The following is a 112610-nucleotide window of genomic DNA, read 5'->3' as shown; positions in this document are numbered from 1 at the left end:
CCGGGCCAGCAGCAGGGTCTCGGGAAAGTGCTGACGGACCTGCTCCAGGTCGTGCAGCACGGCGATCACGGTACGGCCCTGGCCATGCCAGCGCCTGACGATGGTCAGCAGATCCGCGGTGGTGCGGGCATCGATGGCGGTGAAGGGCTCGTCCAGCAGCAGCACGGGCGCATCCTGCAGCAGCAAGCGCGCGAACAGCACCCGCTGGAACTGGCCAGAAGACAGGGCGCCGACCAGGCGATCCTCCAGGCCTTCGAGGCCTACGGCCTGCAACGCCTCTGTTGCGTCCTTCCGGTGTGCAGCGGTGACGCCGCGCCAGAGGCCCAAACCACGCCAAGCGCCCAGCACCACGGTTTCCAGCACGCTGAGTGGAAAGCTGCGATCGATCTCCGCGGCCTGGGGCAGATAGCCCAGACGGCGTTGCGGCACTGCCCGGTTGACCCGGCCGCTGATCGGTCGCAGGGTGCCGGCAATGGCCTTGAGCAGGGTGGACTTGCCCGCCCCATTGGGACCGACGATGGCGGTCAGACTGCCGGTCCGGAAGCACCCGCTGAGATGATGAATGGCTGGATGCCGCTGATAGGCCAGCGTCAGGTCCTGGAGTTCGATGGCGGCGCTCATGGCAGGGCGACCGCCCAGCCTACGGCCAGCCACAGAGCGACCAGAGGAATGCAGGCGAGCGACAGACGAGCGGGTACGGAGAGCAATAGCAGGGAAGGGCGCGGGGATGCCATGATCGAGCCTTGGATAACGATGTAAAAGTTATAACATAACAAACACTGCTTCGTCATCAGGCTGCCAGGGCTACTATTGCAGCGATACAGCTGGGCGTCAGGACCGTTGGAGCAACCCTACCAACGATGGCGCACCGCGATAACCAGAGGCGGAGCGAACCGCCTCTTTCCGTCAAGCCGCCTGGGTTTCTGCCATCCGCTGTTCCAGCCGCTGCAGGAAGTTGAGCAGCAGGACCTCCTCCTCCTTCAACCCCTTGCGCTTGCGCGGTTTGGGCAGGGTGCAGAGGTCACCGGCCAGAAAGGCATCCAGCACGCCTGGATGGATATAGCACTTGCGGCATACTGCCGGGGTATTGCCCAGGGTGCGGGACACCGCCTTGACCATGTCCACCAGTTCTTTCTTGGCGTCGGTCTGGGTTTCACAACGCAACTCGCGCAGGGCTTCCAGGGCGAGGGCGCTGCCGGCCCAGGTGCGATAGTCCTTGGCGGTGAAATCCGCACCGGTCAGCTCGTGCAGGTAGGCGTTGACGTCGGATGAGGTCACGGTATGGCGTTCGCCATCGCCATCCACGTACTGGAAGAGGTGCTGGCCAGGCAACTCCAGACACTTCTTCACGGTGCGTGCCAGCCGCGGATCGCTGACCTTGATGTCATGCTCCACACCGCTCTTGCCACGGAAGTGGAAGGCGATGGTGTTACCGTGCACCTCGGCATGCCGGTTGCGCAGGGTGGTGAGCCCATAGGACTTGTTGCTCTTGGCGTACTGGGCATTGCCCACCCGGATCAGGGTGGCATCGAGCAGACTGATGACCGTGGCCATGACCTTCTCACGGCACAGGCCGCGCCGAGCGAGATCCTCTTCCACCCGTTGCCGCAGCTTGGGCAAGGCCTGCCCGAAGGCCAGCATCCGCTCATACTTGTCGGTATCGCGGATCTCGCGCCAGCGCGGATGGTAGCGATATTGCTTGCGCCCGCGGGCATCGCGTCCAGTGGCCTGCAGATGGCCATTGGCGTCCGAGCAGATCCAGACATCGGTATAGGCCGGCGGAATGGCCAGCTTGTTGATGCGTTCGATTTCCGCCTGATCGCGGATGCGTTCGCCCTCGGGCGTGAAGTAGGCCCACTTGCCCCGCAGCTTGCGGCGGCTCAGGCCGGCCTGATTGTCATCGACGTAGTTGAGATCGGGCGGCAGGGGGGCACAGAGGGCGGTTCCGGTGTCGTCACGCTCATCGGCGGGGATGGGCAAATCGGTCTGGGCGAGGCGTTGCATTACTTTCGAGCGAGAGGTCATGACTGCACCGACGTTTTCCTGGTCGAAACGGTGGACTCCAGGAAAAGGGACCAGGTTCTCATGACCGCATCCAAGCCGACCGACGTACAGCTGCGCGACGCCCTGCTGGGCAAGGCCCAGGCATGCCGTCCGGGCACGACCTTTTGCCCCTCGGAAGTGGCAAGAAGCCTGGCCGCGGACTGGCGACCGCTGATGGAGCCCTTACGCGACACGGCACGGGAACTGGCTCGCGAAGGTCGACTGCGGGTGACGCAAAAGGGCGAATCCCTGGACCCGGAAGTGCCCTGGCGCGGTCCGATCCGATTAAGCTTGGCTTAAGTGGCGTTTAAGTTTCGATTAATGGCGGATCGCTACTCTGGACCCAGATCGAACAGCAACCAGAGAGAGAATCCTCATGAAAAAGCTCACCGCCCTCGCGACCGCCGCCCTCCTGCTCACCGGTGTGGGCGTCGCCCAGGCCCGCGACCTCGGCCCCGACGAAGCCCTCAAGCTGCGTGACAGCGGCAAGATCAAGAGCTTCGAGGTGCTCAACCAGGCCGCCATCGCCAAGCACCCGGGCTCGACCACCCACGAGACCGAACTGGAAGAAGAATATGGCCGCTACATCTACCAACTGGAACTGCGTGACCCCAAAGGTGTGAAATGGGATCTGGAACTCGACGCCACCACTGGCGAAGTCCTGAAAAATCAGCGCGACGACTGACCGTCGTCCTTGCCGGGCTGATCCTGCTCGGCGGCGTCTCTCCCCTGATCCAGGCCCGCGACCTGGATCAGGACGAGGCCCTCAGGCTGCGCAAGGAGGGGGTGATCCGGCCCCTGGAGACCCTGCTGCAGCGGGTCAACGAACGCTACCCCCAGGCCCGGCTGTTGGAAGCCGAGTTGGAAGAAGAAGACGGCCAGTATCGCTACGAGATCGAGATCCTCGTTGGCGATGTGGTCCGTGAACTGGAAATCGGCGCGATGGATGGCGCCATCCTGAAGGACGAGGTGGACGACTAGATGCGCCTGCTGCTGGTGGAAGACGATGTGGCCCTGGCCGACGAGATCGCGGCGTTCCTCTCGCGCCAGGGTTACGCCGTCGACTGGTTGGCCGATGGCCGCGACGCCGCCTGGCAGGGTGCCCAGGAGCCCTATGACCTTATCGTTCTCGACCTGGGCCTGCCAGGTCGGCCAGGCCTTGAGGTGCTCGGAGAGTGGCGCGCCGCCGCGCTGGCGACGCCAGTGCTGATCCTGACGGCGCGCGACAGTTGGGCCGAACGCATCGATGGCCTCAAGGCGGGCGCCGATGACTACCTCACCAAGCCGTTTCACCCCGAAGAGCTGGGCCTGCGGATCGCCGCGCTGCTGCGGCGAGTGCGTGGCGTCGCCAATCAGCCACTGCTGCAAGCCGGGGGATTGGCGCTGGACGAGGCGCGCCAGTGCGTGGTCCGTGGCGGTGAGACCATCGCCCTCAGCGCGGCGGAATTTCGCCTGCTTCGCTGTTTTCTGCTGCATCCCGGCCAGATCCTGTCCAAGACGCGACTCAACGATCACCTGTATGACGGCGAGAGCGAGCGGGATTCCAATGTCATCGAGGTGCACGTCAATCACCTGAGGCGCAAGCTGGGGCGGGACGTCATCGAGACCCGTCGCGGTCAGGGCTATCGCCTGGGCGGTGTCGATTGAGATCCATCCAGACCCGCCTCAGGGTCGGGCTGGTGGCCATCCTGCTGGTGGCCGGTCTGGTGCTGGTACTCGGCGGCGCCTGGCTGGTGGATCATGCCCTGCGCCGCTATCTGGAAACCGGGTTACGCGGCGAGACGGAAAATCTGCTCGCTGCCCTGGTACGCGGCCCCCATGGCCTGCAATTGGACGAGGGACGCCTGGGCAGCCTCTATACCCGGCCGCTGTCGGGCCGCTATTTCCTGATCGAGATCCCGGCGCTGGATATCCGCTGGCGCTCGCGCTCGCTATGGGATGCGCAACTGGAAGCGCCGCCCGGCAATGGCTTGAGCGATACCCTGGCGGACGGTCCCAGTGGCCAGCGCCTGCTCACCTACCGCGCTGATTACCAGCGCTATGGCCAGACGGTGCAGGTCACGGTCGCCGACGACTACAACCCCTTGCTGGCCAACCTGCAGCGTATCCTCGCCTTCGGCGCCCTGTTGGGCCTGGCGACCCTGCTGGTGGTCCTGCTGCTGCAACGGCTGATCGTGCGTCGGGCGCTGCGCCCACTGGAGCAGGTGCGCGAGCAGATCGCCCAGCTGCACCAGGGCCGCCGCTCGACGCTGGACGCCAGCGTGCCCACCGAGCTCGCGCCGCTGGTGGCGGAAATGAATGCGCTGTTGCGCCATACCGAAGAAGGCCTCAAGCGTGCACGGCATGGCATCGGCAATCTGGGCCATGCCCTCAAGACGCCCTTGGCGGTCCTCACCAGCCTGGCCGAGCGGCCGGAATTGCAGGGGTTGCCGGAGCAGCGCGACAGCCTGCGTGAGCAGTTGGCGCGCATTCGCGAACGGCTGGAGCGAGAGCTGCGCCGTGCCCGACTGGCCGGCGAGGCCTTGCCGGGTGCTTATCTGGACGTCGCCGAGCTGCGCGAGCTCTGCGTGCTGCTCAATCGGCTGCATGGCGAGCACCTGAGTTTCGACTGCCAACTGCCCACAGGGCTTCGGCTGCCCTGGGACCGTGAAGACCTGCTGGAGCTGTTCGGCAATCTGCTGGACAACGCCGGCAAGTGGGCCGATCGGCAGGTCCGGCTGGAGGTGGCGCAGGATGAGGAGGGCTATCTGATCCGGGTCGAAGACGACGGACCCGGTGTGCCGGAAGCGGAGCGCGAGGCCATTCTAAACCGGGGCTCCCGTCTGGATGAGGCGGTGGCGGGGCATGGGTTGGGCCTGGGGATTGCCCGGGACATCGTCGACAGCTGCGGCGGAACCCTGGCGCTAGAGGTCGCGGCGCTGGGCGGTCTCGCCGTGGTGATCCGCCTGCCGTTGCCAGGCGCCGGCACCAGGCATTCGTCCGGGAGATGACTCTGCGGTCAAGTTTGTGGGCAAGGGGTCGATAACGCCCTGAGCTCTTGCGACCAAGGAGAACCCCGTGAGCCTGAAACTGAAAGTCACCCTGCTGGCAGTGCTGCCCGTTTGCCTCTTCACTGTCGTCCTGGGCGGCCTGTCCTACTGGGTGTTCCAGGCGCAGGCAGCCAAGGATGTCGCCGATGCCCGCGAGCGGCTCATGGTGCAGAGTCGCAGCGCCCTGCAGAACACCGTCGAAACGGCCATGACCGTGGTCAAGCCGTTGTACGACAAGGCCGCTGACGGTGATACCGAGGCGCGCAAGGAGGCCATCCGCCTGCTGTCGGCCATCAGCTATGGCAAGGACGGCTATATCTTCGGCTACGACTCGAACGTCGTCCGGTTGTTCAAGGGCAACGACCCGGCCGGCATCGGTAAGAGCTTCAAGGACAACCGCGACCCGGCTGGCGTCTACCTCAACCAGGAACTGGTTCGGGTCGGCAAGGATGGCTCGCATTTCAGTCGCTACAGCTCTTCGCTGCCCGGCAACAAGGACGTGCTGGTGCCCAAACTCGCCTACACCGACTACCTGCCCAAATGGGATCTGGTGATCGGCTCGGCGGTGAATCTGGATGGCGTGGAGGCCGAGGTCGCTGCCGTGGCCCAGCAGGTCGCCAAGCGCACCCAGGACCAGCTCTGGCTGATCTTCGGCGTGGCCGGCGTGCTGCTGGTGGTGATCGGCATCGTCGCGCAGCTGTTTGCCGCCCGCACCCTCAGGCCTCTGGCGCAGATCCGGGAGAATCTCGACGACATCGCGGCCGGGGAGGGCGATCTGACCCGCCGCCTGCCGGTCAACGGGCGCGACGAGATCGGTGAACTCGCCGCCGCCTTCAATCGCTTCGTCGATCGCATCCAGGGCACCATCGCCCAGGTCGTCGACATCACTCACCAGTTCACCGGTCTGCTCGACGACGTCGCCCAGCAGGCCCAGCGCACCGATCGCGACATGCAGCGCCAGCGCAGCGAAACCGACCAGGTGGCCACCGCCATCAACCAGATGTCCGCGGCGGCCCAGGAAGTGGCGAGCAGTGCCCTGCAGGCCTCCGAAGCCACCCGTCAGACCGAGGAGAAAGGTCGGCTGGCCCGCGAGACGGTTGCCACCAGCGTGGCGCGCATTCACGAACTGGTCGAGGAGGTCCGCCAGAGCAGCGTGTCCCTGGATGGCCTCAAGCAGGACGTGGGCGCCATCGTCGGCGTGCTCGACGTGATTCGCGCGATTGCCGAGCAGACCAATCTGCTGGCCCTCAATGCCGCCATCGAAGCGGCCCGGGCGGGCGAGGCCGGTCGCGGTTTCGCCGTGGTCGCCGACGAGGTACGAGCCCTGGCCAGCCGGACCCAGCAGAGCACCCAGGAAATCCAGGCCATGATCGATCGCCTGCAACAGGCCACCGGCCGTGCGGTCGGGGCCATGGAACGCTCGGGCGGCATGGGCGAGGCCACTACGGCTCAGGCCGAGCAGGCCGGTAACGCACTGGCCGCGATCAGCGAGCTGATCGCCACCATCAATGCCATGAACAGCCAGATCGCCAGTGCCGCCGAAGAGCAGACGGCGGTGGCCGAAGAGGTCAATCGCAGCGTCCACACCATCGCCAGTGCGGTCGACAGCATGGCCCAGGGTGCCCAGCAAGGCGCGCGCAACACCGCCGGCATGGTCGGCCTGGGCGAGCGCCTGGACGGCCTGGTTCGTCAGTTTCGCGTATGATCCTGGGCGCGCCGGCCACGCTGGCGCGCCTCTTCGGGTCGAGTTGGGGGTGCTCATGGGAACCCCACGGCTTCCGAGGCTCTAAGCAAGGCCTGTCATCCTTGTGTGGAATCGCGAAAGCCAATGAAAAGTGCTCGGCTGGAAAACAAGACGTTCCTGATCCTGCTGGTGGTGGTCTCGCTGGCCTTCGTCTGGATCCTCACCCCCTTCCTGGGCGCGGTGTTCTGGGGCGCCATCCTCGCCATCCTGTTCGCCCCGCTGCAGCGCTGGTTCGTTCGCCGCTTCAACAACAGACGCAACCTCGGGGCGCTCTGCACCCTGTTCGTGATCCTGCTCATCGTCATCCTGCCAGTGGTGTTCATCGCCATTTCCCTGGTGCAGGAAGGCTCGCTGCTGTACCAGCAGGTCAGCAGCGGTCAGCTCAACTTCGGCCAGTACTATCAGCAGATCTGGGGCGCCTTGCCGGGTTCGGTACGTGGCGTGCTGGAGCGCTTCGGTGCCGGTGACCTGGATGGTATTCGCCAGAAGCTCTCCGAAGGTGCCATGCAGGGCAGCCAGTTCGTCGCTACCCAGGCCTTCAGCTTTGGTCAGGGCACCTTCCAGTTCCTGATCGGCTTCGGCGTGATGCTCTATCTGCTGTTCTTCCTGCTGCGCGACGGTTCGCAGCTGGTGGCGCTGATCCGCAAGGCCATTCCGCTGAGCGACATGCACAAGCGCAGCCTGATGGCCAAGTTCACCGCCGTGGTGCGCGCCACGGTCAAGGGCAACATCATCGTTGCCGTGGTGCAGGGCGCCCTGGGCGGCTTCATCCTCGGCGTGCTGGGCGTTCAGGGCGCTGTACTCTGGGGCACCCTGATGGCCTTCCTGTCGCTGCTGCCCGCGGTCGGCTCGGCGCTGATCTGGGTGCCGGTGGCCATCTACTTCCTGGCCACCGGTTCAGTGATCAAAGGGGTCATCCTGATCGTCTTCGCCGTGGTGGTGATCGGTCTGGTGGACAACCTGCTACGCCCCATTCTGGTCGGCAAGGACACCAAGATGCCCGACTACGTGGTGTTGATTTCTACCATCGGCGGCATGTCGCTGTTCGGTCTGAACGGCTTCGTCATCGGCCCGCTGATCGCCGCCCTGTTCATGTCCACCTGGGATCTGTTCAGCCACCGCGACGATATCTGACGGCCAGCGTGCTCCGGGAAACTGGAGCACGCGAGTGGGCTATTCGCTAGCCCTGGTCGGGCTCAGAGGGATAGCGGGTCGCGACCAGGCTTTCCTTGACCTTGCGCAGGTGCGGCTGGAAATCCACGCCGCGCTTGAGCGTGACGCCGGTGGCCAGGATGTCCAGCACGGTGAGCTGGATGATCCGCGAGGTCATGGGCATGTAGATGTCGGTGTCTTCCGGCAACGGGATGTCCAGACTGTGGGTGCAGACCTTGGCCAGGGGGGTATTGCTGGCGGTGAGGCCGAGCACCGAGGCGCCGTTGTCCCGCGCCAGCTTGGCCACGTCCACCAGTTCGCGGGTGCGGCCGGTATAGGAGATGATCACGAACAGATCGCCAGTCCTGGCGATGGACGCGAGCATCCGCTGCATCAGTACATCCGAATGCGCCGACACCGCCATGTTGAAGCGGAAGAACTTGTGCTGGGCGTCCAGGGCCACTGGTGCCGAGGCGCCCAGGCCGAAGAAGTGGATCTGCCGCGCCTGGATCATCAGATCTACCGCGCGATCGACCGTACGGGCGTCCAGCCGCTGGCGGGCGCTGTCCAGCGAGGCGATGGTGCTGCTGAAGATCTTTTCCGCGTAGGCCTCGGATTCGTCGTTGGCTTCCACCGCCTGACTGACATAGACCGCGCCGCTGGCGATGCTCTGCGCCAGCTGGATCTTCATTTCCGGATAGCCGCTCACGCCCAGGGAGCGGCAGAAGCGGTTGACGGTGGGTTCGCTGACCTGCGCCGCCTGGGCCAGGGCCGCGATGGTGTAGCGCGTGGCCTGCCGGGGATTCTGCAGGATGACCTCGGCGACCTTGCGCTCCGCGCGGTTGAGTTCGCCGATGCGGGTCTGGATGGTTTGCAGCAGGGTGCTGGCACGATCCATGAGAACTCCTAGTGGTTGTTGTGCCTCTATCCTAAGGCTATAAAAGGTTTGGGCCGGGGTTACCCCGGCGCCGTATTTTTTAATATAAAGACTACGCGAATCGCCCCGGCTCCCCTATCATGGTGCTGGAATATCTCAAACTTTAAGTAAAAGAACGAATATTTATGGCTGGCGTCCGAGTTCTACCCTGTACCCTGGCAATCTTCGGCGCGTTGGGCGACCTGGCCCTGCGCAAACTTTTCCCTGCCCTTTATCAGCTGGATCGTGAAGGTTTGCTGCACGAGGATACCCGCATCATGGCGCTGGCGCGTGACCAGGGCGATGGGGTCAAGCAGCTGGAGCACATCGAGGAGCGCCTGCGCCACTATGTGCCCAAGGCCGATTGGGACGAAACGGTATGGACGCGGATGCGTGGTCGCCTCGGCTATCGCGCCATCGATTTCCGCAATCGCGAAGACTATACGGGACTTGCCGAGGATGTGGGTGAGACCTCGCCGCTGATCGCCTATTTCGCGACCCCGGCGCTGGTCTACAGTGCCATCTGCGAGAACCTCGCCGCCGTCGGTCTGTGCGAGCGCACCCGGGTGGTGATGGAAAAGCCCATCGGCTACGACCTGGAATCCTCCAAGGTGGTCAACGACGCCGTGGCGCGCTTCTTCCCCGAGGATCGCGTCTATCGCATCGATCACTACCTGGGCAAGGAAACCGTCCAGAACCTCATCGCCCTGCGTTTCGCCAACAGCCTGTTCGAGACCCAGTGGAACCAGAACTACATCTCCCATGTGGAGATCACCGTGGCCGAGAAGGTCGGCATCGAAGGCCGCTGGGGCTATTTCGACCAGGCTGGCCAGTTGCGCGACATGGTGCAGAATCACCTGCTGCAACTGCTTTGCCTGACCGCGATGGATCCGCCGGCGGATCTGTCGGCCGACAGCATCCGTGACGAGAAGGTCAAGGTGCTCAAGGCGCTGGAACCGATTACCGCCGACCAGCTGGCCAGCCGCGTGGTCCTCGGCCAGTACACCTCGGGCTACAGCGACGGCAAGCCGGTGCCGGGCTATCTGGAAGAGCCCAACTCCAACACCGAAAGCCGCACCGAAACCTTTGTCGCCATCCGCGCCGACATTCGCAACTGGCGCTGGTCGGGCGTGCCTTTCTATCTGCGTACCGGCAAGCGCATGCCGCAGAAGCTGTCGCAGATCGTCATCCACTTCAAGGAACCACCGCACTATATCTTCGCCCCCGAGCAGCGCAGCCTGATCAGCAACCGCCTGATCATCCGCATCCAGCCGGACGAGGGTATTTCGCTGCAGGTGATGAGCAAGGACCAGGGTCTGCGCAAGGGCATGCAACTGCGCAGCGGTCCGCTGCAACTCAATTTTTCCGAGACCTTCAAGCATCTGCGCACCCCGGATGCCTATGAGCGGCTGCTGCTGGAAGTCATGCAGGGCAACCAGTCGCTGTTCGTCCGCAAGGACGAGATCGAAGCGGCCTGGAAATGGTGCGATCAGCTGATGGATGGCTGGTCGAAGATGGGCGACTCGCCCAAGTCCTATGCCGCCGGCAGCTGGGGTCCGCTGACCTCTATCGCACTGATCGCACGAGACGGGAGATCCTGGTATGGCGACGTCTGATCTGGGGCAGGGCGTGACCCTGCGCGAATTGCCCGACCGCGAGGCCCATGCCACGGCGTTGGCCGAGACGGTCACCACCGCGCTGCGCGAGGCTCTGGCGGCCCGTGGCGAGGCCTTGCTGATCGTTTCCGGTGGGCGCAGTCCGGTGCCCTTCCTCGAACGCCTGGCTCAGGCGGACCTGGAGTGGTCCAAGGTGCTGGTCACCCTGGCCGACGAGCGCTGGGTACCCATCGATGATCCGGACAGCAACGGCGGCCTCTTGCGCCAGCACCTCTTCCAGGGACCTGCCGCCGCGGCCGGATTCGTCGATCTCTATACCCCGGCGGCCACTGCGCAGGAGGGCATGGCCCTGACCGAAGCCCGGCTCCGCGACGCCTTGGGTACGCCTGATGTGCTGGTCCTGGGGATGGGCGACGACGCCCATACCGCCTCGCTGTTCCCCGGCAGTCCCGGTCTGGAAGAGGCCCTGGATCCGGCCAGCGAACGCCTGAGCTTCCCAGGCGTGGCACCGTCCGCGCCCCAGACCCGCATCACCCTGAGCCGCGCCTATCTGAGCCGGGCGCGGCAACAGATCCTCGCCGTCCAGGGCGCGGGCAAGCGACAGGTACTGGAAACCGCTCTGGCCGAGGGCGACGAGCTGGCCACTCCGATCAAGGCGTTCCTGCGCGAACCTCTGGTCGTCTATTGGTGCCCCTGACGAGGAGTTGAGTTTTGGACATGCAGAACAAGATCGCGACCCTAGATGCCCTGTGCGCCCGCGCGCGCATTCTGCCGGTGATCGTGATCAACGATCCGGCCGACGTGCTGCCCTTTGCCGACGCCATGGCCGCTGGTGGTCTTACGGCGCTGGAGATCACCCTGAGATCCGCCCACGGGCTGGATGCCGTACGGCTACTGCGCCAGGAGCGTCCTGAGCTGGACGTGGGGGTGGGCACCGTGCTGGACGTGCGGATGTTCGACGCCGCGGTCGAGGCTGGCGCCCAGTTCATCGTCACCCCGGGCACCACCGAGGAAATTCTCCAGGCCGGGGTAGCGGCACCCATTCCGCTCTTGCCGGGCATCGCCACGCCCTCCGAGATCATGCAGGCCTATCGCCTGGGCTATCGCCGCTTCAAGCTGTTCCCCGCCAACGTCTATGGCGGCGTGGATGCGCTTAAAGCCTTCGCTGGTCCCTTCGCCGAGCTCAAGTTCTGCCCGACCGGTGGCGTCAATCCGGGCAATGTGAAGAACTACTTCCAGCAGCCCAATCTGCTGTGCGTCGGCGGTAGCTGGATGCTGCCGGGTGAAGTAGTGAAAGCCAAGGACTGGACGCGCGTCGAACAACTCTGCCGCGAGGCCCTGGCGACGCTCGACTGAGCCTGCGGCCATCCGTCACCCGCTGGGCTAGTGCGGTGTCTCTGAAGTTCGCGCAAGAATTGGCGAGTGATTTCTTGGCTGTGGCCAGGCGCCGGTACGAGTCATAGCAGGGCTATGGCGAGGAGTGGCAACGCCGCCACAGCCGAAAAAGCGCCGCCGAAATTGTGCAGTCAATTTCAGAGACACCACACTCGCTAGGCTGGCGCGAGCAGGGGCGCTATCATGCGCCCCTGTCTTTTTGCTGGCGCCCGTTCCGCGGCGCCTTTGTCGTCCACTACACCGGGAGGTGCCTGATGACCCTCGACAAGAATCCCCAAAACGAATCCCTCGAAGAAACCGTCCCTGCGCCAGCTGGCGAAAAGCTGCAGAAGGTGCTGTCGCGCCTGGGCGTCGGCTCGCGTCGCGATGTCGAAGCCTGGATCGGCGAAGGCCGCATCAAGGTCAATGGCGTGGTCGCCCCCCTGGGGCTGCGAGTCATGCCCAAGGACGCCATCGCAGTGGACGGACGTCTGCTCAAGCGCGACCAGGCCGAGGAAGTGGTACGCCGGGTACTTATCTACAACAAGCCCGAGGGCGAGATCTGCACCCGTGACGATCCCGAAGGCCGACCCACCGTCTTCGACCGCCTGCCCAAGCCCAAGCAGGGCCGCTGGATCAATGTCGGTCGCCTGGACATCAACACCACCGGTCTGCTGCTGTTCACCACCGATGGCGAACTGGCCAACCGGTTGATGCACCCGTCCTACCAAATGGACCGCGAATATGCGGTGCGGGTACGTGGCGAGGTGACCGAAGAGATGCTGCTGCGCCTGAAGAACGGGGTGATCCTCGAAGACGGTCCGGCACGCTTCACCGACGTCCAGCAGGCGCCGGAAGGCGATGGCTTCAACCACTGGTTCCATTGCGTGGTGATGGAAGGCCGCAACCGTGAAGTCCGCCGGCTGTGGGAGTCCCAGGGCCTGGTGGTGAGCCGTCTGAAGCGCGTTCGTTTCGGTCCGGTGTTCATGACCAGCGATCTGCCGGTCGGCCGCTGGCGCGAGATGACCCAGGGGGAGATCGACATCCTCGCGGGCGAAGTTGGCCTGCCGCCGGTGGCGCTGCCGGCCATGGGCGGCAAGACCAAGGAAAAGCTCGAACGTCAGCAGCGCAAGACCGCGCGGCCGATCGATGCCGGTCGGGGTTCGCGCAACAAGCTCAACAAGGCGGCCAAGGCCAGCAAGCCCCAGGGGTCGGCCGTGGCCGAGCGGCCGAGCGAAATGGGCCGCAAGCCGGTCAGCAAGGGCCGTACCTCGCCTGGTATCGCGCCGCGTCGCGGTCCGAGCGGTGGCGGTACCGGCAAGGGCGGTCGCCGCTAAGCAGAGCGGTCGCCTGGCCCCAGGCGACCCTCAGGTCAGGCTGCAGGATCGATTGCGGCCTTCGGCCTTGGCCTGATAGAGGGCTCGATCCGCGCGCAGCAGCAGGCAGCGCGGGGACTCGACGTCACGTAGCGTCGCCAGTCCGAGGCTCAGGGTGACCGGCAGTGGAATGGCGCCGGCGGTCTCCGATTGAGCTTCGACAGCCGCTCTCAGGCGCTCCGCCACGATATGGGCTGCCTCATGACCGGTGGCCGACAGCAACACGCAGAATTCCTCGCCGCCAAAGCGAAAGATCATGTCCATGCTTCTCAGGCAGTTGCTGAGGGTGCGGGCGGTCTGCCGCAGCACGTCGTCCCCGACGCTGTGGCCGAAGCGGTCGTTGATGCGTTTGAAGTGGTCCAGATCCAGCATCAGCAGCGACAGGGGCTGCTGGGTACGGCGCGCCAGCTCCAGTTCCCGCACCAGGGCGCGGTCCAGGGCGTTGCGATTGCCGACCCCGGTGAGGGCATCGCGCAGGGCATTGTTCTGCGCCTCGCGATAGAGCAGGGCGTTGCGCAGGGGAAACAGCAGGGTGCCGAGGAGGTATTCCAGCGCACTGAGCTCGCTGTCCTGGAAGCGCTCCTGACGGTAGAAGGTCAGCTCGCCCAGGCGGATATCGCCCTGGCTCAGGTGGTAGTGCACCTGGTGACCCTGCTCTTCGCCCAGTCTGATGACCACGTCTTCTGCGGCGTTGCGATAGGCGAGCCCAGGCACGTCCACGAGGGTATCCACCTCCTGCCGAAAGAGCTGCAGGACCCGTTCGAGATCCAACGATGACTGCAGGACGCTGAGCAGCCGCTGACGTAGCGTACTCAGCACCAGGGGATCGCTTTCGCGAACGGGGGCCACCTGGCTGGCGTTACGCTGCTGGCGAGCGCGATCGAGATTGATGGTGTTGGATGAGGGCGGGACCATGCCTGTTCTCCTTGGCGGATAGTCCCTCTGAAGCGAGAAGCGTGCCAGTCTTATAGTTTCATAAAAATCAATGACTTAGGCAGATGATGGCGATTAGCCGTCTATAAGTTGGCGCCTGGAGGCCAAGCGGACCGCATAGGCGGCCCGCTCGCGACGATTTTCCGACGCGGTTCAGACCTTGAGCACCAGCTTGCCGAAGTTCTCGCCGGAGAACAGCTTCATCAAGGTCGTGGGGAAGGTGTCCAGGCCTTCCACCACATGCTCGCGGGACTTGAGCTGGCCGTCGGCCAGCCAGATCGCCAGCTGCTGTTGCGCCTCGGCATAGCGGGCGGCGTGGTCGAGGACGATGAAGCCTTCCATGCGGGCGCGATTGCTCAATAGCGCCAGATAGTTCTGCGGGCCCTGGATCTTGTCGCTGTTGTACTGGCTGATGGCACCGCACAGGACTACCCGGGCGCGGAAATTGATCTGCGCCAGGACCGCATCCAGGGTCGGGCCGCCGACGTTGTCGAAATAGACGTCGATGCCGTTGGGGCACTCACGGCGCAGGGCGGCCGCCAGGTCTGGCTCGGCCTTGTAGTCGATGGCGGCGTCGAAGCCCAGCTCCTCGATCAGATAGCGGCATTTTTCCGCACCGCCGGCGATGCCCACCACGTGGCAGGCCTTGAGCTTGCCGATCTGGCCGACCATGCTGCCGACCGCGCCAGCGGCGCCTGAGACCACGAGGGTCTGGCCGGCCTTGGGCTCGCCGACTTCCAGCAGGCCGAAGTAGGCGGTGAGGCCGGTCATGCCGAGTACCGAGAGATACTGGGGCAGGCTGGCCTTGCTGGGATCCACTGGGTAGAAGCCCTGGGGTTCGCCCAGGTAGTAGTCCTGGATGCCGAGCATGCCGTTGACGGTATCGCCCACCTTGAAGTCCGGGTGGTTGGAGGCCACTACCTCGCCCACGCCCAGGGCGCGGATGACCTCGCCGATACCGATGGGCTTGATATAGGACTTGCCCTCGTTCATCCAGCCACGCATGGCCGGGTCGAGGGAGAGGAACAGATTCTTGATCAGCACCTGGCCGGCGCCGGGTTCGCCGACCGGCTGCTCGACGCGCTCGAAGGTATCGGAGGTGGGTTCGCCGGAGGGGCGTTTGGCGAGCAGGAACTGGCGATTGGTACGGGACATGGTGTTCTCCTGACGGGAAGGATGCAGTTCCGACCGGTCAGGAGGGTTTCAGGTTCTACCGGCGGCGTGCGGTGAGTAGCAAACTGGCCGATAGACCGGCCACCAGACCCCAGAAGGCAGAGCCTACGCCGGCCAGCGTCAGCCCCGAGGCGGTGACCAGGAAGGTGATCAGCGCCGGTTCGCGTTGGCTGGGTTCGGCCAGGGCGCCGTGCAAGCCGTTCATGATGGAACCCAGCAGAGCCAGGGCGGCCACCGAGATCACCAGTTCGCTTGGCAGCGAGGCGAACAGCGCGGCCAGGGTGGCGCCGAACAAACCGGCGATACCATAGAAAAGTCCGCACCAGACCGCCGCCGTATAACGTTTGCTGGCGTCTTCATGGGCCTGGGGACCGGTGCAGATCGCCGCACTGATGGCCGCCAGGTTGATGCCATGGGAGCCGAAGGGGGCCAGCAGCAAGGAGGCGAGGCCGGTAGTAGCGATCAGCGGCGAGGCTGGAACCGCGTAGCCATCGGTCCGTAGCACGGCGATGCCGGGCATGTTCTGTGACGCCATGGCCACTACGAACAGCGGGAGGGCGATGCCGATGGTGGCGGCCAGGGAAAAGGTCGGGGTGGTCCATACCGGCACCGCCAGCTCCAGCCGCAGGGCGTGGAAGTCCAGCAAGCCCAGTCCAGCGGCCAGCAGCAGGCCGACCACCAGGGCCACCAGCACGCAATAGCGCGGCCACAGCCGCTTGGCTACCAGATAGCCCAGGGCCATGCCCAGCACCAGCCCGGTCTGGTGCTGGGCTGCCGCGCAGATCTCGATGCCGATGCGAAACAGGATGCCTGCCAGCAGGGCGGCGGCGAGGGCCGGGGGTACCCGACGCAGTAGACGGTCGACGCTGCCGGTGAGGCCGCACAGGGCGAGCAGCACCGCGCAGAGGACGAAGGCGCCGATTGCATCGCTGTAGGGCACCGAGGGCAGGCTGGAGACCAGCAGGGCGGCGCCCGGGGTCGACCAGGCGATGACGATGGGGGTGCGGTACTTCAACGACAGGCCGATGGTGGTCAGCGCCATGCCGATGGACAGCGCCCAGATCCAGGAGGAAATCTGGCCCGTGCTGAGCCCCGCGTTCTGGCCGGCCTGGAACATCAGCACCAGGGAGCTGGTGTAGCCCACCAGCATGGCGACGAAACCGGCGACCACGGCGGCGGGGGAGCTATCGGCCAGCGGGGTAAGGCGTTGTGGAGCCGCGTGCATCAAAAACCTCAGTGATGGCCGAGCAGGATGGGGTAGAGGGACAGCACCAGCAGCAGCGCCATGCTCCAGTTGAACAGCCGCAGGCGCGCCGGACTGCTGAGCAGGCGGCGCAGGCCCATGCCGAACAGCGTCCAGAGGCTGACGCTGGGCAGGTTGATCAAGGCGAAGAGCAGGGCGACCAGCAGCAGATTGGCGGTGAAGTTCTCGGCCGGAATATAGGCGGTGACCGCGCCAATCGCCATCACCCAGGCCTTGGGATTGACCCACTGGAAGGCCGCAGCCTGGAAGAAGCCGAAGGGCTTGCCGCTGCCTGACTCCCGCGGCGTGGGAGCCGCGGCGGTGGCCAGTTTCCAGGCCAGATACAGCAGGTAGGCGCCACCGATCACTCGCAAGGCGATCTGCAGCGGTGGATAGAGCACGAACAGCTGACCCAGTCCGAGACCGGTGCAGATGACCAGCAGCATATGCCCCAGGCTGATGCCGAACATGTGCGGCAGGGTACGGCGGAAGCCGAAATTGACCCCCGACGCCAACAGCATCATGTTGTTGGGACCGGGCGTGGCGGAAGAGACGAAGGCGAAGAGCATGAAGGCGGAGAGCAGTTCGACGGTCATGAGGGCCTCCCTGAGCTTTGCGTCAGCTTAGCCAGGCACCTGGGGCCGGTATCCATACACCAGGGCCGCGAACGAGCAGTACAGTTTTCAGGAGTCGACCGAGGGTTCCGAACTGTCCTGGCTACCAGCGGTGTCCTGGCGATCAGCCAGGGCCTGGTTGAAGGCCAGCCAGCCCTCGGCCGCGGTCGGCCCGGCCGTGGCCAGCGCCGCCTGCACCAGGCGCATCTGCTCGCGTCTCAGGGTCTGCTCCAACGCAGCGCCGCCCCGAGTCAGCGACAGCCGCCGCTTGCGCTTGTCCGTGGCATCCGTCTCCATGGCCACCAGTTGCATCTCCAGCAACTGCCGCAGCGGAATGTTCAGCGCCTGCTTGCTGACCCCGAGCACCTCCAGCAGGGCCTTGTTGCTGAGCCCCGGCTCGCGGGCGATAAAGAACAGGATGCGCTGATGGACCCGGCTCAGGCCACGGCGCGCCAGCATGTCGTCGGCCTTGGCGGTGAAGGCCTGGTAACTAAAGAAGAAGGTCTCCATGACCAGGCGCTGCTGAGCGGTCTGATTTAGGTCAAGCATATTGACTTGTCTTTCCGGTGTGGATTAGGGTCGGTCAAGTAGTTTGACTCATTAGCCGGCCACGGGCCACAGGAGGGCAGATGGCATTTTCCGAACGGGTAAGCCGACTCAAGAGCAGCCTGATCCGCGACATCCTGGCGGCGGCGCAGCGGCCGGAGGTGATGTCCTTCGCTGGCGGTCTGCCGGCCGAGCGCTGTCTGCCGGCGGTGGACTGGAGCCAGCTGCCGGCCGGCTTGGGCCAGTACGGCATGAGCGAGGGCGAGCCGGCGCTGCGCGAGGCCATCGCCGCCCAGGCGCGCGACTATGGCCTGGACTGTACGGCGGACCAGGTGCTGGTCACCACCGGTTCGCAGCAGGCGCTGGACCTGATCGCCAAGCTGTATCTCGATGTCGGCACGCCGGTGCTGGTGGAGGGCCCCACCTATCTGGCCGCGCTGCAGAGCTTCCAGTTCTTTGGCGCCGATTGCCTGGAGGTCAGCCTGACTCCGGAGGGGCTGGATCTGGACGCCTTGCGCCTGCGGCTGCAAGAGCGGCGCCCGGCCTTCGCCTACCTGATCCCGACCTTCCAGAATCCCTCCGGCGTGCGCTACTCCACGGCCAACCGTGCGGCCGTGGCAGCGCTGCTGGACGAATTCGGCGTGACCCTGGTCGAGGACGAGCCCTATCGCGAACTCAGCTATGACGGCGCCCCGGCACGACCGCTGTGCGCCCAGTTGCAGCGCAGCGCCTGGATCCATACCGGCAGCCTGTCCAAGACCCTGTTGCCCGGCCTGCGCGTGGGCTACCTCATCGCCTCGCCGGAGCTGCTCAAGCCGTTGCGAGCGCTCAAGCAGGCCGCCGATCTGCATACCTGCCGCATGAGCCAGTGGCAGGTGCTGCAATGGCTCGGCAGCGAGCGCTACGCAAGGCACTTGCAGGAGGTGCGGGCCTTCTACCGCGAGCGTCGCGATGGCTTCGCCGAGGCGCTGACCCGGCACTTCAGCGAGCTGGCCGATTGGCAGATTCCCCAGGGCGGGCTGTTTTTCTGGTTGCAGCTGAAAACGCCCCTGGATACCCGTACCCTGCTGGACGCGGCCCTGGCGCAGGACGTCGCCTTCATGCCGGGCGAGCCGTTCTTCGCCGAGCCGGATCGCCACCCTGGCCTGCTGCGGCTCAACTTCAGCCATGTGCTGCCCGAGCGCCTGGATACCGGTCTGGCGCGCCTGGCCGACGTGATTCGCGACGCCACCCCTACCTACAAGGAGCTGTGAGATGTATCAGGTCTATGGCGATCGCCGTTCCGGCAACTGCTACAAGGTGGTGCTGATGCTGCACCTGCTCGGCGTGGAGTATCGCTGGCACGAGGTGGATATCCTCGCCGGCGAGACCCAGAGCGACGCCTTCCTGGCGAAGAATCCCAACGGCAAGATTCCGGTGCTGGAGCTGGAAGACGGCACCTGCCTGTGGGAGTCCAACGCCATTCTCAACTTCCTCGCCGACGGCACAGGCTTCCTGCCCAGCGAACCGCGGTTGCGCACCCAGGTGCTGCAATGGCAATTCTTCGAGCAATACAGTCACGAGCCCTATGTGGCGGTGGCGCGCTTCATCCAGCTCTATCAGGGGCTGCCTGCGGAGCGCCGTGAGGAGTACGAGGTCTGCCAGGTCCGTGGCTACAAGGCGTTGCGGGTGATGGAGCAGCAGCTGCAACGCACGCCTTTCCTGGTGGGGGAGCAGTATTCGATCGCCGATATAGCGCTCTATGCCTATACCCACGTCGCCCACGAAGGGGGCTTTCGCCTGGACGACTATCCGGCGATCCAGGCGTGGCTGGCACGGGTCGCGGCGCAGCCGGGCCATGTCGCCATCGGCTGAAACGCCAGGAGGGGAGCCAGGCTCCCCAGTGGGCGCCGGGGCGTGATCAGCGAGCGCTGACCACGAATTGCCAGTACTGGTTGAGTCGGCGCTCACCCCCGTTGGCGGTCAGCAGGACCGAGGACGGCGGCTTGGACTGCAGCTCCGGTAGCGATTTCATCAGCGTGCGCCAGTTGCTGTAGTAGGTCTGCAGGCAGCGCCGGGCGGTGCCATTGTTCTGCAGAGAGGTCAGAGCCTTCTGATAGGCCGGTTCGATCTGCGACAGCGCCTGGGCTACGCAGCTGTCGGTATCGGAGAAACGGGCCGTGTCGCCGATGCGGGTACCGGCGATCACCGCCTTGTTCGCGCAACTCTTGAAGGCGATCATGCTGGCCTGCTCGAATTGCAGGGCATCCTGATCCATGGCGAAGGCGGGTGCGCTGCAGACGGCGGCTGCAACGAGGGCTAAGGCATAGGCGTGGCGTTTCATGGTGGCGTCCCTGGCTACGTCGGTAAGACGTGATGGCATCAATGCACAGCGGCAGACTGCACCGCTGAACAAATGTTCAGCGCAAAAGGCGGCAAAGCGCCATCAGGCGAATTCCACCAGACCGACGGTAGTGAGACCTATGAACAAGGTGGTCAGGACGACCATGGCGAACGCCAGGAGATAATCTTCCATCAGGGCTTTCCCTACTACGATGACGGCAGTAGGACCGATGGCAAATGGCCAGGTTCTTGCGGAAGGCGAATCGGCGCAGACTGGCCGACGGAAGGTCATTGGTGGGGTGAAGGCGGCGACACCCCAGGGGTGTCGCCGCATCGGCATCACTCGTTGAGACGGTTCTTGTCGAGCTGCTTGGCCAGGCCGGCACCCAGGTCGGCACCGGTCACCGGGGCTGCGCTGGGGTCCGACATCGTGCGGGTTGCCAGTTGCTCCACCGCCTTGGCCTGCATGGGTGGCAGCTTGACGCTGGCCAGGCCGTCGCCACCATCCACGGCAGGAGCGGGCTGCTCCACGAACTCCCAGTCTTGACCCTGATTCCAGGGACCGCGCATGTCGCCTTCACCCTGCGACATGTTGTAGTAGACGCTGGCGAATTCCGGTCGTGGCGGCATCTTGCCCTGGGGAAAGTTTGGTTGAATGGAGTGCAGGGCGTTCTCGAAGGATTTCTGGTGGGCGATCTCGCGCGTCATCAGAAAGCTCAGGGTGTCCTTGATACCCGCATCGTCGGTGACGTTGATCAGGCGCTCGTAGACGATCTTGGCCCGGGCTTCGGCAGCGATGTTGGACCTCAGGTCGATGGTCGGTTCGCCGACGGTGTCGATATAGGCCGCAGTCCAGGGCACCCCGCCCGAGTTGATCAGTTGCGGGCCGCCACCGTAGAGGATCTGGGTGAGGTGGGAGTCATTGCCGGCACCGGTCAGAGAGCGGTACATGTCCGCTTCTTCCTGGGTCTTTTCCGCCAGGTCGCCCTTGGCGCCCTTGTTCAGCATGGCGATCATCGAACCGATGATTTCCAGGTGGCTGAGTTCTTCGGTGGCGATGTCGAACAGCATGTCCTTGCGGCCCGGGTCGAGCTCGGCTATCGCCTGGGTGAAGTAGCGCATGGCGGCGGCGAGTTCGCCTTGGGGGCCGCCGAATTGTTCCAGCATCAGGTTGGCGAGGCCGGGATTGGGTTCGGACACGCGCACGGTATATTGCAGTCGCTTATTATGGACGAACATGTAACCTCCAGGGGCTAGTCACGGGTAACACGGGGTAGTTCAGCGCTTCGCGGTCAGATCGGGATCGGCGGAGCGTTCCAGGAAGGCTCTGGTGGTGACGGGCAGGTCTTCCAGCAACCAGGCCGCCATGGCCTTCTCCTGTTCGAGGATGCGTTCGCAGGCTTGCTGCGTTTCGGTATCACCGATCTCGGCAGCGGCGGCGATCAACGTGGTGTAGGTGGCGATTTCGATGTTCTCGAAGACATAACCGGCGATGGCGCCCTTGATGACCTCGTCGCTCATGGGCGCACCGCCAATCGCCTGACCCAGTGCCATCAACTTGCCACCCATGTCCTTGAGCGTCGAGGCGCTGCTGCCGAGGCGGCTCAGGCAGCCTTCGAGGACCTGGCGTTGCTCCTGGGTTTCCTTGATGTGCTGCTCGATGCGTTGGCGCAGTTGCGGATAGTGCTCCAGCCGCGCGGCCTGGGCGGAAAGCATTTTCTCGGCCTGTTCTTCCATGGCATGGGCGTCACGCAGCCAGTCGATCAGGTTGTCTTGCTTGGAAGCCGTCATGGAAAACTCCTGGTCGTAGAGAGAGGCGACAACGGGCCGGAAGGCCCCGCCAGATTGCGTTCTGTCTGCTTATTAGTGGGGGGCGGCTAGCAAGAGATTCGCGGGACGGCGGTCTTTCTGATCGATGGAAAAGGGCCAGGGATTTTGTTCTACAAGCCCAGCGGCAAAGGGTCGTCTGGCAGGGCTGGTTGTTGGACAACGACCCTCCGGCTGTACAACTCTTGTCCCAGTCAATTTTGGGTTTAGTAATATCTTTGCCGTTCGCGCCCCTAGGAAAACCGTTCACCCCGTACTTGCCGGAGAGGCAGACATCTGTGTCAGGATCCGGTGGATGCAAGGGAAGGAGTCAGCATGAAGGGGCCCAAGGAACAGCAGTCTGGCGCACGCTCGACCAAGCCGTTGGAGGAACGCTGGCCGGATCCGAATGCCCAGGGCCTGGAGGCGGAGCAGATCATCGCGCAACTCTGCGCGGCGGCGGCCGATGCGGACTGGGCCTGGTACCAGCGTCGCGGCAACTGGTCGTGCATGGCCACCGGTAGTGGCGCCAGTGCCTGGCCGGCGTTGCTCGACGATCAGGAGCTGGCGCAGCTCTGCGTCCAGGCCTCGCTCAGCTGTCATCCCACCGGCAATGGACCGACGCCCCTGGGCTGGCTGCTGGCCCGTCCGGACGACCGTACCGATTTCGCCGCCTTGGCCCTGAGATTCGGCTTCGTGCTGCAGCGCCTGCAGTTGCAAAGGGCCCAGGCCATCCAGCAGGTGCTCTACGACATCACCTATCTGGCCAGCTCGACGGTGGATCGGCAGCTGTTCATGCAGCGCACCCATGAACTGCTGGTGACCCTGATCGACGCGGAAAACCTCTGTCTGGCGCTGCTCGATCCGGACGCTGACCAGATCCACTATCCCTATTATTTCGACCAGCGCGACGAGAGTCCGCCTGAACCGGGCTCCTTCGAGCCACTGGATCGGGCGCAACCGAGCTTGACCGCCTATGTGCTCCTGCATGGCGAGCCCTTGCTACTACCCAAAGAGGCCATGGAGGCGGCCCAGACCAACGGCCCCTACTATTGCCAGGGCTCGGTTCCGGAGTTCTGGATGGGCATTCCGCTCAAGGATGGCGCTGATCGGACCTTTGGCGTGCTCAGCCTGCAGGTCTACGACCGCGAACGCCGCTACGGCCCTGAGGATCAGGCGCTGTTCCAGGTGATCGCCCGCGACGTGGCCATGGCGCTGGATCGCATCCTGCGGCGCGAAGACATGGAGGCCACCGTGGGGCAGCGCACCCAGGAGCTGTCCGAAGTCAACGCCCGGCTGCGTGAACAGATCGCCGAGCGCGAGCGCGCCGAGCAACTGCAGGCGGCGCTGTTCCGCATCGCCGAGCTGTCCAGCGCCAGCACCGACATGACCGAGTTGCTGGGCGGCCTGCACCGGGTCGTGGGTGAGCTGCTCTATGCGCACAATTTCTACATCGCCCTTTACGACGACCTGTCCGGCGAGGTGAGTTTTCCCTATTTCGCCGATGAGCGCCGTACCACGGCGCCCGTCACCCGGCGCGGCACCCGGGGTTACACCGAATACACCATCCGCCAGCGGCGACCCTGCATCATCGATCGGCACAAGGCGCATCGACTGATCGAAGAGGGGGAGATCACCCCGGTCGAGGGTACCCCCGAAGCCTGCTCCTGGCTGGGCATCCCGCTCTATGACGGCAAGCAGGTCCGCGGGGTGCTGGCGGTGCAGAGCTATCGCGAAGACGTCTACTACAGCCAACGCGACCAGGAGCTGCTCACCTTCGTTTCACGCCATATCGATACCGCCTTGTCCCGGCGCAGCGCGGCGGAAGCCATCCAGCAGTCACGCCAGGCGCTGGAGGTCCGGGTCCAGGAACGGACCCGGGCGCTGGACGATGCCAATGCCAGACTGCTGTACGAGAACAACCACGATGCCCTGACCCGGCTGCCCAACCGCAGCTTCTTCCAGCAACGCCTGGCCGGCCTCTGGGCGGCGTTGGAGCGCGATGGCACCGGCCTGGCGGTGATGTTTCTCGATCTGGACAGGTTCAAGCGCATCAACGACCAGTTCGGCCACCCCTTCGGCGACCTGCTGCTGGTCGCGGCCGGGCAGCGGCTGTCCAGTTGCCTGCGGGAAACCGATCTGCTGGCACGGCTGGGCGGTGACGAATTCGCCATCCTGGTGCCCGGTGGTGGGCTGGAATCGCCGGTGGCCATCGCCCAGCGGATCATCGAGGCCTTCGACCGGCCACTGGTGATCGACGACCACAGCCTGTTCGCCTCCTGCAGCATCGGCATCGTGGTGGCCGATGCGAGTCTGCATCGCCAGCCGGACGATCTGCTGCGCGATGCCGACACCGCCATGTACCGGGTCAAACAGGGCGGGCGCGACAACTTCGCGGTGTTCAACCAGGAGTTGCGCCAGGTGGTGTCCGACCAGGTGGTGCGCGAGGGTGCGCTGCGCAAGGCGCTGAAGAACGGCGACGAACTGGAACCCTTCTTCCAGCCGATCATCGAGGTCACGACCGGCCGCGTGGCGGCGCTGGAGGCGTTGATCCGCTGGCGGCAGCCGGACGGCAGCGTGCTGGCGCCCGGCGCCTTTCTACCCGAACTGGAAGGCCTGCGGCTGATCGGTCGGCTGGATACCTACATGCTGACGCGGATCGCCGCCATCCTGGCCGAGCCGGCCCATGCCCACTGGCCGGTGGTCCACGTCAACTGCTCCAGCTACAGCATCGTGCGCCCGGAATTCGCCGACGAGGTACTGAACATCCTGGCCACGCACGGCGTGGCGCCGTCGCGGATCTGCCTGGAGTTGACCGAAGGGGCCCTGGTCGCTGAACCCGAGCGCGCCAAGGCCGCCATGGAGGCGCTGGATCTACAGGGCGTATCGGTGGTGCTGGATGATTTCGGCGCGGGCTTTTCGTCGCTCGGCTATGTCCATGAGTATCGCTTTCGCGGCCTCAAGATCGACAAGTCCTTTGTGCTGCGCCTCGCCGACAGCGCACGCAGTGTCGCCATCGTCCGCGCCATCGTGCGCATGGCCGAGTCCCTGGGGCTGGACGTGGTCGCCGAGGGCGTCGAGGACGCCCAGGCGCTGCAACTGCTCAAGAACATGGGCGCGCGCCATGCCCAGGGCTATCTGTTCGCCCGTCCGCTGGATCTGCTGGCGACCCGCCGGCTGCTGGCCGGGGCGGCTGGCTAGAAGGTGACGCCGGCGACCAGGATCAGGTTGGTGTAAGGCTGGCACTCGCCGGTGCGAACCTGCACCCGAGCCTGGCGGCACAGGGTCTTCAACTCGTCGTGGGACACGAGGCGGCGACTGCCAAGGGCGCCGTCGGCGTTCAGGCGTTCCAGTTCGGCCAGCGCCGGCGGCTGGACCTTCAGGGTTTCCTCGGCGAGCAGATGGCTTTCCACCTGCATCTCGCTGAGCAGCGCCTGCAGCACACTGAGGAAATCCGGTACGCCCGGAGTGACGGCCAGATCGACCAGCGGCGTACCCGGCGGCACCGGCATGCCGGCGTCACCGATGACCACCAGATCGCCATGGCCGAGACTGGCCACGGCCTGGGACAGGGCGATGTTGAGCAGAGCGGTTTTCTTCACCGGGCGAGCTCCTGGCGGGTGGGAATGGACGGCTGGGCGCCTGGGCGGGTGACGGCGATGGCGGCGGCCTGTTGGCCGAGGGCGATGGCCGCCTCCACGCTCAACCCCTCCGCAAGGCCAGCGGCGAAGCCGCCGAGGAAGGTATCGCCAGCGGCGGTGGTGTCCACCGCGTTGACCGCAGTGGCCGGATGGTGACGACAGCTGTCTGCGGTGACCTGCAGCAGACCCTGGCTGCCCAGGGTCAGCAGCACCTGGCGGGCACCGGCGGCGACCAGCTGGCGCGCGGCGACCTCGGCCTGCTCCAGATTTTCCACCGGCAGCCCGGTCAGCAGGCTGGCTTCGCTTTCGTTGGGCACCAGGTAGTCGATATGGGCGTACCACTCGGCCGGCAGCGGGCCGGTGGCGGGCGCGGGGTTGAGGATCACCGTCTTGCCCAGGGCATGGGCGCGGGCGAGGGCGTCTCCCACGGTGGCCAGGGGGACTTCCAGCTGGGCGATCACCAGTTTGGCCTGGTCCAGCAGGGTCTCCTGGGCCTGCAGCTGCGCGGCGGACAATTCGCCGTTGCCACCGGCGACGATGACGATGGCGTTCTGGCCCTGGTCATCCACCAGGATGGAGGCGATGCCGGTGGGCACCTCGGGCGCCACCGAGACGCCCCGGCAGTCGATGCCTTCCTGCAGCAGGCTGCGGGTGAGGAAGTCGCCGTAGGGATCGGCGCCGACGCAGCCGATCATGGCGACCCGGGCGCCCAGGCGTGCCGCGGCGACGGCCTGATTCGCGCCCTTGCCGCCGGGTGCGGTGGTGAAGGTATGGCCGGCGAGGGTCTCGCCGCCCTTGGGCAGGCGCGGAGCGCGCACCACCAGGTCCATGTTGAGGCTGCCGATGACGACGACGTCAGGGTGCATGGGAGGTCTCCAGAGCAGGGGGCGCCGCGGTGGATTCGCGCAGCACCAGTCGGGGTACGGCGATGTCGTGGGTGGAAGGGCTGCCGACCGTCTCGCGGCGCGCCAGCAGCAGCTGGGCGGCGCGCTCGCCGAGATCGCGGATCGACTGGCCGATGGTGGTGAGGGCGGGGTAGAGATAGCGGCTGAGCTCGATGTCGTCGAACCCTACCACCGAGAGCTGGGCGGGGACGCTCAGACCCTGCTCGGCGGCGGCGCGCAGCACGCCCAGGGCGATGGTGTCGTTGCCGGCGAAGATCGCGGTCGGGCGCTCTGGCTGGGCCAGCCACGCGCGGGCGGCGGCATGACCGGCCGCGGCGGTGAAGGGGCAGCGCTGGATGGCGCCAGGCGCGACGCCGGCTTGCGCCAGGGCCTCCTGGTAGCCGGTGATCCGCTCGCTGGCGACCGGGGAATCGGCCGGGCCGCCGATGCAGGCGATCCGGCGATGGCCGAGTTCCAGCAGGTGGCGGGTGGCGAGCAGACCGCCCTGGTGGTGATCGATGCGGATATGCGCGGCCTGGACGCCCTCCAGCGGCCGGTCGGCCAGCACCAGCGGGATGCGTAGGCTGGCCAGGGCCCGGGCGAAGCGCGGATCGCCGTCCACGGTGGCGACCACCAGGCCATCGATCCGCCGCTCCTTGAGCACCCGCAGATAGCGCAGCTGCTTGTCGGCATCGTCATCGGAATTGCAGAGGATGACGCTGTAGCCCTGGCGCTCGCAGTGATCTTCGATGCCGCGGGCCAGTTCGGCGAAGTAGGGGTTGACCGCATTGGGCACCAGCACGCCAAAGGTGCCGGTGGCACGGCTGCGCAGGGAGCGGGCCACGCCACTGGGTACGTAGCCCAGTTCGGCGATGGCCGCCTCGACCTTTTCCCGCACGCCCGGACTGACCGGGCGGCTGTTGTTCACCACATGGGAGACCGTGGTGTATGAGATGCCGGCACGGGCGGCGACATCCTTGATGGTCGCCATCAGCCCTTGCTCTTGGCGCGCTGGCTGCGGTAGGTGTCGAGGATCACGGCGACCACGATGACCGCGCCGGTGATGATGCGCTTGGTCGGCTCGCTGGCGCCGATCTGGGCCAGGCCCGCGGCCAGCACCGAGATGATCAGCACGCCGAAGAAGGTGCTGATCACGGAGCCGCGCCCACCCATGAGGCTGGTCCCGCCGATCACCACGGCGGCGATCACCTGCAGTTCCAGGCCGACGCCGGCGTTGGGGTCGGCGGCTTCCAGACGGGAGATCTGGAACAGCGCGGCGAGGCCCGCCAGCAGGCCCATGAGGGCGAAGACGATGACCTTGTAGGGCTTGGGATTGATCCCAGCCAGGCGCACCGCTTCCTCGTTGGTGCCGATGGCGATCAGGTAGCGCCCGAGCACCGAGCGGGTCAGCAGCAGCTGCGCGACCACGATCACTAGCAGGGCGATGACGAAGGAGGGCGAGATGCCGAAGGCGAAGGGCGTCGACAACCAGGCGTAGGCATCGCCGATATAGGCGGTGCGCGAATCGGTCAGCTGGTAGGCGGCGCCGCGAGCCATCTCCAGCACGCCCAGGGAGACGATGAAGGAGGGGATGCGCCAGGCCACGGTGACGCTGCCGGTGAGGGTGCCGGTCAGGGCCGCGGCCAGCATGCCCAGGGCGGCGGCTGGCAGGATGCCCCAACCCCATTCCAGGGTGGCGACGCTGACCACGGCGGCGGCCAGGGCGACCACCGAACCCACCGAGAGGTCGATGCCGCCGATGATCAGGATGAAGGTCATCCCGGTCGCGAGCACCATCAGATCGGGGATCTGGTTGGCCAGGGTGGTGAAGGTGGCGTAGGAGAGAAAGTGGCTGCTCAGCAGGGAAAACAGCACGATCATCGCCAGCAGGGCGGCGGCCAGGCCGACGTAGGTGCCCAGGCCGAGGCCGAAGGCACGTCGGGCGGAGGTGACGGGAAGACTGCTCATCGAATGGCTTCCTGAGAAAGGGTTTGCGGCGGGACGGGTTCTTCCAGCAGAGCTTCGCGGGAGCGATAGCCGGCGAAGGCGGCGGCCAGCAGCCGCTCCTGGTCCCAGTCATGACGGTCGAAGGTCGCTTCCAGGCGGCCGGCGGAGATCACACCGATGCGATCGCAGATCAGCATCAGCTCGCGCAGGTCGCTGGAGACCACCACCAAGGCCTTGCCCTGGCGCGTGAGTTCGGCCAGCAGGCCATAGATCTCGAACTTGGCGCCGACGTCGATGCCGCGCGTGGGTTCGTCGAACAGCAGCACCTGGCAATCGCGTTCGAGCCAGCGCCCGATGACCACCTTTTGCTGGTTGCCACCGGAGAGTTCGCCCACCGGCTGGCTGCCACCGTTGCAGCGGATGCGCATGCCCTTGATATGGCGCTCTGCCAGGGCCGCTTCGCGTGTACCGCTGACCAGGCCCTGCTGGGCGACCTTGGCCATGTTGCCCAGGGCCAGGTTGGCGCTGATCGGCTGGCTGAGCAGCAGGCCTTCGCCCTTGCGATCCTCGGTGATCAGGGCGATGCCCTGACGTACCACCTTGGCCGGTGACCCCAGGTCGACCGGCTTGCCGGCCAGGCGCACCGCGCCGGAATCGGCACGGTCGGCACCGAAGATCAGCCGCAGCAACTCGGTGCGACCGGCACCGATGAGCCCGGAGATGCCATAGATCTCGCCGGCGCGGACGCTGAAGGAGACGTCCTGGACCTTGTCGGCGCGAGTCAGGCCCTGGACTTCCAGCAAGGGTGGTCCAAAGCGGCGCTCGCCCATGTCCAGGTGCTCGCCGAGATCGCGACCTACCATGAGGCTGACGATCTGGTCGATGTCGTAGTGCGCCATGGGCGCATCGGCCACCAGGCGGCCATCGCGCAAGACCACCAGTTGCTGGGCGATGCGCTTGAGTTCTTCCAGGCGATGGGAGATGTAGACCAGCGCCACGCCGCGGGCACGCAGGCGCTCGATCTGCTCGAACAGCAGGTCCACCTCGCGGGAGGTGAGCATGGCGGTGGGCTCGTCGAGGATCAGCACTCGGCAGTCGCCGATCAGGTTGCGGGCGATCTCCACCATCTGCTGATGACCCACGCCCAGTTCGGCGATGGGTGTATCCGGATCGATGGACTCCAGGCCGACCTGGGCCATGGCCAGCCGCGCCTGTTCGCGCAACTGGCGCCGGTCGATCCAGCCCAGGCGGCGGGGCAGGCGGTCGAGAAAGAGATTTTCCGCCACGGTGAGGGTAGGCAGCAGGTTGAGCTCCTGCATGACCATCCGCACCCCCTGGGCCTCCGCTTCGCGGCGGCTGCCCGGGGCATAGGGTCGGCCGAGAAAGCTCAGTTCGCCGGTGGTGGGTTGCACCAGGCCACAGAGGATCTTGGACAGGGTGCTTTTACCGGCGCCGTTTTCCCCGGTGAGCGCCAGCACCTGGCCAGCGCGCAACTCCAGGTCCACGCCGCCGAGTACCGGCTGTGCATAGGTCTTGCCGATGTCACGGGCGCTGAGGATGACCTCGGACGACATGGGGGCTCTCCTCGGATCAGGGCTGGGTGACGAGTTCGACCGGCGTCTCGATCACCCCGTCCTTGGCACCGGTGGGCTCGCCCTTGACCAGCTTGAGCGCGGCTTCGATCCCGAACACGGCCTGCTTGGCGGCATACTGGTCGGCGGTGGCGAGGATGCGACCGTCCTTGAGCATCGGCTTGATGGCTTTGATGTTGTCGTAGCCGACCACCTGCACCTGGCCTTTCTTGCCCGCGGCACGCACGGCGGAGACGGCGCCCAGCGCCATGCTGTCATTGCCGGCCAGCAGGGCCTTGAGGTCGGGGTATTCGTTGAGCATGGCCGCGGCGACGGCATTGCCCTTGTCGATTTCCCAATTGCCGGATTGCACGCCGACGATCTTCATGCCGGCCGCTTCCATGGCGTCCTTGAAGCCTGCGGTGCGCTGCTGGGCGTTGGTGGTGGTGGAGATGCCCTCGATGATGCCGACCTGGTCACCCTGCTTGAGCTGCTTGGCAAGGTACTCGCCCACCAGGCGTGCGCCCTTGCGGTTGTCGGGGCCGACGAAGGGGATGTCCAGGGACTTGGACTTGAGCACCTCCGGATCCAGGCGATTGTCGATGTTGACCACCTTGATGCCGGCGTCGCTGGCCTTCTTCAGCACCGGAACCAGTGCCTTGGAGTCGGCCGGGGCGATGACCAGGGCGTCGACCTTGGACACGATCATCTGCTCGACGATGCGGATCTGGCTGGAGGTATCGGTCTCGTCCTTGATCCCGTTGGAAATCAGGTCGAAGTCGGCGGAATGCTCTTTCTGGTAGGTCTTGGCGCCGTCTTCCATGGTCAGGAAGAACTCGTTGGCCAGGGACTTCATGACCAGCGCGACCTTGGGCTTTTCGGCGGCCGTGGCATGACTGGCGGTGAGCGGCAGGATCAGCGAAGCGGAGGCGAGAGCGATAGCCGCCAGCAGGCGGGCAGGGCGAAAGGCCAGCATAGGAGGATCTCCGAATTCTTATGGTTTTTGTGGTCACGCAAACGTTTGCGCGTAGCGAAGGATGTCCGTCCCATTGGTAGCTGTCAATCCAGGTCACTACATGAATCGATTCAGCTCCCAAGGACGGCTGGTTGGCCCCGGCCGTGCGGGCCCCGGTATACTGGGCAATCGTATTCAACCAGGCGCCCGGCGCCCGAGAGTCTCTGCCATGTCCTTTTCCGAATCCGCCCTGAAATCCCTCATCCGCGCCGTGCCCGATTTTCCCAAGCCGGGGGTGATCTTTCGGGACATCACGCCGCTGTTCCAGTCGCCCGAAGGCCTGCGCGCCGTCATGGCGGAATTGCTGGAGCGCTATCGCTCGGCGTCCTTCACCCACGTCGGGGCGCTGGATGCGCGCGGATTCCTCATCGGTCCGATCCTGGCTTATGAGCTGGGCAAGCCACTGGTGCTGTTCCGCAAGCAGGGCAAACTGCCGGCCGAGCTGCTGACCGAGGTCTACAGCACCGAATACGGCGACTCGGTGATCGAGGTACACAAGGACAGCGTCGGCGCCGGTGATTCGGTGCTGCTGGTCGATGACCTCATCGCCACCGGCGGTACCCTGGTCGCCGCCGGCAACCTGATCCGCCGCCTGGGCGCCGAGGTCCACGAAGCTGCCGCCATCGTCGACCTGCCCGAACTGGGCGGCTCCAAGCGCCTGGAAGCGGCCGGCATCCCCACCTTCGCCCTGACGAGCTTCGCGCTGTCCGAGTATTGAGTTTGCGATTGATCGCGGCCATGGACCGCTCCTACGGGTAGCGCACGACGGTAGGAGCGGCCCATGGCCGCGATAACGCCGTCGTACCTCAACGTCCTGCTGGCACCTTCCATGGTGTCCGTACGCGAAGGGCAACACCTTGCGATGCCGGAGCGTCCGCCTCGGCGGACCGCCATGGCCGTAACGGGTTGCTCGAATCGTAGGTTGGGTTGAGCGCAGCGAAGCCTAACAGCTCTTGCCTCGGCGCCAGTCTTGTTGGGCTTCGACGATAGAACCGTCTCAGCCCAACCTACGGTCCTGCTACGGGCACCGTAGGTTGGGTTGAGCGCAGCGAGGCCCAACAGGGTTTGACTCAGCTGGCCCTGTTGGGCTTCGACGATGGAGCCGTCTCAGCCCAACCTACGATCCTGCTACGGATACCGTAGGTTGGGTTGAGCGCAGCGAAGCCCAACAGCTCTTGCCCCGGCACCGGCCCCGTTTGGGCTTCGACGAAAGAGCCGCCTCAGCCCAACCTACGATTTATCGCAATCCTGGCAGCCTCTGATCAAAGCTCAGCCGTCGGCTTTCTCGGCTCCAGCGGATACAGATCCACTTCGTCCGCCAACTTGGGCAGCTCGTCCAGAAAGGCGAGGGTGTGCGGCTGGTTTAAGTGTCCGTCCTGGGCGGCGATCGAGGTCCAGCGGGCCTGGACCACCCAGAGATCGCCGTCCTCGCTGCCCTGGAATACCCGATAGTCCAGGCAGCCCTCGTCCTTGACCGCCACCGCGGCCAGATCCAGCAGGTGGGCACCCAGCGCCTGGGAGCGTTCGGGTTGGGCTCGGAACAGGGTAAGGCTGTGGACGTCCGTCATAATGGACAAGTCTCCTGAAGGGTTGAGGTTTCGACCCTTCAGGATAGCGGACGTCGTACCGGTCTCAGCGATTGATCAGGCCAAGGAATTCCGCACGGGTAGCGTCGTTGGCGCGGAATTGGCCGAGCATCACCGAGGTGACCATGGAGGAATTCTGCTTTTCCACGCCACGCATCATCATGCACATGTGCTGCGCCTCGATGACCACCGCGACCCCGGCGGCGCCGGTGACCTGCTCAATGGCCTCGGCGATCTGCCGGGTCATGTTTTCCTGGATCTGCAGGCGGCGGGCGAACATGTCGACCACCCGCGCCACCTTGGACAGGCCCAGCACCTTGCCCTTGGGCATGTAGGCAACATGGGCCTTGCCGATGAAGGGCAGCATGTGGTGCTCGCACAGGGAATACAGCTCGATGTTCTTGACCAGCACCATCTCGCTGTTGTCCGAGGTGAAGAGCGCGTCGCCCACCACTTCTTCCAGCGTCTGGCTGTAGCCGCGGCAGAGGTACTGCATGGCCTTGGCCGCGCGCTTGGGTGTGTCCACCAGCCCCTCACGGCTGATGTCTTCGCCGAGTCCGGTCAGGATCGAGGAGTAGTGCTGTTCGAGAGACATTTGGGTTCCTGTTTGTCGATAAGGAAGTTGGCGCTCGGATGAGACGTCACCCGAGTCACAGGATCACTCGTCGCGACCTTCGAGCATGGTGCGCTTGAGCAAGACATAAAGCGAGCCGGTCCCACCGTGGCGGGGCAGGCAGGAGGTGAAGCCCAGTACCTGCGGATGCTGGCGCAACCAGGTATTGACGTGGCTCTTGATCAGCGGTCGGCGCCCATCCAGGCGCGCGGCCTTGCCATGGGTGATGCGCACACAGCGGATTTCCAGGCGAGTGGCCTCGGCGAGAAAGTCCCAGAGGGTTTCCCGGGCCCTTTCCACGGTCATGCCGTGCAGGTCCAGGCTGCCCTCGAAGGGAATCTGGCCGCCCTTGAGGCGACGTAGCTGGGTGTCCTGGACGCCATCGCGGCCCCAGTAGAGTTCGTCCTCGGCGCCCACGTCGATGACGAAGGCATCGCTCAGGCCGTCGACCCGGGTAGCGGTCGTGGTCTTGGTCGCATCCGCGCGGCGCTGGGCGATCTGGCCCAGGTCGGCGCGCGACTTGCCGGTGTCGGCGCGATCCTGCTTGAGCGGACGGATCCCGCGGGTGAAGTCGGCGAAAGAGGCATCGTCGTCGTGCATGGCGTTCTCCGGTACAGGGCGTCATTCTACCGGCGGGTCAGGCGTCGTGCAGCAATCGGCTCACCGCAGCCAGCGCGGCCCTTTGCCGCTCGGGCCAGTCGCCGGCGATTTCCAGCACCGGCTGGCCATGGGCCTGCAGCCAGTCCCGGCACTGCGCGAAGAACGCCAAGCGCTCGGCGAGCTCCGGTTGGCAGCGCTGACCGTCGTCCTGCCAGGCGACGTCGCGAGGATCGAGCAGCAGGTGCAGGTCATAGCGGCGCGCCAGCAGGGCCGGCTCCAGCCAGTCGGGCGCGGCGCCGAACAGCAATCGACTCCACAGCAGGTTGCTCAGCAGGTGGGTGTCGAGCAGCAGGAGCGCCGGTGCGCTCGCGCGTGCCCGGTCCTCGCGGTGCAATTGCTCGCGGGCGATGACATCCACGTCCGCCAGGCAGGTATCGGTGCCGTGCCGCTCGCAGTATTCGCGGACGTACTCATCCACCCGGACCCCGCCGAAGCGCTCGGCGAGAACCGTCGTCAGCCACGATTTGCCACTCGATTCGGGGCCGGTCAGCACCACCACTTTCATCGTGCGGTCGCCAGGGCTCGGCGCCAGTCGAGCCAGCCGTAGGCGGCCAGACCGACAAAGACCGCATAGAGGATGGCGGTGGGGTAGAGGCCCTTGTAATAGAAGAGGCCCACATAGATGACGTCCAGCACGAACCACAGTACCCAGCACTGCAGGCGCTTCTGCGCCATCCAGAACTGGGCGACCAGGCTGAAACCGGTGAGCGCGGCATCCAGCCAGGGCAGGGCGGCATCGGTGTGGGTGCCCATGAGGTAGCCCAGGACCAGGCTACCCAGGGCGCCAACGGCCAGACCGGCCAGCAGCGGTCGGGTGGTGAGCGAGCTGACCACCCGACCCTGGTGTTGCTGGCCGCCCCGCAGCCATTGCCACCAACCATAGAGCTGCAGCACCGCATAGATGCACTGCAGCAACATGTCGGAATAGAGCTTCACCTCCAGGAAGATCCAGGCGTAGAGCACCACCGTCACCAGGCCGATGGGCCAGGCCCAGATGTTCTGGCGCACCGTCAGCCAGACGGCGATCACCCCGAGAACGGCGGCCAGCAGCTCCACGGGCGACATGCCCAGCAGGGTGGTGAGCGACTCCAGAAACGACATGCTTCACATCCGGAAAGATTCGATTCGTCATTGTACGGCACCTAATGGCCGTCTATCGGTCTCTTCAACCGGTCTCGCTCTGGTAAGGTGCCGGGCGACCACCACAGCATGAGCTGTCCTGGGTACCGCGAAGGGCCACGCCCTGCGGAGCGTCACGGTTCGAACCCCGTTGCCGCCGGCGTCTTCGGACCCGGCTACCTGCAAATGTTTCACTTGGATGGAGTAATACCATGGACCTATGGAGTGCCTTGCAGGCGCTGATTCTGGGGATCGTCGAGGGCATCACCGAGTTCCTGCCCATTTCCAGTACCGGCCACCAGATCGTCGTCGCCGATCTGATCGGCTTCGGCGGGGAAAGGGCCATCGCCTTCAATATCATCATCCAGCTGGCGGCCATCCTGGCCGTGGTCTGGGAATACCGCTTCAAGGTCTTCGAGATCGTCACCGATCTGCCGCGCAAGTCCTATGCGCAGCGGTTCACCGGCAACCTGATCGTCGCCTTTCTGCCCGCTGCGGTGCTGGGCGTGATCCTTGGTGACCTGATCCACGAATACCTGTTCAATCCCATCACCGTGGCCTTCGCCCTGGTGATCGGCGGCGTGATCATGATCTGGGCGGAAAAGCGTACCCATCGCATCCGCGTGGAAGAGGTGGACGACATGCGCTGGCATGACGCCCTCAAGGTCGGCTGCGCCCAGTGCCTGGCGATGATTCCGGGCACCTCGCGCTCCGGTTCCACCATCATCGGCGGCCTGCTGTTCGGTCTGTCGCGCAAGGCGGCCACCGAGTTCTCCTTCTTCCTGGCCATGCCAACCATGGTCGGCGCGACCGTCTACTCGGTGTACAAGTACCGTCATCTGTTCACTGCCAGCGATGTGCTGGTGTTCGGGGTCGGCTTCATCACCTCCTTCATCTTCGCCATGCTGGCGGTCAAGGCCTTGCTGAAGTTCATCGGCAACCACAGCTACGAGGTGTTCGGCTGGTACCGTATCGTCTTCGGACTGTTGATCCTGGCCACCTGGCAATTCGGCTGGATCGACTGGAACGCGGCCAAGGCGGCCGGGTGAAGCCCGAGAAGGAACAGCAGAGCCGGCGCCAGCCGGCTCGTGCGTCTGGGCAGAAAGCGCCCCCCAAGACCAGCAAACGGGCGGGGGCGCTGACGCCCTATGAGCAACGCGCGGCCATCGCCCGGCAGGACATGCTCGCGCTGCTGCAGATCGCCGTCTTCATCCTGCCGCTGGTGGGCATGCTGTCCCTGGCCTTCGGCCATGGGGTGCTCTGGCCACTGCCGCTCTACCTGCTGGCCAGCGTGGTCACCTACCTGCTCTACAAGCACGACAAGCAGCGCGCCCGCGACAAGGGCTGGCGCGTGCCGGAGCGGGTCCTGCACCTGGGCGAGCTGCTCGGTGGCTGGCCGGGTGCCCTGATCGCCCAGCAGCGCTTCCGCCACAAGACGGTCAAGCTGAGTTTTCGCCTGGTGTTCTTCGCCATCGTCGCCCTGCATCAGCTGCTGTGGCTGGACGTGCTCTGCGGCGGCCTGCTTCACCGTCATCTGCCGTTCTGAGGTCAGGCAGGCGGCATGGCTGCAGGTGATGGGCTAGGCTAGGCGGGCGAATGCCGCCCGTTGCCCAGGAGCCCCATGTTGCGAACCCCTCTGTCGATCCTCACGCCCCTGTTCCTGTCCCTGACCCTGGCGGCCTGTAGCCACAGCCGCGAGACCTCCTTGCCCGTCGCCCCCGAGGCTGGCTCCGGCTATCGGCCCGGGCTGACGGCCAGCGAAGCCACCCGGCAGATGGCGGCGGCGGCCAATCCGCTGGCAGCCGAGGCCGGGCGGGAGATCCTGCGGCAGGGTGGCTCGGCCATCGATGCCGCCATCGCCATGCAGGCGGTCCTGACCCTGGTCGAGCCGCAATCCTCGGGAATCGGCGGCGGTGCCTTCCTGCTCTACTGGGACGGTCGCAAGGTTCAGGCCTACGACGGTCGCGAAACCGCCCCGGCAGGTGCTACGGAACAGCTCTTCCTGCGTGCGGATGGCAGCCCCATGGCCTTCGAGGAGGCCCGCATCGGCGGGCGCTCGGTCGGGGTGCCCGGGGTGTTGCGCGCGCTGGAACTGGCGCATCGCGACCACGGCAAGCTGGCCTGGCGGGTGTTGTTCGAGCCGGCCATCCGCCTGGCCCGGGAGGGTTTCCCGTTGTCGCCGCGGCTGCATAACCAACTGCTCCACGACCCCTTCCTCAAGCAGTCACCCGGCATGGCCGCGCTCTATCTGGATGCCCAGGGGCAGGTGAAGCCCGTGGGTACCCGGCTGCGCAACCCGGAATTGGCCGATACCCTGGCGCTGATCGCCCGGGAGGGCGCCGGAGCGCTCTATCGCGGCGACCTGGCCCAGGCCATCGCCAGCGCCGTGCAGGAGAGCCCCAATCCCGGCAGCCTGAGTCTTCAGGACCTGGCCGGCTATCGCGCCAGGACGCGCACGCCGCTGTGCACCGACTACCAGCGCTGGCGCGTCTGCGGCATGCCGCCGCCCGCCGGCGGCATCACCGTGGCCCAGACCCTGGGCATTCTCCAGGCCCTGGAAGCCCGTGATCCGGCCTGGGCCCTGGCGCCGTTGCGGCCAGTACCGACCGCGCTGCCGGCGGGCCAGGAGCCGCGTCCCGAAGCCGTGCACCTGATCGCCGAGGCCGAGCGCCTGGCCTATGCCGATCGCGCCCAGTACGTAGCCGATCCGGAGCTGGTGCCGGTCAACGTCAAGGGGCTGCTCGATCCCGGGTATCTGGCCAGTCGTGCGCAGCAGGTCGGTGAGCGCAGCCTGGGCAAGGCCGCGCCGGGGGTCCCACCCGGCCCGACCCTGGCCTGGGCACCGGATCGCTCGCCACTGCGCATCTCCACCTCCCAGGTGGTGGCGGCGGATGCCTGGGGTGGCGCCCTGTCCATGACCACCACGGTGGAGAGCTACTTCGGCTCCCACCTGATGGTGAAGGGCTTCATGCTCAACAATCAGCTGACGGACTTTTCCTTCGTGCCGCGGGAGAAGGGCCTGCCGGTGGCCAACCGGGTGGAGCCGGGCAAGCGACCGCGCTCGACCATGTCGCCAACCCTGGTGTTCGACCGCCAGAGTGGCGAGCTGCTGGCGGCCCTGGGCTCGCCGGGCGGTTCGCAGATTGCCGGCTATGTGGTCAAGACCCTGGTCGGCTTGCTGGACTGGCAGCTGGATCCCCAGGCGGCTGCGGGCCTGCCGAATTTCGGCAGCCGTAACGGCCCCACCGAGCTGGAGCGCGGCGAGACCACCCCGGCCTTGCGCCAGGCACTGAAGCAGCGTGGGCACCAGGTACGCGAAGACGAGATGACCAGTGGCATCCAGGTCATTCGCCGGATGGGATCAGGCTGGCAGGGGGGCGCGGACCCAAGACGGGAGGGCGCGGCGCTGGGGGATTAGGCAGGCGTCGGAGGGCGATAGCCCTTCACCCCAGCCCTCTCCCAGAGGGAGAGGGGGCGGTTTTGCTGGGGTGGGGGCGTCAGGAGCAGGGATGGCCGCCAGTGGGCCATCCAGGGGGTGTCACGCCGGCTGGTCGAGTTGCAGCACGCGGGTGGTGCGCTCCCGTACTTCCCGCAGCAGCTCCGGCTCTTCGGCCAGCTTGTGACCGAAGGAGGGGAACATCTTGCGCAGCTTGGCCTGCCACTCTTCGCTCTGGTAGCGGCTCGGGAAGCAGCGCTCGACCAGGGTCAGCATGATGGACACCGAGGTGGAAGCACCTGGGGAGGCGCCCAGCAGGGCGGCGATGGTGCCGTCACCGGAAGCGACGATCTCGGTGCCGAACTGCAGGATGCCGCCTTTCTGCGGGTCCTTCTTGATGATCTGCACCCGCTGGCCGGCCACTTCCAGGCGCCAGTCCTGCTTGCGCACGGCCGGGTAGAAGGCGCGCAGTTCCTCGACGCGCTGGTCGAAGGATTGCAGCACCTGGCCGACCAGGTAGCGGGTCAGCGGCATGTTGTCACGCGCCACGGCGAGCATGGGGCCAATGTTGCCCGACTTGATCGACTTGGGCAGGTCGAGGAAGGATCCGCGCTTGAGGAACTTGGTGGTGAAGCCGGCGAAGGGCCCGAACAGCAGGGACTTCTTGCCATCCACCACGCGGGTGTCCAGGTGCGGGACCGACATCGGCGGCGAGTTGACGCCGGCCAGGCCGTAGACCTTGGCCTGGTGCCGTTCGACGATGTGCGGATCGTCGCAGCGCAGCCACTGGCCGCTCACCGGGAAGCCACCGTAGCCGGCGCCCTCGGGGATGCCGGACTTCTGCAGCAGCGGCAGGGCCGCACCACCGGCGCCGAGGAAGACGAACTTGGCGATCAGGGTGCGGGTGGCACCGGAACGACTGTCCTCGATGGTCAGGCGCCAGCGCTGGTCGGCCTCGCGGGTCAGGTCCACCACCTTCTGGTTGTAGCGGACCTGGGTGCCGGGACGGGTCTGCAGGTGACCGAGCAGGCTCATGGTCAGGGCGCCGAAGTTGACGTCGGTACCCCCGGCCACATGGGTCGCGGCCACGGCTTCGGTGGCCGGCCGGCCTTCCATCACCAGGGGCATCCACTCGCGCAGCTTGGCGTGATCCTCGGAATACTCCATGCCGTCGAAGCAGGCGTGGTCCTTGAGGGCCTCGTAGCGCTTGCGCAGGAAGGCCATGTCCTTGGCACCATGGACGAAGGACATGTGCGGCACCGGGCTGATGAAGGCGCGCGGCGAGCCGAAGTGACCTTCCTCGACCAGGTAGGACCAGAATTGCCTGGAGGCCTCGAACATGCCGTTGATGCTGAGGGCCTTGGTGACGTCGATGCTGCCGTCCGCCTTTTCCGGCGTGTAGTTCAACTCGCAGAGGGCCGCATGGCCGGTTCCGGCGTTGTTCCAGGGGTTGGAACTCTCCGCCGCGCCTACGTCGAGCAGTTCGAGTACCTCGACGGTACTCGTGGGCTCCAGCTCCTTGAGCATGACCGCCAGGGTCGCACTCATGATTCCCGCGCCGACGAAAACGAAATCCGACTCTTCGTTACCACTGTGCATTCATCGTACTCCTGAGACAGTGTCTCGCTTTACACCTGAGGGAGAGCGGGCGTCGGAGCCCGACCTCGAGTTGGGCAACCCCGGACTGACCACGGACGGACAGGCAGGGGCGAGCAACCGGTAGGGCATGGCAGTCAGTTGCGACAGCGGCCGTCCGGCAATGTTCTGATTTATTAGGTTGGGGCCGACCGTTCTGGCGGATCGGCAGAGGCCGATGCCAGGCGGGGAGATCAGTATGCGAAAGGGAACCCGTCGAGCGTGCCGGAAGGGGGCGCTACGTGTTACGAGACGTGGCAGGAGACCCCTGGTCTCCCGGCGCAAACGATAGGTGATGATCGCGGCGATCCTGGTCGAGTACCCGTTTCGGTGCGAAATGATACCTAGGGTAACTGCTTAGGGCACCATCTATTTTGTTCGTGTAGTGGGTTGCGCGACCCACTACACGAACCCTGGGGTCAGCCGTTGATGCCCTGGCTGCGCAGGTAGTCGTCGTAGCTGCCGCTGAAATCCACCACGCTGGTCTCGCTCATGTCGAGGATGCGGGTGGCCAGGGAGGAGACGAATTCACGGTCGTGGCTGACGAAGATCAGGGTGCCCGGATAATTTTCCAGTGCCAGGTTCAGCGCCTCGATGGATTCCATGTCCAGGTGGTTGGTGGGTTCGTCCATCACCAGCACGTTGGGCTTCTTCAGGATCAGCTTGCCGAACAGCATGCGACCCTGCTCGCCACCGGAGATGACCTTGACCGACTTCTGGATGTCGTCGCTGGAGAACAGCATGCGACCCAGGGTGCCGCGGACCATCTGCTCGCCGCCCTGGGTCCATTGACCCATCCAGTCGAACAGGGTGACGTCGTCGGCGAAGTCCTCGGCGTGGTCCTGGGCGAAATAGCCGACGTCGGCGCTGTCGGTCCACTTCACCTCGCCACTCTGTGGCGCCATCTCGCCCACCAGGGTGCGCAGCAGGGTGGTCTTGCCGATGCCGTTGGGGCCGATGATGGCGACCCGCTCGCCGGCTTCGATCTGCAGGCCCAGGCGCTTGAACAGCGGGGTGCCGTCGAAGCCCTGGGTGACGTTTTCCAGGGTCACCGCCTGGCGGTGCAGCTTCTTGTACTGCTCGAAGCGGATGAACGGACTGACGCGGCTGGACGGCTTGACCTCGTCCAGCTGGATCTTGTCGATCTGGCGCGCCCGGCTGGTGGCCTGCTTGGCCTTGGAGGCGTTGGCCGAGAAGCGGCTGACGAACTGCTGCAGTTCGGCGATCTGGGCCTTCTTCTTGGCGTTGTCCGACAGCAGGCGCTCGCGGGCCTGGGTGGCGGCGGTCATGTACTCGTCGTAGTTGCCGGGGAACAGGCGCAGCTCACCGTAATCCAGGTCGGCCATGTGGGTGCAGACGCTGTTCAGGAAGTGGCGATCGTGGGAGATGATGATCATGGTGCTGTTGCGCGCGACCAGGATGCCTTCCAGCCAGCGGATGGTATTGATGTCCAGGTGGTTGGTCGGTTCGTCGAGCAGCAGCAGTTCCGGATCGGAGAACAACGCCTGGGCCAGCAGCACCCGCAGCTTCCAGCCGGGGGCAACGGCGCTCATGGGGCCGAAGTGCTGGTCCTGGGGGATGCCCAGGCCGAGCAGCAACTCGCCCGCCCGCGCTTCCGCGGTGTAGCCGTCGTATTCGGCGAACTGGACCTCCAGTTCGGCCACGGCCATGCCGTCGTCTTCGCTCATTTCCGGCAGGGCGTAGATGCGGTCGCGCTCTGCCTTGACCTTGGCCAGCTCGGCGTGGCCCATGATCACGGTATCGATGACCGTGCAGTCTTCATAGGCGAACTGATCCTGGCGCAGCTTGCCCAGGCGTACGTTGGGTTCGAGCATCACCTGGCCGCCGGTGGGTTCGAGATCGCCCCCGAGAATCTTCATGAAGGTGGACTTGCCGCAGCCGTTGGCGCCGATCAGGCCGTAGCGATGGCCGTTGCCGAATTTGACGGACACGTTCTCGAACAGCGGCTTGGCGCCAAACTGCATGGTGATGTTAGCGGTGGAGATCAAAGGGGGTACCTGTAAGGGGTTTCAGACCGGAGCTCGGCCGCTGTCCGGGCCGGCAAGCGGCTTGGACAGGGCGTTCCGGTCGGATGGGCAGAGCTCCAGCGGGCAGGGTCAATGGGCAGCGACATTGCGCGGCGGCCTGGCTGGGCTGCGGTAAAGGCGGGCGGCGCCCGACATGCCGCCTATTGTGGCATAGCTGCGAGGTGGTTTGTACGGGGCAGGCGGCGGCTGGCTGTCGCTGGACTAACTGGCGGCGGGGCCGGGGAAGTCTGGCCGGGGTACCACCTTCCAGACGGCTTCGGTCAGTTGATCCAGCGTCCACGGCTTGTGCAGGAAGGGCACCCCGGACGGGATATCATTTCTCAAGCCGGCGTAGCCGGACATCAAGACGAAGGGCACCGCGGGCCAACGCTCGCTGACGATCTTGGCCAGTTGCACGCCATCGATCACGCCGGGCATCCGCACGTTCGACACCACGACGTTCACCTGCTGCCAGTGCAGCTCCAGAAATTGCAGGGCGGCGTCGGCGGTGCCAAAGGTTTCCACATGGAAGCCTTCCTGCTTGAGCACCTCGCGTACCAGGGCTTGCAGCAGCAGCTCATCTTCCGAAACGACCGCGAGCAGATTCGCGGGGCTGGCATAGCGGGTCGGGGTATCCATAGGCAGGCAATCCGGCATGGGAGGATCCCTGGAGTCTAGTCAGGCGCAGGCCAGGCTGCTGGCCAATGGCCCGAAAAGACTGGCGATTACTCGGGGTATGGACTTGCCAACCGGGACGGCGTCTCCGCCCGAAGGCTCTGGCAAGGCACTGACGCCGCTGGCGAATGGGGCGACGTGCGGTAGGCGCCAGGGTGAAACATCTGGCGTCGTCGACCAACTAAAGCTTGAGACCGAACGGCACAGGAGCCACGGCATGATCCTTTCTCTTTCTCCCGCGCCCGACACCACCGCTCCGCTGGCCCTCTGGCTGGGCGGCGATCAGGCACCCCTCAACGACTCCGACATGGCCGATGAAGAGATCGATACCGAGATCCCTGACGAGGTGGTCGAGAATCTTACCGAACCGGCCAAGCCGCCCGCACCGATTCCGGATCCCGGCCCATTGTAGAGATCACAGGGGGCAGCAGCCTGGGCGCTCCCGATCCAGGGCTTCGCCCTCGACCAATGCGGCCATTCAGGTCTTGATCGGGTCTTTGCTCTCGCGCAGCGCTCGATGATAGAGCAAAGCACTCAGACCCAGGCCCGCCAGGGCCATGAGACCGGCAAAGAGGAAGATGGCGCTGAAGCCGAAGCCGTTGGCGATGGCGCCGGCGAGAGGGCCGGTGATCCCCAGCGCCAGATCCAGGCATAGCGAGTAGGCGCCCAGCGCCGCGCTGCGATTGGTTGGCGGTACCTTGACGATGGCCTCCACGCCCAAGGCCGGATAGACCAGCGAGAGTCCGAAACCCGCCATGGCCGCGCCCACCAACGCCATCTGTGGGGTGACCGCCAGCCAAAGCAGCAGCAACCCTAGGGTCTCCACGCTGAAACAGGCCAGGGCGACGCGGAAGCCGCCCAGCGTGTTGATGGTGCCGGCGAACAGCAGCCGCGCGCAGATGAAGGCCGCACCGAAGGCGGTCAGGCAGAAGGCCGCGTTGGGCCAGCCGTTGCTCGCGTAGTAGAGCGTGACGAAGGTGGCGATAGCGCCGAAGCCGATGGAGCTGAGCAACAGGCAGAGGCCGAAGGGGCTGATGCGCCAGAACACCTTGTGAAAGGGCAGCCGCTCGCCTGGAATCACCGGCGCCGGCTCCTTGTTCCAGGCCAGGGCCAGACCCAGGGCACCGAGCAGGGCGATGGCCACGCCGAGGCTCCAGAGCCCTAGGCCCGCTACCATGGCCACGCCCAGGGGCGCGCCCAGAGCCAGGGCGCCATAGGCGGCGATGCCGTTCCAGGAGATCACCTTGCTCACGTGCTGCATGCCGACGCTGCCCATGCCCCAACTCAGGCAACCGGTACCGATCATGGCCTGGGACATGCCGAGGATGACCCGGCCGACGATCAGCAGGCCCAGGCTGAGACCCGGTACGCTCTGCAGCGAGGTGGCCAGCAGGGTCAACACGCCGCAGGCGACGCAGCCGAACAGGCCGTAGATCACTCCACGCTTGGCGCCGATGCTGTCGGCCAGCTTACCGGCGAGGGGGCGGGTGAAGAGGGTGGCGAGGTACTGGATACTGATCGCCAGTCCGGCGATGACCGATCCATAGCCGAGATCGTCGTGCACGTAGCCCGGCAGGATCGCCAGTGGCAGGCCGATCGCCAGGAACAGCAGAAAGCTGAAGACGACGATCGAAACGATGCGCAGCGTGATGGCGAGGGAGGCGGCAGGCGGGGCGGTCGTGGTCATGGCTGTTCTCGCGAGGACTCGTCGAAACGGCAGAGGAGGCGAACGCTGAGGGCCAAGCCTGCCAGCGCGGCCAGGGCCGCGCAGAGAAAGCTGGCGGCATAGCCGAAATGGGTGGCCACGGCGCCGATGAGAGGCCCTGTCACCGCCAGCGAAAGGTCGATGAACACCGAATAGCCGGCCAGGGCGGCACCGCGGTTCGAGGCCGGAACCCGCTGCACCGCTTCCACGGCCAGCGCCGGAAACACCAGCGAGAAGCCGATTCCGGTGAGGGCGGCGCCCACCAGGGCGGTGGTTATGCTGGGGGCCAGCCAGAGGATGGTCAGGCCCACGGCTTCCACCGCCAGGCTGACGATGGCGACGCGAAAGCCGCCGTGGCGATTGATGGCGTTGGCGCAGACCAGGCGTACACCGATGAAGAAACAGCCGAACACCGTCAGGCACAGGGCCGCGCCACTCCAGCCCTGACTGGCGTAATAGAGAGTGATGAAGGTCGCCAGGGTGCCGAAGCCGATGCCACCCAGCGCCAGGCCCAGGCCGAAGGGCAATACCCGGCCCAGCACCGTGGTGAAGGGCAGGCGTTCGCCGCGCACCGGAACGATGGGCGGGCGCGGCTTGGCGATCCGATAGCCCAGCGCCGCCAGACCGATGATGCTGGCGCCCAAGCTCCACAGTCCCAGGCTGTCCACCAGCACCACGCCCAGGGGGGCGCCTATGGCCAGGGCACCGTAGCTGGCGACGCCGTTCCAGGAGATCACCTTGGCGGTGTTAGCCGGGCCGACCCGGCCGATTGCCCAGGAGATGGCGCCAGTACCCGAGAGGCTTTCGGCGCAGCCCAGCACCAGTCGGCCGAGCAACAGAGCACCAAGGCTGACCCAGGGCCAGGCTTGTAAGAGTACCGAGGCCAGCATCAGCACGCCGCTGAGACCGCAGCCGAGCATGCCATAGAGCACCGACTGCTTGGCGCCCACGGTGTCGATGATGCGTCCGGCATGGGAGCGCGAGAACAGGGTCGCCAGGTACTGACTGCTGATCACCAGGCCGGCGATGATGGAGTTGAAGCCCAGCTGGTCGTGCACGAAGCCCGGCAGCACGGCCAGGGGGATGCCGATGGTAAGGTAGGCGATAAAGGTAAAGAGCACCGTGCCCAGGGTAATGCGGGTGGCCAGAGCGGGTGAGGGTGCAGGCGGTAGGCTGGCGGTCGACATCGGACTCGAGAGGTTGTCTGACAATGTGGGATAGATTGCTTTCGCCTGGCAAAGGTCACATGCAATGACATTTTTTATCCAGGGTCGAGACGGAGCGAAACGGGCGCTGGGCCCTGGTCGGAGCGGCCTGCTGCTGGCCGCACTGGCGGCTATGCCCATCTGGGCGGCAGAGCGCATCGAGCTGCGGATCGGCGACCAGCGCCTCGCTGTAGAAGTGGCAACGACTCCAGCCCAACGGGCCCAGGGACTCATGGGGCGACCGCCATTGGCAGCCCACGAAGGCATGCTGTTCGTCTTTGCCGGGGATGACGAACGCTGCCTTTGGATGCGCGATACCCCCAGCGCGCTAGCCGCCGCCTTCATCGATGCCGGCGGCAAAGTCCTCAATACCGTCGAAATGCAGCCGCTGACCGATACCCGCCACTGCTCCCGGGCCCCGGCGCGCTATGCCTTGGAAACCCGGGCTGGCTGGTTTTCGACGCGGGGGATTCGCGCGGGCGAGCGTCTGCAAGGGTTGGAGAAGGTGGCACCTGCCTCCCGATAGTCCCGCTTTTCCTCACACCTGAAATAGCAGAAAGTCGATAGATAAATACTTTTAAAATCAAGAACTTGAATATGATTTTTGATTGTGATTATAGAGGTATGTTGAGAAAGTACTTTAAGTCTTGATTGGGATGCCTGTCGCTATCGATAGTGGCTCCTGGGGTGCCTGGCACGAACCTGGGCAACAGGGAGGGATACGTCCCCGTGTTGCCCCAGGTCGCTTCCTGGAAAGGCCCGACCGGTCCCTATTGAATCCAGGCCTCGACCCGCCGATTCTTTACCCGGCCGTTGGCTGACAGCCCTGCGACAGGCAGTTGGTCGCCAAGGGAGAGCAGCTCACCAGCGAAGGCTTGCTGGTGGCGCAGCGCCGTGGCGACCGCGGTGGCGCGCAGACGGGCCAGCAGCGCTGCCCGTGCCGGATCCTCGGTGGCGTCGTTGAAGCCCACCAGGATCAGCTGCCGATGGGCGTTTTCCGGCCGGCGCATGAAGGCGGCCAGGCGCTCGACATCGCGCAGTGCCTTGTTATCCAGGCGCGCGCTGCCGGCGGTGAAGCGGAAATTCACCGTAAGGCGCTGGGCGCGGCGAGCCAGCTCCAGATAGGCGGGTGGCATGCCACGGGTATCGCTGATGGTCAGGGGTTCGATGCGCTGGGCGACGAAGCCGCTTTGTTGCACCACCGCCTGGCCGGCAGGGGTCTGGCTGAACTCCAGCAGACTGCGCGCCCAGTCCGAGCGCTGGGCGGGCGAGCCATAGAAGAAGAGTCGCCGGGCGAGTGGATAGTCCTCGGTGGCGATGCTGGCTTCGCTGGGGGCTATGGCGCGGCCTTCACCGTCGCGCAGGGCGAGCTTTGGCGCCTTGGCGGCAGCCGCCAGGCTGGTGAAGCCGATGCCCCCAGGATCGGCGGCCACCTGCTGCGCCAATTCTTCATTGGACTCGAAGCGCTTGGCAGCCGCACTCAGGCGTTTGCCGGCAGGATTCAGCACCAGTTCGCGAAAGGTGTCGTAGGTGCCCGATCGATCATCCCGCGCATAGATCCGGATCGGCCCGGACGGGCCGCCCAGTTGCTGCCAATCGGTGATATCGCCGGCGAAGACCTGCGCCAACTGCTGGAGATCGAGCTCTCGCAGGGGATTGCCGGGATGCACGATGATCGCCAGGCCATCCAGCCCGATCACGTACTCCGCGTCCTTGCTGCCCATGTCACCCAGATTGGCCAGGGCGCTGACTTCATTGTCCTTGATGGGCCGGGAGGCCGCGGCGAGATCCGTGGTGCCCGCGGCCAGGGCGGTGAAGCCGGTGCTGGAGCCATGGGCGGCGATCTGTATGGCCACGGCACTGCCATTCGGCGCCCGGGCCACCAGCTGCCATTCGTCCATCACGGTGGCAGGTATCACCTGTGGATCCCGATAGCCGCGCTCGGCGAGCAGGGCCGCGACCAGGCGCGGGCCCAGGTTCGCGTTGATCGTGTTGGAGCCTTGCAGGCGCAGAATGACAGTGGTGGGTTCGCCGGCCAGAAGGGGCGAAGGCAGCAGGGGCAGCAAGGTCGCGAGCACCGCTCGCCGCAGGAAGGCGCGGCGGAATACCGGGGCAGAGCCGTTCATGGAATAGGCCTCGAGCCTGAGACAAGGCCGCCACCTTAGGCAGGCCACATGACGCCGATGTGACAGGACCTCAGGTCAATTCTAGCCAGATCGGCGCGTGGTCGGAGGGCTTCTCCATGCCACGGATCTCATAGTCAATGCCTGCCGAGACGATCCGTTCGCGCAGCACCCGAGACGCGAGGATGGTATCGATGCGCAGGCCGCGCTTGGGTTCGTCCTCGAAGCCGCGGCTGCGATAGGGGAACCAGCTGAACCTGTCGTCGACGTCCGGATGCAGCTGGCGATAGCTGTCGATCAGGCCCCAGTCCAGCAGTCGCTGCATCCATTCGCGTTCTTCCGGCTGGAAACTGCAGGCGCCCGTGCGCAGCCAGCGCTTGGCGTTGACCGCACCTATGCCGATGTCGTGGTCCTGGGCGGAGATATTGAAATCCCCCATGAGCAGCAAGGGCGTGTCCGGCGTGAAACGCTCTTCAAGTAGATTCTGAAGATCCGCGTAGAACTTCCTCTTGCCAGGGAATTTTGTTGGGTGAGCGATATTCTCCCCTTGGGGAAAATAGCCGTTCATGACCACCAGTGGCTGACCCTTTCGGTCGGCGAAGACGCCATAGATGAATCTCTTTTGCGACTCTTCACCATCGCCGGGAAAACCCCTGTGCAATTCCAGCGGCGCCAGGCGCGACAGCAGGGCCACTCCGTAGTGGCCCTTCTGGCCGTGATAGTGCACGTGGTAACCCAGGGCCTCGACTTCCTCGCGCGGGAACTGATCGTCCGAGACCTTGGTTTCCTGCAGGCCGATCACATCCGGATCATAGCGTTCGATGATGGCGGAAAGTTGATGAGGTCTTGCGCGTAAGCCGTTGATATTGAAGCAGACTATCTTCATGAAGCTGTCCTGGAAAATGGATGGCCCTAGCCTAGCAGAAAGCCTCCTGTCGCAGCGGCGACCTGGCGAACCCTGGCCACTCCTGTTTGTCTCACAGCGCAACGCCCGTTAGCATCCCCGTATGAATAAGAACGCTCTACGCCGCGCCCTGATTGGAGTTTGTTGTCTGCACGGCATGGCCTGGGCGGCACCGGCCGAGGTCAGCGTTCGCGTCCAACCGGCCAACAACCCCCTGCGAGACAACATCCAGGCCTATATCGGCTCGGTGGAAGGGCGCGATGTCGCCGGGCTGCAGCGCCTGCGTCCGGCGACGGAACGGCAGGCCGAGCAGGCGGCTCAGGCGCTCGGCTACTACCACGCGCAGATCGAGACTCGGGTAGAGAGTGGCGAGACACCGCGGCTGGTCGTCGAGGTGCGACCCGGTGAGCCGATCAAGCTGCGTAACGTGGATATTCGCATCGAGGGGCCAGCGCGGCGATTGCGGGCCTTTCAGCGGCCGATTCCGGCCGGCTTGAAGCCAGGCCAGCCGCTGAACCAGGGACTCTATGAAGATGCCAAGAGCCTGATCCAGAATCAGGCGCAGCGGTATGGCTTCTTTCGCGGCACCTTTACCCAGCACCAGCTGCGGATCGATCCCGCCACTGGCTTCGCCGACATCGCCTTGGTGTTCGACAGCGGGCCGCGCTTCGTCCTTGGCAAGGTGGCCTTCGCAGGGGATGCCCCTTTCGATCCCGATCTGCTGCAGCGTATGGTGCCCTTCGCCCAGGGCACGCCCTACGATTCCGAGCTGATCGCCGATTTCCAGAGCAACCTGCTGGCCAGCGGCTTCTTCGATGGCGCGCGGCTCGACACCTATCCCAAGCAGGAAGGTGCCGCCGAGGTGCCGGTGACGGTCACCCTGCGGACCCGCAAGCCGCGTACCTTCGGCTTTGGTCCCGGCTATTCGACAGATGTCGGCCCGCGGCTGAGATTCACCTGGGAGAACCACTGGCTCAATCCCCAGGGCCACAGCCTGGGTGCGGAGGCGGAGCTGTCGGCGCCACGCCAGAGCATTGCCACCTGGTACGACATTCCCGGGCAGGACCCGATCAATGACAAGTTCCGCTTCGCCGGCGGCTACCAGTACGAGCAGATCGCCGACGACGATTCCCTCAGCCAGTTGCTGACCGTGGGTCCCGAGTGGCATCGCAAGTTTCCCAATGGCTGGGAGCGGGTGCTCTCGCTCAAGTGGCGCAACGAAAGTTATCGCCTGGGCAATGACGAAGGCACCTCCAACCTGGTGATGCCGGGGGTCGATTTCTCACTGTTGCGCAGTGACAACCGCATCGACCCCAATCGCGGCTACCGCCTGCAATTCGGCGTCTCGGCGGCGAAGGAAGGGCTACTCTCCGACGCCAACATGATTCACGCCACGGCGCTGGCCCGCGGGTTGATCACCGTGGGCGACGGCCATCGCTTCCTCGGACGCCTGCAGTTGGGCGGCAACCTCACCAATGGCTACAACAAGATCCCGCCGTCGCTGCGCTTCTTCGCCGGTGGCGATCAGAGCGTTCGCGGCTACGACTACCAGACCCTGTCACCGGAAAACGACGAAGGTGACTACGTGGGCGGTCGCTACCTGGTCACTGGAGGCGTCGAATACCAATATCCCCTGCGCGACAAGTGGCGGCTGGCGACCTTCATCGACCAGGGCAGCGCCTTCAACGACCTCAACAACTACGAGCTCAAGACCAGCGTCGGCGTGGGCGTGCGCTGGGTCTCGCCAGTCGGGCCGATCCGCGTCGACCTGGCGCACGGCCTCGACGAACCCGGCGGTATCCGCCTGCACTTTTCCATAGGACCTGAGCTGTGAAGTCGGTAGGCGGTGTCATCCTTGGCGTGCTGGCGACCCTGCTCGGTGGGTTGATCCTGTTGCTGGCCCTGGTCCTGGGCAACGCCGGCATCGGCCGCCTGGTGCTGGAGCGGGTGCCGGGTCTGACCCTGACCGAGTTTCAGGGGCGCCTGGGTGGCCATTGGCAGGCTCGGCAGCTGGTCTGGGAGGGGGGCGCCACCCGGGTAACGGTCGAGGCCCCCGAATTCGCCTGGCGACCCGGCTGCCTGCTCAGGCTGCAGCTGTGCATCGATACCCTGGTCGCCTCGCGCATCGCCATCGAGCAGGCGCCCAGTCCGGAGCCGGTGCCGGAAAAGAGCGGACCCATCCAGTTACCCAGCCTCGGCTTGCCGTTGGGGGTGCAGCTGGGTGAGGTACGGATCGGTGAAGTTCTTTACAACGGCGCCGAGCAGGCCCGCGACCTGGAACTCCAGGCCCACTGGCAGGCTGATGGGATAACCATCGAGCGCCTGGCCGGCATGGCCCATGGCATCAGCCTGGATACCCATGGCCGGTTGCAGCCCAGCGGTGCCTGGCCGCTGCAGTTGCAGGGCACCCTCGGCCTGCCGGCGCCGGAGGCCGCGCCCTGGTCGCTGGTGCTCAAGCTGGAGGGCGAGCTGCAGCAGACCCTGCGCCTGGAGGCCGACAGCAGCGGCTATCTGCCCGGCCGCCTGACCGGCACGGTGCAGCCGCTGGTGGACAACGTCCCGGCCGATCTGCAATTGGTGGCCGATGGCTTCAAGGCGGCCGCCAGCCTGCCCGAGACCCTGCGGCTGAATGATCTCAAGCTGACGGCGCGGGGCGATCTGGCCGCCGGCTACACGCTGGTCGGTCAAGCGAAATTGCCGGGCGAGGGCGGCCCGGTTGACTTGAATCTGGACGGTCGCGTCGATGCCAAGGGCGCGCGGATCGCCGCCCTGCGCCTGCAGGCCGCGCCCGAGCAGCGCGTGGCGCTGGCCGGCCAGCTCGACTGGCAGGAAGGGCTGGCGGCCGATGCCACCCTGGATTGGCGCGATTTCCCCTGGCGGCGGCTGTATCCCATGGCGGAGCCGCCGGTGAGCCTGCAGCGCCTGCAGGGCGAGGTGGCCTACCGGGACGGTGCCTACCTGGGCAATCTCAAGGCCGCGGCCACCGGTCCGGCCGGTGCCTTCACCCTGGCCACCCCCTTCACCGGCGATACCACCCAGCTCAATCTGCCCTCGCTGGATCTCCAGGCCGGCCAGGGGCGGGCGCAGGGCAAGGTCAACCTGGGCTTCGCCGACGGCGTGAGCTGGCAGGTGGCTCTCGATCTGAGTCGCCTGGATCCGGCCTTCTGGGTCGCCCAGCTGCCCGGCAGCCTGGCCGGTCCGCTGCGCAGTTCCGGTGCCTTCAAGGATGGCCGCCTGCAGCTGGATGCCGATCTGGACCTCAAGGGCCGACTGCGCAACCAACCGGCGGTCCTGGCGGCCAAGGCCCAGGGCGCCGGTGAGCAGTGGCAGGTCTCCCAGCTGGATGTTCGCCTGGGCGACAACCGCATCCAGGGGCAGGGCGCCCTCGACCAGCGGCTGCAGGGCCAACTACAACTGGATCTGCGCCGACTGGCCCAGCTCTGGCCCGATCTCTCGGGCAGCGCCCAGGGTCGCCTGGATCTGGCGGGCACCTTGAAGGCACCGGCGGGCAAGCTGCAGCTCGATGGGCGCCAGCTCGCCTATGCCGACAACCGCATGAGCAGCCTGGGGCTGGCGGCCACTCTGGACGATCGCCAGCGCGGCAAGCTGGAGCTGACCGCCCAGGGCCTGCAGGCGGCCGGGCGCGATTTTGGCGTCTTGCGCCTGCAGGGGCAGGGCGATCGCCGCCAACAGCAGGCCGAGCTGTCGCTCAAGGGGCCCCAGCTCAACCTGGCGCTCGCGGCCGGCGGTACCCTGGCCGACAACGGCGACTGGAAGGGCCAGCTGGCCCGCGGCTCGGTTGCCACCAGCGGCCAGAACTGGACCCTGCAAAACCCCGCGCGCATCGAACGCCTGGCCAACGGGCGCCTGGAACTGGGCCGGCATTGCTGGCGGTCCGGCGCGGCCAGCCTTTGCGGCGACGATCAGCAGCTACTGCCCGACACCCGTCTCGCCTGGCACCTGCGCGCCTTCCCGCTGGCCAGTCTGCAACCTTTGCTGCCGCCGGAACTGGCCTGGCAGGGCAGCCTCGATGGCGACGTCGACCTACGCCTGCCCAAGGCCGGACCCGATGGCGAGATCCGTCTCCAGGCCGGCCGTGGGAGCCTCAGGCTGCGCGACGCCGCGGGCCAGTGGCAGACCTTCAGCTACGACAGCCTGGACGTCACCAGCGCCTTAAAACCGCAGCAGGTGGACACCCAGGTGCGCCTGACCAGTGCTGACCTCGGCCGGCTCGATGTGCAGGCGCGGCTGGATCCCCGCGATCCGAACCAGGCGCTGGCCGGTCGCTTCCAGTTGCAGGGCCTGAATCTGGCTCTCGGCAAGGCCTTCGTCGAAGGCATCGAGCATCTGGAAGGCAAGATCAACGGCGCGGGCGAGCTGGGCGGAACCCTGCTGCAACCGCGGGTCAACGGCCAGATCCAGCTCAGCGGCGGCGACATCGGCGGCGGCAGCGTGCCGACGCGCCTGCAGGACCTCGGCCTGACCGCCCGTATCCAGGGCGACACCGCCTTGCTCGACGGCGGCTGGCGCAGCGGCACTCAGGGGCGCGGCCAGATCCGGGGCAGCGTCGGCTGGGCCAATGGCCTGGACGTCGACGTAGCGGTCACCGGCGACAAGCTTCCCGTCAACGTCGAGCCCTATGCGCAGCTGGAAGTGGCGCCCAATCTCAAGATCCTGATGCAGAACGGCCGCCTGGCCCTGGCGGGCGAGGTCCGGGTGCCGCGTGGGCGCATCCAGGTGCAGCAGCTGCCGCCGTCCACGGTCAAGGTGTCGGACGATGCCGTCATCGTCGGCCAGGAGGCGCCGGCCAGGCAGCAGGCCATGCAGATCGCCATGGACGTCGATGTGCTGGTCGGCTCCGACAAGCTCACCTTCGACGCCTTTGGCCTGTCCGCGGAAATCGTCGGCAGGGTCCACATCGGCGACAACCTCGACACCCGCGGCGAGCTGAACCTGCGCAACGGCCGCTACAACGCCTATGGTCAGCGCCTGACCATGAGGCGCGCTCGGTTGTTCTTCCAGGGGCCTATCGCCCAGCCCTATATCGATGTGGAAGCCGTACGGGTGGTGCAGGAGCAGAATGTCACCGCGGGATTGCGGCTCTCGGGCTTCGCCCAGCAGCCGCGTATCGAAGTGTTCTCCGAGCCGAGCATGAGCCAGGAGCAGGCGCTGGCCTACCTGGTGCTGGGGCGGCCGCTGTCCAGCGGCAGCGAAGGCGACAACAACGTGCTCGGCCAGGCGGCGCTGGCATTGGGCCTGGCCGGCAGTTCCGGCACCGCCGGTGCCCTGGCGCAGCGCTTGGGCATCCAGAACTTCCAGCTGGATACCGCTGGATCGGGGGACAAGACCAGCGTGGTGGCCTCGGGAGATCTCACCGATCGCTTGTCGGTGCGCTATGGGGTAGGGGTGTTCGATTCGGCCAATACCGTCGCCCTGCGCTACCAGCTCACCCGCCGGCTCTATCTCGAGATCGCCAGCGGTCTGGCCAATTCCCTGGATTTCTTCTATCGCCGCGATTTTTGAAGCAGGGGCGCGTAACGCTTTGATCGGGTGCGGAAAACGTGTTTACTCCCTGTCCCGTCTCATGAGAAAGGAGCTGTTCATGGCAACCGTCAATCTGCGTGGCAACCCGGTCGAGGTGCAGGGCAACCTGCCGCAGCCTGGCCAACAGGCCCCGGCCTTCAGCCTGGTCAATGGCGATCTGCAGGACATCACCCTGGCCAGCCTCGCCGGCAAGCGCAAGGTGCTCAACATCTTCCCCAGCGTCGACACCCCGACCTGCGCCACCTCGGTGCGCAAGTTCAACAGCGAAGTCGACAAGCTGGATAACACCCTGGTGCTGTGCATCTCCGCCGACCTGCCGTTCGCCCAGAAGCGCTTCTGTGGCGCCGAAGGCCTGGAAAAGGTCATGAACCTCTCCACCCTGCGCGGTACCGAATTCCTGCAGGCTTATGGCGTCGCCCTGGCCAGCGGTCCGCTGCAAGGCCTGGCCGCTCGTGCCGTGGTGGTACTGGACGAACAGGACAGGGTGCTGCACAGCGAACTGGTGCCCGAGATCGGTCAGGAGCCGGACTACGCGGCTGCGCTCGCCGTCCTCGGCTGATCGCCGGCAACCCACCGCGCCACGCGGTGGGCGCTTCGAAACGGGCAGGCGCCTTTTGTGTCTGCCCGTTTTGCTTTAGGTAAAATCGCAGTAAAGGGGCTGGTTAGCCGTCTCGCTACTGCTTATCTTCCGCCTTCCCCAGCGTGTACGTATTCTCCGATGTCCGACTCTTCGCCTAGCTCTTCCTCCCGTCGCCGACTGGTCTGGCTGCTCGTCCTCGTGGTGCTGGTGGCCGCGGGTGGCTGGTATTGGTATCACCAGCACGGCCAGAAGAGCGAGGCCGCGGCCGGCAAGGGGGCTCGTTCGCCCTTCGGCATGACCGGCCCGACCCCGGTGCGGGTGGTGGCGGTCGAACAGCGCAGCTTTCCCATCGTGCGCCGGTCCATCGGTACGGTGACCGCGCTCAATACCGTGAACGTGCGCACCCGGGTCGCCGGCGAACTGGTCCGCGTCGCCTTCGACGAAGGCCAGAAGGTCAAGGCCGGCGAGCTGCTGGCCACCATAGACCCACGCCCCTATGAGGTGGCGCTGCAGCAGGCCGAGGGCACCTTGCAGCAGAATCAGGCGCAGCTGCGCAACGCCGAGCTGGACCTCAAGCGCTACCAGGGGCTGTTCCGCGAGGACAGCATCGCCAGGCAGACGCTGGATACCCAGGAGGCCCTGGTCAACCAGTACCGCGGTACCCTCAAGAACAGCCAGGCGGCGGTGGCCGATGCCAAGCTGAATCTGGCCTTCACCCAGATCAAGGCGCCCATCGCCGGCCGTGTCGGCCTGCGTCAGCTGGATGGGGGCAACCTGCTGTCCGCCAACGACAGCACCGTGGTCGCCGTCATCACCCAGACCCAGCCGATCTCGGTGGTCTTCACCCTGCCGGAAAGCCAGCTCGGCGAGTTGCTCAAGCGCGCCCGCGCCGGCCAGACTCTCCCGGTCGAAGCCTGGGATCGCGGCGGTTCGCGCAAGGTCGCCGACGGTACCCTGCAGAGCTTCGACAACCAGATCGATACGGCCACTGGCACCCTCAAGTTTCGCGCGCGCTTCGCCAATGGCGACGAGGCGCTGTTCCCCAATCAGTTCGTCACCGTGCGGGTGCGCGAACAGGTGCTGGATCAGGCCCTGGTGGTGCCTTCCGCGGCTATCCAGTTCGGCTCCAATGGCACCTTCGCCTACGTGGTGGGGCCCGACAACAAGATCCAGGTCCGCAGCCTCAAGCTGGGGCCGGATGACGGCAGTCTGACCGTGGTCACCGAAGGCTTGGCCGCCGGTGACCGGGTGGTGACCGAGGGCACCGATCGCCTGCGCGAGGGCAACGAGGTGGAGGTGGTCACCGGTGCCTCGGCGGCGCCCAGCGAACCGGCCAAGCCGGCGGTACGCAAGCCCGGCAAGACCCAGGGCTGACCGGCCGCGATGGATATCTCGCGCCCCTTCATCCTGCGCCCGGTCGCCACCACCCTGTTGATGGTGGCGTTGCTCATCGCCGGTCTGCTGGCCTATCGTCTGCTGCCGGTCGCGGCCCTGCCGCAGGTGGACTATCCCACCATCCGCGTGCTCACCCTCTATCCGGGCGCCAGCCCCGATGTCATGACCAGTGCCGTCACCGCGCCCCTGGAGCGTCAGTTCGGGCAGATGCCGGGCCTGTCGCAGATGGCCTCCACCAGCTCCGGCGGCGCCTCGGTCATCACCCTCAGATTCAACCTGGAGCTGGACCTGTCGGTCGCCGAACAGGAGGTCCAGGCGGCGATCAATGCGGCCAACAACCTCCTGCCCAACGACCTGCCGGCGCCGCCGGTGTACAACAAGGTCAATCCGGCCGATACGCCCATCGTCACCCTGGCGATCAGCTCCAGGACGCTGCCGCTGCCCACGCTCTACGACCTGGTCGATACCCGCATGGCGCAGAAGCTGGCCCAGGTCAGCGGGGTAGGGATGGTCAGCCTGGCCGGCGGCCAGCGTCCGGCCGTGCGCATCCAGGTCGATCCGGACAAGCTCGCCGCCCACAACCTGACCCTGGCCGACGTGCGCAGCCTGGTCACCAGCGAGAACACCAACCAGCCCAAGGGCAGCTTCGACGGCCCCACCCGGGTCGCCACCCTGGATGCCAACGACCAGTTGCGCGATCCCAAGGCCTACGGCGACCTGATCCTCAACTACGCCGACAACGGCGCCCTGCGCCTGGGTGATGTCGCCACCATCGCCCAGGGCGCGGAAAACGACCGCCTGGCCGCCTGGGCCAATCGCAGCGGCGCCATCCTGGTCAATGTCCAGCGCCAGCCCGGCGCCAACGTCATCCAGACCGTCGACCGCATCCAGGCGCTCTTGCCCAGCCTCAAGGAAAGCCTGCCGGCCGGTCTCGACATCGCCGTGCTCAGCGACCGCACCGAGACCATCCGCGCCGCAGTTACCGACGTCCAGCACGAGATGCTGCTGGCGGTGGGGCTGGTGGTGATGGTCACCTTCGTCTTCCTGCGCCGCTTCAGCGCCACCCTGATTCCCTCGGTCACGGTGCCGCTGTCGCTGATCGGCACCTTTGGCGCCATGTACCTGGCCGGCTTCTCGCTGAACAACCTGTCGCTGATGGCCCTGACCATCGCCACCGGCTTCGTCGTCGACGACGCCATCGTCATGCTGGAAAACATCTCCCGACATCTGGAAGAGGGCGCCACACCCATGGAGGCGGCGCTCAAGGGCGCCCGTCAGATCGGTTTCACCCTGGTGTCCCTGACCGTTTCGCTGATCGCCGTTCTTATCCCGCTGCTGTTCATGCAGGACGTGGTCGGCCGGCTGTTCCGCGAATTCGCCATCACCCTAGCGGTGGCCATTCTTATCTCCCTGGTGATCTCCCTTACCCTCACGCCGATGATGTGCGCCCGCCTGCTCAAGCGCGAGGAAGCCGCCGAGCACCAGCTGGTCTGGCTGGAGCGGCTGATCGCCGGCTACGGCCGGGCGCTGCGCTGGTCGCTGGCCAATCGGGCGCTGATGCTGCTGCTGGCGCTGGCGACCTTCGTGCTTACCGCGGTGCTCTATCTGCTGGTGCCCAAGGGCTTCTTCCCAGCCCAGGACACCGGCTCCATCCAGGGCATCACCGAGGCGCCCCAGTCGATTTCCTTCCGTGGCATGAGCGAGCGCCAACAGGCCCTGGCCGCGGTGGTGCTGCAAGACCCGGCGGTGGCGAGCCTGTCGTCCTATATCGGCGTCGATGGCGATAACGTCACCCTCAACAGCGGTCGCATGCAGATCAACCTCAAGCCGCAGAGCGAGCGCGACGTCACGGCCCAGGAGGTGATCGACCGGCTGCGGCCCGCGGTCGCCAAGGTGGTGGGCATCACCCTCTACATGCAGCCGGTGCAGGACCTCAGCGTGGAAGACCGGGTCAGCCGCACCCAGTATCAGCTCACCCTGGATTCACCCGACGCCACTCTGCTCGACACCTGGGTGCCGCGGCTGACCGAGGCGCTGCACCAGCGGCCCGAGCTCACCGATGTCACCAGCGACCTGCAGAACAAGGGGCTGCAGCTGTACCTGACCATCGACCGCGACGCGGCGGCGCGCCTGGGGGTGCAGGTCTCGGCCATCACCGACGCCCTCTACGACGCCCTCGGTCAGCGGCAGATCTCGACCATCTACACCCAGGCCAACCAGTACCGGGTGGTGCTGGCCAGCGCCGCTGCCGACAGCCTGGGGCCGGATGCCCTCAGCCAGGTCTGGGTAAAGGCGGGCAGTGGTACCTCCTCCAGCGGCAGCAGTGGCACCGGTACGGCCAGCACGACCGAAACCACCACGGACACCAGTCGCGTCCCGGTGCGGCTGTCCAGCCTGGTGAAGATGGAGCAGCGGCCGACCCGTCTGGTCATCAACCACCTCAGCCAGTTCCCGGCGGTGACCCTGTCCTTCAACCTGGCGAACGGCGTTTCCCTCGGTGCCGCCGTGGCCGCCATCGACGCGGCCAAGCAGGAGATCGGCCTGCCGGTAGGTATCAACACCCACTACCAGGGCGCGGCGGCGGCCTTCCAGGCCTCGCTGTCCAGCACCCTGTTGCTGATCCTGGCGGCGGTGGTGGTGATGTACATCGTGCTGGGGGTGCTCTACGAGAGCTTCATCCATCCGCTGACCATCCTCTCGACGCTGCCCTCAGCGGCCATCGGCGCCTTGCTGGCGCTGCTGCTCACCGGCAACGACCTCGGGCTGATCGCGGTGATCGGCATCATCCTGCTGATCGGCATCGTCAAGAAGAACGCCATCATGATGATCGACTTCGCCCTCGATGCCGAACGCCACCAGGGACTGCAGCCGGAGGAGGCCATCTACCAGGCGGCGCTGCTGAGATTCCGGCCGATCCTCATGACCACCCTGGCGGCGCTGTTCGGCGCGGTGCCGCTGATGCTGGCCACCGGCGCCGGCGCCGAGTTGCGCCAGCCGCTGGGCCTGGTGATGGTCGGCGGCCTGCTGGTCAGCCAGGTGCTGACGCTGTTCACCACCCCGGTGATCTACCTGGCCTTCGACAGCCTGGGCGAGCGCCTGGGTCGACGCAGGGCGGTCTGAGGTGAATCTCTCGGCGCCCTTCATCGCCCGGCCGGTCGCGACCCTGCTGCTGAGCCTGGCGTTGCTGCTGCTGGGCGCCATCGCCTTCCGGCTGTTGCCGGTGGCGCCCCTGCCGCAGATGGACTTTCCCACCATCACGGTCTCGGCGACCCTGTCCGGGGCCAGTCCCCAGGTGATGGCCTCCAGCGTCGCCACACCGCTGGAGCGTTCCCTGGGCACCATCGCCGGCATCAGCTCCATGACCAGCCGCAGCAGCCAGGGCTCGACGCAGATCATCATCCAGTTCGATCTGGACAAGAACGTCAACACCGCCGCCCGCGAGGTGCAGGCGGCCATCAATGCCTCGCGCAACCTGCTGCCGAGCGGCATGCGCCAGATGCCACGCTATCGCAAGGTCAATCCGTCCCAGGCACCCATCATGGTGTTCTCGCTGACCTCCAAGACCCTGAGCAAGGGCGAGCTCTACGACCTGGCGTCCACGGTGCTGGCCCAGAGCCTGTCCCAGGTCAGCGGCGTGGGCGAGGTGCAGATCGGTGGCAGCTCCCTGCCGGCGGTGCGCATCGAGCTGGAACCGCGCCAGCTGGAGCATTACGGGCTGGCGCTGGACGACGTCCGTACCGCCATCAACAGTGCCAACCAGCGCCGCCCCAAGGGCGCGGTGGCCAATGACGAACACAATTGGCAGATCCAGGCCAACGACCAGCTGTTCAAGGCCGCCGACTATGCGCCCCTGATCATCCGCTACCAGGATGGCGCGACGTTGCGCCTGCGCGATGTCGCCAAGGTCAGCGATGCCGTGGAAGACCGCTACAACGCCGGCTTCTACAACGACCAGAGCGCCGTGCTGCTGGTGGTCAATCGGCAGGCCAATGCCAACATCATCGAGACCATCGCCGCGCTCAAGGCGCGCCTGCCGGCGCTGGAGGCCATCGTCCCGGCCAGCGCGCGCCTGGAAGTGGCCATGGACAGATCCGGGGTGATCAAGGCCACCCTGCATGAAGCCGAACTGACGCTGATCATCGCCGTCTTCCTGGTGATCGGCGTGGTCTGGCTGTTCCTCGGCCGGCTGCGCAGCGCGGTGATCCCGGCCCTGGCGGTGCCCATCTCCCTGGTAGGTACCTTCGCCGTCATGTACCTGCTCGGCTTCTCGCTCAATACCCTGTCGCTAATGGCCCTGATCCTGGCCGCCGGGCTGGTGGTGGACGATGCCATCGTGGTACTGGAGAACATCGCCCGGCACATCGATAACGGCATGGCGCCGCTCAAGGCGGCCTACCAGGGCACCCGCGAGGTGGGCTTCACGCTGTTGTCGATGAACGTTTCCCTGGTGGCCGTCTTCGTCGCCATCCTCTTCATCGGCGGTATCGTCGAAAAGCTGTTCCGCGAATTCTCCCTGACCCTGGCCGCCGCCATCCTGGTGTCGCTGGTGGTGTCTCTCACGCTTACGCCCATGCTCTGCGCGCGCTGGCTCAGGCCCCACGATCCCGCCACCGAAAGCCGCCTGCAGCGTTTCAGCGAGCGGGCCCATCGCCGGCTGGTGGCCGGCTACAACCGCAGCCTCGGCTGGGCCCTGCGTCATCGGCGGCTGACCCTGCTGAGTCTGATCGCGACCATAGCGCTCAACGTGCTGCTCTATGTGGTGGTGCCCAAGACCTTCATGCCGCAGCAGGACACCGGCCAGCTGATCGGTTTCATCCGCGGCGACAATGCGCTGTCGTTCCAGGTCATGCAGCCGAAGATCGAGATCCTGCGCAAGTCGCTGCTGGCCGATCCGGCGGTGGCCAGCGCCTCCGGCTTCGTCGGCAGTTCCGGCTCCGGCAGTGGGGTGAACAACGCGGTGATGCTGATTCGCCTCAAGCCCATCGCCGAGCGCCAGCTGGATGCGCAAAAGGTCATCGAGCGCATCCGCGCCAACGCGCCCAAGGTGCCGGGCGCCCAGCTGTTCCTCATGGCCGACCAGGACCTGAGATTCGGCGGTCGTCAGCAGAGCACCTCGTCCTATGAGTACAACCTGCTCTCGGGCGACGTCGGGCTGCTGGAAACCTGGCAGCCCAAGGTATTGGCCGCACTCAAGGCGCTGCCGGAGCTGACCGCGGTGGACGGCCGCGAAGGCAGCACCCAGCAGATCACCCTGCAGATCGACCGCGAGAAGGCCAAGCGCCTCGGCGTGGACATGGAGACCGTCGCTGCGGTGCTCAACAACTCCTTCGCCCAGCGGCAGATCTCGACCATCTACGAGCCGCTCAACCAGTACAAGGTGGTGATGGAGATCAATCCGCGCTATGCCCAGGATCCGACCGTCCTCGAGCAGGTGCGGGTCATCACCAGCAGCGGCGCCCAGGTCCCGCTGTCGGCCTTCGCCTACTACACCAACAGCCTCGCCGAGGACCGGGTTACCCACGATGGCCAGTTCGCCTCGGAGAGCATCAACTTCGACCTGGCGCCGGACGTCAGCCTGGAACAGGCGACCCGGGCGGTACAGCGCGCGGTGGCGGCCATCGGCTTGCCGACCGATGTCCAGGGTCGCCTGGGCGGATCCGCCAACATCTTCGCCAGCACGGTGTCGGGGCAACCGCTGATGATTCTCGGCGCCCTGGTGCTGGTCTATATCGTCCTAGGCGTGCTCTACGAGAGCTACGTGCATCCCCTGACCATCCTCTCGACGCTACCGTCGGCCGGGGTAGGGGCCTTGCTCGCCATCCAGCTCACCGGTGGCCAGTTCAGCCTGATTTCCATGCTCGGCCTGTTCCTGCTGATCGGGGTGGTGAAGAAGAATGCCATCATGATGGTGGATCTGGCCCTGCAGCTGGAGCGCCAGCAGGGACTGACGCCCGAGGAGGGCATTCGCCAGGCCTGTCTGTTGCGCCTGAGGCCCATCCTGATGACCACCATGGCCGCCATCCTCGGTGCCGTACCGCTATTGATCGGCAATACCGAAGGCGCCGAGATGCGCCAGCCACTGGGCCTGGTGATCGTCGGTGGCCTGGTCTTGAGCCAGATCCTCACCCTCTACACCACCCCGGTGGTCTATCTCTATTTCGAACGCCTGCGCCGCCGCGTCAATCGCTGGCGCGGCATCCGTACCGACGCTGCCCTGGATACGCCGCTATGACTCCAACCCTGCGCCTGCCGACGCTGACCCTGGCTCTGCTACTGGCCGGCTGTACCCTGGGCCCGGATTACCAGCGGCCGACCACTGCGGTGCCGGTCGCCTACCGTCATGCCGAGGGCTGGCAGGCCGCCGCGCCCAAGGATCTGGAGGTCCGTGGCGACTGGTGGCGCCGCTACGATGATCCGACCCTGGATCGCCTGATGGTCCAGCTGAACCAGCGCAACCAGAGCCTGGCCCAGGCCGAGGCGACCTATCGGCAATCCCTGGCCCTGGTCAGTCAGGCGCGGGCCGCGTTGTTCCCGACCCTGTCCAGCAGCCTGGGCGCCACCCGTTCCGGACGCGGCGGCGGTTCGGGCAGCAACACCGTCATCCGCAACTCCAGTGGCACCAGCAGCACCTTCAGCAGCAGCGGCACCAGTACCATCAGCAACGCCTATGACGCCAGTCTGGGGGTGAGCTGGGAGCTGGATCTCTGGGGCCGCGTCCGCCGCCAGGTGGAGTCGGATCGGGCCACCGCCCAGGCCAGCGCCGCCGAGCTGGCCGCCACCCGCCTTAGTCTGCAGACGCAACTGGCGACCAACTACCTGCAGCTGCGGGTGCTGGATGCCCAGCAGCGGCTGCTCGACGCCACCGTGGCCGCCTACGAGCGCTCCCTGCGGCTGACCCAGAACCAGTATCGCGCCGGTATCGTCACTCCGGCCGATGTCGCTCAGGCCACCACCCAGCTGAAGAGCACCCAGGCCGACGCCATCGATCTCAGGTATCAACGCGCCCAGCTGGAAAACGCCATCGCGGTGCTGGTCGGCGAAGTCCCGGCCAATTTCCAGCTGGCTGCGGTCAAGACGATTCCCGAGTTGCCGCCGCTGCCGAGCGCCGTGCCCTCGACGCTGTTGGAGCGGCGTCCGGACATCGCCCAGGCCGAGCGCCAGGTCATGGCCGCCAATGCCGCCATCGGCGTCGCCGAAGCCGCCTACTATCCCGACCTGACCCTGAGCGCCAGCGGTGGCTACAGCGCTAGCCAATGGGGCAGCCTGGTCAGCACCCCGAATCGCTTCTGGTCGATCGGGCCATCCTTCGCCCTGTCGCTGTTCGATGGTGGCCTGCGCCGGGCCCAGGTGGAGTCGGCCGAAGCCAGCTACGACGCCAGCGTCGCCGGCTATCGCCAGACCGTGCTCGATGGCTTCCGCGAGGTGGAAGACTACCTGGTGCAGTTGCGCACCTACGATGACGAAGCCGGCGTACGCCAGGAGGCCCTGGACGCCGCGCGCCGCGCCCTGCAACTGGCAGAGAATCAGTACCAGGCCGGGTTGATCGGCTATCTCGACGTCGTCACCCTGCAGACCACCGCCCTGAGCAACGAACGCACCAACCTGACCCTGCTGGGCAGTCGCCTCAGCACCAGCGTCCAGCTGATCGCCGCGCTCGGCGGTGGCTGGGATGGCAATCTCACTCCGCCCGTACCGCCCCGGCGGCCCTGACTGCATTTCTAGTCCTGGGTACAGCTGCAACGAAACGCGCTCAGCCTGCCGTTATGCCCTTTCGTCAGGCTCAGCCCCTTTGTTGGGTTTTGAATCGCGTGGTGTAGATGATAGTTTTGGTCCTTTGCTATCAGGTAAGGACAGCATGGAAAGCGAAGTCAGTTTGGAAAAAACATTTTATACGTCAAGCAGTATCAAGGTTACGAATACGCGATTCATTGTGAATCAGAAAACCTATGCAATGGCCTCGGTCAGCTCCGTCAAGGTTGGATCAGCCGATAAAACTCCATCAAAATCCAACGCTGTGATTGTGTTTTTCGTTGGTCTTGCGCTCTTCTTTATTGGGATTGGCAATCTAAAGTCTCATTGGCTTATGGCTACGATAGGTGTGGGCTTGCTTGTTCTCGGTATTAAAATGTATCGCGCTATCAAGCCAGTATACGAGTACAAGCTAATCCTAACTACTTCATCTGGAGAAACTACCGCTCTTAGCAGTAATGAAGAGTCAGACATTCGTGCGGTCGAGTCTGCCCTAAATGACGCAATAGTTTTTAGGGGCTGAGTTGGCGGGAGGGTGTTGGCAGCGCGAACTGCTTCAATGGGTCAGTTATAACTCAAGCCACCCTCTTGGGGTGGCAATAGCGGGTTCAATTTATTCGCTTTACACTTGATTCAGGGTCTTAAAAAGAGCACAAAAAAGCCGGGCGATTGCCCGGCTTTTTCATGACTGGCGCTTAGTTGGGGAAGAGTTCGCCCAGCTTCATGCTCAGCATCATGTTGCCTTCGACGCGCAGTTTGCCGGACATGAAGGCCTGCATGCCGTCGGTTTCGCCGCTGACGATGCCAGCCAGGGTGTCCTGGTCCATGATCAGGGTGCAATCCGGGTCGGCGGCGTCGCCTTGCTGGACGTCGCAGGTGCCGTCCTTGACGACCACGTAGTAGTTGTCACCGCCCTCGACGTCGAATTGATAGGTGAGATCCAGGCCGGCCGCGGCGGAGGGGTCGAACTTGCTCTTCAGGGTGGCGATGGCTTCGGCTGCGCTCATGGCGAGGGTCCTTGTGGTCTTTTTCGATGAGGCCCACTCCGGCGGGAGGGGCAGGGCACTCGACCGAGGGTAGGGGGCGGCAGGAGGCCTGTCAACGGATATTCATACGCTTGTTTGAAAGGCTGGTGCGCGTGCACGGATTGATCGCTGCCAATGGCTAGCCGGTGCCGGAAGACCGCCGGGAATCGCCGAGTTTCTATCGGTCGGGCGACTCGGTATGCTGGGCAGGGCACTGCTGCCGCCATCCTAGGAGAGTCCGTGGAGTTTCTTGCCGACTATGCCAGTTTCCTGGCCAAGACCGTCACCGTGGTGGTCGCCATCATCGCCGTGCTGCTGTTCACCGTCGCCGTCCGCGGCCGCAACCGGCGCAGCTCCGCTGGCCAGTTGCAGGTGCAGAAGCTCAATGACTTCTATCGCGATCTGCGGCTGAGGTTACAGCAGAGCGTGCTGGGCAAGGAGGCCTTCAAGGCCCTGCGCAAGCGCGAGACCAAGGCCGAGAAGACCAAGCGCAAGAGCGAGACCGGCAAGTCGCGGGTCTATGTGCTCGATTTCCATGGCGACATCAAGGCCACGGCCAACGAACACCTGCGCAACGAGATCACCGCCGTCCTGACCCTGGCGACGCCCAAGGACGAGGTAGTGGTGCGGCTGGAAAGCGGTGGTGGCCTGGTGCATAGCTATGGCCTGGCCGCCTCGCAACTGGCGCGCATCCGCCAGGCGGGAATTCCCCTGACCATCTGCGTCGACAAGGTAGCGGCCAGTGGCGGTTACATGATGGCCTGCATCGGCGACCGTATCCTCTGTGCGCCCTTCGCCATCCTCGGCTCCATCGGTGTGGTCGCCCAGTTGCCCAATGTCCACCGCCTGCTGAAGAAGCATGACGTGGACTTCGAGGTCTTCACCGCCGGCCAGTACAAGCGCACCGTCACGGTGTTCGGCGAGAACGACGAGAAGGGCAAGGAAAAATTCCAGCACGATCTGGATACCACCCATGTGCTGTTCAAGAATTTCGTCGCCCACTACCGGCCGCAGCTCAATATCGACGAGGTCGCCACCGGCGAGGTCTGGCTCGGCCAGGCCGCGCTGGGCAAGCAACTGGTGGACGAGCTGCGCACCAGTGACGAATACCTGGCCGAACGGGCCCAGGTGGTCGAAGTCTTTTCGCTGCGCTTCGTCGAGAAGAAGTCGTTGCCCGAGCGCCTGGGCATGGCCGCGAGCCTCGGGGTCGATCGCCTGGTGAGCACCTGGTGGGAGCGCCTGGCCGAGTCGACCCGCTGGCGCTGAGGTCCAAGGGACTGACGGCCCATAACAAGACTCCAATGGAGGTTATGCGATGAGCAATTTTCAGGCGCTCTGGGTGACCGAAGGGGCCCATGGTGCTTTCCGGCAAGAGGTGGTGACGCGCCGCCTGGACGACCTGCCCGCGGGCGAGGTGCTGATCCGGGTGCGCTACTCCTCGCTCAACTACAAGGACGCCCTGTCGGCCATCGGCAACCGCGGCGTGACCCGGCGCTATCCCCATACCCCGGGTATCGACGCTGCCGGGGTGGTGGAGCACTCCAACGCTGGCGAATTCGCCGTGGGCGATGAGGTGCTGGTAACGGGCTACGACCTGGGCATGAGCACTCCCGGCGGCTTCGGCCAGTACATCCGGGTGCCGGCCGCCTGGGTGATCCGCCGCCCGGACAATCTCGGCCTGCGTGAAGCCATGGTGCTGGGCACCGCGGGGCTCACCGCGGCGCTGTGCGTCGAGAAGCTCGAACAGATGGGCCTGACCCCTGAAGCTGGTACCGTGCTGGTCACCGGTGCCAGTGGTGGCGTGGGCAGTCTGGCGGTCAAGTTGCTGGCACGCCTGGGCTATCACGTGGCGGCGTCCACCGCCAAGCTGGAGCGCGCGGAGTGGCTGCATCGGCTGGGCGCTCGGCAGATCCTCGACCGTGCGACCCTGGCCGATGGCGTCGGCAAGCCGCTGCTGGACCAGCAGTGGTCCGGCGCAGTGGATACCGTCGGCGGCGACATCCTCTTCAATGTCATCAAGTCATTGGAGTACGGCGGCAGCGTAGCTTGCTGTGGCATGACGGCCGGCACCACCTTCGAGGCCGGGGTCTTTCCCTTCATCCTGCGCGGGGTGAATCTGCTGGGTGTGGACTCCGTCGAGTTGCCGCTGATGGCCAAGGCCGCGCTCTGGGACAAGCTCTCGGTGCAGTGGAAGCTGGATGACCTGGACAGCCTGACTCGCGAGGTCGGCCTCGAAGAGTTGCCCGATACCATCAGCCAGATTCTTGCCGGCAAGATGGTGGGTCGCGTGGTCGTCGATCTCGGTTGAGCGAAGGCCAGGCAAAAAGAAACCCGCCGCGGCGGGTTTCTTTTTGCGTCCGAGGCGGTCAGGCCTGACGACGACGGAACAGCGGCTCCGGTTGATCCACCGCGCTCTGGTAGGTCACGCTGAAGTCGCGCAGACCGGCCAGCGCCGCTTCCGGATCGCGGTCGGCACGGACCACGTAGGCGTCGAAGCCACAGCGCTTGAGAAAGAACAGTTGGTCCTGCAGGACGTCGCCGATGGCGCGCAGCTCGCCGGTCCAGCCGAAGCGTTCGCGCAGCAGGCGCGCATAGGAATAGCCACGCCCGTCGACGAAGGCCGGGAAGTTAATGGCGATCAGGGCGAAATGCTCGAGATCGGCGGCGATGCTCTCGGGCTCTTCGTCGCTGTCCAGCCAGATGCCCAGGCGGCCGTCGCGGCAGGTGAGGGCATGGCCGTGTTCCAGCCACAGCGCGGCCGGAATGATCACGTCGTCGCTGTTGGGGACGTCTGCGAAGGCGACGTCCTTGGGCAATAGGTGCCAGTTGTCGGTGACCAGCTGGTCGCCCTTAATGATTCTTTGCATAGACGCGCTCCTTGAAGGGGTCGATACCGATACGGCGGTAGGTGTCGATGAAGCGCTCGTCTTCGGTGCGTTGCTCGACGTAGACGTTGATCAGCTTGCCGATCACCTCGGGCATCTGGTCCTGGGCGAAGGAGGGGCCGAGGATCTTGGCCAGGGTGGCGTCACGACCGGCGTCGCCGCCGAGGGATACCTGGTAGAACTCCTCGCCCTTCTTGTCCACGCCCAGGATGCCGATGTGGCCGACGTGGTGGTGACCGCAGGCGTTCATGCAGCCGGAGATGTTGAGATCCAGCTCGCCGATGTCGAACAGGTAGTCCAGGTCGTCGAAACGGCGCTGGATGGCTTCGGCGATGGGGATCGACTTGGCGTTGGCCAGGGAGCAGAAATCACCGCCCGGGCAGCAGATGATGTCGGTCAGCAGGCCGATGTTGGGGGTGGCGAAGCCGTGCTCGCGCAACTCGTGCCAGAGCTCCAGCAACTGATCCTGTCGGACGTCGGCGAAGATGACGTTCTGCTGGTGGGAGGTGCGCAGCTCGCCGAAGCTGTAGCGATCGGCGAGGTCGGCCATGGCGTCCAGCTGGCGATCGGTGACGTCGCCCGGGGCCACGCCGGTGGGCTTGAGCGACAGGGTCACGGCGACATAGCCCGGACGCTTGTGGCGGAAGGTGTTGCGCTGACGCCAGCGGGCGAAACCGGGCTGCTCGGCGTCCAGGCGGGCGAGGGCTTCGTCCTGGTCCTGCAGCTCGGCATAGGCCGGATCGACGAAGAAGGCGGAGACCCGCGCGACCTCGGCGTCGGTCAGGGTGATGGGGCCGTCCTTGAGGTGGGCCCATTCGGCCTCGACCTTTTCGGCGAAGGCGTCGGCGCCCAGGGCCTTGACCAGGATCTTGATGCGCGCCTTGAACTTATTGTCGCGGCGACCGTAGCGGTTGTAGACCCGCAGGGTGGCTTCCAGGTAGCTGAGCAGGTGCTGCCAGGGCAGGAATTCGCGGATGAATTCACCGGTGTGGGGGGTACGGCCCTGGCCGCCGCCGACCAGCACGCGGAAGCCCAGCTCGCCGGCCTCGTTGCGCACCGCTTCCAGGCCGATGTCGTGCACCTCGATGGCGGCACGATCCAGGGCGGCGCCGTTGACGGCGATCTTGAACTTGCGCGGCAGGAAGGCGAATTCGGGGTGGAAGGTCGACCACTGGCGGATGATCTCGCACCAAGGGCGCGGATCGACCAGTTCGTCATGGGCGACGCCGGCGAACTGGTCGGTGGTGGTGTTGCGGATGCAGTTGCCGCTGGTCTGGATGGCGTGCATCTGCACGGTGGCCAGCTCGGCGAGGATCTCGGGGACGTCTTCCAGCTCCGGCCAGTTGAACTGGAAGTTCTGCCGGGTACTGATGTGGGCGTAGCCCTTGTCGTAGTCACGGGCGATCTGCGCCAACTTGCGCACCTGGGTAGTGTTCAGCAGGCCGTAGGGCACCGCGACCCGCAGCATGGGCGCGTAGCGCTGGATGTAGAGACCGTTCTGCAGGCGCAGCGGGCGGTATTCTTCGCCACCCAGCTCTCCAGCCAGGAAGCGGCGGGTCTGGTCGCGAAACTGGGCGACACGCTCTTCGACGATCCGCTGATCGTACTGATCGTAAACGTACATGGTCATCCTGCTGTCAGGCGGCGCGCACGGCTGCGCGTGATCGAAGTCCTGGGCACCCCGGGGTGCTCTGGAGACTTTTCTAGGCCGTGCACGATAGCAGCAGGTCTATATGCTTAAAAGCGATGTTTCTTTATATATAAATCTATTCCGGCGATAAGCGGAAAGCGGGTGGGCGGCGCCGGATACCACTTATGAATACCGTGGTTGATAAAGCGTAGCGAGCGGCTGTCAGGCGGGTGCGCGCGGCGCGCAGGAACCGGACCGGGCTCGCGCACGAGTGTACGAGCGGTACATGAGGATTCCGAGCACTGCACGCGCCCGTCTGGCGGACGCGCAGTAGTTTTAGCAGCCGCGGTTAGTTCAGGCCCAGCTTGCCGCGCAGGGTGGAGAGGTCCTCGGCCAGGGTGTTGACCGGACCGACCAGGGCCTTGCGATCACGCTCGCTGACCTTGTCGTAGGCCTCGAAGCCGCCATCCTTGGTCTTGTACTTGGCCAGGATCTTGTCGACCGTGGCGAAGTTCTTGTCGACCTTGCCGACTAAAGCCTGGTCCTGCTTCTCGATCTGCGGGCGGAACAGGTCGACGATCTTCTTGGCGCCATCGACGTTGGCCTGGAAATCGTACAGATCGGTATGGCTGTAGCGTTCTTCCTCGCCCGACACCTTGGTCGCCGCCACTTCCTCCATCAGCGCCGCAGCGCCGCCGACCACCTTTTCCGGCGGGAAGGTCAGGCCGTCGACGCGGCTCTGCAGGTCCTTGACGTCCTCCAGCAGCTTGTCGGCGAGGGGCCCCTGGCCCTCGGTGGTGTTCTGGGCGAAGAGGGCGTATTCCAGGCGGTGGAAGCCGGTGAAGTCCTCGGATTTGACGCCTTGTTCATGGTCGTCTTCACGGGAATCGATGGCGGCGTCCAGGTCGCTGAAGAGTTCGGCGATGGGCTCGACCTGCTCGTAGGAGACCCGCGTCGGCGCATAGAGCTTGCGCGCGGTGGCCAGGTCGCCGCGCTTGACCGCTGCGGTAAAGGCCTGGGTCTGCTCGGTGAGCTTGGCCAGGTTGTCGGTGACATAGATCTTGTAGTCGGAGATGGGGCCGACCAGGTCCAGCGGCGAGTTGGCGGCAAAGGCCGGCATGGCCAGAGCCAGTCCGAGGGCAACGGCGAGTGACGAGCGTTTCATTCGACTTCTCCTGTCGAGGGTTTAAAGCGGTGCGGCTGCCAGCAGGCTGCGGCCGAGGTAGTCCTTTGGATCGGTGATGCCTGGCAGGACGAAGAAGTAGCCGCCGCCGATGGGCTTGATGTATTCCTCCAGGGGCTCGCCATCCAGCCGCTTCTGCACGGCGATGAAGCCCTGTTCCAGGTCGGCCTGGTAGGCGATGAACAGCAGGCCCATGTCGAGTTGGCCATTCTTGCGCACGCCGTTGGAGTAGTTGAAGGGGCGGCGCAGGATCAGGTTGCGCTGGCTCTCCGGGGTGCGGGGATTGGCCAGGCGGATATGGGCGTCCAGCGGGGTGACCTTGCCCTTGGGGTCGCTCGCGTAGTCCGGCACGTCGGTCTCGTGACCGCCGGCCATGGGCGCGCCACTGGCCTTGCGCCGACCGAAGATGGCTTCCTGCTCCTGCAGCGGGGTGCGATCCCAGCGCTCGACGAAATTGCGGATGATGCGCACCGCCTGGTAGCTGCCCTGGGCCGCCCAGGCCGGTTCGCCGCTGCCGGGCTGGACCCAGACGATCCGGTCCATCGCCTGCTGGTCGGTGGAATCCGGGTTGGCCGAGCCGTCGCGGAAGCCGAGGAAGTTGCGCGCGCTCTCGGCGGGCTGGCCGGGCGGCGGATCCTGCACCGGCACGCTGCCTTCCTGCTTCCAGCGGATCGCCAGGAGATCCGGCAGGTTCTTCAGGATGTCGCGCAGGGCGTGGATGTTGGTGTCCGGGGTGTTGGCGCAGAACTGCAGGCAGAGATCGCCATGGCAGCAGTCCGCTTCCAGGGCGTCGTTGGGAAAGCCGGTCATGCGCTGCAGCTGCCGCGGCTTGATCGCGCTCAGGCCGAAGCGGTCATCGAACAGGGACTCGCCGACGGAGACGGTGATGGTCAGGTTGTCCGGCGTCACGACCGGACCGAGGATGCCGGAATCCAACGGCGGCAATTTGGGGTCGACCTCCGGCACCGGGCCACCCTGCATGAGAAAGCGGATGCGTTCGTCGAGGGTGCGCAGCAGGCGTTCCAGGTCCTCGCGATCGCTGGCCAGCACATCGAAGGCCACGATCATTCCGGCCGCCGGCCGTGGGGTGACGATGCCGCTCTGGTGCGGGCCAAGGAACGCCTGGCGCTGATGGGTATTGGCGCTGCCGGGGGCGCGGGTCACCTCGGCGGTGCTGGCCGCCCGGGCGTGCATCGGGCAGAGCCCGGCACCGGCCAGGGCCACGCTGGCGGCGCCGAGGCCACCCAGCAGGCGGCGACGTTCGATATTGGGCTGATCGGGAGCGGACTTCTTCATGGCGTGGTCTTGGTGGCGGCAAGGCCCAGGGCCGGGGCGACCTGGTCGAGGGAATCGGCCAGCGCCTGGGCCGCGGCGGCGATGCGCTGGCGATCGTCAGGGGACAGGGAAGAGTAGGGGCGGTGGACATCGCCCAGGGCCGCGGCAAAGGCGTCGGCCTGGGTATCCAGGCGTTGCTGCAACTCGGGATGACCCTTGGCGAGCAGCGGGCGCAGCAACTCGATCACCTTGCGCGTGCCCTCCAGGTTGGCGGCGAATCCAGGCAGGAGCAGCTGGCTATAGCGCTCTTCCTCGCCCGAGATCCGGGTGCTGGCCAGGTTGTGCAGCAGGCGTGCGGCGTTGCCGCTGAGTTGCTCCGGTGGCAGCGACTGACCGAGCAAGGCGTCGCGCAGCGCGGCGGCGTCCTGCTGCAGGCGGTTGGCGACCGGCTCCAGGCCCTGAGTGCTGTTGCCGGCGAAGAGGCCTTGTTCGAGGCGATGGAAGCCACCGAAGGCTGGATCCTGTTCGCGCTGTTCGTAGTAGTCGGCGCGGGCATTGAGGCGATTGTCCAGCTCGGCGAAGCGCTGGGCGGTCGCCGCCAGGCGCTGGTAAGGCAGGCGGGCAGCGGCATAGGCGGCGCGGGCCTGCTCCAGGTCGCCCGCGGCCAGCGCCTGTTGCAGGGTGGCGATGCCCTGCAGCAGCAGGCGGCTCTGCTGATTTAGGTAGACGCGGTACTCCGACAGCGGACCGACGAACTGGGTCAGGGTCGGGCCGGCCTTGCTGGCGGCTTCCGAGGCGGCCGTGGGCAGCACCTTCAGGGTGCCGCGCGGATTGCTCAGCAGGCCGCAGGTAATGGCGTAGTCGCCGGGCGCCAGGGTGGCGTTGATGACCTGGCTGAGACCGGGGGCGATGTTCTCGCGCTCCTCGACCACCAGGACGCCATCGAGGATTTCCCACTCCACCGCACGGTCCGAGCGGTTGACGATACGGAAACGCGCCGGCCCGGCGGGCACCTCCAGGGCATTGGGCTCGCAGCGATTGGCCAGAATCTCGACTCTGACCTCACCGTCACCCACCTCGGCATGGCGCTGACCGGCCGAGCGCGAGGCGTAGTAGAAGGCGGCGGCCGCCACGACCAGCAAGGTCGCGGAGCCGATCACGGCCAGGCGCATGGCCGTGGAGCCTGGCTTTGGCGAATGGGAGTTGGTGTTGTTCAAGACGGGCGCTCCAGCGAGGCAGGGGTGGTTACGACAGGACGCTGGGGCGCCGCCGGGGTGCGAAAGAACAGCGGCAGGGTGACCGCCAGGAACAGCAGATAGGCGCCAAGGGTGCTGACCGTGGGGGTGTCCTGGTAACCGAACATACCGGCCAGGACCGTACCGACCGGGCCGTCGGCGGGCAGCACATGGCTCCAGTCGAAGACCACCTGCTGCAGCGCATTCCACAGCCCGGCTTCATGCAGGGCCTTGATCGAGTTGGTGAACAGGCCGGCCGCTACGAAGAGGATGAACAGGCCGGTGAAGCGAAAGAATTTGCCCAGGTTCAGCCGTACACCGCCGGTATAGAGGCCATAGCCCACCGCGATGGCGATGACCAGGCCCAGCAGGGCGCCCAGGGGCGCACCGGGGCCGGCGCTCTGCTGGAAGATCGCGAGCAGGAAGAACACCGTTTCCAGGCCCTCGCGGGCGACCGCCAGGAAGACCATGCCGATCAGGGCATAGACTTGGTTGCGCGAGGCGGACAGGGCGTTTTCCAGGGAGTCCTGCAGCTCGGTCTTGATCGAACGCGCCGCCTTGCGCATCCAGAACACCATGGAGGTGAGGATGGCCGTGGCCGCCAGGCCTACCACCGCTTCGAACAGTTCCTGTTGTCGCTGCGGAAATTCGGCGCTGGCCAGTTGCAGGCCGGCGCCGACGAACAGCGACAGCGCGGCGGCCAGCATCACGCCGACCCAGACCGCGGGCATCCAGTGACCACGACCGGTGCGTTGCAGGTAGCTGGCGATGATGCCAACGATGAGCGCCGCTTCGATGCCTTCGCGGAGCATGATCAAAAAGGGAACGAGCATGAAAGCTATCACCGACATAAGCGAAGGGGCGCGAAGGCGCCCGGAGGTCGGTGATTTGTATCACAATGATTCAGATTGTTAAATGCGGATGATTCTCGTGCCTTGCGGATCCGCCGACTGGTTGGCAGCGGATCCCCGTATTGCAGAGCCTCAGGCGCGAAAGACCACGGCGGTATCCGGCGCCTTGCCGGTAGCGAAGCGGCGGATCTCGCGCCAGCTGCGCAGATCGACCACCGCCAGCTGGTTGTCCTCCAGGGCCGCGAAGAGGCGCTCGCCGCGGGGATCGAGGTTGAGTCCGGGCACGGCGCTACCCATGGGCAGGTAGGCCACTTCGGCGAGGGTATCGGGCCGCAGCAGCGAAAGACTTTTGTCCGCCAGGTTGGAGACCAGCAGGCGGCCATCCGGCAAGGCGGCCACGCGCACCGCTTCGCCGCGCAGCTTGCCCTGGCGGAGCGGCGCGAGGTCGCGGGCATCCAGCGCATGGAGGATGCCGGCGAACCGGTCCCGCACATAGAACGTCCGCTCGTCCGGACTCAGGCAGCAGCCTTCTGGCGCCTGACCAAGATACTTCTTCACCGGCAGGACGGCGGGATTGTGCGCATCCACCAGGATAACCAGGCCGCTCAGGGTATCGGCGACATAGGCACGCCGCCCATCGCGGGTCAGCACGAAGTAGTGGCTGCGCGTGCCGCCGACCGGGACGATCTGACTGGGTGATTCGGCGGTGGCGGGCTGGTCGAAGCGAATGAGCAGTGAATCGGTCTCGCTGAGCACATAGAGGCGACCCTGGTCGTCCAGCCGCATGCCGTGCAGGCGGTGGTAGGGCGACAGGTCGATGGACCTTACCAGCCGGCGCTCGGCGAGATCGATCACGCTGACCTGGTGACCGCCTTCGCCGGGCGCCTGCCAGCTCTTGACGCCATACTGGCCGACATAGGCATAGCGACCCTGACGGTCGGCGACGATCTCGTGGGGCTGCTCGGGCAATTCCAGGCTGCCGACGCGCTTGCCATCGGCCAGGCGATAGAAGCCGAGGCCGGGGGCTTCCTTCTCGACCAGGGCGAGGTATTCGTCATCTGCCGCAACGGCGTTGAGTGGATAGCCGCCCAGTAGGGGCAGGGCGGCACTGGCAGCCAGCAGGCCGAGGGTCCGGCGGCGATTCAGGTGGGGCATAGGAGGTCTCCCGAGGGGCAAGCCTCCCTGCCGGGGTCCAGCGAATCCGTGCTACTCGAATAGACCCTTGAACCAGGTCCAAACTCCGAAGGAGTAGTCGGGAAAGATATCGATGCCCAGCGCGGACTTGAGCAGATAGAGCAGCACCAGACCCACCAGGCCGCAGGCCAGCAGAATCGCCGCCAGCACCGTGGCCTTGCCCAGCAGGGACAATTCCTGCTCCAGGCGCGAGAGCTGACGATAGTTGCGACCGGCGAGGAAGACGAAGTAGTAACGGCGATGCCAGAACTTGACGGTGCCGCGCAGATCGACGCTGTGCTTGCCCCAGCTGCGGGTGCCGAAGGCCAGCTTGAGGGCTTCCAGCTGCTCCTCGGTAAAGGTCTCGCGCAGCTCTTCGGGCAGACGTTCCTTCAAGCCGGCGATGAAGGGGTCGTGGCGTTTAATGCGATCCTGCATGGAAAAAGCTTCCCTCTGAATGGTGCGAGTGCACTCTGAGGGGGGCGCCAGGCCTGGCGTTCCGCCGCATCTGATAGGCGGGGCCAGGCGCGGGACGATCGGTCAGGCGCTGACGCGTACGGGGCGCAGCACCTCTGCCCGGGCGCGCAACTGGCCACAGCCGCCATCGACATCCTGGCCGGCGGAATTGCGCACCTTGGTGAGGAGGCCGCGGCTGTGCAGGTAGCGCACGATCTGCACGATGCGCTCGCCATCGGGGCGCTGGTAGTCATCCACTTCCAGGCTGTTGTAGGGGATCAGATTGAGCACGCCGTATTTGCCCTTCATCAGGCGCAGCAGTTCGTCCATCTCTTCCTGACTGTCGTTGATGCCGGCGAGCAGCGTCCACTGGTATTGGATCGGATAGCCGATCAGCCGGGCATAGGCTTCACCCTGTTCGATCAGCTCGCCCGGTTCGTAGCGGGGCGCCTTGGGCAGCAGCCGGGCCCGCCGCTCGGCATTGGTACTGTGCAGCGACAGCGCCAGTGCCGGCCTGACCGCCTGCTGGGGCAGTCGCTCGAACACCCGCGGATCGCCGACGGTGGAAAACACCAGGTTGCGATGACCGATACCGCCGGCGTTGCCCAGCAGGTCGATGGCTTCCAGCACGTTGTCCAGGTTGTGCGCAGGCTCGCCCATGCCCATGAAGACGACCTTCTTCACCGCCCTGATCCGTCGCGCCAGGGCGACCTGGGCGACGATCTCGGCACTGCCCACCTGGCGCAGCAGGCCGCTCTTGCCGGTCATGCAGAAGACGCAGCCCACCGCGCAGCCGACCTGGGACGATACGCAGAGTCCATCACGCGGCAGCAGCACGCTTTCCACCGCCTGGCCGTCGCCCAGGGTCACCAGCATCCGCGCCGAGCCGTCGGCCCCCGGATGCTCCGAGGTCACCCGGGCCAGGCCCTCCAGGCGCTCGGTCAGCGCAGGGATGGCGTTACGCACCTCCAGGGGCAGGAAATTTTCGGCGTGCTGGCGGCGGGTACCGGTGTCCAGGGGCAGGCCCTGGCACCAGGCGCGCAGGATTCTGGCGCTGTGCTTGGGCTTGGCACCGGCATCGGCGAGCAACTGGACGACATCGGAAATACGCATGGGAAAAGGGCAGGTCGGGGGCGGGCGGCGATAATAGGACAGGGCAGGGATGCTATCCTAGTCCTTTGCAAGACGAGGACCCGTCATGAAGTTCATCCACCAGCGCGAGCATCTCAACGAGGGCGACCTGGTCGTCATCCAGAGTTCGGGGGTGTGCAACATCCGCCTGATGAACGATGCCAATTTCCGCAGCTTTAAGAACGGTGGCCGCCACACCTATCATGGCGGCGCCTTCGACACCTTTCCGGCGCGTATCACCGTACCCAGCACCGGCTTCTGGAACATCACCCTGGACACCGTGACCAAGCGGCCCATCAGCGTGACCCGCAAGCCCGAGATCAAGCACTCGATCAAGATCGTCCGCCGCTCGCCTTCCGAGCTGCGTTGAGACAGCGGTCACCCGTCCCTGGGTGACCCTGGCGGCTATTTCGGCTGCAGCTCCAGCAGCCGGGCGTTGGCACCGTCTTCCAAGACCCAGAGACTGCCGTTGGGACCTTCCTCGACGTCACGGATGCGCGTGCCCATGGCATAGCGCTCCACCTCGCGCGCCTCTTCGCCCTTGAGTTCGATCCGTACCAGCGCCTTGGACGACAACCCGCCGATGAAGGCATTGCCCTTCCAGGCCGGGAAGCGGTCTCCTGCGTAGATCATCAAGCCGGCGGGGGAGATCACCGGCGTCCAGGTGATCTTGGGCGGGATGAATTCCGGGCGTGTGGAGTGATCGGGAATCGGCTTGCCGCCATAGTGGTCGCCATTGGAGACCTCGGGATAGCCGTAGTTGCCGCCACGCTGGATCAGGTTCAGCTCGTCACCGCCCTGGGGACCCATTTCCTGCTCCCATAGGCGGCCTTGGGCATCGAAGGCGATACCCAGCGGATTGCGATGGCCCAGCGACCAGACCTGCGCCGCTACGCCGCCTTGCTTGGCGAAGGGGTTGTCCGCGGGGACACTGCCATCGTCATTGAGGCGGATGAGCTTGCCCAGGTTGCCGCTCATGTCCTGGGCCGGGGTGAACTTCTGCCGTTCACCCGAGGTGATCCACAGCTTGCCGTCCGGACCGAATCTCATGCGATGGCCATAGTGACCGTTGCCACTGACCTTGGGCGTCTGCCGCCAGATCACCTTGAGGTCACTGAGCGAACCACTGCCGTCCTCCTTCAGGGTCAGCTTGGCCCGGGCGACCGCCGCGCCCTGGGTGCCGTCTTCGCCGGCCTCGGCATAGCTCAGGTAGATCAGCCCGTTGCTGGCGTATTGCGGATGCAGGATGACATCGCCCAGTCCGCCCTGGCCGGCGGCGATCACCTTGGGCACGCCGCTGATGTCCTGGGCCTTGCCGGTCTGCACATTCAGGTGCTTGAGCACACCGCCTTTCTCGGTGACCAGGGCAGTGCCATCCGGCAGGAAGGCGATCGCCCAGGGCGCGTCCAAGGTGGCCCTGGGCGTGGCCGTGAAGGGCCACTGATCCTGGGAGAGAGCCTGGGGTGCGGCATTGGCGTTCAGGGTGGCGAGACTGAGCAGGAGACTGCCGGCAGCTAGGGTGAGACCTTTCATGGGCACGCTGTCCTCGTCGTTGGAAGTCCCTACACCCTAGTAGGGACGCCAGCGAAAAGGGCCGCGTTTTTGTTACCTGAGGCGTCTGCCAGCTTAGTTGTCGTACCCCAAATTCGGCGCCAACCACCGCTCCGTCACCGCCAGCTCCTGGCCCTTGCGCTCGGTGTAGCTGCCGACCTGATCCTTGTCGATCTTGCCCACGGCGAAATACTGGGCCTCGGGATGGGCGAAGTACCAGCCGCTGACGGCGGCGGCCGGGAACATCGCGTAGTGCTCGGTGAGGAAGACCCCGCTGCGACCGGCCTCGTTGAAGCTCGCTTCGGGATCCAGCAGCTTGAAGAGGGTGGCCTTCTCGGTGTGATCGGGGCAGGCCGGGTAGCCGGGGGCAGGGCGGATGCCCTTGTACTGCTCGCGGATCAACGCCTCGTTGTCCAGGGTCTCGTCCGCGGCATAGCCCCAGTGTTCCTTGCGCACCCGCTCGTGCAGCCATTCGGCACAGGCTTCGGCGAGGCGGTCGGCCAAGGCTTTCACCATGATCGAGTTGTAGTCGTCGCCCTTGCGCTCGTAGTCCTTGGCCAGTTCCTCGGCGCCGATGCCGGCGGTGACGATGAAGCCGCCCATGTAGTCGGTCACACCCGTTTCCTTGGGCGCGACGAAGTCAGCCAGGGACAGGTTAGGCTTGCCCTCGGGCTTGATGGTCTGCTGGCGCAGGTGGTGCAGGATGGCCAGCGGCTGGCCGTCCTCGCCATAGACTTCCAGGTCATCGTCACGGACCTGGTTGGCCGGCCAGAAGCCGAACACGGCGCGGGCCTTGATCAGTTGCTCGTCGATCAGCTTGCTGAGCATGGCCTGGGCATCGTCGAACAACGCGGTGGCGGCTTCACCCACCACCTCGTCGGTGAGGATGCGCGGGTACTTGCCGGCCAGGTCCCAGGAGATGAAGAAGGGGGTCCAGTCGATGTACTCGGCCAGCACCGCCAGGTCGATGTCTTCCAGCACCCGGGTGCCGGTGAAGCTGGGCTTGGGCGCCTGGTAGCCGAGCCAGTTGAAGGCCGGCTTGTTGGCCACCGCCTTGGCGTAGGACAGGCGTTCGGTACGGGCGCTGCGATTGGCGGTGCGCTCGCGCACCTCGACGTAGTCGGCGCGGGTGCGCTCAACGAAGCCGGCCTTGAGTTCCTTGGAGAGCAACTGGGTGGCCACACCGACGGCGCGCGAGGCGTCGGTGACATAGACCACGGCATCGTTCCGGTACTGCGGCTCGATCTTGACCGCGGTATGGGCCTTGGAGGTGGTGGCGCCGCCGATCATCAGGGGCAGGGTGAAGCCCTGGCGCTGCATCTCCTTGGCGACGTGGACCATCTCGTCCAGCGAGGGGGTGATCAGGCCCGACAGACCGATGATGTCGCACTTCTCGGCGATGGCGGTCTGCAGGATCTTTTCCGCCGGGACCATGACGCCCAGGTCGACGATGTCGTAGCCGTTGCAACCCAGCACCACGCCGACGATGTTCTTGCCGATGTCGTGGACGTCGCCCTTGACCGTGGCCATGAGGATCTTGCCCTTGGCCTCGGGCTTGTCGCCTTTCTCCGCCTCGATGAAGGGAATCAGGTGGGCCACCGCCTGTTTCATCACCCGGGCGGACTTGACCACCTGCGGCAGGAACATCTTGCCCGAGCCGAACAGGTCGCCGACCACGTTCATGCCGCTCATCAGCGGACCTTCGATGACCTCGATGGGCCGCGCGCATTGCTGGCGGCACTCCTCGGTGTCCTCGACGATACAGGTGGTAATGCCCTTGACCAAGGCATGCTCCAGTCGCTTGTCCACCGGCAGGCCGCGCCATTCCTCGGTCTCGGCTTCCTTGACCGCGCCGCCGCCCTTGTAGTCGTCGGCGATGGCCAGCAGGGCGTCGGTGCCGGCCGGGGTGCGGTTGAGCACCACGTCCTCGACCCGCTCGCGCAGGGCGGCCGGAATCTCGTCGTAGATCTCCAGCTGGCCGGCGTTGACGATACCCATGGTCAGGCCGTTCTGGATGGCGTGGTAGAGAAAGACCGAGTGGATGGCCTCGCGTACCGGGTTGTTGCCGCGGAAGGAGAAGGAGACGTTGGACACGCCGCCGGAAGTCAGGGCGTAGGGCAGGTTGTCGCGGATATAGGCACAAGCGTTGATGAAGTCGACCGCGTAGTTGTTGTGCTCCTCGATCCCCGTCGCCACGGCGAAGATGTTGGGGTCGAAGATGATGTCTTCCGGCGGAAAGCCGACCTGGTTGACCAGGATGTCGTAGGAGCGGGCGCAGATCTCGTTCTTGCGCGCCTCGGTGTCGGCCTGCCCGTCTTCGTCGAAGGCCATGACCACCACCGCCGCGCCATAGCGCTTACACAGCTTGGCGTGATGGATGAAGGCTTCGACGCCTTCCTTCATGGAGATGGAGTTGACGATGCCCTTGCCCTGGATGCACTTGAGGCCGGCCTCGATCACCTCCCACTTGGAGGAGTCGATCATGATCGGCACCCGGGAGATGTCCGGCTCGGAGGCGATCAGGTTGAGGAAGGTGACCATGGCCGCCTGCGAGTCCAGCATGCCTTCGTCCATGTTGATGTCGATGACCTGGGCGCCGGCTTCTACCTGCTGCTGGGCCACTTCCAGGGCCTCGGCATAGTTCTCCTCACGAATCAGCCGGGCGAACTTGGCCGAGCCGGTGATGTTGGTGCGCTCGCCGACGTTGACGAACAGCGACTCGCGGCTGATGGTGAAGGGTTCCAGGCCCGAGAGGCGGCAGGCCTTGGGAATGTCCGGCAACTGGCGCGGCGCATGCCTGCCGACCGCCTCGGCGATGGCCTGGATATGCGCCGGGGTGGTGCCGCAGCAGCCGCCGACGATGTTGAGCAGGCCGCTGGCGGCGAACTCCTCCACCACCGCCGCCATCTGCTCGGGGCTTTCGTCGTATTCCCCAAAGGCGTTGGGTAGGCCGGCGTTGGGGTGGGCGGAGACGAAGGTATCGGCCTTGGTCGCCAATTCCTCGACGTAGGGCCGCAGTTCCTTGGCGCCCAGGGCGCAGTTGAGGCCGACGGAAATCGGCTGGGCGTGGCGTACCGAGTTCCAGAAGGCCTCGGTGGTCTGGCCGGAGAGGGTGCGGCCGGAAGCGTCGGTGATGGTGCCGGAGATCATGATCGGCAATTCGATGCCGACCTCTTCGAACACGCCTTGGACGGCGAAGATCGCCGCCTTGGCATTGAGGGTGTCGAAGATGGTCTCGATCAGGATAAGGTCGGCGCCGCCCTCGATCAGGCCGCGGGTGGCCTCGGTGTAGTTTTCCACCAGCTCGTCGAAGGTGACGTTGCGATAGCCGGGGTTGTTGACGTCCGGAGAGATGGAGCAGGTCCGGCTGGTCGGGCCGAGCACCCCGGCGACGAAGCGCGGGCGATCCGGGGTCTCCAGGGTCTTGGCGTCGGCCACTTCACGAGCGACCCGGGCACCGGCCAGGTTCAGCTCATAGGTGATCTCTTCCATGCCGTAGTCGGCCTGGGAGACCCGAGTGGCATTGAAGGTGTTGGTTTCCAGGATGTCGGCGCCGGCATCCAGGTAGGCCTTTTCGATCTCGGCGATGATCTTCGGCTGGGTCAGCAGCAAGAGGTCGTTGTTGCCCTTGACGTCGCTCGGCCAGTCGGCGAAACGCCTGCCGCGGTAGTCCGCTTCCTCCAGGCGATAGCTCTGGATCATGGTGCCCATGCCGCCGTCGAGGATGAGGATGCGCTGCGCGAGGGCGTGGCGAAGGGCGGCGAGGCGAGAGCTACGATCAGTCATGGGCATTCCACAGAGATGAAGAGACGCTGGACAAAGGGTGGCAGCATAGCAAAAGCCGGCGCCCGCCCCGGTATCGGCAGTGATCCATGATGAGCAGCGCTCATGAAGGGTCGGCGAGTCTTTCATGCCAGGGATGCTTAGCGATCTAGAGCGGGCGGCGGACAAGCGCCCGAAGTGCTGCTTTACTGACAGATGACCGACGTTTACTGTGCGTCAAAACAGTGTCATGGAAGGTGGCCGTGATTCCTCTGGTGATATGCGACGACTCGAACATGGCGCGCAAGCAGCTGGTGCGCTCCCTGCCCGAAGGCTGGGGGGTATCCATCACCCAGGCCACCAATGGCGAGGAAGCCCTCACGGCGCTGCGTCAGGGGCTGGGCCAGGTGATGCTGCTGGACCTGACCATGCCGATCCTGGATGGCTACGGCACCCTGGCGGCAATTCGCAACGAGGGTCTGGCGGTCAAGGTGATCGTCGTCTCCGGCGATGTCCAGGAACAGGCGGTGGCACGGGTGCGCGAACTGGGCGCCCTGGACTTCATCCGCAAGCCGGCCGATCCCACCGAACTGGCCACGGTGCTCCAGCGCCATGGTATCTATAGCCCAAGCCCGACGACTCCGGCGGAACCCATCGCGCGTCCAGAGCTGGAAGTCAGTTTCCGCGATGCCTTCCGCGAGGTGGTCAACGTCTCCATGGGTCGCGCCGGGGCCCTGCTGGCCAAGGCGCTGGATGTCTTCGTCCAGTTGCCCATTCCCAATGTCAACATCCTGGAAGTCAGCGAGCTGCACATGACGCTGGTGGATGCACAGCGCGAGGATCGTCTCAGCGCGGTGTGCCAGGGCTACATCGGCGAGGGCATCGCCGGCGAGGCGCTGCTGATCTTCCACGACTCTGAATTCGACGACATGGCGCGCCTGGTGCGCTGGCGCGAGGCGGGGGAGTCCGGCGACATCGAGATGCTGCTGGATCTGTCGAGCATCATCATCGGCGCCTGCCTGGCCGGGATCGCCGAGCAGTTCGACATCCGCTTTTCCCAGGGCCATCCGACCATCCTCGGCCACCACGCGTCCATCGACGAGCTCATCGTCGTCAACAAGACGCGCTGGAAGAAGACCCTGGCGGTCGAACTCAGCTACAGCCTGGAAGGCCATAACGTCCACTTCGATCTGCTGCTGCTGTTCACCGAGGATTCGGTGAAGCGCATCACCCGCAAGATCGGCTACCTGATGAGTTGAGCATGGCCGCACAGATCGATATCAACGAACTCCACTGGCTGCTGGACATCGTGCAGAACATCGATGTCGGCGTGGTGGTGCTGGACCTCGACTACCGTATCGAGGTCTGGAACAGCTTCATGGAAAACCATTCCGGGCGGATCCTCAGCGAGGTCAGCCAGCAGTCGCTGTTCGCGGTCTTCGCCGAAATCGACGAGGCCTGGTTTCGCGCCAAGGCCGAAAGCGTGGTCCTGCTGGGCACCCGGGCCTTTTCCATCTGGGAACAGCGACCCTATCTGGTCCACTTCAAGAGCTACCAGCCGATCACCGGCGTGGAAGCCTTCATGTACCAGAACGTGACCCTGCTGCCGCTACGCGATTCCACCGGGGCCATCGCCCATATCTGCGTGGTGATCTACGACGTCACCGATGTCGCCATCAACAAGCGGCAACTGGAGCTGTCCAACGACAAGCTGCAGGAGCTGTCGCGCACCGATCGCCTGACCGGGCTGGCCAACCGTGGCTACTGGGAGGAACGCCTCACCGAGGAATTCGCCCGGCACCAGCGCTATGGCGGCCGCCTAGCGCTGATGATGCTCGACATCGATCACTTCAAACGCATCAACGACACCCATGGCCACGCCGTTGGCGATCAGGCGATCAAGGCGCTGGCCGGGGTGATCAAGACCCATGTGCGCAACGCCGACATCGCCGGACGCTACGGTGGCGAGGAATTCGGCGTGGTGCTGCTCGACACGGGTGTAGAAGGCGCGCGACTACTCGCCGAGCGCCTGCGCGAAGCGGTGGAGGCGATGCGTCTCGATGTGCTGGGAACGCCCATCGCCTTCACCATCAGCATTGGCCTCACCGATCTGTCGGTGCCCCTGGGCAATCACGAGCAGATGATCCAGCAGGCGGACAAGGCGCTGTACGAATCCAAGCATGCCGGGCGCAATAGGGTCACCAGCTTCGTTCAGCGTCTGGATTGAGACGATTATCCGACTGTTTCACTAGGGCTTTCGTCGAGGGGTAGGGTGGCGTAAACTTGTCACACCTGTTGAGGAGTGACCATGAGCGCCATCATCATTACCGACGCGGCTCAGGATTACCTGGCCGACCTGTTGGAAAAGCAGAATACCCCCGGGATCGGTATCCGCATCTTCATTACCCAGCCCGGCACCCAGTACGCCGAGACCTGCATCGCCTATTGCAAGCCCGGCGAGGAGAAGCCCGATGACCAGCCCATCGGCCTGAAGAGCTTTACCGCCTACCTCGATGCCATCAGCCAGCCCTTCCTGGAAGACGCCCTGGTGGACTACGCCACCGACCGCATGGGCGGCCAGCTGACCATCAAGGCGCCCAACGCCAAGGTGCCCATGGTCAACGAGGACAGCCCGCTCAACGAGCGCGTCGACTACTACCTGCAGACCGAGATCAATCCGGGGCTCGCCAGCCACGGCGGCATGGTCAGCCTGGTGGATATCGTCGACGACAACGTCGCGGTGCTGCGCTTCGGTGGCGGTTGCCAGGGCTGTGGTCAGGTCGATCTGACCCTCAAGGATGGCGTCGAGCGCACCCTGCTGGAGCGGATCCCCGAGCTCACCGCCGTGCGCGACGTCACCGACCACACCAACCGCGAAAACGCCTACTACTAGGTAGCCTGGCGTCCTGGCTGTCGCGAAGGGCTATCGAACCGATCGATAGCCCTTCGACGTTTCAGTGACGCGCTGCGTCTTCCGGCAGGGCCATCAGGCGCTGCTCCTGCGCCCAGTCGAAGACTTCGCCGCGGGATTCCGCTTCATGGCGACGCTCGTCCAGCCGCTGATAGAGCGTCAGCTCTTCGTCCGGCATGAAGTGCAGGCAATCGCCGCCAAAGAACCACAGCAGGTCGCGCGGTACCCGATGGGCGATCTGCGGATAGCGGCTGAAGATCTGGCTGAGCAGGTCCTGGCCGAGATAGGCGTATTCCTCGGGCGCCTGCGGCAATCCGGCGACCAGCTCGTCGAAGCGGTCGAGGAACAGCGCGTGGTTCTCCGAGGGCACCTGCTCAGCCGCGCCGACGTCGGCCAAGACCGCACGCAGCTGGGCGAGGAGGGCGACGTGGTGGGCGAGATAGGAAGTGGCCATGAATGTCTCCTGAAAAAGCGGCTGCGCAGTATAGGGGCACTGTCCGACGTTGTCTGGTTCGACTAGGATCGAACCTTTGCCCGCCGCCGGGGTTATAGGAAGTAGCACTTTTCTTTGCGAATCAGTTCTTGCCGGGAGGCACATGAGTCTAGCTCTCTCCATTCGCGGTCTGACCAAGACCTACAACAACGGCTTCACCGCCCTCAAGGGGATCGACCTCGATGTGGTCGAAGGTGATTTCTTCGCGCTGCTCGGTCCGAACGGGGCGGGCAAGTCGACCACCATCGGCATTCTCTCGACCCTGGTCAACAAGTCCGGCGGCGAGGTATCCGTGTTCGGCAACGACCTGGACAAGGATCCCGCGGGCCTCAAGCGCTGCCTGGGCGTGGTGCCCCAGGAGTTCAACTTCAACCAGTTCGAGAAGGCCTTCGACATCGTCGTCACCCAGGCTGGCTACTACGGTATTCCCGCACGCATCGCCGGTGAGCGCGCCGAGGAGTACCTCACCCAGCTCGGGCTGTGGGACAAACGCGATACGCCTTCGCGCATGCTCTCTGGCGGCATGAAGCGTCGCCTGATGATCGCTCGCGCCCTGATCCACAAACCGCGCCTGCTGATCCTCGACGAACCCACCGCCGGGGTCGACATTGAGCTGCGGCGCTCCATGTGGAGCTTCCTCACCGAACTGAACAGGCAGGGAACCAGCATCATCCTCACCACCCACTACCTCGAAGAGGCCGAGCATCTCTGCCGCAACATCGCCATCATCGACCATGGCGAGCTGGTCGAGCACACCAGCATGCGCAAGCTCCTGCAGAAGCTCAACGTCGAGACCTTCATCGTCGATGTGGTCCAGCCGCTGACGGCGGCGCCGCAGCTGGACGGCTATCCGGCCAAGCTGTTGGGCGATCACTCCTTCGAGGTGCAGATCGACAAGGCCAGTGGGGTCAACGCCCTGTTCCGCCAGTTGGACGCCGCCGGCATCCAGGTCCAGAGCCTGAGAAACAAAGCCAATCGCCTGGAGGAGCTGTTCGTCTCCCTGGTGGAAAAGAATCTAGCCAAGGTCGCCCGATGAGTACCGAATTCCAAGCCAACATGGTGGCGCTGCGGACCATCGTCCATCGCGAAGTGCGCCGCTTCACCCGTATCTGGGCACAGACGCTGCTGCCCCCGGCGATCACCATGGTCCTGTACTTTGTGATCTTCGGGAACCTGATCGGCAATCGTATCGGTGGCATGGGTGGCTTCACCTACATGCAGTACATCGTGCCGGGCCTGATCATGATGTCGGTGATCACCAACGCCTACAGCAACGTGGTCTCCAGCTTCTTCAGCAGCAAGTTCCAGCGCTCCGTGGAAGAGCTGCTGGTTTCGCCCGTGTCGCCGCATGTGATCCTCATCGGCTATGCCATGGGCGGCATCCTGCGCGGCCTGGCCGTGGCCGCCATCGTCAGCCTGCTATCGCTGTTCTTCACCAACATGCAGGTGCACCACCTGGGCATCATGCTGCTGGTGATCGTCCTTACCGCGGCGATCTTTGCCCTGGGCGGCTTCATCAACGCCGTCTACGCGCGCAACTTCGACGACATCTCCATCGTGCCGACCTTCGTGCTGACGCCCCTGACCTACCTGGGCGGGGTCTTCTATTCCATCGACCTGCTGCCGGCCTTCTGGCAGAAGGTGTCCCTGGTCAATCCGATCCTGCACATGGTCAACGCCTTCCGCTACGGCATCCTCGGGGTGTCCGACATCCGCATTGGGGTGGCGATCGCCTTCATGCTGTTCGCCGTGGTCGTGCTTTATCTGGTCAGCATCCGTCTGCTCGTAAGCGGGCGCGGCATGCGTCATTGAGTGTCTGAGCGTCATGCATAGCGTAGAACAATCGCCCCTGGGCAAAAGCACCGAGTACGTCAGCGAATATGCGCCATCGCTGCTCTATCCGATCCCGCGCGCGCCCAAGTGGGCGGAACTAGGCCTGGACGGGCAGGATCTGCCGTTTCGCGGGGTGGATGTCTGGACCTGCTACGAGCTGTCCTGGTTGCTGCCTTCCGGCAAGCCGGTGGTGGCCATTGCCGAGTTCGCTATCCCGGCCGATTCGCCGAACATCATTGAATCCAAGTCGTTCAAGCTGTACCTCAACTCTCTGAACCAGTCGGTGTTCGCCAGCATGGCCGAACTCGAAGCCGTGCTGGTCAAAGACCTGAGCGCCGCGGCTGGTGGTCCCGTTGGCGTCAACCTGATGTCCTTGGATGATTGGGCGGCCCGTGGTGTCCAGCGCCCGAATGGCCAGTGCCTCGACGATCTGGATGTCAGTCTGGATCGCTATGCCCACCCACAGGCCGAACTGCTGAACGTGGGCGAAGCGCGGGATAGTCAGAGGTTTTACAGCCACCTGCTCAAGTCGAACTGCCCGGTCACCGGTCAGCCGGACTGGGGCACCGTGGTGGTCGAGTACGATGAGGGCCTGGCCCTGGAACCGGCCAGCCTGCTGCGCTACCTGGTCGCCTTCCGCCAGCATGCGGATTTTCACGAGCAGTGCGTCGAGCGCATCTATCTGGATTTGTGGCGGCTGCTCAAGCCGGCGAAGCTGACTGTGTTCGCCCGCTATGTGCGGCGCGGTGGGCTGGACATCAATCCCTACCGAAGCAGTGACGCCATCCAGCCCGCCGCCGAGCGCTACGTCCGGCAGTGATCAGATGCCCATGCTGCTCAGGCTGTTCATGATCGAGCGCAGCGTGCCGGCCATGGTGGGGTGACTGACCTCGAAACGCTCCACGGCCAGATTGACGCCTTCGACCAGGCTGCCATCCCGGGTGGCATCTTCGTTGGCCAGCTGGAATTCGATATCCCGGATCAGCAGTTCCAGTTCTTCCCGATCCTCGGGCGAGGCGGGCGGATCCTGGTCCAACTGGTGGCGGAGGTGGTCGAGTTGTTCCTGCAGATGAGAGGTGGTCATGGGCGTTTCTCCTGTGTTCGGATTCTTTGACCGCAACGGCGGGTCAAAGATCGAGTGACAGCGCCTGGCCCTAAGCCAAAGTGGCAAAGCTATGACTATAATCGGCGCCTTTCAGGCGTCTGAGTGCAACGAGGAGAGAAGCGATGATGGTCGAGCGACGTGGTTCCAGGGTCTGGGGAGCGCTCCTTGCAACGGCCCTGACCTTTGCCGGTCAGGCCATGGCGGCCGAAGCCGAGAATCCCGATCCCTGGGAAGGCTTCAACCGCAAGATCTTCGTGTTCAACGATACCCTGGATACCTATGCCCTCAAGCCGGTCGCCCAGGGCTATCAGCGCTTCACGCCTGGCTTCGTGCAGACCGGCGTGAGCAACTTCTTCAACAACCTGGGTGACGTGCGCAACCTGGCCAACGACCTGTTGCAAGGTAAGATCGAGCACGCCGGGGTCGACACCGCGCGCCTGTTGATGAATACCACGATGGGCGGCCTCGGCCTGGTCGACGTGGCCACCAAGGCCGGCCTGCAGCGCAACGACGAAGATTTCGGCCAGACCCTGGGCAAGTGGGGCGCAACCAGCGGTCCCTACCTGGTCCTGCCGTTCTTCGGCCCCAGCAGCGTGCGTGACGGCCTCGGTCGCATCCCGGACAGCTACACCAGCGCCTATCCCTATGTGGACGACGTCGCCGTGCGCAACAGCGCCTTCGCCCTCAGCACCGTCGATACCCGGGCCGGTCTCCTGCAGGCCGAGCGCCTGATCACCGGGGACAAGTACGTGTTCATTCGCAACGCCTACTTGCAGACCCGCGAATTCAAGGTCAAGGACGGTCAGGTGGTCGACGACTTCTAGTCCCGGCCCCAATAAAAAAGGCAGCCCCTGGGCTGCCTTTTTTATTGGCCGCAGTAGTTAGCGCATTTCCAGCACGGACAGGCCCAGCAGTTGTTTGCCCGCGTCCGTAGCCTGGACGCGCAGGACCTCGGCGTCCGCTTCCAGGCCGGGGAGTTCGGCATGGCTGGAGGGGATGAGCACGGTCACCTTGTCGCCGACCTGCAGGCTGGTGGCGGCCTCGATCTGGAAACCGGTGCTGGACAGATCGACGCAGCGCGCCTCGAAGGAGGCATCGCCGACCTTCAGTATGGCTTTGGAGTCGACGTGCATGCGAATGAAGTCGCGCTTTTCACTGTAAGAACGGTCAATGGTACTCATGGCAATCCTACTGCTTGGGAGGATGGATGGCGGGTTGCTGGAGGTATAAACTCCATAATGGCACCCTGTAAAGAATTTCCATCCGGTTGGCAAGCTTGAACGCCCCGGTGGATGGGAGTAGTGTCTCCGCCGTGTCGTAATCACCGTGGCCCGTGTCGGATAGTGTCCGCCGGTTTGCCGTTCGGGTGCATGCCTGGATCCTCTATGTCTAATTCGCCTGCCACGCTCCTGATCATTGACGATGACGAGGTGGTTCGCCTCAGTCTCGCCGACTATCTCGAAGACAGTGGCTTCAATGTCCTGCAGGCCAGCAATGGCCAGCAGGGCCTGGAAATATTCGAGCGCGAACAGCCTGACCTCATCATCTGCGATCTGCGCATGCCGCAGGTCGACGGGCTGACGCTGCTGCGCCGCATCAGCGAGCTGTCCATCGATACGCCCGTGCTGGTGCTGTCCGGCGCTGGCGTCATGAGCGACGTCGTGGAAGCCCTGCGCCTGGGCGCCGCCGATTACCTGATCAAGCCGCTCGAAGACCTGATGGTGCTGGAGCACTCGGTCAATCGCGCCCTGGATCGCGCCCGCCTGCGCCTGGAAAACGATCGCTACCGGGTCAAGCTGGAAAACACCAATCGCGAGCTGCAGGCGAGCCTGAGCCTCCTGCAAGAGGACCAGAACGCCGGGCGCCACGTGCAGATGAACATGTTGCCGGTGACGCCCTGGGAAACCGAGGGGCTGCATTTCGCCCACGAGATCATCCCCTCGCTGTACCTGTCCGGCGATTTCGTCGACTACTTTCGCATCGACGAGCACCGCGTCGCCTTCTACCTGGCCGACGTCTCCGGCCATGGCGCCTCTTCGGCCTTCGTGACCGTGCTGCTCAAGTTCATGACCACGCGGCTGCTCTATGAGTCCAAGCGCAACGGCACGCTGCCCGAATTCAAGCCCTCGGATGTGCTTGGTCACATCAACAGGGGTCTACTGGATTGCAAATTGGGCAAGCACGTGACCATGCTGGGTGGCGTCATCGACGAAACCACGGGTACCCTGGCGTACAGCATCGGTGGTCATCTGCCCTTGCCGGTCCTGCATACCCCGGAAGAAACCCGCTTCCTGGTAGGCAAGGGGCTGCCGGTCGGCCTGTTCCAGGAGGCGACCTACAATGACCACCAGATGGATCTGCCCGAGCGTTTCAGCCTGACCCTCTTTTCGGATGGCATCTTCGACCTGCTGCCGGGAGACAATTTGAAAGAGAAAGAACACAGCTTGCCCGATTACGTCCGCCGTGCCGGCGGTACACTGGCAGGCCTGAGCGAAGCCCTGGATCTGGCATCCGTTACCGAGATGCCCGACGATATCGCTTTGCTGGTGTTGAGCAGGAACCTGGCATGAGCACCGGAAAAATCCAATTTGCCGAGCAGGATGGCACCTTCGTCCTGAAGTTTACCGGCGAGGTGCGTCTGACCCTGTGCTCGGCGCTGGACGCGACCATCGAACACATCTTCTCGTCGTTGAATTTCTCGTCCATCGTCATTGACCTGACGGAGACGCAGAGCATCGACAGCACCACTCTGGGCCTCTTGGCCAAGCTGTCGATCCTGTCGCGGCAGCGCATCGGGCTGCTGCCCATGCTGACCACCAACAACCCGGACATCCTGCGCCTGCTGGATTCCATGGGTTTCGATCAGGTGTTCAATATCGTCGAGACGGTCCTGCCTTGCCCGGATTGCCTGACCGACCTGCCACCGCAGGATCAGTCCGAAGCCGAGGTGCGCAGTCGCGTGCTTGAAGCCCATCGGGTGTTGATGGGCCTCAATGAATCCAATCGCAATGCCTTTCGCGATCTGGTCAGTGCCCTCGAAAGGCACTGACCACGCTCTGGCTTAGCGCTTGCCGGGCAGCAGCACTTCCAGCTTTTCCTGATCCCGCGCGAACTGGCGAATGCCTTCGGCCAGCTTCTCGGTGGCCATGGCGTCTTCGTTGTGCGCCCAGCGGAAGGCAGCCTCGTTCAGCTGCTGCTTGGGTTCGCCACCGGTGCTGTAGGCGGTCAGTACGCGCGGCAGGTCGCCCTGGGCTTCCGACAGTTGCTGCAGCAGTTCGGGGCTGATGGTCAGGCGGTCGCAGCCGGCCAGCTGCTCGATCTGGTTCAGGTTGCGGAAGCTGGCACCCATCACCACGGTCTCGTAGCCATTGGCCTTGTAGTACTGGTAGATACGGGTCACGGACTTCACGCCCGGGTCTTCGGCGCCTTCGTAGTCACGGCCTTCGGCCTTCTTGTACCAGTCGTAGATGCGACCGACGAAGGGCGAGATCAGGAACACACCGGCGTCGGCGCAGGCCGCGGCCTGGGCGAAGGAGAACAGCAGGGTCAGGTTGGTCTGGATACCTTCCTTCTCCAGTTGCTCGGCAGCGCGGATGCCTTCCCAGGTGGAGGCGATCTTGATCAGTACGCGGTCCTTGCCAATGCCGGCCTTCTCGTACAGCTCGATCAGGCGATGGGCGCGATCTAGGGTGGCGCCGGTGTCGAAGGACAGGCGCGCGTCCACCTCGGTGGAGATGCGGCCGGGGATCAGCTTGAGGATCTCACCACCGACGGCGACGGCGAAGCGATCGCAGGCCAGGCCGATGTCACCGCCGGCGCCACTGAAGGCGGCTTGCAGGTGTTCTTCGTAGCGGGGCAGGGCAGCGGCCTTGAGCAGCAGCGAGGGATTGGTGGTGGCGTCGTAGGGCTTGAGGCGGGCGATGGCGTCCAGATCGCCGGTATCGGCGACGACCGTGGTGTATTGCTTGAGTTGTTCCAGCTTGCTCATGGCAGGTCTTTCCTTCGGTTAACGAATGGACATCGTGGAGACGTGACTCAGTGGCCTCTGAGAAGTTCAGTGGCCTCGTCATACAGGCGCAGCGGTTCAGGGCTGCGATGCAGATCGGTGGACAGCAGTTGCCGGAAGCGCCGCGCGCCGGGAAATCCCTGCGCCAGGCCCAGAACATGGCGGGTGACGTGGTGGATGAGACCACCCTGTTGCAGATGCGCCTCAACATAGGGCCGCAGCCGCAGCATGACCTCATGGCGAGTCAGTGGCGGACGGTCGCAACCGTAGAGCGCCGCGTCCACCTCGGCCAGCAGGTAGGGATTCTGGTAGGCCTCGCGACCCAGCATTACCCCATCGAAGACCTCCAGGTGCTCGCGACAGGTGTCCAGGGTCTTGAGGCCGCCATTCAGAATGAATTCGAGATCCGGGAAGTCCTGCACCAGCTGCGCGGCCACGTCGTAGCGCAGCGGTGGGATCTCGCGATTCTGCTTGGGTGACAGCCCTTCGAGGATGGCGATGCGCGCGTGCACGGTGAAGCTGCGGCAACCCGCGTCCGCGACCTGGCCGACGAAGTCCCGCAGCGCCTCGTAGCTGTCGCGCCCTGAGATGCCGATGCGGTGCTTGACCGTCACCGGGATGGCCACGGCATCGCGCATCGCCTTGACGCTGTCGGCCACCCGCTCGGGATAGGCCATCAGGCAGGCGCCGATCATGTTGTTCTGCACCCGGTCGCTGGGGCAACCAACGTTCAGGTTGATCTCGTCATACCCCGCCTGCTCACCCAGCCGCGCCGCTGCGGCCAGCTCGGCCGGCACGCTGCCGCCCAGCTGCAGCGCCAGGGGATGCTCGGTCTCGTCGTGCCGCAAGAACCGCTGGGCATCGCCATGCAGCAGGGCACCGGTGGTGACCATCTCGGTATAGAGCAGGGCATGCTGGGACAGCAGTCGGTGGAAATAACGGCAGTGACGATCCGTCCAGTCCATCATGGGCGCCACGGAGAAGCGGCGGGACGGCTCAGGGCGCGTGGTTGCTGGGTTTGAGGCGGTTTCGGCAAGCATTTGGAGACTTCGTTTATAGCACCGTGCTGCTCGGGTTCAGCGTGCTTTTCCTGGCTCGGTGCGGAATTCAAGCACTCGGAAAAAACGTATGGCACTCGGCAGCAGACGGGAAGGATGGCACGGCGAGAAAGCGCTAGGGCGTGAATGTTTATGCCCGGATCAGGCTGCGCCGCGAAAGGCAAACAGTCTATCAAGAATCCCAGGTTTCTGAGCGGGCAGCGTCCGTCCAAGCTTCTGTGGCGAACAGCTGAAGCGACTAATGCGATAAGAACCTCAAATTTTTAGCAGCATGACTTCGACGACGGCGCTGTCCGGGTAGTTGCGGCGGTGCAGGCCGGCGCGATCGCCGTTTTCGGGGATGAGGGCGCTGAACAGGCCGCCGATGGCGATGCCCTGTGCAGTTTGGCCGCCGGGACTGACGACCAGGACCTACTTGCCTACGGTGGGCCAGGGCAACCAGCCAGTCAGCAGTTCGCCGCTCTGAACCCGAACCCGGGCATGGTGCGTGTCTAGGAGACTGCCATGGTCGACCTCGGCGATGGTGCCAGGGCGGATCAGGTTCTCGATGAGGCGGGAGAGGGCGGCGATATCGGTCATGCCACGGAGGATGGTTGCCGCGCGCGCAAGGTGCAGCTAGAGCGAGTTGTAGCGGTGCCAGCTGCAAATGCCCAGGGCTATTTATCCACGATGAGCAACGTCCCACGGCTGCCTGCTAGAACAGAATGACGCTCGCCTGCAGTCGCCAGGTAAACTTCGCCAGCGTGTACCTCTACGCGCTCGCCTGATGTTTCGAGGACGAGTAGGCCTTCCAAAACGATCAGTAGCTCGTTGTAATCGTGCACCTCTTCAGGCGTAGAAGTGCCGTCCATACGAAGCACTTTTACACGAGCATCTCCGACAGCTGCAAAGATCACTGATTGCCAGGTTTGCGATGCTGCATTAGCTATCTCTGAAGGTTTTAGCAGCGGCATGAATCTCTCTCCTTCGGAACGGGAGCTGGATTATCCGAGAGTCGAAGAACTGGTCTAAATATCGAGTTGATCTAGGAGTAGATCTCGCAAAGTGTGCAAATCTTGATCAGACAAACCGAGCAATTTGCGTCGGGCGTAGCGGACCTCGGAGCTCCGCGGTCGGCGCGGTCTTTCAGGCCGTACTGGTGAACGCGGGCGATGCGGGAGACGCGGCTGGCGAAGCCGATCACCGCCTGCTGCGGCGAGCCCTTGGCCTTGAGGTACCGGGCCATCTTGAGCTTCTCGAACATCCGCCGCTTGATGCGGTCCTTCTTGCTACGCAGATATCGCGGCTTGCGTGCCCCGAACGGCGAGCCGTTCGGGTTTACCTGGTTGCAGATCCGCTGCTGCTGGCTGCGGCGCAGCTGCTGGGTGGTGTTGCGGGCCATTTGGGCCCGACCGCGGCCGTCGAGCTTCTGTAGCAGCGGCGAGTGCCAGGTCTCCAGTGCCTCGAGGTCAGCCACGGCTGGGGCCCGGGTGTGGCCTTTCCAGGGCCAGCGCATCGCCGGCGGATCAGCCTGCAGCCGCCGCTGGTCAAGTACATGAGGCGAGGGGAAGAGGGCCGCTTCTTCCAGGTGCGGGGGCTGGCGGGACGAACACGAATTCGCCCCGGGCACCATCTGCCACCTGCGCGAGGCCGATATCAACCAGGAGATCTACGGCATGCCCGAGTGGCTTGCCGCCATGCAGTCGGCGCTGCTCAACGAGTCGGCCACGCTGTTTCGGCGGAAGTACTACAACAACGGCAGTCACGCCGGCTTCATCTTCTACATGACCGACGCCGCCCAGAAGGAGGAGGACATCGACTCCCTGCGCACCGCGCTGCGCTCGGCCAAGGGTCCGGGCAACTTCCGCAACCTGTTCGTCTACGCGCCCAACGGGAAGAAGGACGGCATCCAGCTGATCCCGGTCAGCGAGGTGGCCGCGAAGGATGAATTCAACTCGATCAAGAGCATCACGCGCGACGACATGCTCGCCGGCCTTCGGATCCCGCCGCAACTGATGGGGATCGTACCGCAGAATGCGGGGGGATTCGGTTCGATCAAGGAGGCCGCGGAGGTGTATGCGGCGAATGAGCTGGAGCCGCTGCAGGCACGGCTGACTCAGGTCAACGACTGGCTGGGTGAGGAGGTGATCCGCTTCCGGCAGTATGAGTTGGTCAGCACTACAAATTAAGCTCTACGCGAAGATCTAGCCTAGCTCAATAGCAAATCTACTGGTTCTGATTTATCGATCAGAACCAGGCGTTTAGCTAGTCTCGCGTTGCTGCGGCAGTAATCGCATCTGCGTCGCGTCGCGCCGTTCTAGCACCTGCTTGCGGCTACGTAGCTGCAGAGCCAGGGCGTTATTACGTCCGGACATTTCTACCGCCTGCGCCTGGCGCTCAAAATCTTGAAGGATGAGGTCCCATCGCTCACAGATTGCCCGTTCGGCACCCGTGTCCTGCCGCTTGCGGTAAATAAGTGCGGCTCGCACGAAGACGAATGGGTCAGCGCAGCGACGCTGTCCTGCAGGTTGACTGAAATAGTCACGCTCGCGCTGAAGACAATTGTCCAGCAGTACCTGCAAGTTGCTGATACCGCTTAAGAAGAAGGACATATTTTATACTCGGATGCCGCGTTAGGGGTCAGATAACTGCCGCTCTTAGCATCGCACCCTCACCGAGGAGGCATGGACCACAGTATCTTTGTGGCACCGGATGAACTTCGTTTCCAGCCAAGAGTGGAGCTGCAAAGGCCTGCGTTAATAAGATCCCCAGCGCCTTCGTATCAACGGTTTAGAGGGTCGCCTGCACCGGCCTGGTCATCGACTTCAGCCGGATCGACATCTTCATCGGCATCCATTTTTCCTGGAACATCAGGCGTGTCGGGATTTGGCGGTTCAATAGGATCGGGCTCAACGGCCTGTACCGATAACTGCTCGAGTTGTTCCTTCCGCGACTGGTTGGCCAAATGAAGGCTGTTGATGGAGCTTTGCAGCACCGACAGTGGGGCCGTTTTGCGGGGGCTTGCACCTGGCGCGCCTATTCGGGCCCAGGTACGCATCTCGATGATCATCCGATTACCTCTCAAGGAGACCAGAATGGCCTCAGGCATGGGAGGTCGACCCACACCTTACGTTCAGTGGCCACTATCACCACCGGTCCGGCGAGTAGCTAGTGCTAGCGCACAAGGAAGAGGGCAAGTCGCGCCAGGCCCTCGAACGAGCTCACAAGGGTTCAATGAACCGCCGGCCCGGCTGAATTCCGCGAGACTGTACCTGGCGCGCGCCGTCGTCCCCCCGCCACGCCTGCGGGCTAAATGGGTCGCTTTTTCTGCAGCCCTGCAGCAGCCTCTGGCCAGCGCCGCTACTGGGGCGGAGTAGAGATACGGTAGGCTGAAAATCCCTGCGAATCCCTGCACCACCAGGCTTTTTCTAGTCGAGCCTGCGACCCCTATTTTCCAGAGAGGGCTGGGGAGCCGTTCCCACTGTCACCAACTCAGCCCTACCCGCTACAACCCGCGTCGCTCCTAGCTTTCCCGCTTTTCAGCCTACTGTTCCGGCGCTGTCCCCGTCTCTGTGACCGTTTTCTAAGTGACTGATAAATATAGGTTTATTGTTTTTTAATCGTAACAGTAGGATTTGTTACTGGAGAACGGTGGTATTACGCAGCCGGAACAGTAAGACCAATCGCTGGAAGCCGCATACTGAGAGGGCTCGCAGGCCATCCAAAAAGTCGGTAACGCAGATTACGCCATCCCCAGCCCTGAACATAAAACGGGGCTAGTGCCCAATTAGCGCGATAATAGTCCGTCGCTCACGCTGATGCTCTCGCACGTTCACAGACGCTCACAGGCTGACGCTCAGGCGCTGGCCAAGGCGTTGACGAACAGGCTGGAAAGGCGCGTGGAGGAGGGCGAAAAGGAGGGGCTGGAAGAGGTCAGTGCTACAAATTTGCTACGAAACGAAGCGGAGGGCTCTGGAGGCCGTGCCAGACGGGCGTTTCAGGTTTGGTCGGCCCGATCCATCATGGGCGCCACGGAAAAGCGGCGGGACGGCTCAGGGCGCGTGGTTGCTGGGTTTGAGGCGGTTTCGGCAAGCATCTCGGTACGTCTGTTCTACGCTCGTTTTGCTACATTTCAGCCGATTTTCGCAGCCGGGCTACTACAGCGTAGCAATCGCAAAAGGTCAGGTAACAAGTTGGAATGGAGATGATAACGTCAGGCCACCGATAGTACGGGGCACCGGCTATACAGCACATTCCACATAGTGAGGGATAACGATCGAGTCTATCAGGAAAGCTAGGCATCCGAACGGAAGCTGACCGCCAGATCAACGAGCCACCGCCAGCATGCTGTGCTTTGTGGCGTTGGACTTTCTGTATCGCCTGCTTAAGAATACCGCTGAAGAGCAGTGCCGAGATTAGAGCTGAAGAAAACGCAAAAACACCTGATAGAAGCACCAGGCGTTTTTATCGGCTCGGATTGCTATGGCGCCGCCCTGATTCGTTCAGGCTGGCGAACCCGGCCTGACCCTAGCCTAGCAGTTCCCGCCGAACGATGTCTGCGCCCGCGCTCAAGGCGTTCAGCTTTCCCCTTGCCACTCTTCGCGACAGCGGCGCCATGCCACAATTGGTGCACGGATAGAGTTTGTCTGCAGCAACGAATTGCAGCGCGTTCCGCAGGGTTTGCGCGACCTCCTCGGGCGTTTCGATGGCGTTGCTCGCCACATCAATGGCGCCCACCATCACTTTCTTGCCGCGGATGAGTTCGATCAGCTCCAGGGGAACGCGCGAGTTATGGCATTCAAGGGAGACGATGTCGATCTTGGATTTCTGTAGCTTGGGAAAGGCTTCTTCGTATTGCCGCCACTCCGAGCCCAGGGTCTGCTTCCAGTCGGTATTGGCCTTGATACCGTAGCCGTAGCAGATGTGCACCGCCGTCTCGCACCTGAGTCCTTCGATCGCGCGCTCCAAGGCGGCGACTCCCCAGTCGTTGACTTCATCGAAGAAGACATTGAACGCCGGTTCATCGAACTGGATGATGTCGACGCCCGCCGCTTCCAGCTCCCTGGCTTCCTGGTTCAGGATGCCGGCGAACTCCCAGGCCAGTTTTTCCCGACTCTTGTAGTGATCGTCGTAGAGGGTATCGATCATGGTCATCGGGCCTGGTAGCGCCCACTTGATCGGCTGTGTCGTTTGCTGGCGGAGGTATTTGGCGTCTTCGATGAATACCGGCTTCCGGCGTTCGACAGCTCCCACTACCGTAGGTACGCTGGCGTCATAGCGATTACGAATTCTGACGACCTCGCGCTTGGCGAAATCGACACCGTTCAGGTTTTCGATAAAGGTGGTGACGAAGTGCTGGCGGGTTTGCTCGCCATCGCTGACGATGTCGATGCCAGCCTGCTGCTGTTCAAACAAAGACAGGCGTAGCGCGTCCTGTTTGCCTTCGAGTAATTCCTCGCCTTCCAACTTCCAGGGTGACCAGAGCGTTTCCGGTTGGGCGAGCCAAGAGGGCTTGGGCAGGCTTCCTGCGGTGGAAGTGGGTAGCAGCTTCTTCATTGGTACGGGCCTTGTGCAAATATTTAAAAGGAAGAGGTGGCAGACCACTGCTCAAGCAGGGATCGATAGGGTCTGATGAAATGCTCTTCAGTGAATTTTCCCTGCTCTATCGCCAGTTGGCTGCGCTCTTCCCGGTCGTATAGGATTCGGGTCAGCGAGTAATCCTGATGCCTCAGGTTAGGGCGATACAGGTGGCCCGCGACCGAATTTGCGTTGTAGATCTCAGGCCGATAGATCTTTTGAAAGGTATCCATGGTGCTGATTACGCTAATGAGTTCCAGGTGCGTATAGTCGTTCAGCAGGTCACCTGAAAAATAAAAGGCGAGAGGCGCAACGCTATTGGGTGGCATGAAGTAGCGCACCTTCAGTCCCATTTTTGCAAAATACTCATCGGTCAATGAGTATTCGTCTTGCCGATACTCGAGGCCGAGCACTGGGTGTTGATTTTCCGTGCGCTGATACAACCGGCTGGTGGAGACGCTGAGGCAGACGATTGGCGGTTTGCTGAAGTTGGCCTTGTAGGCGCTTGAGCCTACGAAGTCTTTGAATAATTTTCCATGTAGTTCGCCAAAATTTTCTGGGGTACTGAAGCCTTCTCTGTCCCTGTTGTGCTCGGAGAGCAGGATGCTGAAATCGTAATCACGCACATAGGACGAGAAGTTGTTTCCGGCTACGCCCTCTATGCGCTCTTCGGCGTGCCTGTCCAGGATGTTGGTCTTCAGGATTTCGATCAAGGGGATAGTGGCTTCGCCACCTGTGCAGTCGAGCCTCACTGCGACGGAGATGATGTCGAGTTCGATGCTGTATCTGTCCCCTTGCGGATTGTCCCAGTCAGCCAGGGAGTTGAAGCGATTATTCATCATCTTCAAGGTGTTTCTTAGGTTCTCCTGGCGATTGTCGCCTCTCGCCAGGTTGGCGAAATTAGTGGTGATGCGGGTGTTTTCCGAGGGGCGGTAGCGCTCGTCGAACGGCGTCTTTTTAATTAAATAATCGAAATTATGGCTCATCGCCAAATCGCTCCTTCTCAAACTTCAGGCAAAGAGCATCCGGTTGCCGGCATTGTCGTCATGATTCATTGCCGGAACTGGACTGACTAATATGAGCACTCAGTCTATTTCAGCGGTGACGCTATAGATAATGAATTGATTTCAAAAAAACTTTAGCGGGACTCATGATTAGGCCAGGGCCGGATCGCCTGTGAAGCGCTTCGGCAGACACCCTCACTAGGCCAACGTTTTCTCGGCCTGCTGCTGCCACTCCCGCTCCACCATCCGCTTCGCCTTGGCTTTATTCCGGTGTCATAGCCGCCGCGGCTCGCTCTGGTCGCCTGCGTTATGCGGTGACCGAGCCCTGGGCCAATTCAGGCGGCTACCAGGATCCGCTGCGACTGGTTAAAGCCGAAGGGGAGGCTTTGGCGTAGGGAAAGAACCCGCCGCAGATGCGTTCCAACGCTGGGCGCCTTTGGTCATAGGCGCTCCGGCAAACCTCAGGTATCCATCCCTTGACCACCTTTACACAAGCCTACATGCCAATCCGTAGCTGCCCCGCCGGGCGAACGGCTAGCATGCGCATCCAGATCGTCCGACTGTTCAGGTAGCCCCGATGTCGCTGTCATCCGAATCCCCGCGCTGGACCTCGCGCATCCTGCTGGTGGATGACGATCCGTCGATCCGCGAGTTGATTTGCGGTTACCTGGCGCGCTTCAGCATTAGTGCCCGGGGCGTGGGTAACGGCCTAGAAATGCGTCGGGCGCTGGCGGGGGAGGCCTTCGACCTGGTGGTGCTGGATCTGATGCTGCCGGGGGAGGATGGGCTTTCCCTCTGTCGTTCGCTGCGGCGCGACAGTGGCATTCCCATCCTGATGCTGACCGCCCAGTGCGAGCCGGCGGATCGCATCATCGGCCTGGAGCTGGGCGCCGACGACTACATGGCCAAACCTTTCGAACCGCGGGAGCTGGTGGCACGGATCCAGTCGGTACTGCGGCGGACCCAGGAGGGGCAGGTGACCCAACGCAAGGCGCCGCGGACCAGTGTCAGCTTCGATGGCTGGAAACTGGATGGTGTCCTGCACCAGTTGCATTCGCCCGCCGGGGTGATGGTGCCCCTGTCCAATGCCGAGGTGCGGCTGCTTTGGGTCTTCATCGAGCAGCCGCGCCAGGTGCTGAGCCGTGAGCAGTTGCTCGATGCCACCCGGGGACGGGCGATCGAGGCCTTCGATCGCAGCATCGATCTGCAGGTGTCGCGGCTGCGCAGCAAGTTGGGCGACGATCCCCGGGCGCCGCAGTTGATCAAGACCGTGCGCGGCGAGGGCTATCTGTTCGATGCCAGGCAGATAGGGCACTAGCCATGCGCCGCCTGGATACCTTGTTCGCTCGGCTGTTCGGGGTCTTTCTGCTGGCCATCCTGCTGGGCCATCTGCTGGCCTTCTTCTGGTTTCGCCATGGCCTCGGCGAGCGCCCGCCGCCACCTCCACCGCCCATGGAAGGCGAGGCCGCCTTCGATCGACCATCGCCGCCTGGGCCTTTCCCCCATCGGGAGCCCGGCGTGTGGCAGCGCATCGAGTGGTTCCTCGGCGGCCCCTTGATCTTCCAGCTGGGCTCGCTGGTGATCGCGGCCTGGCTCGGGGCGCGGCTGCTGACCCGGCCGCTGCGCCAGTTGACCGAGACCGCCGAGCACCTGAGCCATAACCTCGACGGTTCGCCCATTCCCGTCAGCGGCCCCTGGGAGACTCGCGAGGCCGCACGGGCGCTCAATCGCATGCACCAGCATCTGCTCGAACAACTCCAGCAGCGCGGGCGCATGCTCACGGCCATCTCCCATGATCTGCGCACGCCCCTGGCGCGGGTGAAGCTGCGCATCGAGGACATCGACGATCCGCGCCTGCATGCCCGGGTCAGCCAGGACGTGGACGACATGATCGAGTTGCTCGACGGCACCCTGAGGTATCTGCGCGAACAGCACCGCCAGGAGCGTCCCATCCTCTGCGACGTCCAGGCGTTGGTCGAGGCCATGGCTGAAGATGCGGCCGAGGAGGGCGCCCAGGTCGCGGTCCAGGGAGGTTGCCAGCCGCTGAAGGTGGCGCCCATGGCGTTGCGCTCCTGCCTCGGCAATCTGCTGCAGAACGCCCTGCGCTACGCCGGCCAGGCGGAGATCCAGTTGAGCGAACAGCCGGAGCGGCTGATCATCTCCATCCTCGATCGCGGCCCTGGGATACCGGCCCAGTATCGTGAGGCGGTGTTCGAACCCTTCTATCGCCTGGAGGGCTCGCGCAACAGATCCTCCGGGGGGACCGGGCTGGGGCTGGCCATCGCCCGGGAAGCGGCGGCGCACATGGGAGGCGAGCTGACGCTTGGCGAAACCCCCGGTGGCGGACTGACCTGCCAGGTGGTGCTGCCGCGCCCCTGATGTATCGCCGGGCATACAAAGTAGCCAAATGGCCGACATCCAGGCGGCGGATACTGGTAGGTGCGGAACACCGATGTCCGCATTTCCCAGGAGAGATATTCATGATCAGCGGAATAGCAGTGGCTACTCCAGCTACTACAGCAGTGCCAGCGCGATCAAAGGCACAGCTACGACAGCGTCCGGCAACAGCGTCAGCGGGGGTAAAGACGGCAACCCGTTGAAGAAGCTGTTCAGCAAGCTCGACAGCGATGGCGACGGCGCCATCAGCAAGAGCGAACTTACCGCCGCCGCCAGTGCGGCGAGCGATACCCAGACGGCTACCGACGAAAGCGGAGATATCGACGTCGACAAGTTGCTCGGCATGCTGGACCAGGATGGCGATGGCAGCGTCGGCGAGAGCGAATTTGCCTCGGCCTTCGCACCGCCGCCGGGTGCACCTGGCGCTCCCCAGGGGCAGAGGGGCACGGAGGAATCCAGCGATTCCAGCGTCGCGGGGCTGGGCGGTTCAGCGCGCCCGCCCATGCCTCCACCGCCGCCCCAGGGTACGAGCGGGCAAGGGGACACCGAGGCCGAGGCTAGCACTGGGACGGCGTCGAGCCCCTATGCGCAACGGGTTCAGGCGGTATTGCGCCAGTACCAGAGCATTGGCAGCAACGGCACCAGTAGCGCCACGGGTAGTACCTTGAACGTCGCTGCCTGAACGTAGGTCGATAGCGCAGGGCAGGGCGGCCAGGGGCCGTCCAGTCTGCACCCACTCAGGCTTCACGCGACTCCTTTCTCCGCGCCGCTCCCCGTGAGGGGTGAACCCCTTACCCCTCGACACCAGGTCCCTGGGTGCCGTCAGCTGGCTGCATCCCGGGCTAATTTCTTAGCTGTTTCAAGATGTTGCCATCACGGCTTGGCTTTGGATTCTCGCGGAAACGTTATGATATAACGTGCGCCTTCATTGGCTTGGCCGATACCTAGGTGTTAGCAGCGGGTATCGGCGTTTTCGCTTTGCTAAGGACTGTCATGCTTTCATCCCGCCCCCTCCGCACGGCCCTGACCGCTTCGGCCTTGGCCACCCTGGTCGCGTTCGTGCCGACCCTTTCCAGCGCTCAGGAACGCGTCTTCGATGTGGTTGGCCCCTTCGAGATCGGTGGTCTGGACCCGTCGATTTCCGGCTTCGTCTTCCAGCGCATGCAGATCGCCGAGACCCTGCTCGAAGCCGATGGCCAGGGCAAGCCGATCGCTGGACTGGCAGAGCGCTGGACGGAATTGGCAGATGGCCTGACCTGGCGGCTCGCCATTCGCCAGGGGGTGAAATTCCATGACGGCAGCGACCTCACGGCGGAAGCCGCGGCCGCTGCGCTCAATGCGGCACGCGGCAAGCCCGGAGTACTCAAGCAGGCAGGCATGGAATCGGTCACTGCCGAGGGTAACGAGGTGGTGATCCGCCTGGCGAAACCCTTCAAGCCCTTGCTGGCCCTGTTGGCGCATTCCTCCACCAATATCCTGGCGCCCGCCGCCTATGATGCCGATGGCAAGGTGCAGAAGATCATCGGCACGGGACCGTACCAGCTGACCCTGCTGGAGCCGCCCCAGCGTCTGGCCGCCGAGCGCTTCGCCGGCTACTGGGGCACCCAGCCGGAGATCGCCAAGACCACCTACCTGGCCGCCGGCCGCGGCGAGACCCGCACCCTGATGGCTGAAAGCGGCGATGCCGAACTGGTGTTCCAGCTCGATCCGCCCAGCATCGCGCGACTCAAGCGCTCCAGCAATCTCAAGGTACTGATCGAGCCGGTTCCGCGGGTGGTGTTGCTGACCCCCAACTCCGGCGCTGGCGCCACCGCGCCGGTCGAGGTGCGGCAGGCGCTCAGTCTGGCCATCCAGCGTGAGGGCGTCGCCGCCGCCGTGTTGCGCGCCCCGGGTACCGGTGCGACCCAGCTGTTCGCCAAGAACGTGCCCGCCTGGCATGACCCCGAGCTGGCGCCGCTCGCCTATGATCCGGCGGCGTCGCGCAAGCTGCTGGCCGGCCAGGGCTGGACTGCGGGAGCCGATGGCATCCTGCAGAAGGACGGCAAGCCGCTCAGGCTCAAGCTGCTGACCTATTCGGATCGTCCCGAGTTGCCGCTGATCGCTACCGCCCTGCAGGCGCAGTTGCGCGAAGTGGGCGTGGACGTGGAAGTCGCAGTGCAGAACTCCAGCGCCATCCCCGCCGCCCACAACGACGGCTCGCTGCAGCTGGCGCTCTACGGTCGCAACTTCGCACTGGTGCCTGATCCCCTGGTCACCCTGCTCAATGACTTCAGCCACGGTGGCGCCGAATGGGGCCCGCTGGGGTGGCAGAATCCGGCCTTCGATCAGGCCTTGGCCGCGCTGCTGGCCAGCGATGATCCGGCCGAGCAACAGCGTCAGCGCTACGCCGCCATGGCCCAGGTGCAAAAGGACCTGCCGGTGATCCCGGTGGCCTGGTATCGCCAGACCATGGCCGTGTCCAATGCCGTCCAAGGCGCCGCCATCGATCCCTTCGAGCGCACCTTTGGCCTGAGCAAGATGCGGTGGAGCCAATGACCCGCCTGCTCGCCTTTCGCCTGCTGCAGGCGGGCCTGGTCGCCCTGCTGGTCGGGGGGCTCACCTTCCTGTTCATGAACCTGCTGCCGGGCGACGCCGCCTACCGCATCGCCGCCGGACGTTACGGTTACGACCTGGTGGATACCGCGGCGGCCGAGGCCGTGCGGGCCGAGCTCAATCTGGATCAGCCGCTGCTGTGGCGCTTCTTCGCCTGGATCGGCGATCTGCTGACCCTGGATCTCGGCCATTCGCTGGTCTCCGGCAAGCCGGTGATGGATGTCGTCGCCCACGAACTGGGCAGCTCCATCCGCCTGGCCATTGGCGCCGTCTGCCTGTCGCTGCTGCTGGGGCCGCCGCTGGGCGTGGTGGCCGGTCTGCGTCCGGGCAGCCTGCTGGACCGCGGCCTGCTGCTGTTGACCACCGCAATCCGCGCGCTGCCGCAATTCGTCCTGGGCGTTATCTTCGTGCTGTTGTTCGCCATCTCCTGGCAGCTGTTCCCGGCGGCCGGGCACGGCACCTTCTGGCACAGCGTGCTACCCACGCTGACCTTGGCCCTGGGGCTGGCCGCCGTGTCGTCCCGGGTCGCTCGGGATGCCACCGTGGAGGTCGCGGCCTCCGCCTATTACAGCTTCGGCCGCCTCAAGGGCCTGAGAGGCGCCGGGGTCTTCCTGCGCCACGGCCTGCGCAATATCGGCGTGCCGGTGGTGACCTACCTGGGCGTGCAGCTGGTGTATCTCATCGAAGGCGTGGTGGTGGTGGAGACGCTGTTCGCCTGGCCGGGCATCGGTCACGGCCTGGTCCACGCCATCGTTCAGCGCGACGTGCCCATGGTGCAGGGCACCGCCCTGGCGATGGGACTGCTGTTCGTCATCCTCAATACCCTGGTCGATCTCGCCAATCATCTGATCGACCCGCGCGGGAGAAACGCATGAATCTCGACGCTACCGCTGCCCTGGCGGCGCCTCCAGTGAAGTCTTCCGCGCGCGGACTGGGCCTGGCTCTGCTGGCCGCCTTGATCGCCTTCGCCACGCTCACTCCGCTGCTCTGGCAGGGCGACATCGCCCGCCAGGACTATATGGCGATCCTCGCGGCACCCAGCAGCGCCTATCCCCTGGGCACCGATCACCTGGGTCGTGACATGCTGGCGCGGCTGTCGGTAGCCATCCGCTTCTCGCTGGGGCTGGCCTTCATCAGCGTCTGCACCGCCGCCATCCCGGGCGTGCTGATGGGTATCCTGGCCGCCTGGAAGGGCGGGCTGGTCGACAAGCTGCTGGGCGGACTGGCCGAATTGTTCCTGGCCCTGCCAGGCCTGCTGCTGGTCCTGCTGATCGTCGCGGTGTTTCCCGGTTCCTTCGTCGCCCTCTATAGCGCCGTGGCCCTGGTGCTGTGGGTGGAGTACTTCCGCATGACCCGCGCGCTGTCGCGCACCGTACTGGCTTCGCCGGCGGTAGCCGCCAGCCAGCTGCTGGGCTTCGGGCCGGTCTACATCGTGCGCCGTCATCTCTGGCCGCAACTGGCACCGGTTCTCCTGACCATCGCTGCCTTTGGCGCCGCCTCGACCATCATGGCTATCGCCGCCCTGGGCTTCGTCAGCATCGGCGTACGGCCGCCCACCGCCGAGCTGGGGCTGATGATCACCGAATTGCTGCCTTATTACGCCGAAGCGCCACTGGTCATCGCCCTGCCGATCCTCGCGATCTTTCTGACCGTGCTGTCGCTGCTGCTCATCACCGGAGGACGCAAGCCATGACCGCCTTGCTCACTACCACGGCGCTGGAGATCCGTACCGCCGAGGCTCAGTTGGTGGAACCGCTGTCCATCCGCCTGGCGCCGGGTCAGGTGTTGTCCATCATCGGCGAGACAGGTTCGGGCAAGAGTCTGTTCGCCCAGGGAGTGGTCGGTAACCTGCCGGCAGGACTGCAGGCCCACGGGCAGATCGGCCTGGCGGACGGCTTCAGCGAAGAGGGCCGCCAGGCCGGTCGCCGCGAGCATTGGGGCAGGGGGCTGGCGGTGCTGCCCCAGGAACCCTGGCTGAGCCTGGACCCGACCATGAAGGCCCTGTCCCAGGTCACCGAGACCTATACCCAGGTGGTTGGCCTCGGCCGTGCCGAAGCCCGCGCCAAGGCCAGCGCGGATCTGGCGCGCCTGGGTCTGGCCGGCGCCGAGCGCAAGTATCCCTTCCAGCTTTCCGGGGGCATGGCCCAGCGCCTGGCCTTTGCCGCCACCCATGCCGGTGGCTCGCCGGTACTCATCGCCGACGAGCCCACCAAGGGCCTGGATCGCGATCGCATCGACGAGGTGATCGACCTGCTCAAGGCCATGCTGGCCGAGGGCGGGAGCCTGCTCATCATCACCCACGACCTGGAAGTCGCGCGCCGGCTGGGTGGCGAGGTGATGATCATGCTCAAGGGGCGGGTGATCGAATCGGGCACGGCTGAGCAGGTACTGGGCCAGCCGCAGCATGCCTATACCCGCCAGTTGCTGGCTGCCGATCCCGCGCAATGGTCGAAACGTGCCGCGCGACCGCTCGCCGATGACGCCGTGGTCGCGGTGGAAGGCCTGTCCGCCCAGCGCGGCGGCAAGCAGCTGTTCGAGGAGCTGTCCTTTACCGTCCGGCCCGGCGAGATCCTCGGCGTGACCGGGCCGTCTGGCTGCGGCAAGTCGACCCTGGGCGACATCCTGCTCGGCTTGGCCGCGCCCAGTAGCGGGGCGATCCGGCGCCAGCCTGGTCTGAGTCGCTGCGCTTTCCAGAAGCTGCACCAGGACCCGGTGGCCGCTTTCGCACCCTCGGTGACCCTGCGCCAATTGCTGGCGGATCTGGTGCGGTTGCATCGCCTGGAGGCGGCGCGGATTGGCCGGCTGATGCAGCGCCTGCGGCTCGATGAGCGGCTGCTGGATCGCTTGCCCGGCAACATCTCCGGCGGCGAATTGCAGCGTTTTTCCCTGCTGCGCGTGCTCTTGCTCGATCCAGCGCTGATCTTTGCCGACGAACCCAGCTCGCGGCTGGATCTCATCACCCAGCAGGAGATGATCGAGCTGCTGGTCGAGACGGCTGAGGAATCCGGGACCGCCATCCTCCTGGTCAGCCATGACGAGGACCTGGTGGAGGCCGTCGCCGATCGGCGCATCCATCTGGGCACCCACACCAGCCCCCTGCAGGACCAAGCGCCGGCACGGGAGCAGGGCAGCCGCCTGGCTGAATCTCTGACCTGAGATCAGGGCCGCACGGGGGGGCGGGCCTGCCAACAGACGTCGCCAAGGCCGTGGTGGGATGCCACTGCCTTCGTGCGCGCGTCTTTCCAACAACTAGATCACCCACACTCCGCAGAGGACTTCATGGAACGCTTGCGCTATCAGAAAGGATTACCCCGAGCCAGTCGCTGGTTGCACGGCAGGCGCCTGGCCGCGCCGCTGGCACTGGGCGTATTGGGCGGCTGTATGGGGCTGCTGACGGGCGAGGAGGCCAGGGCCGACGGCTTCCTGGACGACAGCAAGCTCACCCTGACCCTGCGCAACTATTATTTCGGCAGCGATCGCCGCAACGGCCGGGCCGATCAGAAGGATTGGACCCAGGGCTTTCTGCTCGACTACCAGTCCGGCTTCACCCAGGGCACGGTCGGGTTGGGCGTCGACGCGTTCGGCTACCTGGGCCTGAAGCTCGATGGCGGTCCCGGGCGCCGAGGAACCGGCAATCTACCCGTCCATGCCGGCAACCAACCGGCGGACGAGTATTCCCGCGCCGGCGCGGCGGCCAAGCTGCGTCTGGGACAGACGGTGGTGCGCTACGGTCAGCAACTGCCCACGGCACCGGTCTTCGCCATCAGCACCAGCCGCCTGCTGCCCCAGAGTGCCACCGGCTGGAGCATCCTCAGCACGGACATCTCCGGCCTGACGCTGGAAGCCGGACATTTCACCTCGGGTACCGATCAGGTCAGCACCAACCGGGACGGTGATCTCTGGGCCGGTTATGCCCGGCGCCGCGCGGATCACGTCGACTACGCCGGGGGCAAGTACGCCTTGGCCAAGGGTGTCAGCCTGTCGCTCTACGCGGCCCAGCTCGACGACATCTGGAATCAGTACTACGGCAACTTCAACCTGGTGCAGCCATTGTCGGCGAGCCAGTCGCTGACCTTCGATGCCAACCTGTACCGGACCCTCGATACCGGTGCCGCCAACGCCGGTCCCATCGACAACACGGCCTACAGCTTCGCCGCAGCCTACAGCCTCGGTCCGCAGACCTTTACCCTGGGCTGGCAGCGGATCGATGGGGATACGCCCTTCGACTACATCGGCATGGGCGACAACGGGCGCACCGGCGGCGGGCTGTTCCTCGGCAATGCCTCGATGTTCTCCGACTTCAACGCTCCCGGCGAGCGCTCCTGGCAAGCACGCTACGACCTCAACTTCAAGACGCTGGGCGTGCCCGGTCTCAGCCTCATGACCCGCTACATCAAGGGCAGTGACATCGATGGCAGCAACCTGCCCGTCACCAGCGCCTATCGCGGGCTGTACGGCGCCGACGACCGGGAGCGGGAGCTGAATCTGGAAGGGCGCTATGTCGTGCAATCCGGCTCGGCCAAGGGTCTGTCCATCCGGGTACGCCAGGCCTGGCATCGCGGCTCGCTGTCCACCGGCGGTTCGGTCGATCAGCTGCGGGTGATCGTCGACTATCCGCTGCGCCTGCTCTAGCGCCGGCAATCGTTACCGCGAGGAGCGACGAACCGACCGCTGGCAGCCGGTTCGCTGCCGCCCGTCGCGCCTGGCTTAAGAGGACTCTGTTGCGCCGATAGCTCTAATAGTCACTTTATTAGGGATGCCCAACTCATGAGTCTGCGCAGTCTGAACGTCGCCCCCCGCGCCGTCCTGTTCTTTTCCGTGATCGTCCTGATTGTCTTCGGACTCGGCGCCGTCGCCGTGGTACAGATGGGCAAGCTCTACGAGGCGGAACAGGACGTGGAGACCAGTTGGCTACCAGGTAACCAGTTGGCGGCGAAGATGGGCGGCGGGCTGCTGCGTTTGCGTCTGGAAAGTCTGAGGGGCACCACCACGCCGGATCCGCAGCTGCGCGCCCAGACCGTCGCGGCCTTTCCCGGCTATCGCGATGCCTTCTTCGCGGCGGTGAAAGAGTACGAGGCGACCCTGGCCAGCGACGAAGACCGCCAGTTGTACGCGGCCGTGGTCAAGGGGGCGGAAGGCTACCGGACCTTGCTGGAAGCCTTCGAGCAGAAACTGCGCACAGGTGACAACGAAGGTGCCATCGTCCTGATCAATACGTCGATACGCCCGCTCACCAATGCGCTGGAAAAGCACATCGCCGAGCTGAGTGCCTTCAACGAGCGCGGCGCCAAGGCCGCCGGAATCGCGGCAAAGGCCACCTTCACCACGGGCCTGTACTGGGTTTATGGCCTCATCGCCCTGACCGTTCTGGCCACCGTAGTGCTGGCCGCCCTGCTGATCCGCAGCATCACGCGACCGGTTGGCGAAGCCCTGCGCATCGCCCAACGGATCGCCCGCAAGGATCTGACCGAGCGGATCACCGTGGTCGGTCGTGACGAGGCGGCCGGCATGCTGCAGGCCCTGGCCCAGATGCAGGGCAATCTGCGCGACACCGTTTCCCATATCGCCGACAGCTCGACCCAGTTGGCCTCCGCGGCAGAGGAGATGACCGCCGTGATCGACGAAGCCAGCCGGGGTTATGTACGGCAGAACGACGAGGTCAATCAGGCGGCCAGCGCCGTAACCGAGATGAGTTCGGCGGTGGAGGAGGTCGCGCGGAATGCCGCCGATGCGGCCAGCACCTCGCTGCACACCCAGACCCTGACCAGCGAAGGCCTGGACAAGGTCACCCGCACGGTCCAGTCGATCGAGGCGCTGGCCCAGAACGTGGCCAGTACCAGTGAGCAGATCCAGGCGCTGTCGTCCCGTGCCCAGGACATCAACGCCGTGGTCGAAGTCATTCGCGCCATCGCCGAACAGACCAACCTGCTGGCACTGAATGCGGCCATCGAGGCGGCCCGGGCGGGCGAGCAGGGACGCGGCTTCGCCGTGGTCGCCGACGAGGTCCGGGCGCTGGCCCATCGTACTCAGCAGTCGACCCGCGAGATCGAACAGATGATCGGCGCCATCCAGAGCGATTCGTCGTTGGCCGTCAAGGCCATGGCCGAGAGTCAGCAGCTGGCCGGGGAATCCACGTCGGTCGCCCAACTGGCCAATGTGTCCCTGGAGCAGATCGCCGAATCCATCTCCCAGATCAACGACCGCAATGCGGTCATCGCCACCGCCGCCGAAGAGCAGGCGCAGGTGGCCCGGGAAATCGATCGCAACATCACCAGCATCCGGGATCTGGCGACCCAAAGCGCGACCGGTGCCACCCAGACCGCCAGCGCTAGCGCCGAGGTATCCAAGCTCGCTACCGGCCTGAATCGCGTGGTTCGCGAATTCGCCGTCTAGGCAGGGTGCGGAGGCGGGAAGGGCTTGCAGCGTCCAGCTGCAGGTTCTTCGCTGTAATAGCTCGACTAATGAGGGCCGCAGCCTGTTCGCCGGTACCGGTGCACGAACTCCGGCAGCGTGGCTTGCCGCTGGAATGCCTGAGGCACAATCTTTAGTATTCGGTTACATCGCCTCTGTTATCGGGTAGAGAACGAATCGGCGCTTGGCCTGCCTAAACAGTGTCCAAACAACCCGGAGTCCTACCATGAACGCGAAGAAAATCTCTGCTTTGATGTTTGCTGGTCTGATCGCTGCCAGTGGCGCTGCATTCGCCACCGAAGGTGCAGGCAATCCGCCGAAGGCCAACAGTGCCGGCATGGGCACCCCGGCTGGCCAGAAGACCGGTGAAGGCGCAGGTGCTGCGACCGGTGCCGGCAAGACCACGCTCAATGAGCAAGGTCAGAAGAAGCAGCAGTAAGGGTCTAGGGCCGCTGGTGCGTCTGGCGGCCCCTAACCTCTGTCTAGAATGGAACTTTATAGGCCTCCTCTGTCCAACGGGGCCGAGCGTGTGGGTACAGGGGTTAGATGGTGAGTGCGGAACAGAGCAAGGTTGTCCTGGTCGTCGAGGATGAGCCGCAGATTTTGATGATTCTGGCGGATTATCTTGCCGAGCTGGGTTACACCGTCCTACAGGCTCCCTCGTCGCTCGAAGCCTTTCGTATCCTGGCCGGTCGGCCGCGTCTCGATCTGCTGATCACCGACTTTCGCCTGCCCGATGACGTCTCCGGCGTGATGATCGCCGAGCCCGCCCTCAAGTTGCGTCCCGACCTCAAGGTCCTGTTCATCAGTGGTTATCCCGCCGAAATCATCGATACCGGTTCGCCGTTGCTGGGCAAGGTCCCCTTGCTGACCAAGCCCTTCTCCCTCGAGCGTCTTCACCTGCAGGTGCAGAAGCTGTTCGGCGCCTGATCCGCTACTTTCCCATAGATCGTTTTTCCGCCAGGACAGTCTATTGATCAGGTGCGACCAGTTCGGTCGCCTCAGGTTGGGAGACAACGGCGTCCATGGCCATCAAGCATTTCACTCATCACGAAGCGATCTCGTCCGCCGTTCCGGCTGAACAGGGTTTTGAAGCGGTCATCGCCGTCAAGGCACGGCGCGAAGATGCCCATCCGACCTTTCACAAGGTCGCGACGGAGCGTCATTTCGATCTCGCCTCCGAAGC

The 112610-nt window shown here is 64.8% G+C and carries 104 protein-coding genes, 1 other RNA gene and 2 pseudogenes (2 of these 107 running past the window's edge); 53 read left to right on the top strand and 54 right to left on the bottom strand.

Going from position 1 to position 112610, the window contains the following annotated elements:
• On the bottom strand, positions 1-621 hold the 5' portion of the coding sequence (aztA, locus tag FEZ61_RS05155; RefSeq protein WP_173147572.1) for a zinc ABC transporter ATP-binding protein AztA. Its footprint begins 114 nt before the window's first position; the window shows 621 of its 735 coding nt (coding positions 1-621); the start codon lies at positions 619-621; the stop codon falls past the left edge of the window.
• Between the two features lie 285 nt (positions 622-906).
• Positions 907-2004 (bottom strand): DNA topoisomerase IB, encoded by a 1098-nt coding sequence (locus tag FEZ61_RS05150; RefSeq protein ID WP_173147570.1) that lies wholly within the window; start codon positions 2002-2004, stop codon positions 907-909.
• 81 nt (positions 2005-2085) lie between these two features.
• Between FEZ61_RS05150 and FEZ61_RS05145 the strand changes: the two genes are divergently transcribed.
• The 7 genes from FEZ61_RS05145 (at position 2086) to FEZ61_RS05115 (ending at position 7950) form a co-directional block, all read left to right on the top strand.
• Entirely contained in the window at positions 2086-2343 is a 258-nt protein-coding gene (locus FEZ61_RS05145) for a DUF3253 domain-containing protein (RefSeq protein ID WP_173147568.1), read from the top strand.
• A 76-nt stretch (positions 2344-2419) separates the two neighbouring features.
• Entirely contained in the window at positions 2420-2728 is a 309-nt protein-coding gene (locus FEZ61_RS05140) for a PepSY domain-containing protein (RefSeq protein WP_017640507.1), read from the top strand.
• Positions 2729-2748: 20 nt separating this feature from the next.
• Complete coding sequence (locus FEZ61_RS05135) at positions 2749-3024, top strand: PepSY domain-containing protein (RefSeq protein WP_085984307.1); 276 nt, start codon at positions 2749-2751, stop codon at positions 3022-3024.
• A complete protein-coding gene (locus tag FEZ61_RS05130) occupies positions 3025-3690 on the top strand; it encodes a response regulator transcription factor (RefSeq protein ID WP_017640509.1) in 666 nt (221 codons plus the stop codon).
• On the top strand, positions 3687-5033 hold the full coding sequence (locus FEZ61_RS05125) for a sensor histidine kinase (RefSeq protein WP_173147566.1): 1347 nt from the start codon (positions 3687-3689) through the stop codon (positions 5031-5033). Before FEZ61_RS05130 ends, FEZ61_RS05125 begins: the two co-directional genes overlap by 4 nt.
• A gap of 67 nt (positions 5034-5100) precedes the next feature.
• On the top strand, positions 5101-6777 hold the full coding sequence (locus FEZ61_RS05120) for a methyl-accepting chemotaxis protein (RefSeq protein ID WP_173147564.1): 1677 nt from the start codon (positions 5101-5103) through the stop codon (positions 6775-6777).
• 123 nt (positions 6778-6900) lie between these two features.
• The gene (locus tag FEZ61_RS05115; protein ID WP_017640512.1) at positions 6901-7950 is read left to right on the top strand and encodes an AI-2E family transporter; all 1050 of its coding nucleotides are present in this window, start codon (positions 6901-6903) and stop codon (positions 7948-7950) included.
• 46 nt (positions 7951-7996) lie between these two features.
• Here the strand turns inward: FEZ61_RS05115 and FEZ61_RS05110 are convergent, their stop codons facing one another.
• Entirely contained in the window at positions 7997-8866 is an 870-nt protein-coding gene (locus FEZ61_RS05110) for a MurR/RpiR family transcriptional regulator (RefSeq protein ID WP_017640513.1), read from the bottom strand.
• A gap of 164 nt (positions 8867-9030) precedes the next feature.
• On the opposite strand from FEZ61_RS05110, the gene zwf reads away from it, so the two are divergent.
• From zwf to rluB, 4 genes are all read left to right on the top strand, one after another.
• Positions 9031-10500, top strand: coding sequence for a glucose-6-phosphate dehydrogenase (zwf, locus tag FEZ61_RS05105; protein WP_026083779.1), 1470 nt, complete (start codon positions 9031-9033; stop codon positions 10498-10500).
• A complete protein-coding gene (gene pgl, locus FEZ61_RS05100) occupies positions 10487-11197 on the top strand; it encodes a 6-phosphogluconolactonase (RefSeq protein WP_173147562.1) in 711 nt (236 codons plus the stop codon). The genes zwf and pgl overlap by 14 nt, the downstream gene beginning before the upstream one ends.
• Positions 11198-11217: 20 nt before the next feature.
• Positions 11218-11856: a bifunctional 4-hydroxy-2-oxoglutarate aldolase/2-dehydro-3-deoxy-phosphogluconate aldolase gene (locus tag FEZ61_RS05095; protein WP_064308817.1), complete on the top strand. Its 639-nt coding sequence runs from the start codon at positions 11218-11220 to the stop codon at positions 11854-11856.
• 293 nt (positions 11857-12149) lie between these two features.
• Entirely contained in the window at positions 12150-13211 is a 1062-nt protein-coding gene (gene rluB / locus FEZ61_RS05090; RefSeq protein WP_173147561.1) for a 23S rRNA pseudouridine(2605) synthase RluB, read from the top strand.
• A gap of 30 nt (positions 13212-13241) precedes the next feature.
• Here the strand turns inward: rluB and FEZ61_RS05085 are convergent, their stop codons facing one another.
• The 5 genes from FEZ61_RS05085 to FEZ61_RS05065 form a co-directional block, all read right to left on the bottom strand.
• Positions 13242-14165, bottom strand: coding sequence for a GGDEF domain-containing protein (locus tag FEZ61_RS05085; RefSeq protein ID WP_160922516.1), 924 nt, complete (start codon positions 14163-14165; stop codon positions 13242-13244).
• A 171-nt stretch (positions 14166-14336) separates the two neighbouring features.
• Positions 14337-15338, bottom strand: a complete 1002-nt coding sequence (locus FEZ61_RS05080; protein ID WP_173147560.1) for an NADP-dependent oxidoreductase — start codon at positions 15336-15338, stop codon at positions 14337-14339.
• Positions 15339-15393: 55 nt separating this feature from the next.
• Positions 15394-16581 carry a benzoate/H(+) symporter BenE family transporter gene (locus tag FEZ61_RS05075; RefSeq protein ID WP_173147559.1) on the bottom strand — a complete coding sequence of 396 codons (1188 nt, stop codon included), beginning with the start codon at positions 16579-16581 and terminating at the stop codon, positions 15394-15396.
• A gap of 8 nt (positions 16582-16589) precedes the next feature.
• Positions 16590-17195 carry a LysE family translocator gene (locus FEZ61_RS05070; RefSeq protein ID WP_173147557.1) on the bottom strand — a complete coding sequence of 202 codons (606 nt, stop codon included), beginning with the start codon at positions 17193-17195 and terminating at the stop codon, positions 16590-16592.
• Positions 17196-17282: 87 nt separating this feature from the next.
• The gene (locus tag FEZ61_RS05065) at positions 17283-17762 is read right to left on the bottom strand and encodes a MarR family transcriptional regulator (protein WP_017640522.1); all 480 of its coding nucleotides are present in this window, start codon (positions 17760-17762) and stop codon (positions 17283-17285) included.
• 80 nt (positions 17763-17842) lie between these two features.
• Here FEZ61_RS05065 and FEZ61_RS05060 point away from each other — a divergent pair, with 80 nt between their 5' ends.
• Together FEZ61_RS05060 and FEZ61_RS05055 are read left to right on the top strand one after the other, a co-directional pair.
• Entirely contained in the window at positions 17843-19012 is a 1170-nt protein-coding gene (locus tag FEZ61_RS05060; RefSeq protein WP_017640523.1) for a PLP-dependent aminotransferase family protein, read from the top strand.
• Between the two features lies 1 nt (position 19013).
• Positions 19014-19613: a glutathione S-transferase family protein gene (locus FEZ61_RS05055; RefSeq protein WP_173147555.1), complete on the top strand. Its 600-nt coding sequence runs from the start codon at positions 19014-19016 to the stop codon at positions 19611-19613.
• A 46-nt stretch (positions 19614-19659) separates the two neighbouring features.
• On the opposite strand, the gene FEZ61_RS05050 is transcribed toward FEZ61_RS05055, so the two are convergent.
• The 3 genes from FEZ61_RS05050 to FEZ61_RS05040 form a co-directional block, all read right to left on the bottom strand.
• On the bottom strand, positions 19660-20082 hold the full coding sequence (locus FEZ61_RS05050) for a hypothetical protein (protein ID WP_017640525.1): 423 nt from the start codon (positions 20080-20082) through the stop codon (positions 19660-19662).
• A gap of 338 nt (positions 20083-20420) precedes the next feature.
• On the bottom strand, positions 20421-21320 hold the full coding sequence (locus FEZ61_RS05045) for a manganese catalase family protein (RefSeq protein WP_017640527.1): 900 nt from the start codon (positions 21318-21320) through the stop codon (positions 20421-20423).
• A 39-nt stretch (positions 21321-21359) separates the two neighbouring features.
• The gene (locus FEZ61_RS05040; RefSeq protein WP_017640528.1) at positions 21360-21872 is read right to left on the bottom strand and encodes a ferritin-like domain-containing protein; all 513 of its coding nucleotides are present in this window, start codon (positions 21870-21872) and stop codon (positions 21360-21362) included.
• Positions 21873-22223: 351 nt separating this feature from the next.
• On the opposite strand from FEZ61_RS05040, the gene FEZ61_RS05035 reads away from it, so the two are divergent.
• Positions 22224-25088, top strand: a complete 2865-nt coding sequence (locus tag FEZ61_RS05035) for an EAL domain-containing protein (RefSeq protein WP_201973581.1) — start codon at positions 22224-22226, stop codon at positions 25086-25088.
• Here the strand turns inward: FEZ61_RS05035 and rbsD are convergent.
• Genes rbsD through FEZ61_RS05005 form a run of 6 tightly spaced genes read right to left on the bottom strand, consistent with a single transcriptional unit; the run spans position 25085 to position 30906 of the window.
• Positions 25085-25489 (bottom strand): D-ribose pyranase, encoded by a 405-nt coding sequence (gene rbsD / locus FEZ61_RS05030; protein WP_017640530.1) that lies wholly within the window; start codon positions 25487-25489, stop codon positions 25085-25087. The two genes, FEZ61_RS05035 and rbsD, sit on opposite strands and share 4 nt — an antisense overlap.
• Positions 25486-26394, bottom strand: coding sequence for a ribokinase (gene rbsK, locus FEZ61_RS05025; protein ID WP_173147553.1), 909 nt, complete (start codon positions 26392-26394; stop codon positions 25486-25488). The genes rbsD and rbsK overlap by 4 nt, the downstream gene beginning before the upstream one ends.
• Positions 26384-27403 (bottom strand): LacI family DNA-binding transcriptional regulator, encoded by a 1020-nt coding sequence (locus tag FEZ61_RS05020; protein ID WP_017640532.1) that lies wholly within the window; start codon positions 27401-27403, stop codon positions 26384-26386. The genes rbsK and FEZ61_RS05020 overlap by 11 nt, the downstream gene beginning before the upstream one ends.
• Positions 27403-28380, bottom strand: coding sequence for an ABC transporter permease (locus FEZ61_RS05015; protein WP_017640533.1), 978 nt, complete (start codon positions 28378-28380; stop codon positions 27403-27405). The genes FEZ61_RS05020 and FEZ61_RS05015 overlap by 1 nt, the downstream gene beginning before the upstream one ends.
• Complete coding sequence (locus FEZ61_RS05010; protein ID WP_017640534.1) at positions 28377-29933, bottom strand: sugar ABC transporter ATP-binding protein; 1557 nt, start codon at positions 29931-29933, stop codon at positions 28377-28379. The genes FEZ61_RS05015 and FEZ61_RS05010 overlap by 4 nt, the downstream gene beginning before the upstream one ends.
• A gap of 16 nt (positions 29934-29949) precedes the next feature.
• A complete protein-coding gene (locus FEZ61_RS05005; RefSeq protein ID WP_173147551.1) occupies positions 29950-30906 on the bottom strand; it encodes a sugar ABC transporter substrate-binding protein in 957 nt (318 codons plus the stop codon).
• A gap of 208 nt (positions 30907-31114) precedes the next feature.
• On the opposite strand from FEZ61_RS05005, the gene FEZ61_RS05000 reads away from it, so the two are divergent.
• Positions 31115-31663: an adenine phosphoribosyltransferase gene (locus tag FEZ61_RS05000; protein ID WP_017640536.1), complete on the top strand. Its 549-nt coding sequence runs from the start codon at positions 31115-31117 to the stop codon at positions 31661-31663.
• A 544-nt stretch (positions 31664-32207) separates the two neighbouring features.
• Here the strand turns inward: FEZ61_RS05000 and FEZ61_RS04995 are convergent.
• The 5 genes from FEZ61_RS04995 to pnuC form a co-directional block, all read right to left on the bottom strand.
• A complete protein-coding gene (locus FEZ61_RS04995; protein ID WP_017640537.1) occupies positions 32208-32513 on the bottom strand; it encodes a putative quinol monooxygenase in 306 nt (101 codons plus the stop codon).
• 64 nt (positions 32514-32577) lie between these two features.
• A complete protein-coding gene (gene folE / locus FEZ61_RS04990) occupies positions 32578-33126 on the bottom strand; it encodes a GTP cyclohydrolase I FolE (RefSeq protein WP_017640538.1) in 549 nt (182 codons plus the stop codon).
• 63 nt (positions 33127-33189) lie between these two features.
• The gene (locus FEZ61_RS04985) at positions 33190-33744 is read right to left on the bottom strand and encodes a Smr/MutS family protein (protein ID WP_017640539.1); all 555 of its coding nucleotides are present in this window, start codon (positions 33742-33744) and stop codon (positions 33190-33192) included.
• A gap of 37 nt (positions 33745-33781) precedes the next feature.
• Positions 33782-34309, bottom strand: a complete 528-nt coding sequence (locus FEZ61_RS04980) for an AAA family ATPase (protein ID WP_017640540.1) — start codon at positions 34307-34309, stop codon at positions 33782-33784.
• Positions 34306-34869 carry a nicotinamide riboside transporter PnuC gene (pnuC, locus tag FEZ61_RS04975; RefSeq protein WP_173148088.1) on the bottom strand — a complete coding sequence of 188 codons (564 nt, stop codon included), beginning with the start codon at positions 34867-34869 and terminating at the stop codon, positions 34306-34308. Before pnuC ends, FEZ61_RS04980 begins: the two co-directional genes overlap by 4 nt.
• Before the next feature lie 266 nt (positions 34870-35135).
• Here pnuC and FEZ61_RS04970 point away from each other — a divergent pair, with 266 nt between their 5' ends.
• The 3 genes from FEZ61_RS04970 (at position 35136) to FEZ61_RS04960 (ending at position 38341) form a co-directional block, all read left to right on the top strand.
• Positions 35136-35972, top strand: coding sequence for an undecaprenyl-diphosphate phosphatase (locus FEZ61_RS04970; protein ID WP_017640542.1), 837 nt, complete (start codon positions 35136-35138; stop codon positions 35970-35972).
• Positions 35969-36469: a DUF1294 domain-containing protein gene (locus tag FEZ61_RS04965; RefSeq protein WP_017640543.1), complete on the top strand. Its 501-nt coding sequence runs from the start codon at positions 35969-35971 to the stop codon at positions 36467-36469. The genes FEZ61_RS04970 and FEZ61_RS04965 overlap by 4 nt, the downstream gene beginning before the upstream one ends.
• A gap of 75 nt (positions 36470-36544) precedes the next feature.
• Positions 36545-38341, top strand: coding sequence for a gamma-glutamyltransferase family protein (locus tag FEZ61_RS04960; protein WP_017640544.1), 1797 nt, complete (start codon positions 36545-36547; stop codon positions 38339-38341).
• Positions 38342-38461: 120 nt separating this feature from the next.
• Here FEZ61_RS04960 and mqo read toward each other — a convergent pair whose 3' ends face one another.
• The 3 genes from mqo to FEZ61_RS04945 all read right to left on the bottom strand — a co-directional run bounded on the left by mqo (position 38462) and on the right by FEZ61_RS04945 (position 42678).
• Positions 38462-39958: a malate dehydrogenase (quinone) gene (gene mqo, locus FEZ61_RS04955; protein ID WP_017640545.1), complete on the bottom strand. Its 1497-nt coding sequence runs from the start codon at positions 39956-39958 to the stop codon at positions 38462-38464.
• Positions 39959-40413: 455 nt separating this feature from the next.
• Positions 40414-42003: an ABC-F family ATPase gene (locus FEZ61_RS04950; RefSeq protein ID WP_173147549.1), complete on the bottom strand. Its 1590-nt coding sequence runs from the start codon at positions 42001-42003 to the stop codon at positions 40414-40416.
• Between the two features lie 240 nt (positions 42004-42243).
• Entirely contained in the window at positions 42244-42678 is a 435-nt protein-coding gene (locus FEZ61_RS04945) for a response regulator (RefSeq protein ID WP_242455101.1), read from the bottom strand.
• A 235-nt stretch (positions 42679-42913) separates the two neighbouring features.
• On the opposite strand from FEZ61_RS04945, the gene FEZ61_RS04940 reads away from it, so the two are divergent.
• Positions 42914-43108 carry a hypothetical protein gene (locus FEZ61_RS04940; protein ID WP_017640548.1) on the top strand — a complete coding sequence of 65 codons (195 nt, stop codon included), beginning with the start codon at positions 42914-42916 and terminating at the stop codon, positions 43106-43108.
• 66 nt (positions 43109-43174) lie between these two features.
• Here FEZ61_RS04940 and FEZ61_RS04935 read toward each other — a convergent pair whose 3' ends face one another.
• Positions 43175-44383, bottom strand: coding sequence for an MFS transporter (locus tag FEZ61_RS04935; protein WP_017640549.1), 1209 nt, complete (start codon positions 44381-44383; stop codon positions 43175-43177).
• The gene (locus tag FEZ61_RS04930; RefSeq protein ID WP_093251211.1) at positions 44380-45588 is read right to left on the bottom strand and encodes an MFS transporter; all 1209 of its coding nucleotides are present in this window, start codon (positions 45586-45588) and stop codon (positions 44380-44382) included. Before FEZ61_RS04930 ends, FEZ61_RS04935 begins: the two co-directional genes overlap by 4 nt.
• 64 nt (positions 45589-45652) lie before the next feature.
• Between FEZ61_RS04930 and FEZ61_RS04925 the strand changes: the two genes are divergently transcribed.
• Positions 45653-46132, top strand: a complete 480-nt coding sequence (locus tag FEZ61_RS04925) for a DUF192 domain-containing protein (protein ID WP_017640551.1) — start codon at positions 45653-45655, stop codon at positions 46130-46132.
• 244 nt (positions 46133-46376) lie between these two features.
• Here FEZ61_RS04925 and FEZ61_RS04920 read toward each other — a convergent pair whose 3' ends face one another.
• Together FEZ61_RS04920 and xthA are read right to left on the bottom strand one after the other, a co-directional pair.
• On the bottom strand, positions 46377-47732 hold the full coding sequence (locus FEZ61_RS04920) for a substrate-binding domain-containing protein (RefSeq protein WP_017640552.1): 1356 nt from the start codon (positions 47730-47732) through the stop codon (positions 46377-46379).
• Between the two features lie 70 nt (positions 47733-47802).
• Complete coding sequence (xthA, locus tag FEZ61_RS04915) at positions 47803-48615, bottom strand: exodeoxyribonuclease III (RefSeq protein ID WP_017640553.1); 813 nt, start codon at positions 48613-48615, stop codon at positions 47803-47805.
• Positions 48616-48790: 175 nt separating this feature from the next.
• Here xthA and FEZ61_RS04910 point away from each other — a divergent pair, with 175 nt between their 5' ends.
• From FEZ61_RS04910 to FEZ61_RS04875, 8 genes are all read left to right on the top strand, one after another.
• Positions 48791-50467, top strand: a complete 1677-nt coding sequence (locus tag FEZ61_RS04910) for an autotransporter assembly complex family protein (RefSeq protein WP_017640554.1) — start codon at positions 48791-48793, stop codon at positions 50465-50467.
• Positions 50464-54156 carry a translocation/assembly module TamB domain-containing protein gene (locus FEZ61_RS04905; RefSeq protein ID WP_017640555.1) on the top strand — a complete coding sequence of 1231 codons (3693 nt, stop codon included), beginning with the start codon at positions 50464-50466 and terminating at the stop codon, positions 54154-54156. The genes FEZ61_RS04910 and FEZ61_RS04905 overlap by 4 nt, the downstream gene beginning before the upstream one ends.
• A 79-nt stretch (positions 54157-54235) precedes the next feature.
• Positions 54236-54736, top strand: a complete 501-nt coding sequence (gene tpx, locus FEZ61_RS04900) for a thiol peroxidase (RefSeq protein WP_173147547.1) — start codon at positions 54236-54238, stop codon at positions 54734-54736.
• 159 nt (positions 54737-54895) lie between these two features.
• A complete protein-coding gene (locus tag FEZ61_RS04895; RefSeq protein WP_064308662.1) occupies positions 54896-56131 on the top strand; it encodes an MdtA/MuxA family multidrug efflux RND transporter periplasmic adaptor subunit in 1236 nt (411 codons plus the stop codon).
• A gap of 9 nt (positions 56132-56140) precedes the next feature.
• Positions 56141-59272, top strand: a complete 3132-nt coding sequence (locus FEZ61_RS04890) for a multidrug efflux RND transporter permease subunit (RefSeq protein ID WP_173147545.1) — start codon at positions 56141-56143, stop codon at positions 59270-59272.
• A gap of 1 nt (position 59273) precedes the next feature.
• Positions 59274-62384, top strand: coding sequence for an efflux RND transporter permease subunit (locus tag FEZ61_RS04885; protein WP_173147543.1), 3111 nt, complete (start codon positions 59274-59276; stop codon positions 62382-62384).
• Positions 62381-63862 carry an efflux transporter outer membrane subunit gene (locus tag FEZ61_RS04880; RefSeq protein WP_017640560.1) on the top strand — a complete coding sequence of 494 codons (1482 nt, stop codon included), beginning with the start codon at positions 62381-62383 and terminating at the stop codon, positions 63860-63862. The genes FEZ61_RS04885 and FEZ61_RS04880 overlap by 4 nt, the downstream gene beginning before the upstream one ends.
• Before the next feature lie 145 nt (positions 63863-64007).
• Positions 64008-64424, top strand: a complete 417-nt coding sequence (locus FEZ61_RS04875; RefSeq protein WP_156522345.1) for a DUF6232 family protein — start codon at positions 64008-64010, stop codon at positions 64422-64424.
• A gap of 172 nt (positions 64425-64596) precedes the next feature.
• Here the strand turns inward: FEZ61_RS04875 and FEZ61_RS04870 are convergent, their stop codons facing one another.
• Positions 64597-64908 carry an SCP2 sterol-binding domain-containing protein gene (locus FEZ61_RS04870; protein WP_017640561.1) on the bottom strand — a complete coding sequence of 104 codons (312 nt, stop codon included), beginning with the start codon at positions 64906-64908 and terminating at the stop codon, positions 64597-64599.
• Positions 64909-65166: 258 nt separating this feature from the next.
• Between FEZ61_RS04870 and sohB the strand changes: the two genes are divergently transcribed.
• Together sohB and FEZ61_RS04860 are read left to right on the top strand one after the other, a co-directional pair.
• Positions 65167-66192 carry a protease SohB gene (gene sohB, locus FEZ61_RS04865; protein ID WP_133863095.1) on the top strand — a complete coding sequence of 342 codons (1026 nt, stop codon included), beginning with the start codon at positions 65167-65169 and terminating at the stop codon, positions 66190-66192.
• 49 nt (positions 66193-66241) lie between these two features.
• Complete coding sequence (locus FEZ61_RS04860) at positions 66242-67234, top strand: YhdH/YhfP family quinone oxidoreductase (RefSeq protein ID WP_173147541.1); 993 nt, start codon at positions 66242-66244, stop codon at positions 67232-67234.
• Positions 67235-67292: 58 nt separating this feature from the next.
• Here the strand turns inward: FEZ61_RS04860 and FEZ61_RS04855 are convergent, their stop codons facing one another.
• From FEZ61_RS04855 to FEZ61_RS04810, 10 genes are all read right to left on the bottom strand, one after another.
• Positions 67293-67793, bottom strand: a complete 501-nt coding sequence (locus FEZ61_RS04855) for a DUF934 domain-containing protein (RefSeq protein WP_173147539.1) — start codon at positions 67791-67793, stop codon at positions 67293-67295.
• Positions 67777-69435: a nitrite/sulfite reductase gene (locus FEZ61_RS04850; RefSeq protein ID WP_173147537.1), complete on the bottom strand. Its 1659-nt coding sequence runs from the start codon at positions 69433-69435 to the stop codon at positions 67777-67779. Before FEZ61_RS04850 ends, FEZ61_RS04855 begins: the two co-directional genes overlap by 17 nt.
• Positions 69436-69637: 202 nt before the next feature.
• A non-coding RNA gene (locus FEZ61_RS04845) (sX9 sRNA) lies at positions 69638-69712 on the bottom strand.
• Between the two features lie 78 nt (positions 69713-69790).
• Positions 69791-70606, bottom strand: a complete 816-nt coding sequence (gene efeO / locus FEZ61_RS04840) for an iron uptake system protein EfeO (RefSeq protein ID WP_173147535.1) — start codon at positions 70604-70606, stop codon at positions 69791-69793.
• 21 nt (positions 70607-70627) lie between these two features.
• Entirely contained in the window at positions 70628-71920 is a 1293-nt protein-coding gene (efeB, locus tag FEZ61_RS04835; RefSeq protein ID WP_173147533.1) for an iron uptake transporter deferrochelatase/peroxidase subunit, read from the bottom strand.
• Positions 71917-73071, bottom strand: a complete 1155-nt coding sequence (efeO, locus tag FEZ61_RS04830; protein WP_173148084.1) for an iron uptake system protein EfeO — start codon at positions 73069-73071, stop codon at positions 71917-71919. Before efeO (FEZ61_RS04830) ends, efeB begins: the two co-directional genes overlap by 4 nt.
• Before the next feature lie 41 nt (positions 73072-73112).
• Entirely contained in the window at positions 73113-73967 is an 855-nt protein-coding gene (efeU, locus tag FEZ61_RS04825) for an iron uptake transporter permease EfeU (RefSeq protein WP_173147531.1), read from the bottom strand.
• Between the two features lie 150 nt (positions 73968-74117).
• Positions 74118-75140: a twin-arginine translocation pathway signal protein gene (locus tag FEZ61_RS04820; RefSeq protein ID WP_173147529.1), complete on the bottom strand. Its 1023-nt coding sequence runs from the start codon at positions 75138-75140 to the stop codon at positions 74118-74120.
• Positions 75141-75191: 51 nt separating this feature from the next.
• Positions 75192-75596 carry a 3-phosphoshikimate 1-carboxyvinyltransferase gene (locus tag FEZ61_RS04815; protein ID WP_173147527.1) on the bottom strand — a complete coding sequence of 135 codons (405 nt, stop codon included), beginning with the start codon at positions 75594-75596 and terminating at the stop codon, positions 75192-75194.
• Between the two features lie 102 nt (positions 75597-75698).
• Positions 75699-76727, bottom strand: a complete 1029-nt coding sequence (locus FEZ61_RS04810) for an RNA methyltransferase (RefSeq protein WP_173147525.1) — start codon at positions 76725-76727, stop codon at positions 75699-75701.
• An 85-nt stretch (positions 76728-76812) separates the two neighbouring features.
• Between FEZ61_RS04810 and FEZ61_RS04805 the strand changes: the two genes are divergently transcribed.
• A complete protein-coding gene (locus tag FEZ61_RS04805) occupies positions 76813-77115 on the top strand; it encodes a DUF1883 domain-containing protein (RefSeq protein ID WP_017640573.1) in 303 nt (100 codons plus the stop codon).
• A gap of 35 nt (positions 77116-77150) precedes the next feature.
• Here FEZ61_RS04805 and FEZ61_RS04800 read toward each other — a convergent pair whose 3' ends face one another.
• Both FEZ61_RS04800 and metH read right to left on the bottom strand, forming a co-directional pair.
• Positions 77151-78278 carry a PQQ-dependent sugar dehydrogenase gene (locus FEZ61_RS04800; protein ID WP_173147523.1) on the bottom strand — a complete coding sequence of 376 codons (1128 nt, stop codon included), beginning with the start codon at positions 78276-78278 and terminating at the stop codon, positions 77151-77153.
• A gap of 93 nt (positions 78279-78371) precedes the next feature.
• The gene (gene metH, locus FEZ61_RS04795) at positions 78372-82088 is read right to left on the bottom strand and encodes a methionine synthase (protein ID WP_173147521.1); all 3717 of its coding nucleotides are present in this window, start codon (positions 82086-82088) and stop codon (positions 78372-78374) included.
• 227 nt (positions 82089-82315) lie between these two features.
• Between metH and FEZ61_RS04790 the strand changes: the two genes are divergently transcribed.
• From FEZ61_RS04790 to nfuA, 3 genes are all read left to right on the top strand, one after another.
• A complete protein-coding gene (locus FEZ61_RS04790; protein ID WP_085984306.1) occupies positions 82316-83317 on the top strand; it encodes a response regulator in 1002 nt (333 codons plus the stop codon).
• A 2-nt stretch (positions 83318-83319) separates the two neighbouring features.
• On the top strand, positions 83320-84285 hold the full coding sequence (locus FEZ61_RS04785; protein ID WP_017640577.1) for a diguanylate cyclase: 966 nt from the start codon (positions 83320-83322) through the stop codon (positions 84283-84285).
• An 81-nt stretch (positions 84286-84366) separates the two neighbouring features.
• Positions 84367-84951, top strand: a complete 585-nt coding sequence (gene nfuA, locus FEZ61_RS04780; protein WP_064308678.1) for a Fe-S biogenesis protein NfuA — start codon at positions 84367-84369, stop codon at positions 84949-84951.
• 61 nt (positions 84952-85012) lie between these two features.
• Here nfuA and FEZ61_RS04775 read toward each other — a convergent pair whose 3' ends face one another.
• Positions 85013-85423, bottom strand: a complete 411-nt coding sequence (locus FEZ61_RS04775) for a PA2817 family protein (protein ID WP_173147519.1) — start codon at positions 85421-85423, stop codon at positions 85013-85015.
• A gap of 142 nt (positions 85424-85565) precedes the next feature.
• On the opposite strand from FEZ61_RS04775, the gene FEZ61_RS04770 reads away from it, so the two are divergent.
• Genes FEZ61_RS04770 through queF form a run of 3 tightly spaced genes read left to right on the top strand, consistent with a single transcriptional unit; the run spans position 85566 to position 88115 of the window.
• Complete coding sequence (locus tag FEZ61_RS04770; protein WP_017640580.1) at positions 85566-86498, top strand: ABC transporter ATP-binding protein; 933 nt, start codon at positions 85566-85568, stop codon at positions 86496-86498.
• Entirely contained in the window at positions 86495-87274 is a 780-nt protein-coding gene (locus FEZ61_RS04765; RefSeq protein ID WP_017640581.1) for an ABC transporter permease, read from the top strand. Before FEZ61_RS04770 ends, FEZ61_RS04765 begins: the two co-directional genes overlap by 4 nt.
• A 13-nt stretch (positions 87275-87287) precedes the next feature.
• Positions 87288-88115 carry an NADPH-dependent 7-cyano-7-deazaguanine reductase QueF gene (gene queF / locus FEZ61_RS04760; protein ID WP_173147517.1) on the top strand — a complete coding sequence of 276 codons (828 nt, stop codon included), beginning with the start codon at positions 87288-87290 and terminating at the stop codon, positions 88113-88115.
• On the opposite strand, the gene FEZ61_RS04755 is transcribed toward queF, so the two are convergent.
• Positions 88116-88379 (bottom strand): DUF4404 family protein, encoded by a 264-nt coding sequence (locus FEZ61_RS04755; RefSeq protein ID WP_017640583.1) that lies wholly within the window; start codon positions 88377-88379, stop codon positions 88116-88118.
• Positions 88380-88522: 143 nt separating this feature from the next.
• Here FEZ61_RS04755 and FEZ61_RS04750 point away from each other — a divergent pair, with 143 nt between their 5' ends.
• Positions 88523-89224, top strand: coding sequence for a VacJ family lipoprotein (locus tag FEZ61_RS04750; protein ID WP_082900455.1), 702 nt, complete (start codon positions 88523-88525; stop codon positions 89222-89224).
• Between the two features lie 57 nt (positions 89225-89281).
• On the opposite strand, the gene FEZ61_RS04745 is transcribed toward FEZ61_RS04750, so the two are convergent.
• Positions 89282-89581 carry a PilZ domain-containing protein gene (locus FEZ61_RS04745; protein WP_173147515.1) on the bottom strand — a complete coding sequence of 100 codons (300 nt, stop codon included), beginning with the start codon at positions 89579-89581 and terminating at the stop codon, positions 89282-89284.
• Between the two features lie 204 nt (positions 89582-89785).
• Here FEZ61_RS04745 and rssB point away from each other — a divergent pair, with 204 nt between their 5' ends.
• On the top strand, positions 89786-90970 hold the full coding sequence (gene rssB, locus FEZ61_RS04740; RefSeq protein WP_064308683.1) for a two-component system response regulator RssB: 1185 nt from the start codon (positions 89786-89788) through the stop codon (positions 90968-90970).
• The gene (gene rssC, locus FEZ61_RS04735) at positions 90967-91449 is read left to right on the top strand and encodes an anti-sigma factor antagonist RssC (RefSeq protein WP_007158388.1); all 483 of its coding nucleotides are present in this window, start codon (positions 90967-90969) and stop codon (positions 91447-91449) included. Before rssB ends, rssC begins: the two co-directional genes overlap by 4 nt.
• A 12-nt stretch (positions 91450-91461) precedes the next feature.
• On the opposite strand, the gene tal is transcribed toward rssC, so the two are convergent.
• The 5 genes and pseudogenes from tal to FEZ61_RS04710 all read right to left on the bottom strand — a co-directional run bounded on the left by tal (position 91462) and on the right by FEZ61_RS04710 (position 94920).
• Positions 91462-92388, bottom strand: coding sequence for a transaldolase (gene tal, locus FEZ61_RS04730; RefSeq protein WP_017640587.1), 927 nt, complete (start codon positions 92386-92388; stop codon positions 91462-91464).
• A gap of 47 nt (positions 92389-92435) precedes the next feature.
• Positions 92436-93446 (bottom strand): tRNA dihydrouridine(20/20a) synthase DusA, encoded by a 1011-nt coding sequence (gene dusA / locus FEZ61_RS04725; protein WP_173147513.1) that lies wholly within the window; start codon positions 93444-93446, stop codon positions 92436-92438.
• 294 nt (positions 93447-93740) lie between these two features.
• Positions 93741-94043, bottom strand: a pseudogene (locus FEZ61_RS04720) (phage baseplate assembly protein V); the annotation flags it as partial.
• Positions 94044-94120: 77 nt separating this feature from the next.
• Positions 94121-94417 carry a cupin domain-containing protein gene (locus FEZ61_RS04715; RefSeq protein ID WP_173147511.1) on the bottom strand — a complete coding sequence of 99 codons (297 nt, stop codon included), beginning with the start codon at positions 94415-94417 and terminating at the stop codon, positions 94121-94123.
• A gap of 71 nt (positions 94418-94488) precedes the next feature.
• Positions 94489-94920 carry a phage virion morphogenesis protein gene (locus FEZ61_RS04710; RefSeq protein WP_346342858.1) on the bottom strand — a complete coding sequence of 144 codons (432 nt, stop codon included), beginning with the start codon at positions 94918-94920 and terminating at the stop codon, positions 94489-94491.
• A gap of 48 nt (positions 94921-94968) precedes the next feature.
• Between FEZ61_RS04710 and FEZ61_RS04705 the strand changes: the two are divergent.
• Positions 94969-95632, top strand: a pseudogene (locus FEZ61_RS04705) (phage portal protein); the annotation flags it as partial.
• Positions 95633-95704: 72 nt separating this feature from the next.
• On the opposite strand, the gene FEZ61_RS04700 reads toward FEZ61_RS04705, so the two are convergent.
• The 4 genes from FEZ61_RS04700 to FEZ61_RS04685 all read right to left on the bottom strand — a co-directional run bounded on the left by FEZ61_RS04700 (position 95705) and on the right by FEZ61_RS04685 (position 100006).
• Positions 95705-96055 (bottom strand): hypothetical protein, encoded by a 351-nt coding sequence (locus FEZ61_RS04700; RefSeq protein WP_173147509.1) that lies wholly within the window; start codon positions 96053-96055, stop codon positions 95705-95707.
• A 170-nt stretch (positions 96056-96225) separates the two neighbouring features.
• Positions 96226-96513 (bottom strand): hypothetical protein, encoded by a 288-nt coding sequence (locus FEZ61_RS04695; protein WP_173147507.1) that lies wholly within the window; start codon positions 96511-96513, stop codon positions 96226-96228.
• A 1457-nt stretch (positions 96514-97970) separates the two neighbouring features.
• Positions 97971-98999 (bottom strand): methionine synthase, encoded by a 1029-nt coding sequence (locus FEZ61_RS04690; RefSeq protein WP_173147505.1) that lies wholly within the window; start codon positions 98997-98999, stop codon positions 97971-97973.
• A gap of 23 nt (positions 99000-99022) precedes the next feature.
• The gene (locus FEZ61_RS04685) at positions 99023-100006 is read right to left on the bottom strand and encodes a DUF1852 domain-containing protein (protein WP_173147503.1); all 984 of its coding nucleotides are present in this window, start codon (positions 100004-100006) and stop codon (positions 99023-99025) included.
• A 595-nt stretch (positions 100007-100601) separates the two neighbouring features.
• Between FEZ61_RS04685 and FEZ61_RS04680 the strand changes: the two genes are divergently transcribed.
• The 12 genes from FEZ61_RS04680 to FEZ61_RS04625 form a co-directional block, all read left to right on the top strand.
• Positions 100602-101342: a response regulator gene (locus FEZ61_RS04680; RefSeq protein ID WP_093251123.1), complete on the top strand. Its 741-nt coding sequence runs from the start codon at positions 100602-100604 to the stop codon at positions 101340-101342.
• Between the two features lie 2 nt (positions 101343-101344).
• Complete coding sequence (locus tag FEZ61_RS04675) at positions 101345-102403, top strand: ATP-binding protein (RefSeq protein WP_173147501.1); 1059 nt, start codon at positions 101345-101347, stop codon at positions 102401-102403.
• Between the two features lie 217 nt (positions 102404-102620).
• The gene (locus tag FEZ61_RS04670) at positions 102621-103103 is read left to right on the top strand and encodes an EF-hand domain-containing protein (protein ID WP_173147499.1); all 483 of its coding nucleotides are present in this window, start codon (positions 102621-102623) and stop codon (positions 103101-103103) included.
• Positions 103104-103414: 311 nt separating this feature from the next.
• A complete protein-coding gene (locus FEZ61_RS04665; protein WP_173147497.1) occupies positions 103415-104956 on the top strand; it encodes an ABC transporter substrate-binding protein in 1542 nt (513 codons plus the stop codon).
• Positions 104953-105888 carry an ABC transporter permease gene (locus FEZ61_RS04660; RefSeq protein WP_064308691.1) on the top strand — a complete coding sequence of 312 codons (936 nt, stop codon included), beginning with the start codon at positions 104953-104955 and terminating at the stop codon, positions 105886-105888. Before FEZ61_RS04665 ends, FEZ61_RS04660 begins: the two co-directional genes overlap by 4 nt.
• Complete coding sequence (locus tag FEZ61_RS04655; RefSeq protein WP_173147495.1) at positions 105885-106706, top strand: ABC transporter permease; 822 nt, start codon at positions 105885-105887, stop codon at positions 106704-106706. Before FEZ61_RS04660 ends, FEZ61_RS04655 begins: the two co-directional genes overlap by 4 nt.
• Positions 106703-108169, top strand: a complete 1467-nt coding sequence (locus FEZ61_RS04650; RefSeq protein WP_173147493.1) for an ATP-binding cassette domain-containing protein — start codon at positions 106703-106705, stop codon at positions 108167-108169. Before FEZ61_RS04655 ends, FEZ61_RS04650 begins: the two co-directional genes overlap by 4 nt.
• Positions 108170-108292: 123 nt before the next feature.
• Positions 108293-109645, top strand: coding sequence for an OprD family porin (locus FEZ61_RS04645; RefSeq protein ID WP_173147491.1), 1353 nt, complete (start codon positions 108293-108295; stop codon positions 109643-109645).
• 135 nt (positions 109646-109780) lie between these two features.
• On the top strand, positions 109781-111406 hold the full coding sequence (locus FEZ61_RS04640; protein ID WP_160922463.1) for a methyl-accepting chemotaxis protein: 1626 nt from the start codon (positions 109781-109783) through the stop codon (positions 111404-111406).
• Between the two features lie 244 nt (positions 111407-111650).
• Positions 111651-111863: a hypothetical protein gene (locus FEZ61_RS04635; protein WP_160922462.1), complete on the top strand. Its 213-nt coding sequence runs from the start codon at positions 111651-111653 to the stop codon at positions 111861-111863.
• 110 nt (positions 111864-111973) lie between these two features.
• The gene (locus tag FEZ61_RS04630) at positions 111974-112354 is read left to right on the top strand and encodes a response regulator (protein ID WP_173148082.1); all 381 of its coding nucleotides are present in this window, start codon (positions 111974-111976) and stop codon (positions 112352-112354) included.
• Between the two features lie 95 nt (positions 112355-112449).
• Positions 112450-112610: the 5' portion of a hypothetical protein gene (locus FEZ61_RS04625; RefSeq protein WP_017640235.1), read on the top strand. Its footprint extends 85 nt past the window's final position; only the first 161 of its 246 coding nucleotides appear in the window; the start codon lies at positions 112450-112452; its stop codon lies beyond the right edge, outside the window.

This window comes from Pseudomonas sp. MS15a(2019), assembly GCF_013277805.1.
GTDB classification, from domain to species: Bacteria; Pseudomonadota; Gammaproteobacteria; order Pseudomonadales; family Pseudomonadaceae; genus Chryseomonas; species Chryseomonas benzopyrenica.
The sequence above is the reverse complement of the archived record's forward strand: the minus strand, read 5'-3'. Positions and strand labels throughout refer to the sequence as shown.

Coding starts and splice junctions, on each gene's coding strand:
- FEZ61_RS05150 (WP_173147570.1), bottom strand. CDS start 2,004: ATGCAACGCCTCGCCCAGACCGATTTGCCCATCCCCGCCGATGAGCGT.
- FEZ61_RS05145 (WP_173147568.1), top strand. CDS start 2,086: ATGACCGCATCCAAGCCGACCGACGTACAGCTGCGCGACGCCCTGCTG.
- FEZ61_RS05140 (WP_017640507.1), top strand. CDS start 2,420: ATGAAAAAGCTCACCGCCCTCGCGACCGCCGCCCTCCTGCTCACCGGT.
- FEZ61_RS05130 (WP_017640509.1), top strand. CDS start 3,025: ATGCGCCTGCTGCTGGTGGAAGACGATGTGGCCCTGGCCGACGAGATC.
- FEZ61_RS05115 (WP_017640512.1), top strand. CDS start 6,901: ATGAAAAGTGCTCGGCTGGAAAACAAGACGTTCCTGATCCTGCTGGTG.
- FEZ61_RS05110 (WP_017640513.1), bottom strand. CDS start 8,866: ATGGATCGTGCCAGCACCCTGCTGCAAACCATCCAGACCCGCATCGGC.
- zwf (WP_026083779.1), top strand. CDS start 9,031: ATGGCTGGCGTCCGAGTTCTACCCTGTACCCTGGCAATCTTCGGCGCG.
- pgl (WP_173147562.1), top strand. CDS start 10,487: ATGGCGACGTCTGATCTGGGGCAGGGCGTGACCCTGCGCGAATTGCCC.
- FEZ61_RS05095 (WP_064308817.1), top strand. CDS start 11,218: ATGCAGAACAAGATCGCGACCCTAGATGCCCTGTGCGCCCGCGCGCGC.
- rluB (WP_173147561.1), top strand. CDS start 12,150: ATGACCCTCGACAAGAATCCCCAAAACGAATCCCTCGAAGAAACCGTC.
- FEZ61_RS05085 (WP_160922516.1), bottom strand. CDS start 14,165: ATGGTCCCGCCCTCATCCAACACCATCAATCTCGATCGCGCTCGCCAG.
- FEZ61_RS05080 (WP_173147560.1), bottom strand. CDS start 15,338: ATGTCCCGTACCAATCGCCAGTTCCTGCTCGCCAAACGCCCCTCCGGC.
- FEZ61_RS05075 (WP_173147559.1), bottom strand. CDS start 16,581: ATGCACGCGGCTCCACAACGCCTTACCCCGCTGGCCGATAGCTCCCCC.
- FEZ61_RS05070 (WP_173147557.1), bottom strand. CDS start 17,195: ATGACCGTCGAACTGCTCTCCGCCTTCATGCTCTTCGCCTTCGTCTCT.
- FEZ61_RS05065 (WP_017640522.1), bottom strand. CDS start 17,762: ATGCTTGACCTAAATCAGACCGCTCAGCAGCGCCTGGTCATGGAGACC.
- FEZ61_RS05060 (WP_017640523.1), top strand. CDS start 17,843: ATGGCATTTTCCGAACGGGTAAGCCGACTCAAGAGCAGCCTGATCCGC.
- FEZ61_RS05055 (WP_173147555.1), top strand. CDS start 19,014: ATGTATCAGGTCTATGGCGATCGCCGTTCCGGCAACTGCTACAAGGTG.
- FEZ61_RS05050 (WP_017640525.1), bottom strand. CDS start 20,082: ATGAAACGCCACGCCTATGCCTTAGCCCTCGTTGCAGCCGCCGTCTGC.
- FEZ61_RS05045 (WP_017640527.1), bottom strand. CDS start 21,320: ATGTTCGTCCATAATAAGCGACTGCAATATACCGTGCGCGTGTCCGAA.
- FEZ61_RS05040 (WP_017640528.1), bottom strand. CDS start 21,872: ATGACGGCTTCCAAGCAAGACAACCTGATCGACTGGCTGCGTGACGCC.
- FEZ61_RS05035 (WP_201973581.1), top strand. CDS start 22,224: ATGAAGGGGCCCAAGGAACAGCAGTCTGGCGCACGCTCGACCAAGCCG.
- rbsK (WP_173147553.1), bottom strand. CDS start 26,394: ATGCACCCTGACGTCGTCGTCATCGGCAGCCTCAACATGGACCTGGTG.
- FEZ61_RS05020 (WP_017640532.1), bottom strand. CDS start 27,403: ATGGCGACCATCAAGGATGTCGCCGCCCGTGCCGGCATCTCATACACC.
- FEZ61_RS05015 (WP_017640533.1), bottom strand. CDS start 28,380: ATGAGCAGTCTTCCCGTCACCTCCGCCCGACGTGCCTTCGGCCTCGGC.
- FEZ61_RS05010 (WP_017640534.1), bottom strand. CDS start 29,933: ATGTCGTCCGAGGTCATCCTCAGCGCCCGTGACATCGGCAAGACCTAT.
- FEZ61_RS05005 (WP_173147551.1), bottom strand. CDS start 30,906: ATGCTGGCCTTTCGCCCTGCCCGCCTGCTGGCGGCTATCGCTCTCGCC.
- FEZ61_RS05000 (WP_017640536.1), top strand. CDS start 31,115: ATGTCCTTTTCCGAATCCGCCCTGAAATCCCTCATCCGCGCCGTGCCC.
- FEZ61_RS04995 (WP_017640537.1), bottom strand. CDS start 32,513: ATGACGGACGTCCACAGCCTTACCCTGTTCCGAGCCCAACCCGAACGC.
- folE (WP_017640538.1), bottom strand. CDS start 33,126: ATGTCTCTCGAACAGCACTACTCCTCGATCCTGACCGGACTCGGCGAA.
- FEZ61_RS04985 (WP_017640539.1), bottom strand. CDS start 33,744: ATGCACGACGACGATGCCTCTTTCGCCGACTTCACCCGCGGGATCCGT.
- FEZ61_RS04980 (WP_017640540.1), bottom strand. CDS start 34,309: ATGAAAGTGGTGGTGCTGACCGGCCCCGAATCGAGTGGCAAATCGTGG.
- pnuC (WP_173148088.1), bottom strand. CDS start 34,869: ATGTCGCCCGTGGAGCTGCTGGCCGCCGTTCTCGGGGTGATCGCCGTC.
- FEZ61_RS04970 (WP_017640542.1), top strand. CDS start 35,136: ATGGACCTATGGAGTGCCTTGCAGGCGCTGATTCTGGGGATCGTCGAG.
- FEZ61_RS04960 (WP_017640544.1), top strand. CDS start 36,545: ATGTTGCGAACCCCTCTGTCGATCCTCACGCCCCTGTTCCTGTCCCTG.
- mqo (WP_017640545.1), bottom strand. CDS start 39,958: ATGCACAGTGGTAACGAAGAGTCGGATTTCGTTTTCGTCGGCGCGGGA.
- FEZ61_RS04945 (WP_242455101.1), bottom strand. CDS start 42,678: ATGCCGGATTGCCTGCCTATGGATACCCCGACCCGCTATGCCAGCCCC.
- FEZ61_RS04940 (WP_017640548.1), top strand. CDS start 42,914: ATGATCCTTTCTCTTTCTCCCGCGCCCGACACCACCGCTCCGCTGGCC.
- FEZ61_RS04935 (WP_017640549.1), bottom strand. CDS start 44,383: ATGACCACGACCGCCCCGCCTGCCGCCTCCCTCGCCATCACGCTGCGC.
- FEZ61_RS04930 (WP_093251211.1), bottom strand. CDS start 45,588: ATGTCGACCGCCAGCCTACCGCCTGCACCCTCACCCGCTCTGGCCACC.
- FEZ61_RS04925 (WP_017640551.1), top strand. CDS start 45,653: ATGACATTTTTTATCCAGGGTCGAGACGGAGCGAAACGGGCGCTGGGC.
- FEZ61_RS04920 (WP_017640552.1), bottom strand. CDS start 47,732: ATGAACGGCTCTGCCCCGGTATTCCGCCGCGCCTTCCTGCGGCGAGCG.
- xthA (WP_017640553.1), bottom strand. CDS start 48,615: ATGAAGATAGTCTGCTTCAATATCAACGGCTTACGCGCAAGACCTCAT.
- FEZ61_RS04910 (WP_017640554.1), top strand. CDS start 48,791: ATGGCCTGGGCGGCACCGGCCGAGGTCAGCGTTCGCGTCCAACCGGCC.
- tpx (WP_173147547.1), top strand. CDS start 54,236: ATGGCAACCGTCAATCTGCGTGGCAACCCGGTCGAGGTGCAGGGCAAC.
- FEZ61_RS04895 (WP_064308662.1), top strand. CDS start 54,896: ATGTCCGACTCTTCGCCTAGCTCTTCCTCCCGTCGCCGACTGGTCTGG.
- FEZ61_RS04890 (WP_173147545.1), top strand. CDS start 56,141: ATGGATATCTCGCGCCCCTTCATCCTGCGCCCGGTCGCCACCACCCTG.
- FEZ61_RS04880 (WP_017640560.1), top strand. CDS start 62,381: ATGACTCCAACCCTGCGCCTGCCGACGCTGACCCTGGCTCTGCTACTG.
- FEZ61_RS04875 (WP_156522345.1), top strand. CDS start 64,008: ATGGAAAGCGAAGTCAGTTTGGAAAAAACATTTTATACGTCAAGCAGT.
- FEZ61_RS04870 (WP_017640561.1), bottom strand. CDS start 64,908: ATGAGCGCAGCCGAAGCCATCGCCACCCTGAAGAGCAAGTTCGACCCC.
- FEZ61_RS04860 (WP_173147541.1), top strand. CDS start 66,242: ATGAGCAATTTTCAGGCGCTCTGGGTGACCGAAGGGGCCCATGGTGCT.
- FEZ61_RS04855 (WP_173147539.1), bottom strand. CDS start 67,793: ATGCAAAGAATCATTAAGGGCGACCAGCTGGTCACCGACAACTGGCAC.
- FEZ61_RS04850 (WP_173147537.1), bottom strand. CDS start 69,435: ATGTACGTTTACGATCAGTACGATCAGCGGATCGTCGAAGAGCGTGTC.
- efeO (WP_173147535.1), bottom strand. CDS start 70,606: ATGAAACGCTCGTCACTCGCCGTTGCCCTCGGACTGGCTCTGGCCATG.
- efeB (WP_173147533.1), bottom strand. CDS start 71,920: ATGAAGAAGTCCGCTCCCGATCAGCCCAATATCGAACGTCGCCGCCTG.
- efeO (WP_173148084.1), bottom strand. CDS start 73,071: ATGCGCCTGGCCGTGATCGGCTCCGCGACCTTGCTGGTCGTGGCGGCC.
- efeU (WP_173147531.1), bottom strand. CDS start 73,967: ATGCTCGTTCCCTTTTTGATCATGCTCCGCGAAGGCATCGAAGCGGCG.
- FEZ61_RS04820 (WP_173147529.1), bottom strand. CDS start 75,140: ATGCCCCACCTGAATCGCCGCCGGACCCTCGGCCTGCTGGCTGCCAGT.
- FEZ61_RS04815 (WP_173147527.1), bottom strand. CDS start 75,596: ATGCAGGATCGCATTAAACGCCACGACCCCTTCATCGCCGGCTTGAAG.
- FEZ61_RS04810 (WP_173147525.1), bottom strand. CDS start 76,727: ATGCGTATTTCCGATGTCGTCCAGTTGCTCGCCGATGCCGGTGCCAAG.
- FEZ61_RS04805 (WP_017640573.1), top strand. CDS start 76,813: ATGAAGTTCATCCACCAGCGCGAGCATCTCAACGAGGGCGACCTGGTC.
- FEZ61_RS04800 (WP_173147523.1), bottom strand. CDS start 78,278: ATGAAAGGTCTCACCCTAGCTGCCGGCAGTCTCCTGCTCAGTCTCGCC.
- metH (WP_173147521.1), bottom strand. CDS start 82,088: ATGCCCATGACTGATCGTAGCTCTCGCCTCGCCGCCCTTCGCCACGCC.
- FEZ61_RS04785 (WP_017640577.1), top strand. CDS start 83,320: ATGGCCGCACAGATCGATATCAACGAACTCCACTGGCTGCTGGACATC.
- nfuA (WP_064308678.1), top strand. CDS start 84,367: ATGAGCGCCATCATCATTACCGACGCGGCTCAGGATTACCTGGCCGAC.
- FEZ61_RS04775 (WP_173147519.1), bottom strand. CDS start 85,423: ATGGCCACTTCCTATCTCGCCCACCACGTCGCCCTCCTCGCCCAGCTG.
- FEZ61_RS04770 (WP_017640580.1), top strand. CDS start 85,566: ATGAGTCTAGCTCTCTCCATTCGCGGTCTGACCAAGACCTACAACAAC.
- FEZ61_RS04765 (WP_017640581.1), top strand. CDS start 86,495: ATGAGTACCGAATTCCAAGCCAACATGGTGGCGCTGCGGACCATCGTC.
- queF (WP_173147517.1), top strand. CDS start 87,288: ATGCATAGCGTAGAACAATCGCCCCTGGGCAAAAGCACCGAGTACGTC.
- FEZ61_RS04755 (WP_017640583.1), bottom strand. CDS start 88,379: ATGACCACCTCTCATCTGCAGGAACAACTCGACCACCTCCGCCACCAG.
- FEZ61_RS04750 (WP_082900455.1), top strand. CDS start 88,523: ATGATGGTCGAGCGACGTGGTTCCAGGGTCTGGGGAGCGCTCCTTGCA.
- FEZ61_RS04745 (WP_173147515.1), bottom strand. CDS start 89,581: ATGAGTACCATTGACCGTTCTTACAGTGAAAAGCGCGACTTCATTCGC.
- rssB (WP_064308683.1), top strand. CDS start 89,786: ATGTCTAATTCGCCTGCCACGCTCCTGATCATTGACGATGACGAGGTG.
- rssC (WP_007158388.1), top strand. CDS start 90,967: ATGAGCACCGGAAAAATCCAATTTGCCGAGCAGGATGGCACCTTCGTC.
- tal (WP_017640587.1), bottom strand. CDS start 92,388: ATGAGCAAGCTGGAACAACTCAAGCAATACACCACGGTCGTCGCCGAT.
- dusA (WP_173147513.1), bottom strand. CDS start 93,446: ATGCTTGCCGAAACCGCCTCAAACCCAGCAACCACGCGCCCTGAGCCG.
- FEZ61_RS04715 (WP_173147511.1), bottom strand. CDS start 94,417: ATGCCGCTGCTAAAACCTTCAGAGATAGCTAATGCAGCATCGCAAACC.
- FEZ61_RS04700 (WP_173147509.1), bottom strand. CDS start 96,055: ATGTCCTTCTTCTTAAGCGGTATCAGCAACTTGCAGGTACTGCTGGAC.
- FEZ61_RS04695 (WP_173147507.1), bottom strand. CDS start 96,513: ATGATCATCGAGATGCGTACCTGGGCCCGAATAGGCGCGCCAGGTGCA.
- FEZ61_RS04690 (WP_173147505.1), bottom strand. CDS start 98,999: ATGAAGAAGCTGCTACCCACTTCCACCGCAGGAAGCCTGCCCAAGCCC.
- FEZ61_RS04685 (WP_173147503.1), bottom strand. CDS start 100,006: ATGAGCCATAATTTCGATTATTTAATTAAAAAGACGCCGTTCGACGAG.
- FEZ61_RS04680 (WP_093251123.1), top strand. CDS start 100,602: ATGTCGCTGTCATCCGAATCCCCGCGCTGGACCTCGCGCATCCTGCTG.
- FEZ61_RS04675 (WP_173147501.1), top strand. CDS start 101,345: ATGCGCCGCCTGGATACCTTGTTCGCTCGGCTGTTCGGGGTCTTTCTG.
- FEZ61_RS04665 (WP_173147497.1), top strand. CDS start 103,415: ATGCTTTCATCCCGCCCCCTCCGCACGGCCCTGACCGCTTCGGCCTTG.
- FEZ61_RS04660 (WP_064308691.1), top strand. CDS start 104,953: ATGACCCGCCTGCTCGCCTTTCGCCTGCTGCAGGCGGGCCTGGTCGCC.
- FEZ61_RS04655 (WP_173147495.1), top strand. CDS start 105,885: ATGAATCTCGACGCTACCGCTGCCCTGGCGGCGCCTCCAGTGAAGTCT.
- FEZ61_RS04650 (WP_173147493.1), top strand. CDS start 106,703: ATGACCGCCTTGCTCACTACCACGGCGCTGGAGATCCGTACCGCCGAG.
- FEZ61_RS04645 (WP_173147491.1), top strand. CDS start 108,293: ATGGAACGCTTGCGCTATCAGAAAGGATTACCCCGAGCCAGTCGCTGG.
- FEZ61_RS04640 (WP_160922463.1), top strand. CDS start 109,781: ATGAGTCTGCGCAGTCTGAACGTCGCCCCCCGCGCCGTCCTGTTCTTT.
- FEZ61_RS04635 (WP_160922462.1), top strand. CDS start 111,651: ATGAACGCGAAGAAAATCTCTGCTTTGATGTTTGCTGGTCTGATCGCT.